Below are 115,343 nucleotides of genomic sequence, written 5' to 3'. Positions count from 1 at the left end.
ACGGAAATATTTGCTGAAGGATTTGGCGACGTAAGGAGCCAGATCATAATCCAGCTTGTTGGCCGACACACCGCCGTACTGTGAATTTTGCTGGGACTGGAAAATAATTGCGACCAGCGCCATCGCCGTCATTATGGAGGTTGGTGGACGAACACTGCCGTTGCCCGTGTTGAAGCCCTCGCGAAGGAGCTTATCAAACGGAATAAAGATACAGTTTGTCGTGCCTATGGCATATTGGTCGAGATCGTGGACATAGACGATATTGTCCTGAATGGCTTGTACCACGCGGCCTGGCATCACAAAATGGTTAGCATACCACTTGGCATATTCACTGCCGAGCTTGCTCATTTTGCCGGAGAAGCTTTCTCCATTCAAATTGGCATTCTCGCGCAGAACCTCCAGGTTCCGGCTTTGAATGATTTCCTCACCTAGTTCAATGACTTCGTCCAGCATGATGTCCTGGCTCGTATAGGTCTGATTCAATAAAGCCATAGCACGCTTCTCCTCCCTGTTAACTGAGTTTTTAGTTCTTGAGATAGCAGAAATTGCTTCGTTCTGGAAAGACGACTCTTTGAACTACCTCTTATGAAAAGGCATCTCAACGGGTTAAGTTGATATGCCTTTGTGTGCTGCGAGAAATATCCATATATGTGCCGTAAGGCTTGTATGTATACTATATTTTGTTGCGATGTTTTTAGAATAGCCCAAGATGTTGTGTTTGTAAACGAGATTTAAGGATGTGAAAATGCACGAAAAAGTCATGAAAATCGCCAATCCCAATACTGATGCGGTCAGTGGGGAGGAGGCGAAAGTTGTGAATTTTCTTTGACCAGGACCTTGGTTCTAAATGTAGGTCTTAAGAATCTGTTGAGTGTGGGATGGGCATAGTAGCAAGGCTGAAGCGCTATCATCATAGAGCCTGGAATTATGGTGGGAGGATTGCTAAAATGGGTATAGTAAAGAAGCCAAAAGGAGAGGGTACGGATGGCGATTGCTGAAGTAACTGTTATTCCCATCGGGACGGGGAGTACGAGTCTTAGTAGTTATGTAGCCGAGTTGCAGCATGTTTTAGAGAAGCAGGCGGGGATTTCGTATACGTTAACCTCAATGAGCACCATTATTGAAGGGCCACTGGATGAGGTGTTCGCCGCCATTCGGGCCATTCATGAAGCACCATTCCATTCCGGGGCAGGCCGGGTATCCACCTCTGTCAAAATTGACGACCGCCGCGACAAGGCAAGCTCATCAGAGCAGAAGCTGCGTTCGGTGCGGGAGAAGCTGTAGCTCTCCTGGGTAAGCCAGACGCTTGTTGCTGTACCAAGCCATACCCATTAAATTAGGCTTGCAATATTCACAAAACGAGTTATAATAATTCCTGTTCGCAAAAATGACTTGCTGGTGTAGCTCAGGGGTAGAGCAACGCACTCGTAATGCGTAGGCCGGGGGTTCAATTCCCTTCACCAGCATCCTTATTAAGTCAAGTGTAGCGCGGCCTCCGGGGTTTCCGGGGGCCGCGTTTGTTTGTATTAGAAGGGCCAATTCTACTAAGGCCTGAAGTTTCATTTTTTTGTTTTCTGTCACTATTCCCAATTGTTCTAGTTATAGTTCCACCAAACGACAGCATTCGACTTTCTGTGTCTATTATACTAGGGCTAAAGTGAGTTCTATTTTAGTTGTTTCTTAATTAGGGAGGGAGTATAAAAAAACTAATAAATTCTGAGGTGAGTGGGCATGATAAAAAAATTTTTTTTATTACTAGGAACATTTTTAATAGCTATTGTTAATTTCTTGGCCTTTGTTGGAGTGTTTGGTTGGAATAGCACAAAAAAGGCTTCAGTGTTCTATTTATTAATCAGTTTGGTTATTTTAATGTTTTATATTATTTTGCTTTTTATATTGAGAAAGAAAATATCTCGTAATTTTTTAGTTGTAAATTTTGTCCTATATATCATTATTTTTGCGAATGGCCCTCAGATTCAAAATTATGGAATTGAAATTACATATTACTTTCAAACTCCTTCAAACCAAGTACAGAAACAATTAATTAAAGAAGTAGCTGATGTAATAGAGAAAACAAATATTCCTTATAAAATCCATACAGAGAAAAGTAAAAATTTGACAAAGGAAAGGAAGGAGATAGTTGTAGCCCTGATTAGAACAACGACAGGGGACTTGCAAAAAGAAGAAATTAATAAAATCATTCTTAAACCATATAGTAGAGACTTGACCTTGTCTTTTTATAATCGTAAAGAGGAGAGAATAGTTAAATTTCAATTCACTAAACTTGGAGAAATTGAATTCTGTTATCCGTTTGATGAATGCGAAAATATTGGTATAAATTACATGAAATAGAGGAGGCAACATGAAGAGAATTGGTGTAAAGAGGATACTAAGTTTGGTGTTCAGTCTAATTTTTTTACAATCAGCCATTTTTACAAATGTCACCTTTGCTGATAATTATAATATTAATAATTCTGAAAATGTAAAATCAGATCAGATAAGTATTCAGAGTACACATGCATATGCTGAAAAAAATGATATCGAATTTGGAAATAACATAATTATCTACTATTATTTTGATGATGGGCCTCATAGTGCTAGTATTGATGTTTATCGGAATGGGAGTTTTTATAAATCATATAGTAGTAGGTATACTCCAAATTCAAGTGACATCTTCGAATTTAAATCAAACCAGTATAGTGAGGATGGAACATATAGGTTTGTGATAACACCAACAGATATTAATAATGGACATTTATATTCGGCTAGTGTTTCAGTTAATGTATACCAACATAGGATAATATTTATTCCTGGAATTATGGGAACTGAGTTATACTCTGGAAACCAAAAAATTTGGACGCCGCCCGAGACTATTCCAGATGCAGCATTAGCTAATCAATATATAAAGAAGCTTGCTATGGATAAAGATGGGGATAGTGTAGAGAATCTGACTTATGGGGAACCAATGCCAGAATACTACAAAAGCTTTGAAACATATTTTAAAGAGAAAAATTTCAAATTTATTAACTATGGATATGATTGGAGATTAGATATTGTAAAGAATACCAAAGGCTTAAAGGATATTATTGATAAGGAAGTAAGAATTAAACATTCCAGTAGTAAAATTTATGTAGTTGCCCATAGTATGGGGGGATTAATTGCTACACAATATTTAAAAGAGGGAAATGGGAAAACCATAGACAAGTTAGTTACAATGGGAACTCCTTACTTAGGAGCTCCGGTTGCGTTATATTTATTCACAACTGGTTATGTAGCTAAAGATCAAAAATTTGGGGTAGTTAAGGCCCCTATAACGAGTGAAGCATTTAAAGATTCTATGAAAAATATATACTCTGCATATCAACTATTACCATCACAAAATTATTTTAATTACAATAATACAACATATGTTAATAGAAAAACTTATACACAGTTTCCAAATGCTTGGTTTGGTAATACGAAAACGGAAGTTTTAAATTATACCGATACAAAAAAAATTCTAAAGAACACTAGCTGGTCAAATGATAATATGATTGATCAATCGGAAAATTTTCATAATAATTTAAATATACTAAATAGTCTTAATTCAGTAGATTCATACTACATAGTCGGAGATGGGATTGATACATTAGGTAAAATAACGCTACATTATAAACTATATACTATTGAAGATTTGTCACATATTAAAGGTGATGGTACAGTCCCTAGAATTAGTGCCACTCTTGGAGGGAAATTAGATTCTAAAAAAACGTATTATGTCAAATCGGAGCACACGGCTTTAGCGAGTAATCGAAGTGTACAAGCTCAAGTATTAAATATTCTTAATGGTTCACCAAACAATCTTGCCAATGGAATTACCAGAAATCCGGTAAAGGTTGCTTCCGTATCTCTTCAAAGTGAGGGTCCAGTTGAGTTACATATAAATGATAGGGGAGGTAACCATACTGGAGTAAGTGAAAACTATATTGAAGAAAAGATTCCTTATAGTAGTTTTTATATGGATGGTGAAAACAACTTTGCTTCATTAGAATCAGATAACTATACAGTAACTTTAAAGGGAACAGATTATGGTTATTTAGTCTATACCTTGACATGGATGAATGAAAATGAGGAAGAAGACAAAACGATCAGATTTGATGCTATTAATGTAACACCTCAAACAATTTTAACTTCGCAAACCATTAGAGATGGACAAATTGTTCTTAATATTGATGATAATGGTGATGGAGTTATAGACCGTAGCTTGTTACCTTCGGTTGAACTAGATAGAAACGACATCCTAGATGAAACAATACCGACTGTGACTTCAAGGATTGACGGAGTAAAGGGTGTAAATGAGTGGTACGGAAAGAATGTGTATTACAATATCTTGGGAGAGGATAATGAGTCTGGAGTATATAAATCCTTTTATAATTTAAATGACTCTGAGTACAAAGAATATACCGACCCTATACCTTTGCCTGATACTGGTATCTATAATTTCGAATCTTTTGTTAGAGATAAAAATCGAAATGACTCTGAGATACTTACAGAAACTGTGAAAGTGGATACGACAGATCCTACCAATCCTACGATGACTATTGTCCCGTTAAAGTGGACAAATCAATTTGTAAGTATTACTTTATCTGATTCAGAGGATGCAGATAGTGGTTTTCAAAAATATCAATATAAAATAGGCCAAGATGGGGAATGGAAGGACTATACCACTCCTATTATCATTGATACCGAGGGCTTGTACAACGTCTATGCAAGGGCAGTAGACAACGTATTTAATTTTAGTGAAGAGGTTGTAGGGGATGCTAAAGTTGACAAAACTAGGCCTTCAACCCCTGATGGTTTTAAAATTCTATCATATAATTATAATCAAATTAAAATATATTGGGAACCTTCTACTGATAATGTAGGAGTCACTAGTTATGATGTTTATCAAGATTCGGTATTTGTTGGCAGCACTACTGATACCAATTTTACATTTAATAATTTGGTTTCGAATAAATCGTATACTTTTACCATAGTGGCGAGAGACGAGGCTACTAACTCGTCACTGGATGGAATCTTTGTTGTTAAGACGCCTGAGAGCATGTTAAGCATTGGAACTGGTCATACGCTACAGGTAAAAGCCGATGGGAAGGTGTTAGCCTGGGGATTAAACGATGGTGGACAGTTGGGGGATGGGACAACAACCTCAAAGACCACAGCAGTAGAAGTTTCTGGGCTGACAGAGGTTCTCTCTGTTGCGACAGGTGTGAAGCATAGTCTGGCGCTGAAGAACGATGGTACGGTGTGGTCATGGGGCTCTAACAGTTTTGGCCAACTGGGCACAGGGGTGAGTGGCACGAATGCCCCGTTGATCTTGGAGCCCGTACAGGTGAGGAATCTGAGCGGGGTCGTCAGGATTGCAGCGAATGGCTTCAGTAGTTATGCGCTGAAGAGCGATGGTACGGTGTGGTCATGGGGCAGTAGCAGTTATGGGCAACTGGGGGACGGTAGTAAGACCACGCGAAGTAGACCGGTGCGTGTTGTTGGAGTGAGTGGGGTTAGTGAGTTGGCTGCCGGTAATCGATATGTCTATGCAATAAGAGCAGATGGTACTGTGTATGGTTGGGGAGAGAGTGGATACTTCCCGGGCTCAGGAACAGAACCTCTAACTCAAGCAAGGCTAATTCCAGGATTAACGGATATCGCAAGTATTGCAGTATCAAACAATTCATACCCTGAGTATGACCTAGGACTGAAGAAGGATGGGAGTGTGGTCTCTTGGAATTCAACTACCATCACTCCTGTTAGTGGCTTAAGTGAGGTCCGAGGCATAGCGGGAGGGAGTAGTTTTTATGCAGTTAAGGAAGATGGGAGTGTATGGAATTTTTGGACGAGAGGGGTACCGGTTGAAGTAGCAGGTCTGAGTGGAATCGGAGGAATTGCGTCTGGTACAGGCCATGTGGTAGCAGGAAAAGCGGATGGAAGTGTGTATGCATGGGGGAGTAAGAACAACTACGGGCAACTGGGGGATGGAACCACGGTAGCTCATGAAACCCCGGAATTGGTACAAATGAACGTGGCCCCCCAAGTCACTTTGACGTATCCCTTGGGAAGTGAGAGCGTACCAGAGGAGAGCAATGTCAGCAATCCATCAATTCGCTGGACACAAGAGGATGCGGCGTTGACGAACTTCTCGGCATTCCAGGTGCAAGTGCTGGATGCGAGCGGAGCGGTCGTGGTGGATTCGGGTGAGGTGAAGCAACCGGTAACTAGTAACGTCAATGCCTGGACCGTTACAGAGCCACTAGCTGCAGGGGAAGCGTTCCAAGTACAAGTTCGGGTGTATGACGAGCATCTATGGTCAGAGTGGTCGAGTGTAGGCTGGATCAAAGTGAAGGGTAGCACAGAAGTAAAACAGCAAACACTATCAACCAGTAGAGAGCATACGCTACAGGTAAAAGCTGATGGGAAGGTGTTAGCTTGGGGATTAAACGATGGTGGACAGTTGGGGGATGGGACAACAACCTCAAAGACCACAGCAGTAGAAGTTTCTGGGCTGACAGAGGTTCTCTCTGTTGCGACAGGTGTGAAGCATAGTCTGGCGCTGAAGAACGATGGTACGGTGTGGTCATGGGGCTCTAACAGTTTTGGCCAACTGGGCACAGGGGTGAGTGGCACGAATGCCCCGTTGATCTTGGAGCCCGTACAGGTGAGGAATCTGAGCGGGGTCGTCAGGATTGCAGCGAATGGCTTCAGTAGTTATGCGCTGAAGAGCGATGGTACGGTGTGGTCATGGGGCAGTAGCAGTTATGGGCAACTGGGGGACGGTAGTAAGACCACGCGAAGTAGACCGGTGCGTGTTGTTGGAGTGAGTGGGGTTAGTGAGTTGGCTGCCGGTAATCGATATGTCTATGCAATAAGAGCAGATGGTACTGTGTATGGTTGGGGAGAGAGTGGATACTTCCCGGGCTCAGGAACAGAACCTCTAACTCAAGCAAGGCTAATTCCAGGATTAACGGATATCGCAAGTATTGCAGTATCAAACAATTCATACCCTGAGTATGACCTAGGACTGAAGAAGGATGGGAGTGTGGTCTCTTGGAATTCAACTACCATCACTCCTGTTAGTGGCTTAAGTGAGGTCCGAGGCATAGCGGGAGGGAGTAGTTTTTATGCAGTTAAGGAAGATGGGAGTGTATGGAATTTTTGGACGAGAGGGGTACCGGTTGAAGTAGCAGGTCTGAGTGGAATCGGAGGAATTGCGTCTGGTACAGGCCATGTGGTAGCAGGAAAAGCGGATGGAAGTGTGTATGCATGGGGGAGTAAGAACAACTACGGGCAACTGGGGGATGGAACCACGGTAGCTCATGAAACCCCGGAATTGGTACAAATGAACGTGGCCCCCCAAGTCACTTTGACGTATCCCTTGGGAAGTGAGAGCGTACCAGAGGAGAGCAATGTCAGCAATCCATCAATTCGCTGGACACAAGAGGATGCGGCGTTGACGAACTTCTCGGCATTCCAGGTGCAAGTGCTGGATGCGAGCGGAGCGGTCGTGGTGGATTCGGGTGAGGTGAAGCAACCGGTAACTAGTAACGTCAATGCCTGGACCGTTACAGAGCCACTAGCTGCAGGGGAAGCGTTCCAAGTACAAGTTCGGGTGTATGACGAGCATCTATGGTCAGAGTGGTCGAGTGTAGGCTGGATCAAAGTGAAGGGTAGCACAGAAGTAAAACAGCAAACACTATCAACCAGTAGAGAGCATACGCTACAGGTAAAAGCTGATGGGAAGGTGTTAGCTTGGGGATTAAACGATGGTGGACAGTTGGGGGATGGGACAACAACCTCAAAGACCACAGCAGTAGAAGTTTCTGGGCTGACAGAGGTTCTCTCTGTTGCGACAGGTGTGAAGCATAGTCTGGCGCTGAAGAACGATGGTACGGTGTGGTCATGGGGCTCTAACAGTTTTGGCCAACTGGGCACAGGGGTGAGTGGCACGAATGCCCCGTTGATCTTGGAGCCCGTACAGGTGAGGAATCTGAGCGGGGTCGTCAGGATTGCAGCGAATGGCTTCAGTAGTTATGCGCTGAAGAGCGATGGTACGGTGTGGTCATGGGGCAGTAGCAGTTATGGGCAACTGGGGGACGGTAGTAAGACCACGCGAAGTAGACCGGTGCGTGTTGTTGGAGTGAGTGGGGTTAGTGAGTTGGCTGCCGGTAATCGATATGTCTATGCAATAAGAGCAGATGGTACTGTGTATGGTTGGGGAGAGAGTGGATACTTCCCGGGCTCAGGAACAGAACCTCTAACTCAAGCAAGGCTAATTCCAGGATTAACGGATATCGCAAGTATTGCAGTATCAAACAATTCATACCCTGAGTATGACCTAGGACTGAAGAAGGATGGGAGTGTGGTCTCTTGGAATTCAACTACCATCACTCCTGTTAGTGGCTTAAGTGAGGTCCGAGGCATAGCGGGAGGGAGTAGTTTTTATGCAGTTAAGGAAGATGGGAGTGTATGGAATTTTTGGACGAGAGGGGTACCGGTTGAAGTAGCAGGTCTGAGTGGAATCGGAGGAATTGCGTCTGGTACAGGCCATGTGGTAGCAGGAAAAGCGGATGGAAGTGTGTATGCATGGGGGAGTAAGAACAACTACGGGCAACTAGGGGATGGAACCACGGTAGCTCATGAAACCCCGGAATTGGTACAAATGAACGTGGCCCCCCAAGTCACTTTGACGTATCCCTTGGGAAGTGAGAGCGTACCAGAGGAGAGCAATGTCGGCAATCCATCAATTCGCTGGACACAAGAGGATGCGGCGTTGACGAACTTCTCGGCATTCCAGGTGCAAGTGCTGGATGCGAGTGGAGCGGTCGTGGTAGATTCGGGTGAGGTGAAGCAACCGGTAACTAGCAACGTCAATGCCTGGACGGTCACAGAGCCACTAGCTGCAGGGGAAGCATTCCAAGTACAAGTTCGGGTGTATGATGAGCACCTGTGGTCGGAGTGGTCGAGTGCAGGCTGGGTAAAATATCCTGAATTATCTTTGAAAAGCATGCCTATCCGAATGAACGCAGAGATAAATAATAAAGTAGTTAGTATTGGTGAAGAGACAACTGTGACCTTAACTGTTTATGGGCCTGATAACTATGTTGACACTCATTTCTCTGGCTTATACAACATTGAGTTATCTGGTTACCAACTCTCACCTGAAGGTAGTTCTGGGAAGATAGAGAGTGTCGACTTTTCCATGACAGGTACTACTCTTGTAGATATCGAGTTCACGAATGGGGTTGCCACTATTCCAATAATACTTTTCTCAAATGGAAATCAAATTCTTGCTTTTCGTTTGAATGAAACTAATCTAATTGGAATAGTGGAAGTTGATATTTACCTTGATCTAAATCAGCCTGCCGAAGATAGCATTTCTGTTTTAGATGAACCACCAATATTAGTTGATGTTCAAGGGGGCAGTTTATTTCAATGATTTAGGTATCACTGGATATGTTACTGAATTGAAATGGAATAAAGCTTAGATAGATAGTAAAACCATTTCAATAATCGAATCAGAGCCAGTTTAAGAAGAACCTTCAGGTGGGGTGCTTGCTTTAAGAAACGTGAATTTTATGAATAAATATTAAAGTTTAAAAAATGCGTAGGCCGGGGGTTCAATTCCCTTCACCAGTATCCTTATTGAGTCAATTGTAGCGCGGCCTCCGGGGTTTCCGGGGGCCGCGCTTGTTTGTACTACAAAGTGTCTTACATGTATTTCGTTATTATGCTATGATAACAATAGAAATGAGGACGGTGGGCAAACCATCCTCTGTACAAACAACTTGAGTGGGATTACTCCTCCAAGAAAGTTTAAAACGTGAAGAAGTGACCCTCACAGGCCCTAACCTTAGAGTGGGTCACTTCTTTTTTCTTTCATACCACGAGTCTGCTAGGGTTGCAGGCTCTTTTGTTTTGCCTGGAATGAGGTGGCGTATATCACCGATATCTATTCCACCTATCAGCAGCTACCGCCAATGCCGGGCAGCGCCTTGATCTGAATACCATGCGGGCGTACACCGACTTTGAGTTTGTATTCGACCTTGTAGCTTGCCATATCAATCACAGCGATTTCATCGGATTCACTCAATGTCACATATACCCTGTTTTCCAGCCGATTGAAAGCCAGATGCTTGGCTCCCGGTAAGTCTTCTATAGTAGCTATCGTTTGTTCTTCCTTCAGATCTATGATGGCTACGGCATTCCCCTCCACACCACTGATGACGGCTACAGCTTCGTCTTCTGTAATGACAACATCAGTCGCTCCTTCCACCGCGGCTATGACCGAGAGCTGTTCTCCTGTAGCCGTATCATAGATTTCCAGATTACCGTCATTCGCGGTCGGAACATAGAGCTTGCTTCCATCGCCAGAGACTTTGACTGCACGCGGCAAGCTTCCGGTTGAAAGAGTTCGCTCCAGGGAATTTGTCGTTGTATCAACGATATAGACCTTGTCATTTTCATGATCGCTCACATAAATCGTTTTGCCGTAAGAGGTAATATAGTTGGTCTTGGCGCCTTCGCCCATGTCGATGGTTTGCGTGACTTCGGCCTTCTGGGTATCGAGAACGTAAAGATATTGATCGGCTATCGTAGCTACATAGAGCGTTTTGTTATCTGCGGATAAGACAAGCCCGTGAGGCATCGGTCCGACTTCTACTTCAGCCGTTTGCTTCAAGCTCATCGTGTCAATAAAAGAGACCGTACTGCTCAGATGGTTCGTCACATAGGCCTGTCGCATGGTGCTGGAGAAGACCGTATTCATCGGCCCTTCGCCAACCTCAATCTCTCCGACGACAGAAGCATCCGCGATATCTACAATAGTAATTTTATTTTCATTCTCCACAGGAACATAGAACTGTACGGATGTCAGCTTTCCTGCCGACCCGGAGTCGTTCAACCTCTTTTCAGCCTCTTCCTTGGTCTCCAATGCGCAAGACGTAAGTAGGGTGGCGAAGAGCCCCCATAAACCCCAATAAATCAACCATCTTCGTCCAGCCTTTGAAGTCTGTCCAGTCTGCATAAATGTACTCTCCTTATGTATAAATCTCATGGTACACAATGAAAAAAACCATTAAAAAATAAACATTGTTATTCAATAGGAATAATGATAGTATATGTTTCAAATCAAGTTAAATCAAGGTCAAAATACAAATTTTCAAGGCATTAAAGCAAAGGGGAGAGAGGGCATATGAACAAAACAAACACGAACCGTCGCTACGCAAGCTTAGCTCTACTTGTATTTTCATTCATTCTGGTATTAACGGCTTGCAACAGCGGTGGGAATTCCACGGCAAGTAACACCAATTCGAACGCCGTGAATGCTTCGCAAACCAATGACAGCCAGGCTGCGGATTACCCGAACGCCCATCTGTTGGCCGAGGTTGCCTGGCTCGCGGAGCATCTGGATGATTCCGACGTGGTGATCATTGATGCCCGGTCTAAAGGCTACGAGGAAGGCCATATCCCGGGAGCTGTGTCGCTGAGCAGCGGCCAATTGAACGACCCTGACAATGAGATTGCCGGCTTTATTTTGCCGGAGGATAAATATACCGAAGTTGTGCAGAACGCTGGAGTCAATCAGGATTCGACGATTGTCGTCTACGATGATGGCAACGCCCTGAGTGCAACTCGCGTCTTCTATACCCTTGAATATTATGGCTTGCAAGACAAGGTTAAGGTGCTGAACGGTGGCTATGCCGCATGGTTGACGGAAGGACAGGATATCGACATCGATCCGGCTACACCAGCGAAGGGTAATTTTGTAGCCAAAGCCAATGAGAAGCTCGTGTCGACAAAAGCGGAGGTAGAGCAGGCGATCGGTACAGGCGATGTAGTCTTTCTCGATACGCGCTCTTCCGAGGAATATGAAGGCACAGATTTGAGAGATAATCAGCGGGGAGGGCATATTCCCGGAGCGGTGCATAAGGAATGGACCACGGCGGTAGCTGAGAATGAAGAAGGCTTAGCAAAATTTTTAACCCATGAGCAATTGAAGCAGCAATTTGAGGCGATTGGTGTCGTTGAAGATAAGACGGTTATTCCCTACTGCCAGACGAATGTGCGGGGTTCCCACTCCTATTTCTCCCTGCGCCTGCTTGGTTATTCGGACATCAGACCCTATGAGGGTTCCTGGGCAGAGTGGGGCAACTCGGCAGATACGGACATTGAAATATAAGAGAGGAGTTGGCAGCAGTAATGCCTGAAACCATTGAGGGAGTCTCCCATGTGAGTGCCACAGAGCTTTCAGAAATATTAAATGATCCTGAGCAGCGCAATATTTATGTCATCGATGTGCGTGAGCCTGAAGAATATCAGGAAGCGCATATTCCGGGTATACCGCTCCTTCCTATGGGGGAAATTCCGGAACTTATTGACCAATTCGACAAACAAGCGGAATATGTCTTGGTTTGCCGCAGTGGAAGAAGGAGCCTTGAGGTCTCTAAATACTTTCAATCGGAAGGTATTCAGAAGGTGCACAACTATGCGGGGGGCATGCTGGCTTGGGAGGCAGACGTTGTTGACGGGCCGGAGCATGTGATCACTACATTTTCTATGAAGAATCTGGAGAGGAAGTTGGTAAAATGAGTTATACCCAAGAAGACTTGAGCAAATTGAAAAAAGATCATGTCATCGACGCGATTGGGGAGGTATGCCCCCATACCCTGGACCTGGCATTGAAGGGATTGAAGAAAGCCGAGTCCGGCGAAATTGTTGTTGAGGTGACTGACCATACGATCGCGACGAAGACGATTCCGGCTGCGGTAAAGATGAACAAGTTAGCCGAATTTCTCGGCATCATAGAAGAGGATGGCAATTATCATATCTATCTGAAGAAGAACTGAGATTCAGTGAGGATAAGCAAATGAAAAGAAACTTAAAAAGCATTGTGGCCGGCTTGGCGCTTGTCATGGTGATTATTTCAGGCTGTTCCGACAGATCCTTGACTCCTGCTGTGGATGTGGTCAAAGAACAGACGGAAACCTTACCAGCCTTTGAATTGGCGGCTATTCGCAGTGATGATGAATTGCTGAACACCTCTGACCTCGATGGCCCTATTCTGTACAGTTTCTGGGCTTCGTGGTGCCAATACTGCCAGAAGGAAATTCCGTATATCGACAGTCTGTATTCGGAATACAGCGATGAAATTGCTTTTATTTCCGTCAATGTCACACCGGATGATTCTGTAGAGGGAGCCAGAAGCTTTGTTGAGGAGCATGATTTGCTGATGCCGACTTACTTTGATCTTGATGGAATGGCCAGCAGTTCATTGGGCGTACTCGCCGTGCCTACGGTCGTTCTGGTGGATCGGGAGGGCCGTATTGTTGAGAAGCTGATCGGACCGAGTGCGATGCAATCCGGAGAGGAGTTCGTCGGTAAGCTGGAGGCATTAATTCAGTTAGGCAAGAACTAAGGAAAGGGGAGAGAGCGAGTGATCGTTCAACTGGCTTTAGCAGGTACCGCCGGGCTACTCTCCTTTTTTTCGCCTTGTATGCTTCCCCTCGTTCCTGTTTATCTCTCCAGAATTACCGGCTTGGAGGTTGGCACGCTTCAGGGGGGACAACACAGTGGCCAGAGAATTAAAGTAGTTGTCCACACTTTGCTGTTTGTATGCGGTATTTCGGTCATTTATCTAGCTCTAGGGTACTCGGCCAGCTTCATAGGACGCCTGTTCATGGAGTACCAGAAGGAACTGCGGATAGGCAGCGGACTACTGATGCTGGTTATGGGACTCATCTTGCTCGGGCTGATTTCTCCCTCGTGGCTTTTGCGTGAGCGCAGACTGAATCTAAGCGGAAGGACCGGAAGCTATGTCGGTTCTTTTATGCTGGGTATTGGCTTTGCTGCAGGCTGGACGCCGTGCATCGGTCCGATGCTGAGCTCTATTGTGGGTCTGTCCGCCTCGGAGCCGGAAAGGGGAATGTTGCTGATGCTGGTGTACATCTCCGGCTTTACAATTCCTTTTCTGGGCTTCGCTTTGTTCTATTCCTTCTTTAAAAAGTGGACAAAATTTACCGGGATATTGTCCAGAGTAGGCGGCGGAATATTTATTGTGTTCGGTGTGTTGCTGCTCTTAGACAAGCTGTCTGTGCTATCCATCTGGCTCAATGAGTGGTTTAACTTTCAGCCTGTAATCTGAACTGAAATTTAGCTTGTCCCGGTAAATCAAACTTCTACACGAAACGGATGATCATAATGACCTTTACCATCGATACGTTTATCATAGCTGGAGTCTTTGGCTTTCTGTATGGCTTTCTGTTGCAAAAGGCTGACTTTTGCTTCACGGCTTCCATTCGCGATTGGATTACGGTACGGGACACCCGGATTTTGCATGGCGTACTCGTGCTGATCGCTGTCTCCCTGGTAGGCTGGGCGATTGTGCTCAGCCTGGGAATTCGCGGAGTCGCCGATATATGGACGGTACCGATTGGGGGAACCAACCTGATTGGCGGACTACTGTTCGGGATTGGCATGACCATGGCCGGGGGATGTGGTTCAGGGACCTTGTACCGCTGTGGAATGGGGTATGTTCAGTTCTGGATTGTACTCCTGTTCGCCATGATCGGCAATTTAATCTTTGCCTTTATCTACGACCCGTGGGCCAGAGACTATTTCATCCAGCCTTTGACAATTTCGGAGTCCGGCTATACCTTCTTCTCTTTGCCGTTTCCACCGGTGGTGATTCCCTTGCTGCTCGTAGGCGGCATGATCCTGATCGCTTTCAGGAAATATGGAGTTAAAGCCTTCTTCCAAGGGTTCAGGGATACCTTCACGGATTGGAAGAAGAATCCGCTAAGACAGTCCCATTGGGATATTCGCCTGGTGGCGGTGCTTATCGGACTCCTAGCAACCATTCAATTCGCCGTATTGTCCAACTTCGGAATTACCGGTCCGCAGACCCGTGTTGCAGCCACGGCATTATCGCTGGTTGCAGGTGAGGATATCGTGCTTAACAACACCTACTTAAACGGTTTGTTTGCCAATTTCCCCAGAATCGGCATCGGGCCGGAGGAGATCCTGATCATATTCCTTGTTGTTGGTGCATTTACAGCCGCGTTGCTTAGCCGCTCTTTCAAATTACGTATACCGAGGCTTTCCCGAATACCACATGCCGTTATTGGCGGCCTGTTAATGGGTGTGGCTTCCCGTATCGCACCGGGGTGCAATATCGCCAACGTGATTACAGGGATTGGCGGCTTATCGGTCAGCAGCCTGCTTGTCATCGTCGGCATGATGCTTGGTATATTCGTTGTGATTGCGTATGTTTACAAGATGCCGATGATGCTGTTTTATCGGGATACAGACCTGGAGGGATGACAGAAGATGGGGAGAAAAGTGGTTGCATCTATTTATGAACTGATAGGGGATACCCCGGCCGTACGGCTGAATCGTCTGGTTGGCGAGCAGGATGCGGAGGTCTATGTCAAGCTGGAATACTTCAATCCTAGCGGGAGCGTCAAGGATCGGGCCGCCTTCAACCTCATTGCGGAAGCCGAACGGCAGGGGAAGCTGAAGCCTGGTTCCGTTATAATTGAACCGACCAGCGGCAATACCGGCATCGGGCTTGCTATGAATGCAGCCGCGAAGGGCTACCCCGCGATTCTGGTCATGCCTGATAATATGACCAAAGAGCGAATCAATTTGTTGAAGGCCTATGGCGCCCAAGTTGTGCTCACTCCGGCCGCCGAGCGTATGCCTGGAGCAATCCGCAAAGCTCTGGAATTGCATGAATCCATTCCAGAGAGCTTCATCCCGCAGCAGTTTGAAAATGAAGCCAATCCGCAAATCCACCGCCTGACCACAGCTCCGGAAATTTTGGAGCAGTTGAACGGGAAACTGGATGCATTCGTGGCTACCGCAGGGACCGGAGGGACGATTACCGGGACGGGAGAGGCTCTGCGCGAGCAGCTTCCTGATATTCGCATTCTGGTAGTGGAGCCGCAGGGCTCCCCGGTGTTGTCCGGGGGCGTGCCGGGTCCTCATAAGCTGGTAGGGACCAGTCCTGGCTTTATTCCTGGCATTTTAAATACGGATATTTATGACGAGATTATTCAGGTCGCTGATGACAACGCGCTACAGACAACCCGAGACTTGGCCCGATATGAGGGCATCCTCGTGGGCCCATCTTCGGGCGCGTCAGTATGGGCGGCGCTCCAGGAAGCAAGGCGGCTTGGCCCCGGCAAGCGGGTGCTGTGCATGGCTCCGGACACCGGCGAACGTTACTTAAGTATGCCAGGATTGTTCGGGGAATAGAGGACATGGATAGAGAATCACCACCACGAGTCTACGATTATAGTAGGCTCTTTTTCTTTTGCCCAAAAGGTTATAAACATCACCTATGAATATATTACCTGTACTGCTATAGTTATAGAAATTGGATTTTTGGGGAAGGAAATCATATGCTTAGGGTATAGGAGTGATAGATCATGAAGAATCATAAAATGCTTTTGGCTTTATGTAGCGTCATCGTGTTACTAGGCTTAATAGCTCCCGTGGTGTCGGCCAATAAGGTTACGGTGAATGTGCAAGTAGATGATAAGAGTCTGAAGTTCCCTGATGCGCAGCCTTACTATGAAAATAACCGAGTATTAGTGCCCATTCGCTTCGTCAGCGAGGCATTGGGGGCCAAAGTGGAGTATAAGAAGGAGTCCGTAGGCAATCAGACAGAGCGAATGGTCTACGTCAAGCTGGATGGAAAGACAGTTCGAATGCCAATTGACTCAGATAACGCATCTGTGGACGGGGCCATCGTGAAATTAGATGTGCCTGCCAGAGATCAGGATTCCCGTGTATTTGTACCGCTGCGCTTTGTCAGTGAAGCACTTGGGGCCGAGGTAGAGTGGAATCAGTCCAAGCTGCTGGTCAGTATTTATACAGAGGCGGAAACGGGAGCGCCCGATCCGATTGCCGGTCATGATAATATGTACAATACCGATTTTAAATGGAAAGATGGACAAAACAATTTGGCTGAGCAGCTCTTCGTCAACAATATGAAAACGGAAAATGGAAAGTTGACCTTCAAAATGCCAAATGGCGCAATGGGATATGCGGGCAATACAGAATTTGTAACAGGTAAAAGCTACTCCTTTGATTTGGGTAAAGGGATGATTACATTTGCCAAAGTTTATCCGGAACAAGGAGAACAAGAGGTGTATACGATATCGTTGGATAGTAGCGCAAACGAAGATCTGAAGGCACTATTTAACGGGGTGAAGGATGCCATTGTCATTGGTGATAAGGGAGCTGCGGCTCCTCTAACAGAGGTGCTCAAGTTGGCACAGCAATTAAAGAAATAAGGTCAGGAAGTGGAGACCACACATGGAGTCAAATTATCATATTAGCATCCCCGTCATTCATGGGGAATTTCAGGTCTATAGAGCCGTGCCGGAAGAGACGAAAGAAGTCATGGCTCTCCTGACGGAAGTGGCCGAATGGCTGCAAAGCCGCGGATCAACACAATGGGAGGGCATACTGGAGGGAGTGGACTCCCACGGTACAGTAGATGCCATACGTCGAGGTGACGTATTTGTATTTAAACATGAAGCTGAAATTGCCGGTATGGTTATGCTTTTCCGTCAGCCAAGCCCATGGGATATGCAATTGTGGGGAGAGAAGGCCTCACCGCAGGATCAGGCTGTTTACTTGCACCGGTTAGCGGTGCGAAGATCGTATGCTGGTCAGGGATTAGGCCAGGGCATCCTGGACTGGTGCAGTACAGGCGTGCAGTTTCCAGGCAAAAGGACGGTGCGTCTGGATTGTGTAGCGAGTGTGGACACGCTGAATTCTTTTTATGCGAACAGTGGGTATACCTGCGTAGGCCATCCAGAGGGCTATACGATATATGAGAAGCCTATAGCTGAATGATATTCTGCTGATCAGAGGAAGAGAAAGGCTTGACCAAGCTGTTTAGCTTTACAGTGCCCGTGAGATGTTTGGATACCCCATCTACGGTATACTTGATTTCAATATAGACGGTATCTTGACTGCCGACTTTGACATCCTCCATCAGATAGCGGGTATCGTAGTGTCTTTTGCCTTCATAAGTATCTGGCAGTGTAAATGGATCGTCGGCTTGATTTACTGACAAAATCATCTGATCTTCAATCGATATGCTGTAGACTATACCTGCGAATTGCCTATCTGCCCCGGTGGCCTCCAGATTATGTCCTGTGAAGTATACGGAATTGGAATTCCGATTAACGACAAATACAAGGCCTTGCAGGCGAAAATCGTCAGTTTCTACAGTGAAGTTATACACCTGCGGAGCTTGCCGAAGTTGAAATTGCTGAACAGATAACACAATGACTACTACAAATAAGATAAGGCTGATCGTGGCTAAAGCGTAACGTTTTACCAACATAATCCCTCTCTTTGATTTGTTATGAGTTTGTACTATAGCATACAATCCCTTTTGTTACTGTAATGAAATTCTCAATCTGTAGGTACCAAAGAAACACAATTATTCAAGGAGGTCCGTTTCAGCTATGGAGTTCTGTCCTTCCGGTCGCATCAAGATACCTCCCGGGTTTTGGGCCGGGTTAGAATTGTTGGGAATAACGGCTTCTGATGTAGCCCGTAGCGCGGGTCTGCCTGTTAGCCTTACTAATGCTTCTGAAGTTACGACCGCTGAATACTTTGCGATTTGGCAAGCCTATGCTGAACTTGCCGGGGATACGGCTGCGGGGATCATCAAGCTGGCTACGGTATTTGAGACGGCAAAGTATCCACCTACCGTGCTGGCTACCTATCATGCCCGAACTTATCGTGATGCACTGAATCGCATGGTTCGATACAAGCGACTCTGTCCGCCTGAAAGCTTGCGTATATCGGAGGAGGGCGATCAATGCCAAATGGAGTTGGAGTGGTTGAATACTGAGTCGCCCGGTCCACCCCTGCTGATTGGCATTACACTTGCGATTCTCCTGGAGCTTGGGCGCAGAGGGACAGGTCAGCCCTTGCAGGCGCGTTATGTTGAATTTCAATCCCCTATGGGCGAGGTACAGGAATTGGAAGCTTATTTTGACTGCCCGGTCCGTATTGGAACGGAATTCAACCGCTTGACGCTGCATCGATCAGATTTGGATCGCCCGTTTAGTTCATATAATGAAGAATTGCTGGAGATTCTAACCCCTGCACTGGAAGAAACGCTGGAGGAAGAGGGCCGTAGCCATTCGATGAGGGAGAGGGTCAAGTGGATGATCAAGCGGAATCTCTCCGCAGGACGCCCAGAGATTGGCCTCGTCTCCAGGGAGCTGGGCTTAAGTAATCGGACCTTGCAGCGTCGGCTCACCGAGGAAGATACGAGCTTCCAGCGTCTGTTGACGCAAGCCAGACAAGAGCAGGCCCGCGAGTATTTGACCGACCCTTCCCTGGATATGAAAGAGGTGGCTTTCCTGATTGGCTATGAAGATCAGAATTCATTCTATCGTGCTTTCCGGCTGTGGGAGGGGGATACGCCGTCTCATTGGCGTGCCAAGCAAATTGGGACCCAGGCATAATCCGGAAGGGAATAGGCCTCTTGCATTTTAATTTTTTGGCACCTTCCGCAAGTTATTTGGCGTCAGAGACTAGTTACGCTTGGCCCTGGATTGAGTAATATAAATCCTATCCGAAAGCTACAGTGCTTTTGAAATTGATGGATAGGGGAGACATGCATCGTGGATATGGGTTTAAAACATACAACGGCTTTAGTCACGGGATCAACGAAAGGCATTGGCAGGGCTATTGCCATGGAGTTGGCTAGCGAAGGGGTGAACGTTCTTGTCAATGGGAGGAGCGCCGAGGAGGTAGCGCGGACGGTTCAAGAAATTCAGGCCGAATATCCGGAGACCAGTCCTCAAGGGGCTACGGCGGATCTGGTGGATCACCAGCAGAGAGAGGCCTTGTATCAGAAATATCCCAACATTGATATTCTGATCAATAACATGGGTATATATGAAATGATGCAATATGAGGATACCGATGATGAAGTGTGGGAGAGTTATTTCCGCACCAATGTTCTGGCGGCCAACGGATTAACTCGATTTTATCTGCCCCGAATGCTGGATAATAAGACGGGACGTATTATTTTCATAGCTAGTGAAGAGGCAGTGATGCCATCGGGGAAAATGCCCCAATATGCGGTCACCAAATCCGCGTTGTTGTCCTTAGCCAAGAGCTTGTCCAAATTAACAGCGGGGACCGATGTAACGGTGAATACGATTATGCCGGGACCCACGTTATCGGAAAATGTGCAGCACATTATTGAAGGTATTTACGGCGATGAGGCTATTAGCTTCGAGGAGAAAGAACAGCGGTTTATGGCGGCCCATCTCCCTCAGTCTGAGCTGCAACGGTTCATACGTCCTTTTGAAATTGGCAGGTTAGCTGCTTTTCTGTGCAGTCCACATGCTTCTGCATTCCGGGGGGCCCCGATACGCATGGACGGAGGTATGGTGCCGACAATTTATTAAACATGCATATATAATGGTGGAGATGAATGTACAAAGGAGGATGCTCTCATCTTGATTACTGATATCGACATCAAGCACTTGAGGCGGTGTGTGGAGCTTGCACGTATGGCTCTTGAAGTCGGAGACGAGCCCTTTGGCTCTGTGTTGGTTTCAAAGCGTGGAGAGGTTCTGTTCGAGGACCATAATCATGTATCCGGCGGGGATCATACTCAGCACCCTGAATTTGCTATCGCCCGCTGGGCAGCGAATCATATGTCGCCAGAGGAACGGGCTCAGGCCATCGTGTACACCTCCGGGGAACACTGTCCAATGTGTGCTGCAGCCCATGGCTGGGTGGGGTTGGGGCGGATCGTGTATGCCAGTTCCTCGGCTCAATTGGTACAGTGGTTGCAGGAACTGAACGTCACGCCATCCCGCGTGCGTCCCTTGGCTATTTCGGAGGTCATCCGCGATATTGTAGTTGAAGGGCCTGTTCCTGAATTGGCCGAGCAGGTTCGTGAGCTTCACCGCCAATTGCATGGAGCATAAAGCTTCAATTAATGAAGGAAATATAAAGGAGCAGCCCCATTGGCTGCTCCTTTATATTGATTAATCAATTAATTTGAGGCCGATAACCGAGGCAAGTATGAGTGCAATAAAGAACAAACGCAGCAGGTTTTTGGATTCTCCATAAAGAATCATCCCGAGCAAGGCACCGCCCACCGTTCCAATACCGGTCCATATGGCGTAAGCCGTTCCCATAGAGATGTCTTTCATTGCGAAGGCCAGAAGCACAAAGCTCAATGCAAATCCACCGGCCAAGGTCAGAAAAGAGCGCACCGACGGCTTGCGATTGACCAGTGTAATACCCATCACCCCAACAACCTCAAAACATCCGGCAAATATCAAAGCCACCCAGCTCATGATACTTCACCCCGCTTCTGTTCCGGTTCCCCTTCCGTCGTTACCAGCTTGAGCCCGATAATGCCTACGAGTAACGAGACAATCAGCCAGACCTTGCCCCAGCTAAACGGTACATCGAACAAGACCATCTCTGTGATGACGGTTCCTGCTGTACCTAACCCGACGAAGATGGCGTATACGGTGCTGGTAGGCAACTTTTTCCCTGCATAAAGCAGTCCGGCGAAGCTGATGATGATGGCTACTGCCGTAAGCGCCCACTCCAGTCCATTATCCGCGTGCTTTAAACCTGCGACCCACATGACTTCAAAGGTGGCGGCAATAATGACCAGTAACCAATGCTTGTTCACGCGTCTATCACTCCTTTGCTCATGCAGTATTCCCCAGGAGACACACAAGTAAAGCCCGGAAAGAACACCTGAATAACAGATGCTCCTCCCGGGCTTTTATCCCTCCGTGTACACGGCTATGCGTGCGTTTTCTCTCGGACCTGACCGATGACGCATCATCGCGGAACCCTAGAAAACCTGTGGTATGAAATTGTACTGCATTTTGATTTCAGTAAAGTATACAACAGATGAGCCGGATAGGGAACCCCTATCTTAAATTATGCAAGAACAGGGAGGCATTCAGGAACCGCTTGGCCAAAGTTTGAAAATAAGTCGTCTGCACGGACAACATAGCGATAACGAGAGTATTGCTAACTGCCTCTTGCTGCTCCGAATTTAATCCGGGCAGACTGGATGCAAACTCATCTGCCTTTTTCTTGATCATGGTTTCCATGAGGTGGTCCTGCTTCTTGTCCTTGCTCAAATGACTGGACTGCAGGTCGAGCACCTGGTCATTATTCTGATCGAGCTCTTCGAAGATACGGGAGTAGCCGGCATATAGATCAATAGGACTAATCAGATCCTTGGCTTGATCGTTAAAGTCATGGAAGATCAAAAGCAGCAGCTTCCGAATGGATTCCAGGTCTAGGGCAGCCCGTAAATCTTCAATAATAAACAGAATGGCAGCTTGTTCAATGGAGTATTTCTTGCCTAGCTTCGGTGCACCGATAATTTCCTTCAAGTCACGCTTCACCCAATTTTGCACCGCCGTTAAGGCAAAATGATTGTATTCAATCTGAGATCCCAAGGAAACAATATCATTAAGCGATAACCCGAGATCAGAAGGATTCATATTCATGAGCTTCTCAAAGATCGGAGGCAGGGCGGTGGAGATAAAGGCTCCTAAGGATTGGCCGCCTTCAATAAGTTCCCTGTGGGACTTGGCCCAGGCTTCCTGCAGGATGTTTTTGGGAGCTTTTTCACTCTGCCCGTTCAAACTTAGCAGGAGTTGCGACATTTCCCAGCGAGTAAGATGGAATGTTTCCATATTTAGATTCCTCCAAATAAGTTCTTATGAACCTATCCTACGACGGTGAAGAAAAAAAGTCAAAGAAGAAGCTAAATTAGGGTGAACGGGGAAAAATACCGTCAAGAAGTTCATTTTTGGTGTAATTTGCCCGAAATCAGAACATAAAGGGGATTGATAAGGTCATTTAAACTCTGTTATTATAAGTTCATAAGAACTTATACATATTGGGTTCTAGAGAATTTAAATTATAAACCTATTGAGGAGTGTTGGCATGTACGCTTTAAATTTGTTTCTTGTGGCCTTGTTAATTGTGGCTACCGCCTTTTTCGTAGCTGCTGAATTCGCTATTGTCAGGCTAAGGTCCAGCCGTGTTGATCAGATGGTGATGGAAGGTAAGAAGAATGCCTTAGCGGTACAACGGGTTACAAGCAATCTGGATGGGTACTTGTCTGCGTGCCAATTGGGTATCACCATTACCGCACTTGGTCTTGGTTGGTTAGGTGAACCTACGGTAGAGAAAATTTTGCACCCTGTATTTGATCGTTATGGATTGCCAGCAGAGGTTAGCAGCATCCTATCGTTCGGTATTGCCTTTGCCTCGATCACGTTCCTACATGTGGTCCTAGGTGAATTGGCACCAAAAACGGTAGCCATTCAAAAAGCAGAAATGGTCTCGATGATTACCGCTAAACCACTCATTTTCTTCTATAAAGTTATGTATCCATTCATCTGGGTACTCAATGGTTCTGCGAACCGCCTCGTACGGATTTTCGGAATTAGGCCCGCGAAAGAGCATGAAGAAGCCCACTCTGAGGAAGAGCTGCGCATTATCCTGACGGAGAGCTATCAGAGCGGAATGATCAATCAAGCTGAATACGGATATGTAAGCAAGATCTTTGCTTTTGATGAGTTGTTGGCTCGCGAGATTATGGTTCCCCGCACGGATATGATGTGCCTTGATGTGGATATGGATCAGAAGACAGCGCTCCAGATCATGAGAACAGAGCAGTATACCCGCTTCCCTGTGATGAAAGGGAATAAGGATCATGTCATCGGCTTTATTAATACCAAGCAATTGTTCATGCAATTAAGTGAAAATCCGGATTTAGAGATTCACAAGCTGGTTCAGCCGATTCTTTCGGTCTCTGAGGTTATGCCGGTCAAGAATTTGCTGTTACGCATGCAGCAGGAATCTGTTCACATGGCAGTTCTGGTTGATGAATACGGCGGAACCTCCGGGTTGATTACCATTGAGGATATTCTGGAGGAAATCGTGGGTGAGATTCGCGATGAGTTCGATACGGAAGAGAAAGCCGACGTGGAGCAATTAGGAGAACAGCATTATCTGGTAGATGGCAAGGTATCGTTGGAATCGGTGTGTACGCTCATGAATATTGAATTGCTAGATGCAGACCTGGACACGATTGGAGGCTGGGTGTATACACAAAACCCGACTTTGAGAAAAGGTAGCGAGTGGGTTTATGGCGATCTCAAGTTTATCATTCGTGAGAAAGACCGCCATCGGATTCGGAAGCTGGAGATCATGAAGCTGGATATGGGGGAGCAAAGGGGGCTGGAGGATGCGGAAGGAGTCTGAACGTTTGATTCGACGTTTGAAGACCAATGACATTCGCGCTTTTAGAACACTAATCGATATGTATTATGGCCGAGTTTTTGACCTTTGTCTGAGGATTTGCCTGAATACCAATCATGTTCAAGACATGGTGGTGCATACCTTTGTCACGGCCAAGCAGCAGATTCATGAATATGACTTTGCCGTTCCCTTTGATGTGTGGCTATACTCGATTGCAGTATCCAATTCTCTGCAGGTCAGGCATGATGAGGAGCGGGCCAACATTGAAGTGGCAGACGAAGTGGAGCAGTGGCTTCAGCAAATTCCGCTGTATCCCAAGCTCACCTTGGTTCTCAAATCGGTCCATCATTTAACGTTGGAAGAGATGGCCTATGTCTTGAACTGTAAAGTTGAAGCAATAAAAGCTTATTTACGGCAAGGCCGGGAACTGTTGCAGGTACAACATTCAAAGCAGATAAAAGCCGAAATGCTGGTTGGCAGTTAACACAAATTCGCCCTTATCTCCAAATGGAGAGAAGGGCGAATTCACTGTTATTCCATGACTCTTATGGCGTGATAGGCTTCATGAACAGCGTCGATAATTTTACGAGAAGCGACGGCATCACCAACGGTGGTCAGCGACTTCACCTGATCTTCAAGCTGCGCTTCGAGCGAATTTTCGGCCTTGTAGCCTGCGGCAATAATAACTGTATCGCAAGGCAGTTCCTTAATCTGTCCGTCCTGCTCATAAATAACGCGATCTGGCAGAATCTGTGTCACCTTGGCCTGAGCAACGATGCCAACCTGGCGATCGCGCAGCATGTCTCGTAGCGACAGGTCATTGTTCTTGCTGTGGGCGACCGTCTTCAGGATATCATCCAACATCTCGATGATGGTCACCTCGGAGGCGGTCTCCTTCATGAAGGCAGCCGTCTCGCAGCCGACAAGCCCGCCGCCGATAACGACAACCCGGTCGCCGCAGGTGCGTTCCCCAGTGAGATAGTCATTGGACGGATGAGCAAATTCTACGCCTGGAATTGGTGGAATGACACTGGTCGATCCTGTAGCCAGCACAACCTTATCATAGTTGCCACGAATAATTTCCTCGGCGGTAGCTTCTTTACCCAGTAGAACCTTAATGCCCAGCGTGTTGACTTGATGCTCCATGTATTCAATCAACTTTAGCACATCATGCTTAAAGGTAGGGTTACCCGCAGCATGTAGCGTGCCTCCAAGCCTTGCGTTCTTCTCCCATAATTCGACGGTAAACCCACGCTTGGCGGCGGTGATTGCCGCTTCCATACCACCGGGGCCACCGCCAACGACGAGTACGGAACGTGCTTCCGTTGCCGGGGTAAGCTGATAATCGCGTTCAGCGTAGCAAAGCGGATTGACGGCACAATAATAATGCTTACCGCTAAAGCCCCCGAACAGACACTCATTGCAACCGATACAAGGGACGATTTCTTTGTAATCTCCGGCTTTGACCTTGTTGGCCCAATGAGGATCGGCTAGCATCTGGTGCCCCAAGGCGACGAAATCCGTTTTCTCTTCCTGCAGCACCTGCTCTGCAAGATCAGGGTCTTGCAGCTTCCCTTGGCTGATGACGGGAATGCTGACGTTCTGCTTGATGATAGCGGCCACATCAACCTGATGAGCTTCTGGCTCATATACGGTAGAGATTGCCTTGTACCATACCTCGTAACAGCCGACGTCTACATGAAGGGCATTAACGTTTGCCTGTTCGAAGATTTTTGCCATTTCGATCCCTTCGGCAATTTCCCGGCCACCTTCGATTCCATGATAGGCTGTGTATTTCATAATGACGGGGAAGTCCTCGCCGCAATATTTGCGGATAGATTCAATGGACTCCAGGGAGAAACGAAGACGGTTCTCCAGACTACCGCCATACTCATCGGTTCGCTGATTCCAAAGTGACGAGTGGAACTGGTCCATCAGGTAGCCGCCATAGCCGTGCAACTCCACGGCATCTGCACCTGCGGCCTTGGCCAGACTGGCCGAATAACCGATGCGGTCCACCAAGTAGTGAATGTCTTCTTTGCTAAGCGCCTTGCATTTCAGCTTCGGGAACCAGAAGGAATAAGCGTGATCGCTGGCTGAATAAGGAGCATTGTAGGGATCGGTATACACCATTCTTCCGAGTCCCGGCGTAATTTGTACGCATACCTTGGCCCCATGATGATGACATCGTTCAATCATCACCGCCAGCTTTTCGACATGGTGAAAGTTGGATAACTCATTTTCAGGACGTTCTTCAAATTGAGTGGTTGCGATATTGGCTCCGGTAATGATCAGGCCGACGCCGCCCTTCGCCCGTTCTTCAAAATAGTGGATGGCATTGTAGCTGTAGCTACCATCCGGTTCAGGTTTGGTGCCCATGGGAGCCATGACAATACGATTTTTCAGTTTCATACGGCCGATGTTCATCTTTGAGAAAATTTTCACAAATAACTCCTCCTTAAACCTTAGTAATTAAAAATATTACCGAGGTAAAGATAACATGAGCTTCCGAGGATGACAGTGACATATGTGACAGTTGACTTTGGTACCTACTATATTTATTGATATAATCAATTCCAGTGTTCAAGTGTTGCGGAAGTCAAGTGAAACCGTGTGAGAAGAGGGATGGAAGATGAACAAAATGCTTGCCAGAGAGCGGATCTTAGAGACGGCCTACCGTCTTTTTCAGGAAAAAGGGTATGACCATGTCACCATCAATGAAATTTGCGAGCATTGCCAGTTAACCAAGACGGCCTTTTATTATCATTTCGACTCCAAGGAAAGTCTGCTGATGCATTATTATGATGATGTCACCGAGAAGATCAACCAGAAGAGTCTGGCCTTTGTGCTAGCTGATAATTATTGGGAGCAGTTGTTGGTGATTTTCGAGGAAATCCTGGATTCCAGCGATAAGCTGGGCTTGGATATACATAGCCAGCTTTTTATTATGAATTTGAAGGAGGATCGGGGGACTTTCAATTTCAATCGGACCTTGATTGATATCTGTGTAGCGGTGATCGGTAAAGCCCAGAAGGCCGGGCAAATTCGTAATCATGCGGCGGCCCCTGAACTGTTCCAAACGGCGGGTTTTCTATTTACTGGCTATGAAGTGATGTGGTGCATCAAGAAGGGCGGCTTCGATCGCAAGCAATGGGTGCGACAGTCTCTGGAGGTATTGTTTGATGTGGCGCCAGAGCTAGCATCTGCTGAAAGACTGGACGCGGGGCAGATCTTTCGTATCTGATACAAGAGACAACCCGAATTTTTATTAAGTGGTCATGCGTTTCGCTCTCAGACGTTTTAGAACAACGTACAACCCAAAGCCTGCAATAAACAGGATGGCTGCCGGAACGATGTAAGGCTTGATGATTTCGTCCACATGCTCCCACTGCGAGCCCAATTTAAACCCGAGATAAACGTATAAGGAAGTGATGGGAAACATAGCCAAAAAGGTATAAATGCTGAATTTATATACATTCATCTTCGCCATACCGCAAGGGATGGAGATCAGCGTTCTGATGCCGGGGATGAAGCGTCCATAGAATGCTACTCCATTACCGTACTTCTCAAAGAAACGATCCGAAGCCTCCAGGTGCCGGGTGCGAATAAACAGATATTTGCCGTATTTTTCAATCATGGGTCTGCCACCATAGCGTCCAAGAGCGTATAACGTCAATGGTCCAAACGTACCTCCAACCGTTCCGGCGAGAATGGCAAGCCAAAGCTTCATGTCCCCAAGATATACCCAGTACCCCGCAAGCGGCAATACGAGTTCAGCGGGCACAAATTCAAATGATAAGGCAATGACCAAGCCCCCGTACGATAAATCCTTAAAAAATAGTATGAATTCCGTAATCCACTCCGTCATGTTATTCCTCCACGAGTTTATCTCTTCTATTTTAAAATAATATCTGTACAAAACAAAGATTAACAATAGCAGCTAGGGCTTGTCAAAAAAATGTTGCTAAAGCATTAGCTTAGATGAATTTGACGGACCCGTGAATTTCTAAAGTGGGTATTATTTACTAATTAACATAGTGAACCCTTTATTCCCAAACCATACTTCCGATATATATATAAGGCATAAGATTCAGGAATTAGGATCTATGTTTTATGAGGATGGGAGGTATTTGGGAGGATGAACAAGCAAATAGAGAGAACAAAAATCCAAGGCTGGAGAATGGCTGTGCTGCTATGTGGGGCCATTAGTCTCAGTCTGGCAGCAGGAAGTCTGGGAGGTCCTGCGGTAATCTCGGTGCATGCAGCAGAGGATCATGGGACAGCAGCCGCTAATGCGATAAGCCGCTCGAATTCCAGTGTCTTCGTAGGGACAATCGTTTGGCTGAATACGAGCGGGGATGGAGAGCAGCAAATTTATGCGAAAGACGAGTCTTCAGGCACGATTAAGGTGCTTACGAGTCGGAGTTCCGCCAAGGACGTGCCTTCAATCTATGGAACGACGGTGGTTTGGGCAGATAAAGGGAATCAACCCCCAGCTTCCGCCAACTGGGATATTTATAGTTATGACCTGGCCACTGGTGTAGAACGCAAACTCAACAGGAAGGCTGGAGAATACGGTAATCCATCCGTGGATGGAAACGGAGTGGTCTGGGCCGATAACCAGAAATATGGCCGGATGATTTACTACGATGCTGCGACTGGAGCGGAAACCTCGCTCGGTGAGGGACGTTATCCGGTGCTGAATAACGGGCGGGTCGTATACCGCAATGCCCGAGATGGCGGGCTGAGTCTGCTGGAAATAGGTAGTGGTGTGCATCGTCCCTTAGTTACTTTGGGCGGAAGCCACTATGTCGATTGGTTTGTAACGAATGGTGAATATGTGCTGTTCAAACAGAAGAATGGAAGTCTGGAAAGCAAATATGGCCTGATCTCTCTTCAGGCTCCGTTGGCGACTCCACAAGATTTGACGCCTATGCGTGCCAAGAGCGAGGAATATGCATTTATGTCCATGGGCGAATCACAGGCGGTATTTCTAGTGAATGAAGGTGGACAGCCTGTATTGCAGGGAGTCAATTTGGCCACGGCCAAGGTATATGCTGTGGGGCAGTCCGGGGCTGGCAAGCAATACATAGGATTTAACGGTGACCGTCTCCTGTATGCTGGGGCCGACGGCTCGCTGGGTTCGGTGAATTTGGGTGAAGGCTCTACAGGCCCGATCACGGAACCCGGAACAGGTGGAGGTACGACTCCGTCGCCCGGCTCGAGTAGCGGGAATTCAACGGGAAATTACCCTAATGATCATCAAACGACCCTGACGGAGAACAAGTTCTTGGTAGGGCCGGAAGGTGGGAAGATTAGCATCCAGGATGGTCGGCTCCATCTGGACGTGCTCCCGGGGACATTTGACAAGGAAATGGAGATTCGTGTGTCTGAAATGGAGCATGCCGGATATCCGCTGGTTGATGAGTTGGGCCGCAGGCTGGAGGCGGCGGGAGCCATCTGGGAGATTCAGACTGAGGCTACCTGGAATAGAGAAGCCATGCTGTCCTTAGCTACTGACGATGGCGATTGGGCTGAACTGCGAGAAAAGCTCGGCGTGTATCAGTACCAGGCAGAGCTTGGCTACTGGACTTATATAGGTGGAATTACGGGTGGATTGGCGGATTCTCATGTACAGGCACAGGCACGTATCGATGCACCGGGAACTTATGCCGTATTGCTGCGGCAGGTGAGCTTTGAAGATGTGCCTGCGAGCCACTGGGCTGCGAAGCAAGTAGAGGTACTGGCTGCCCGCGGTATCGTGAACGGGAGGGAGAAGGAGCGCTTTGCTCCTAAGGCTACATTAACGCGTGCGGAGTTTAGCAAAATGCTGGCGGGAGCGTTAGGCATTGCACCTGTTACACCAGAGCAGCCAACCTTCCGGGATGTGGATTCTACCAAATGGAGCTATGGCTGGGTGGAAGCTGCGGCGGCGGCAGGGATTGTGGAAGGCAGCGGAGGTTTGTTTGCGCCGGAAGCTGCGCTCACGCGTGAGCAGATGATGGCGATGCTGGTTCGAGCCGCTCAGGAGAAGCTTGGGGAAGAACAAGCCCGGGATGACGTAGTGGACCGATTTGCAGATCGCGATGCCATTAGTGGCTGGGCTTTGCCATTGACCCGGCAGGCGGTGGCCTGGCAACTCGTAGAGGGCAGCGGCGATCTGATTCAGCCACGGGCAACAACGACCAGGGCGGAAGCGGCGGTTGTGATCTATCGCTTGCTGGAACGTATCGGAGAATTGTAATAGAGGTAGTTCGAACACGCACTAATAATAGAAACAGAACGGAGAGGTTTAGGGCCATGAATTCCACAAAGAACTTATTCCATCTATGGCGCTCCATTCGGACGAGGCCACTACTTATCAGCCTATTGGTTGCTATCTTACTGGCGACATCTATTCCCTGGGTTCCGGGGATGGATGTGCCTACGGCGAGTGCTTCGACCAATATGCGCATTTCGCCAAGCGAGATTAATACCGATTTGGGAGAAAAGACTGTGATCAGCTTTAGCTTCAGTGCTGCGGATGATGGACAAGCAGAGCATGAGGTGAACATTCATCTGGTTACGCCGGGCAAAAACGGAGGATCGCCACAACTGGGTCAACTAATTGCCAGCGGCAAGTACCGGACGAAAAATGCTCAAGGGGAATACATCGTACACGAGGTAGAGTGGGATGGCACCATTGGTGGTGTGGCTTTGCCAGAGGGCAAGTACCACATCGCTGTGTCGCCTGGCGATTACAACGGAAGTGGTGTTTATTACGGCCAAATTGGCAGCTTTGAAATTGTGAACAGCACGCAGCCTAAAGCGCCGGCTTCTATTGCGATTGAAGCAGGAGCCTCGGGAAGCGCGGTGGTCAAAGGAACCGCAGAAATCGGTTCGACGGTAACCCTGGAGGTACGGGATGCCGAAGGTAAGCTGGTCGATAGCCGTAGTGGGCTTACGGTTAATGCCCAAGGCCAGTGGAGCGACTTGCTTAACCTGGCTGCAGGTCAGAGGTTCCAGCTTGCTGCTCGCAGTCAGCGGGATGGCAAAACTTCCAGCTATTCCGAGATCAAGGGAGTGCTTCGCTACGTTGTACCAACCTATCCTGTTACGTGGCGTGCCTTGGCTGGTTACTACTACAAAGCTGATTCGACGGCTTCTGTCCATGCCAGAGCACAGGAAATCGCTGCCTGGAACGGTCTGGGCAACGTCAATGCCTCCGATACCGTAACGGGTACTTCAGTTTTGCTGATTAATCCACAGGCTGAAGGTGCGCTTGCGGAAGGGGATTTGGAACAATTTACAGCCGAAGCAGTGAAGAAGCGGCTGCGTATCGTCAATCCTTCCTGGAGTGATATAGTGGAGCCTGCACGGGGGGATTTTGCCTATTCAACCGATACGCTCGCCTTGCCTGCGCTTATGCCGCTCAGCTTCGGTGTGGCTTATCTCAGTCGTGATCCTTATATCGGAGGAAGCGGGCTGGGCTGGCATCATTCCTATGAATGGCGCCTTACTCCGGTAGATGGCAAGCAGGAGCTTATGCAACCGGACGGGGCGCGGTTTGAGTTTGTTCCTCTGGCGGGAGGAAGCTATCTGACTCCGGCAGGGACGGATTGGAGCCTGCGCCAAAGCGGAAATGGTCATGAGCTACAGACTCCCCAGGGGATGACGTATCTTTTTGACACAGACGGGCTATTGACTTCGATTCGTGATTTGAATGGCAATGAGATTACGCTAACCTACCAAGGCGAGCACTTGCAGCAAGTCACGACAGATGGAGCTTCGCTTACGCTGACTTATAACGGCAGCGGGCAACTCGCTGCGGTGAGTGATCATACGGGACGGAAGCTGGAATACGGCTATGACGGAGCCGGAGATATGGTTTCTTTTACCGATGTGGATGGAGCAGTGACGAAGTTTGGTTATGATGGCGCGCATCATGTTATCTCGGTGACGGCTCCGGGGCAGACCGCGGAGATGCGGGTCACTTATGACGAGGAGCAGCGAGTCACGAGCCTGACGGATTTTTATGGGTCTACGGAGAAGGCTGATTACAGCGGTAAAGTAGCTCCGGTTGTGCGTGAGGAAGAGGATGAAGCGGTAGCCATTGACCCGAATCATAGGCGGGACATTGCAGAATCGGACGTGGTCCTTCTGTCGGGAACGATGCATAATTTACGCAACGCTCCGCCGCATCAGATTGTTCCGGGGCTTAAGCCGGTTATCAGCAAATATCTGGATAGTTTGACCGAAGGCATTCGCAAGCAAGCGGATAGTTTTGAAGCTTCTGCTTCCTCCGGGGTGGCAGGAGATATGGAGTCTGTACAGAAGCTAGTGTCAGCTAGTGGTGGCAGTGGTCCTGTAATCGTGCGAGCAGGTCAATTAAATGTGGAAGAGGGGGTTACTTTAGGTAGCCCCAGTAAGCCGGTCATTTTGATTGCCGATGGGATGAACACCAATCAAGAGATGACGATCTCCATTTATGGGACGCTGATCTTGAAGCAGGGCATGAACGCCAACACCAAGCTGAATTTAAATGCTTATCAGGTGGGCGGGAAATACGGGAATATTTGGAGCAACGGAACAATTCACCTGAACAATGATTCCACAGTTCAAGTGGACGATACGCTATATGCAGGCGTTCTAACCTATAATAGCGGACAATTGACGGTGGATGCGCAGTCCGTCATCGTGCGTGGCGATTTGTCAATCAATACCAAGGTCACGATGAACCTGGCCAAAGAGATGGTGCTGGGAGGAATCGTTTCTAACAACCTGATTGCGGATTTGAACATGACTCAGGGGGATTTGTTCGTCCGGGATAACGTTCATGTCAACAACCAGATGTCGGTGAAGGCTGGAGGCGTGTTCGCCATTGGCGGGGATATGGTTCCCAACCAGACTCCAGTTGTTCGTGCTGGCGTGGGGAATGGCAAGACCAGTCTGACTTATCCCGAAACGCAAAGATTAACGGGCCAGGAGCCGAACTATTCCGAACTGGCGGAAGAGGCCAGAGGGAAAATCGTAATGCCTGCCACGATCTCGGCCACATTGCTGTCGGTCAGCGAGACCAAGCGGACGGATGCGCGGGGATATGCCACGGCGTATACGTGGGGCGACCGCTTCCTGTTATCGGAGCTTCGGCTGCCGGACGGCTCGAACTGGCAATACGACTATGATGCCGCGCATCGCTTGGCTGCCGTTACGGATGGAAATGGCTATCGAACGACGGCAAGCTATGATGCGAGAGGTAATAAAATCATGGTGGCGGATGGCAATCGGCAGTCTACCGTTATGCGGTACAATACCCGCAATCTTCCGTTGGAAATCATCAATGCAGTAGGGCAGTCGACGGCGTATAGCTATGATGCGGCAGGCAATCTCATTACCGAAGAGGACGCCCTTAGTCATCGGGTGAGCATTGCCAGAGACAGCCGCGGAGTACCTACCGAGGTGATTGATCCCCGCGGAGGTAAGACGCAATATACGCTGGATGCGGCGGGGTTTGTTAGCTCCATCAAGGACCCGTCCGGATATCGGATAGACCTTGGCCGTGATGAGCTTCATCGCGTGGTCTCCACCCGGGATAACCAAGGGAGCCTGGAAGAAGTAACGTATGATGCCAAGGGAAGAATTACGACTAGTCGGGATGCGTTGCAGCAACTGGAGGAATGGCAGTACGACGGCAGCGGTAACCTGAAGGTGATCAAAGACCCGAGCGGTGCTGAGGTTTCCTTCGGCTATGACGTTTATCGTATGGCTTCGGTGAAGGACCCGCTGGGACATCTTAGCGAAAGCAAGTATGACGTGGCAGGTAATCTCGTTGAAGAACAAGACGGCAATGGTGGGGTGAGTAAGTACAGCTACGACAGCATGGGCCGTATCGCCGAAATTACAGATGCCGACGGTACCAGCACCAGCTATGCCTATGATAACAACGGCCAAATGTCTGCGATGACGGACGGCAACGGTCATACGACACAATACACTTATAATCATGCAGGGCAAGTGCTGACGGTGAAGGACGAGCTTGGCATGGTGGCGCAGTACAAGTATGATGCGGCTGGCCAATTAGTCAAGGAAACCGACGCCTTGGGCAATAGCACATGGTACAAATATGATGATGCCGGCAGATTGATTGAACAGACGGACGCACTTGGTTATGTCACAACCTATGCTTACGATGCTGCAGGCAATCAGATAGAGACTACTCTGCCGGATGGTAGTGTATGGTCGACAACGTATGATGAACGTGGACTTTCCAAGAGTATGATAGATCCATTGTCCCGCGAGACAACCTTGAATCGTGATGCCCGTGGGCAAGTCATCTCTTATACCGATGCGGAAGGACAGGCCACGGAATATCAATATGATGCACTCGGTCGAACCACGCTGATTCGCAATGCCTTGGGCTTTGAGACCAAGTATACCTATAATGCGCTCGGTCAAGTGGCAGAAATGGCCGATGCCAAGGGGCAGCTTACGAGATTCAACTATGATGTGGCCGGTCAATTGACCGGAGTGGTGGATGCAGCAGGCCAAACCTCATCTTACACTTACGATGCCTTGGGCAATGTCCTAACCAAAATGAATCCGTTAGGGGCTGTAACCAGCTATAGCTATAATGGACGCGGGTTGGTAGAGCGGACGACAAATCCATTGCAAGAGATTACGTCCATCTCCTATGACGGCAACGGTAATGTGAAGTCGATGATCGCTCCGGATAACACAACAACCCAATATGGCTATGATCCGCGGAACCGACTTGCCACGATTCAATATGGAGACGGCCAGCAGGTGAAGTACGGATACGATCTGGCGGATCGCCGCCTTACGATGGACGACGCTACGGGACAAACACGTTATAACTATGACGCATTAGGCCGTTTAACGGAAATGATTGATCCACGCGGGCAAAATGTCCGTTATGAGTGGACGCCAACGGGCCAGCGTAGCCGAATGATTTACCCGGATAACAGCTCCGTTGTTTATGAGTATGATTTGGCGGGGCAAATCAGCAATGTCAAGGATGGTCAGCAGCAGACAACTCGTTATACGTACAACGGGAATGGACAAGTTGTTAGCCGGAATTTACCGGGTGGAGAAATGAGCAGCTATGAATACGACCGCCTTGGTCAACTCACTGGAATTACACATCGGAATGCAGGAGGAAGTCTGCTCGAACAGCTAAGTTATGTGTACGACCCGGTGGGCAATGTGATTCACAAGGAACGACAGGAGCAAGGCAAGGATGAGGATCGACCTCAAGACACGCCGAAGTTGGCTGATGTTGAGGATTACACTTATGATGCTCTGAATCGTTTGGTTGAGGTGCAACACCTGAACGGTTCCTCCAGGGTGTCTTATGCCTACGATGCCGCAGGCAACCGTTTGGAGAAGAGTGAGACGCGTCAAGGGATTACCGAAATAGAGCAATATACGTATGATCTCGCGAACAAGCTGGCCCATTGGGAAAAAGGTGCGGACTATAAGAATTACACTTATGATTTGCGTGGTAATTTGCTACAAGTGGATGGCGTCGATAGTGCTGCGGCACGGATGCGTATGGCTTGGAGTGTGCCACAAGATGTATATGGCGTACCGCAGGACGTGTATGGCAGTACAAATAATCATGAAACTATGAATGGCAGTGGCCTACTGCCAAATTTAGGTGGAGCACCGGATGTATTGGGCGAAGTTAACCCACTTGCCGATGTGCTGTCCGATCCGAACCAGCTTGGCGTGCCTGCTCAAGTGTACGGCCCGGGGGGCTGGAATGATTTTGATCCGCTTGACTCACTCGTTGATCCACTTATGGCTGCAGCACTCGCTGGACCTGGAGTCCTCGAAAGCTATGAATGGGATGCGGCTGATCGCTTGGTTCATCATACGAACCCGGCGGGCGATCAAACTGAATATTGGTATGATGGGGATAACAACCGGATTTATGTGGGTAACACGGTAGGTACAGGTAGTGTGCAGGCTCTTTATCCAACCGGACATCCTGCTGGAGGGGTTACGGGTTGGGAAGCTCAGTACAAGAAGCAAAGTAGTGAAATCTACTTCACCTACGATATTACGAGTGCTTTGCCAGAACCTTTGTATGCTACGGACGATAGCGGTACGAAATGGAAGCAGAGCTACGTCTACGGGGCAGCCGGAGAGCGACTGAGCATGAGTTACCTACCGAGTGTGGATGCAAATTACGACTGGGAACCTGCTCCGGGAGCCAGTGGAGCCGCACCCAATACCAAGCCGGAAACGTTATTTTACTTAAGTGATATGCTGGGCAGTCCATTGGCCTTGTTAAATGAGGACAGTGAGGTCGCACTCCGCTATCATTACGATGAATTCGGCAACCCGGAACAACCAGAGAAGTTCGATCTGAATTATCCTGGACCTGACAACCTGTTCGGCTATACAGGGTTGGGCTACGATGCCGCCAGCGGCCTATCCTATGCCCGCGCCAGATACTTCGACTCCGGCATCGGCCGATTCGTCAGCCAGGACACCTACCCAGGGGAACTGACCAATCCGCAGAGCTTGAATTTGTATGGGTATGTGGAGAATAATCCGTTGGTTTATACAGATCCAAGTGGACATTATAGTTTCAATGCACATTGGAATGTCTCATTAGGACTTAAAGACTTCTTTATAGAGAGTCGCATTGATACAGCAACCTATTTATTTAAGTCCGATACTTATAAAGATGCCTATGCTCTTGCAGAAGGTTTATTGACGGGTGCTATAACAGTACAAGAGATAGTCAAGGCTGTGGGGAAAGAGTATATTGCCCCCTTTGAATATGTGTATAAGCATGGCGACCATGTCATTAATGGTAAACCTACTAAGGACGAAGCGTACTCCTTCGGTTATAAATTGGGCGAGGCCATCGATACTATTGGAACCAGTGTAGCCGGAATGAAGCTTCTCAAAAAGAAGGGAATTGGCAAATGTAATTGTTTCACCGCTGGAACTGAGGTACTCACAGATGAGGGTGAAAAGCCGATTGAGGAGATTGAGGTCGGTGATAGGGTTCTTGCAAAGTCTGACGAAACAGGGGAAGTGACGTATAAAGAGGTACTGGGTCTGTTCCAAAAGCAAGCTGATGAGATTTACTATGTCCACATCGGAGACGAAATTATAGAGGTTACAGGTGAGCATCCGTTCTGGTTGAAAGACAAAGGATGGACGTTTGTTAAAAACTTAAAAGTTAACGATTTGCTTGTTTCAAGTGATGGTTCTACAATGGCAATAGATAAGATTGAGAAAGAGTCGCTAGAAGCAAAAGTATATAATTTTGAGGTAGCGGATTTCAATTCTTATTTTGTATCGAACCTTGGGATTTGGGTGCATAATTGTGCTGTTAAGAAAAATCCTTTTGATTTAACAAATGCCAATGTATCTAAATGGAATAAGGGGAGTTTTGATTCTTCAGGGGACTCTGCAATATCCCATTACAAGAAGCATGGTACTGAAGTGGGCGCAGAGGATGTAGCTCAGTACATCAGGAAAGCTGAGGGTTTTTCTCAGAACTTGCGTGGTGCTACTAAAAGTTATGTAGACGGAGCAGTTGAGGGAGCAATTAGGTATAAGAAGAATGGGAAATATATTGATATAGCTCCTGACGGTACAATTATCTCCTTTGGAAAATCATAATACGGTGGTGATTTTTTGGAACAGTGGAAATCTGTAATCATACAGGGAATTGCGAGGATTGAGAAATGCGTTGCAGAATTTCAAGTATGGGAGCTGAATAAAACTCCTTTTGGAAAATTCAAGGTTAAAATTTACGAAAGGCCTGATGGTACATTTGCAGGCTATACTAATATTCAACTTAAAAGTCTTGAGGATAATTCGGCAGAATGTGGCGTTGGGTATGGGAGTACGATAACAGAAGCATTGGAAGATACAGTAAAATATTTCTTGGATTTGCTTAAGGCTAGAGAAACTCTAGATGAAGGTGATTTTGATTGGGCACATCCTGATGATTTTTAATTAACTGACCTCATGAGGGAAATCTTTCCTTCATGAGGTTTCTTTTTACCTCTGTCCAGTGCGCAAAGGTCTTAAGGGAAAAGATATTGGTTCTATCCCGGACATAACAACCACAACACTGGGTGAATTTAGAAAGCAAAATCCTAATTTTAAATTCGTAGATTATGAAGAGATGTTCTACGAGGCGCAACAATATTACTCACTATGGTACAGTGGCTCTAAAGCTTTTCAGCGGTTGGATCCAGCCTCATTAAGCCATAGTTCTTACGTCGTATTTGAACTTTACTCGCTGCGTAAGGAAGGTAAAGATTTGTCTAAACTTACAATAGGTGAGTTAGATGAAATGAGTTTTAAGATGTCTAGTACCTGGTTTAAGATAGACTCAGCGGCTTTGCTTGTGTATGGCGGAGCAACTATATATAAGGCGACGAATAAATTCAAAGAGGTTGAAGTTGTTGGTCCAAACAATAGGTTGACAGAATTGGACGAAATTGATATTAATAGCAAAACTATTTTTGAAGATAAGAGTGCTTCGGGTTTATACATGTCGAATCCGACTGTACCACAAACCGAACTACAGTGGGCAAAAAAACAAATTTATAACAAAACGGTTAACAGAATTGATACCATTCAAAATGCATCCGCAACAAGACCTACAACAAATGGAAGCCAAAATGTTCCGTCAGTCAGCGATATTCAGAGCATTAATAACTATGTATTTAGAGTAAACGCTGACACTCCTGCTTTAAGAACAGCGGTTCAGAGTCAGATCAACCAACTTAAAATTAAATACCCGAGCTATAACTTTTCAGCTCAGTTTGGAGGCTCATAATGTCAGTCAGTGTATTTAGAATGAATCAAGAAGATGATTCATTTGAACTAGGTTTTGAAATACCAATTTCACGCGAAGAATTCTTTGTGAAGTTTTGGCAAACTGCTATAAATGAGTTGGGGATTATCGGTATTCAGAATGGGATAGAGTTAAGAAAAGAGCAGTTGGAATCTACACTTTTGGAGTTAGAGCAGTTAAGAAAATGGGCACAATCTAACTTACAGCATAATGATTTAAAATACATGGTTTCCAGGGTGGATTTGCTCATAAAAGAGTTGCCATTAGCATTTAAAACGGACGACACCGTTTTATGGATTGGTTAACTTTGTGTTAAAGAATAACCTTGAGGGCTTCTTGCTCTTCAAGGTTATTTCTTTGGTGGAGCTACCCAGATGCCCCAATAACATTCGACCTATAACACAACTTGCAAGAGTACAATATTCATCAGCAGAACAATAGTTTCGCTTACACCTTACAAGGAAAACTAGATTTTGATGAAGGGACTTTAGAAATAGGTAGTATAACTTTTAAAATTGATAGTAAGTTCCTGATGGATTATGGTTATCTGCATGAACAATATGTACAAATAGGGGTAGACCGATTAACCGTTGATTTTTTGAATAACTAAATGTATGAACCTTGATTGGCTTAATGCCTTTCATGGTTTCTTTTCTATGAAAGGATATTAAATCCGCAGCTCCGCCCGGTGTAAAAAGAGATGTTCTATGAGGCGTAACAATATTACTCACTATGGTACAATGGCTCCAAAGCTTTTCAGCAGTTTGATTAAGCTTCATTAAGCCATAGCTCTTAAATGAGTTTTAAGATATCTAGTAAAGGATCTAAGATAGACTATGCGGCTTTGCTTATGTATGGCGGAGCAACTATGAAGGGGATGGGTAATGGTGGCACCTCAATAGAGATATTTACAAGCTGATACAAGAAAAGCGGCACAAAGTCTGCTTCAAAATGGAGAGATTAGCTTATCCAATTTAAAGTCGATAATTCCATCGAAAGTCCCAAACACCTTTGTTAAAACAAGTTCCATTACAGATGGAGCAAAGTATGAGTTTTTACTTGCTGATGGTTAAAAGGTAATTATTTGATGGAACATGGACAAAAAATCAGTCTTTAAATGAAGCTCACATTCCTATAAAGGGGAAATGAAAATGAACCTTAAAGAAATTGAGAAATTACCGGATATAATGCCAACAGAGGCGTTAGCATTAATGTTTCATAATTTATTAGTTGAGCGTGCACTAGGGAATATTGATAAACAAGAGTTCTTAAGAATATAAAGTTTATAATTAAACGGTATGTGTAACAATGGCTGTGGAGGCGACAATCCTCGAAGTTATCTTTGCATTCCCCACCCACACCCGTTATAATTAAACCAAACGGTCGGTTTATTCGATTTATTTGGAGGGGATGCCATGAGCACGCCTAAAGGTTCGGAGAAGCGAAGCATGATTCTAGACCAGGCGTTGGAGCTTTTTGTGCAGAAGGGATATGCGGCTACGTCGATGGAGGATATTGTTAAGCACACGGGGGTTAGCAAGGGCAGCATTTATTACCACTTTGCCAGCAAAGATGATTTGTTTGTGAGCATGGTTGAGAAGATCAACCGGGAATGGGTGGATGAGTGGGTTGAGATTCGCGGCCAACTCCCTGATGTCGAGAGCAGATTGCTGGGCGCAAGCTTACACTTTGTGAACAGCTTCCAGAGCCCCCTGACGAAGGTGGCTGAAGAGTTCTCAATGAATGCGCAAGAGGGCTATCAGGGAGTGTATGATCGGTTGATTGAGATATCTATGGTGCAGATTGAGGTATTTACCGAGATCCTCCGGGAAGGCATGGAGCAGCAGTTGTTTGCTGAGGGCCATCCGGAGCGATTGGCGGTGTTGTTCACCAGTATGTTGAGCGGCTTGTCCATTTATCCTCAGGTGTTCCCGGAAAAAGAGATAGAGCGGCACACGAAAGAAGCGGTGGATGTGTTATTGAGTGGAATTAAGCGGCGTTAAATGAAGCGGAGTCTGTTCGCGTTCGTCAACTACATGTCGGGCAGACCCGCTCATATTTTGGATATATTTAAACCGAACGGTCGGTTTTATGAGGAGAGGGAGGCAGTAAAATGAAAGAATTGTTGCGAAATCGGGTGTTTCTACTAGTTATGGCTTCGGATGTATTGCAGCAGGTGGGGATTTGGGTGCGTAATATGGCTTTGCTGTATTATGTGGTGCAGCAGACCCAAGGTGACCCGGTGGCGGTATCTTTGCTTACTGTAGTGGAATACACGCCGATATTTTTATTTTCCATAGTGGGCGGTGTATTAGCCGATCGTTGGCGGCCCAAACGTACCATGCTTTGGGGCGATATATTAAGCTTTCTCTCCATTGTGCCCATTCTATTTGTGGTGGCATGGGGTTACTGGCAAGCTGTGTTCGTTGTGACGATGATTTCCGCTATTGTGTCTCAATTTTCCCAACCTTCCTCAGCCAAGTTGTTTAAAACCCATGTTCCAGAAAAGTCGTTGACGTCGGCAATGGCAATGACTCAAATGGTTAGCTCGTTGTTTATCATATTAGGGCCTATCCTTGGTACCTTTGTTTACTATACTTTCGGAGTTATGGTCTCCTTGGGCAGCCTGCTGGTGATCTTTGCGCTGTCTGCTTGCTGTTTGTTCTTCATGCCGGATTCGCCTCGCTCGATGGAGAGGTTGTCCTGGCAAACCGTGATTAAGGATTTTCGTGGGGGAATAAGCTACATGCGCGAACATGCCAATTTGAAAGTGTTGCTGGCGATGTTTGGTATTCTGGCTTTGGGAGCCGGGTTGACTGCTCCGCTGGACATTTTTCTCGTTACGGAAAGGTTGGGTCTAGCAGAAGCGGACTTGCAGTGGTTTACGGCATTGTCCGGTGTGGGCCTCTTGATTGGAGCAATCATTGCCGCCGGCCTATCCGGTCGTCTGAAGGGCAAGGGAGTGGTGTTTGCCGGACTAATTTTGTTGGGGGTAGGCACGATGGTTGAGGTGTGGTCCGTCTGGCCTGTGCTGACAGGCGGGATGCGACTGATTACTGGACTGTTTCTGGCTTTGACTCAGACCGTGATTGGTACGTATATGCTAACTTTGGTGCAAGCTGAATACATCGGACGGGTTAACGGCCTAATCACTCCTGTATTCACGGGTTGCACGCTGATTGGAACCGGGTTCTCCGGGATGCTGGTCGCCCAAAGCTCGCTTATTTTTGTCTACATGCTTGCGGGTGTAATTCTGATACTATCGGCTTTGGTTGCGTTACGGCTACGCTTCAACTAAGGGAGTATACCAGCGGAGGAGTCAGTCATGATCGCAATTAATATCAAAGCAGAACCGCCTGACTATGTTAATCTATTCATCGAAAGGAGCCTGTGACATGATGCAATTTGAACTTGAAAAGGCGATTCGGTACGTTGAAGCCAATTTGGAGAATGATCTCTCTTTGAATGAGGTAGCTCAGCACTGTAACTACTCACCCTACCACTTCTCCGTATTGTTCCATCAATATTTCGGTGAAACCCTGAAAAGCTATATCAAAAAACGCCGTCTTACCCGTGCAGCAGAGCATCTTAAACATACGGAGATCAGTATTCTCCATATTGCCATAAAATACGGTTATTCATCGCAGGAGGCCTTTTCTCGTGCTTTTACGGATCTGTTTGGGATCACGCCCCACAAATATAGACAGACACAAGTTCCCATTCAAGAAACGAATCAAAAAACCAATTCACCATTTTATGAGAAGGGGAGCGAGACGATGAATGCTACAATTAAAAAGTTGCAAGAGAAAATTGAAGCCAAGGCCGAATATCCCGTAAACATTCTCCATATCCTCAATGGCTCCCAGATGCTTAATAAATTCAAGACCAATAAGCTGATGAATAGTAAAGCAACCTATGTGTCATTTAATGAGGCGATGTGCTGGGGTGAAGCGGACACAGAAATATTCTCGCAATCTTTTATAGATAAGCGGGTTAAATCATTACGAACGACAGAGGAAGGGTACCGAGGAATTGTAATTGAGGCGCTAAAGCCTTTGTTTGAGGAGAAGTTTGACATTATTGTCTTGTGGTTTGGCGATGATATGTTCTGCCAGATGAACTTAATAACGATCGTTGCGTATCTGGAGCAAATGGGGTATAGCGGCGATGTGCTGTTTTGTATGGCCCTGGAAAGAACCGATGAAATGCTGGATGAAGCCTATGAGCTGGATATCAACGGTTACCTGGAGGTTTATAAGGCAGCTATAGTTAACCACCAAAAACCAGCTTCCCAGACGATGCCCGTCACTTATCAAGCCATTAACATGTATTTGACTTATAGAGAAGAGCAAGGCCCGATCGTAAAGTACATCAGGAGCCATACAGGTGATGAAAACCTCATCAACAGCTTGTTGAACCGATTTCCCGAATACGGGCTCGGCGATTTGCAGTACCACTGGCTGATTGAGGAGTATCAACCCTCGTAAATATCAACCACTTTGAAATTTTGACATACCAACAACATATCCGGGGAAAAGGAGAGGCCGTAGAGTCCCAGTTCCCAGGTGAAGAATTTTTCATGTTCTGCATACCAATAGGAATAGCTTAAGTCGCCTTCTCCTTCGGACTTGGCAAACTCTTCGGTCACTTTGTTCATCGGGATAATCTCTATGTTGGTATACTGAATAATAGCTAGCGGACGATTTTGCCCATCCAAGACAATATCATATTGTCCAATTTCGGGGTAACTTTCATTTTCCAATTCATAGACTTGTAGAGATGCGCAGGTCCCTGTCTTGATGCCTTGTACTACCAAGTCGCCTAATTCATTGCCCATTTGCGCTGTCCCATCCCCAAACATCCAGGAATCGGGCGTGTTCGACACTAGTTGATTTTGCTGTACGAATCGTCTCCAATATTGCTCTACTTCACTCATAATGACACCTTCCTTAACCAGGATATGCCGCTTTTGCTCCAAGCCGGAGTCAGGCACAGCATTTTATATAGTTTACCTTCAATCATGGAGTATTAGCTATATCCGATTATAGCCGCTTGTTGTAGACAATTTTAGATATTATACTTATAAAATATTTAAATTGGACGCAATTGGTGGAGGAAGAGAGAAATGGAACTGGGAATAAGCAGCTTTGTAGAAACAACTCCGGATGTGGAGACGGGGGTAACGCTAAGTCATGCCGAGCGAATACGTGAGGTGGTTGAGGAAATGGTGCTAGCCGATGAGGTGGGCCTGGATGTGTATGGGGTAGGGGAGCATCATCGTCCTGATTTTGCCGCTTCCTCGCCTGCGGTAATTATGGCGGCAGCGGCAGCGCGGACACGGACCATTCGCCTGACGAGTGCGGTGACGATTTTGTCCTCCTGTGATCCGGTCAGAGTATTTCAGGATTTTGCCACTTTGGATGGCCTGTCGGATGGGCGGGCTGAAATTATGGTAGGGCGGGGCTCCTTCCTGGAGTCGTTCCCGCTCTTTGGATGCAATCTGGAGGACTATACGGAATTGTTCGAGGAGAAGCTGGAGCTGCTGCTCCAGATACAAGAATCCGAATTTGTAACCTGGTCAGGCAAGCACCGCCCGGCGATTAGCCAGCGGGGAATTTATCCTCGGCCGGTGCAGCAGCCGTTGCCTATCTGGATCGGGAGCGCCGGAAGTCTGGAATCTGCGGCCAAGGCAGGTGAAATGGGGCTACCCTTCGCTCTGGCCATTATTGGCAATGTGAAGCCAGATGATTACAAAGAGCATGTAGCCTTGTATAAAGCAGCAGCCAAACGGGCCGGGCATGATATCGCCAAGCTGCCGGTAGCCTCCCATTCCCACGGGTTTGTGGCGGAGACGACGGAGAAGGCCTTGGCGCAATTTTATCCATCTACCTTTGCCAGAACGAACTTTAGAGCCAAGGAAAAGGGGACGCCGCCTTATCATGAGTCCGATTATGAAGCAGCTTGCCGCTTTGAGGGGGCGCTTTATGTGGGCGATCCGCAAACGGTTGCAGATAAAATTATTTACCTGCATCAGGAGATTGGGATCGATCGGTTCCTGCTCCATGTCCCTCACGGTTCGATGCCCCATCCGGAAGTGATGGAGGCCATTCGTTTATTTGGTACTGAAGTAGCTCCCCGTGTTCGGCAGCAAACGCAGGCTCGTTAGAAGGGATAATTGCCAATGAACAAGAGACATGAAGTTTTGTTTGAACAGCTTCGTACCTATCGAAATGAGCTTTTAAGTATAGTAGAAGGACTCTCAGATGCGGAGGTAGACAAAGTTCCCGAAGGGTTTAACAACAATATTCGTTGGAATTTGGGACATGTACTTCTGGATCAATATTTATGGATTTGGGTGCTGACGAAGGAAGATATGCTTATTCCTCCAGGCTTCAATGAATGGTTTGGGTTCGGAACAGGACCTTCTCATTTTACGGATGCAACGCCTAAGCTATCTGCACTTGTCAAATTATTGAAGGAACAGCCGCACCTGATTCAAGAACGTTACCAGGGCAGGATGGAAGAGGAGTTTGCTCCAACAGAGATGGGAATGAGCACCATTGAGCAAGTGCTGATCCGAACGATCTTTCATGAAGGCCTGCATATAGGGGCTATCCAGGCACTAAAGCGCAAATTATAGACAGCATCGGGCGATCACTAACGTCAGCGAAGTATTCGCTACATTACGACCGCCCTGCTGTAGAACTCGCGTTATTGTTTGATCAGCCACACCTGCAAATAGCCGTTGAAGGGTTGCAGAGACTGGATGCTGAAGCCTGCGGCTTCGGCCAGAGCGTAGATTTCGTCAATGCTGTATAGCTTGATGGAGACGGATTCTTGTGACGATGGAGAGAGAGGTGTGGCATTGGCGGTAGTCTGGCTGTTATAGTCAGGCAAATCGGTAAAATCCTTGGCAGGAGACAGCGGATCGACTTGACGCTTCCATGGTGTCGTCAGGAGCAAGCTCCCTTGTGCTGCCAGCCGGCCATGAATATTACGAAGCACGGGCAGCGGATTGAAGCGCAGATGCTCCAGCACAGAGGTCAGCAGCACAATATCATAGGTGGCTGAACCGGGAATCCCGGCTGCTTCAATATCACGCTGAATCCATTGCAGTCCGTACTCAGTGGCTAACGCCTCTGACCAATATTGCGTTGTGTTGTCCAGGGCGTAGCACTCTGCACCCGAGAGGGCACTGAACAGCAGCAGTGTACCGTACGCGGGTCCAATATCCAGTACACGGGCTTGGCTTTGGCGGCCGTCTACTGCTCGTTCGCTAAGCAGCCGATTAAGGATGGAGACGAGCGGTAGCCAGGTGGAAGCCTCCGCCTGCTGGAAGTACGTCAGTTCATCCGATGAAGTACCTTCAGGAGTAGCATGGTGCTCCCGAATGATCTGTTGGGCTTGCACAATACGGGTCATGGCCTGCTTCAAGCTAACGGGAATCCCCGTGGCATGCTCTTGCCCGCTTGAGGGTACCGGCTCTTCCGGTTGAGTAGGAGCGGTTCGACCGACTGAACATAACAGGTATCCAGGAAGTTCCTGTTGCTCTGCCTCACCAAGCGTGAGATACCACTGGCGGGCAAATTGCTTGAGCGGGCCTGTGCCAGCAATAAAATCCAGAAAAGCCAAGCTATCAAGGAACCCGATGCGAGATTCGTTCTGGAGGGTCAGGCCTGCATCGCGGAATACCTGCTCCATGGTGGAGACGGGAGTCTCTTGGCCGTACATCCACTTTCCGGATTGTTCTGCTGCAAATTTGCCCAGGCGGTAGGGAAGGGAGGCGGCAGAAGGAGTGAGGATGACTAGTAACCCCCCAGGCTTGGTAATCCGTATCATTTCCTGCACGATGCGTACCTGTTCCTCATGAGAAAAATGCTCCAGCACACCGGCATTCCAGGTCAGATCCACGCTGTGGTCGGGCAACGGAATCTCCCTGATATCGGCAAGCAGGTAATCGGCAGACAAGCCTTCCCGTTGGAAGGCTGCCTTGCTGTTAACGAGGGCTTGTTGACTGTAATCAATAAGAGTCACTTGCGCTCCCTCGCGTGCGAGCCGGAGCGATATTTTCCCTGTGCCTGAGCCAGCCTCCGCAATATGCAATCCGTTCAGCCCTCCGCTCAAGGCAGTAAGCTGCTGATATACGGTTTCGCTTACGCTGTCCCACTCGTAGGACACAGGCTGCGACCATAGTCGTTCCCACACATGCTGCTGTAATTCCTCCTGACGAGATGTCATTATATCCAATCACTCCTTTGGCTGATTTAGATAATGATCTAACATTTCTTGGAAGTCCGGGTTGTCATGCAGAAGGGCAAGCTGCTCCAGTCCGTAGCCCCCGTATTGTCGCAGTAACGCCTTGCGGTTCAGATCGAAATCAACCCACTTATCTGGCAGACTCATACGCTGCGCCATGGTCGCATGGTATACCCAGCTTGCGAGCAGGCATTTGGGCCGCCAGCCTGTCCGGGTTCCCATGTAATTGGCGTATCCAATTAACAGACTATCATCCTCGTAGCCTTGCTTTCCTGTAAAATAACGCAAATCATATCCACCGATCGAACGGAGCGCCTCTTTACGATGAATGACAGGATGAACGAAGCCTGAGCGTACACCGTTTTGCCGAAGGCTTGCAAGCAAGGCTAGCAGGTCTTGTTCATTCTCGGGCAGAGTCACCTGTTGCTCCAGGGGAAGCAATTTGCCAGAAGCCGTCAGTATGCCCGGACAGATCATAGGCTCGTCGTGCTCATCAAGGTAACGAATTAGTGGAATATACCAGTTCTCGGGGAAGAGCATATCGACGTGAATTTCGGAAATATAAGGAGTGTCTGAATAATGGGCATAAATATGCTCGAAGCAAGCCTGACGGGCCCGGGCAATTCCGACGTTATGTCCATCGCCAAGCACATCGGCTGTAACTCCGCTGCGGAACAACAGATGCTCCAACTCGCTGCGTTCCAGTTCCCCCTGGTGATAGACAATGACATGATGCTCCGAGGAACGGCTTAAGCTCCGCAGACATTCCAGCGTCATGGACAGATCCTTCTCTCGGGTATGTGGACGAATCAGCAAGGGGAGGGTGTGGATGATAGATTTACCAGTTACAGACTTGGGCTGGGCCCCGGGGAAGGTGATAGAACGACTGTCCTCGCTTACTATATTCTCCTCCTTATCTGTGGCTGAAGGTAATATCGGTGTACCCGGGCTCATGGTAACGCTATTGTCTCCTGTAGCAGCCGTATCCTTAAGAAATTGTTCGCCACTCGGCAAGTCGCTGTCGCGGTAGATGTGGTAGGCCGGATAATGGGTGTCTACATAAAGGGGAAGACCCAGCGCAGCCGCACGGATACAGAAATGTCGGTCCTCTCCCCAGAAAGATAAATTATAGATGGGTTCAAAGCTAACCCCGCGAAGCAGTGCTTCCTTTCTGATTAGGGTACAGGCTCCCAATCCCCCGACTGGATATAAGCCTGGAATGTTAAGCTTTGCTATAAAACGTTCAGACCTCTCCTGTATTTCCTCCTTCTTCAGCTTCTCCCCTGGGGCCTGCTCCCATTGCATGTATTCATCCATCAACCACACTTGGGGGCGGGGGTAAGCATCAGGCTGCCATCGGGTCCAAAATATCTCCGATACGATCGGCTTCCTGCAACGGTACAATTGCTCCAAGGTCTGTGGATGTAGGAGAATATCGGAGTCAATGAGCAGCAATGCGTCCATGTTTTGCTGTATCGCGTAGGCAATCATTTCATTTTTGTAGGTGGCGACCTTCCAGATCAGTTCATGGTTCCAATAATGGGTAGTTTCATTACGGAGATAGGAAGATGGAGCTTTCTTGGTAATCAGGAGCGTGTCTGGATGTCGTGTTGCAAATGCGCGCAGTAATTCCGAGGCATCCGGATCATCATTCTCATCAATGAAATAGTAGCTGATCTTCATAGCGGACGTGATCAGCCGCTCCAGGGATGGTAAGAACGATTTCAAAATGGCAGGCGACTGGCGAATCGGGCTGGCGATGATAATGTGTGGGTTCTCCTTCAATGGAAGCAGCTCCCCCTGTTGGCCTGCATTAGTCATGTGCCACCTCGCCCGGCAACCCATGATCAGAGCCCGGTTGCTGATTAGACGTCGGTTTGGTGGAAATGACTGCATTCAAGGTTTGATCCAGGCGACCCGCGAAGTAACGGCGGTTGGCGAGCATGACCTCGTCCTCCGGTCGATAGGAGAGGGCGAGTTCGTTGTGCTGGCAGGCCAGTTCATATTTGCCCAGCTTGTCATAGCAGACACTTAGCTGTAAATGGGGGAGCCAGGTGGAGCAAGTCGGGTTGTTGAAGCCCAGAAAGTGTTCGGGCAGTGGAATCTTTAGCGCCAGTTGGTACCAGACGACCGCAGCCTCATAATTCCCTTCGTGCAAAAAATGATAACCGATTCGGCAGCAAGTATCCGGGCGAGGAGCATCATATTGCAGGGCCCGCAATGTCGACTCCACCGCTGCCTGCTTATTTTGAAGCTCATGGTAGCAGTCGGCTAGCCTCCCGCAGGCTGCAATGCGGTCTTCGACCCAACCATTGCCATCCTCAAGAAAGGCTTGATAGTAGTGAATGGCCTTATCCAGCTTACCGTGATCCTTTAACTCGTTGGCATAATAGTAAAGGTCTCGCGGGGATAATGTTCTTCCAAGCTCCAGTTGCTTCTCATAGATTCGGAGATTGCGAGTGGCATCCCGTTCAGAGGCCTTACCCATATGCTGAACGGAAATATCGCTGTTGATAAGCTTGCCGCCAACTTGCAAATACTCATGCACCGCACCAAACCAGCGAAATCCAGCTTCTCTCCGGATGAGCCGATTACGTCTCAAGCTAAAGGTGCTGTTGCCATATTTATCACGGGATAATTGGTAGAGCATGGTTACGGAATCTACAGTGGGATCTAGCTGCTCCTTGAGAGCTTTTAGCTTGATACGGTCTTCTTCAAGCAGAAGGTCATCCGCATCAAGCCACATGATATAGTCTCCTGTTGCCTGCTCGAAGGCATAGTTGCGTGCAGCGGCAAAGTCGTCAATCCAGGAGAAGAAGAAGACTCGGGCCTGGAAGCGTTCGGCAATCTCCACAGTACGGTCTGTGGAGCCGGTATCTACGATGATAAGCTCCTCTACCAAATCGGCTAAGGATGTGAGGCAACGCTCCAATGATTGTTCTTCATTCTTGACGATCATGCACAAACTGACGGTGACCAAGGCAAGCCCTCCTCAAATACATAGGTTATTGTTATTCATATTGGGTTATGGGGCCTCATATTCTTGGAGGGAGAAATGTTGCTGTTGATGAAATTTAATCGAGTTAATGAAAGGCAGGATGCTAACATCCATAAGGCATGGCTTGAATTAGTTAAACCAGCAGCCTGAATTTATGAATGTGATCTTCCTGTATCCTTGGACCGTGCTCCTGTCAAGGCTATGGCTAACGAGGAGAGGGCCAAGAAGATAACGGAGCCTATAAGCGAGCATCGTCAATACTGTGAACAACGGGTAATTCATCATGAATTTCCGATCAGGACGATTATAGACGAGGGGAAATTAGAGGCGGGACCCTATAACTATTTCACGGAGAAGAATCCATTGGATTAGTTGCTGCAGGTGTCTGTGAGGTAAGTGTCAACATTCAAATATCCAGTTGCCGCACTACAGCAACTGGATATTTTGATCTGGTCAAATTCTGTAGCAAGGACGATTACAATATCTCATGTTCCTGCTCCAATAGCGGCAGACGCAGGGTGACTTTCGTACCAATCCCCACCTTACTTTCCAGAGTGAGCCCGTACGGTGGTCCAAATCGGAGTCTCAGGCGGCTATCGATATTTTTCATGCCGTACCCTCCGTTGCTTCGATTCAGGGAACCATCCATAATCCGTTGACGGGTGTCTTCCTCTATGCCAACCCCGTCATCCTCGACAGTAAGCCAAATTCCCTGAGCATCTTGGCCACCAGACAGCCGAATACAGCCTGTCTGATTCTCCTTCTCTATGATTCCGTGAAGAATCGCGTTCTCTACCAAGGGTTGCAGAATCAGCTTTGGAGTTACGTAATTCAGAATATCCGGAGCAACATTGAGCTCCATACGAATCAGGTTGCGAAATCGCATGTTCTGAATAGTTACGTAAGCCCTAACGTGGTCAATTTCGGATTTAATAGGAATTATGTCCTTCCCGTTGCTCAGGCTAATCTTGTAGAAGTCGGACAAGGAAGTGATCAAGGTGCTAATATCGTCGGCATTGTATTTCATAGAAAGCCAGTTGGCCATATCCAGCGTATTGTATAAGAAATGGGGGTTTATTTGTGCCTGTAATGCTCGCAGCTCCATATTTTTTACTTCTATGCCAAGCTGATACTTATCATTGGCCAGACTCTCAATACGTGAAAGCATCTGGTTAAAGGTCTTGGTAAGCTCCCCAATTTCATCATCATTTTTCGGATCAAGCACAATCCTTAATTCGTCCACCCCCACTTTACGCATCATCTTGCTCAGCCTGCGTATGCGTAGCGTACCGGATGAAGAAACATAATACGCCATAGGCAGGGTGAGCAGGGCAACCATGAGGAACGTCAGCAACAGCTGATTTCTGGCCTTTTTAGAGATCGCAGCTATATCCTTATGGGGGACAACCAGTACGAACCTCCAGTCGGTATTATCCACGGAGATGGAAGCTAGCAGCGTCTTCTCACCGTTAAGCATAACGGTTTCCATCTGTCTAGAGGCCTCATCATTCAATCGGGTCTTGAGTGCAGTGAAAATATCAACTGGCGAATGAACCTGATTCCTGCCCGAGCCGGCAATAAATTCCTGATGGCTGTTAAATAAAAGGGCCGAGCTTGTCGGGGTGAATAAGGACTGGTCCAGAATGCGCTCCAGCACAGATACGGGCATTTCTGCCTGCAGCAGACCCGAATAGCTACGTGTCTCCAAAGGATTATTGATTTTACGAATGGCCACCACGGTGTCTTCTTGTTCTGGACCCAGAGTAGCGGGTGGCAGCCAAATAAAGGGCGTATCCATTTCATCAATTCGTCTCAGCCAGGGCTGAGTCTTGGCCGATTCCAGCAGCCTGAACTGTTCGGTGGTCTGAATGGCCGCCATGCCGTCCGGCATATAAAGGCTGATGTTCTGGATATCCGGATTGGTCTGAACATTGAAAATCAGTTGGTTGAAGAAGTATTCATCCAGCAGCCAGTTTCCGATATTTTGCTGATATTCAGTGACCGGCTTGTTCACCAGGGTTTGAATGGTATCGTGCAGAACGATCACATCAATGACCTTACGAACGGAATTGGTTTTGTAGTTCAGGAACGAACTGGATTGCTGCAGCATCGCCTCCAGGGACTCCCTGGCTTGCTTCTCTGTATCCTGTGAGGTAATAAAATAACTCACGGAAATGAATAAGGACGAGGAGACGATCAGCAGCAGAAAATAAGAGAAGAACAGCTTCTTCCGGATGCTGTAATTAGCAAAACGTTGTCTCCATACCTTCATACCGTCACATTCTCTCGCGATATTGGGAGGGGGTTAGCCCGGTTGATTTTTTAAAAAGCGATGAGAAGTAGTTTGAATCCGTAATGCCGATAGCCAAGGCAATCTCATAGAGCTTGGAGTGCTTGTTCTGCAGCAGTTCCTTCGCCTTCTCTATTCGCAGTTCGGTGACATATTCATTTATAGTCTTCCCGGTTTCCTTCTTGAATAGGGCACATAAATAGGTCTGGGTCAGGTAGGTGCTGTCGGCAATTTGTCTAATTGTCAAGCCTTTATCAGTATAGTGACCGTGAATATACTCAAGAATGACCGACACCCTTAGCCCTACATCGGATTCCTTCAGTTGGGAGAATACCGCCTCGATATTGCCGATGACATAATCATGTAAGGCATCCAGTGTAGGGAGCGTGCCAATTTCCTGCCATAAGAAGCGCTCCTCCTGCGAGACATCTGTCACGGATAATGCCTTTTCCCTGGCAAATCCATGTAGGTTAATCAGCAGGTGAAAATATAAATTAATGACTCGCTTTGTATCCTCCTCCATGAACTGACGTAGCTCCCCGGTAATACCTGAAAGCACACCTAGCACCTTATCCTTTTGCTCAGTGCGCAGAGCTGCTTGAAATTGACGAATCAGGACTTCTTCGTGAGCTTGTAACAGTCGATCTGACTCCATCTCCTGCGGTTCTATAAATATTTGGCCACAACCCTTGTAAAATTGCTGTCTGGATAGCCTGATCGCTTGGAGACAAGCCGCCCCTATTCCTGCGCCATCGCTGGCGAGAGGCCCGAGACCGAGAGCAAACTCAAAGTCTGCTCCAAAGGCTTCATATAACAGGTCCAGCAGAAGCTGGGCCTGTTGCAGCCGGACTTCAGCTCTCCACTCGGAGGCAGGCAGCAGGGCGAGCAAGGTATAGGCCTCGCCGTACCCTATAACAGATTGCGGTCCATAGCGTTCGCATAACCATTGTACGACCCTATTGGTAGACTCCACTGGGCCTGTCTCCATACCGGTTGTCCTAACCGTAAGCCGAATGGCAAGCGGCAGCGCTTGCCCGGTCAGGAATTGCAATCGGGGTTGGACCCCTTCCTCGACCTGCAGCTCATGATAGGTTTTGTTTTCTTTAATCAAGCGAACCAGCCATTTCTGATCAATGTGGGATCGGGAAAGATTACGCATAGCCTGCTCTTCGTGATATTGAACTATGCTCTCTTCAATAGCTTCCGTCAGTTCGTTCAGCTTGACCGGCTTCTCTACATAGCGTACCGCTTTTAAATGAATGGCGGATTTCAGATACTCGGTATCGGAGTATCCGCTCAAAAATATAAACTTGATGTCCGGGTTGCTTTCACGGACCTTCTGGGCCATTTCAATGCCGTTCATTTTGGGCATTCTCACGTCGCTGATAATGATTTGCGGCTTAAAGGAACGTGAAACAGAAAGCCCTTCCACACCATTGCAAGCGGTTTCTATTTTATCGATGCCAAGCTGTTCCCACTTGACATACTTTTGAAGGCTTTCAATGGTGAGTGGTTCGTCATCGACAAGCATTAACCGCATGGCGTCATCCTCCTTTATTCCTCTCTTTCAATATAAAAGCAATTTAAAGCTTAGTGCAACCCATATCTTTACGAAGATATGAAGAGACCATAATCCTGTCGAGAAAATCGTAATCCTGTGTGATGTCTCCGGTTCCAAGGCTCAATTATAATGGATTTAGCGGGTGGTAAGCGCATTCATAGATAAACAGGAGATGATGGGAAGTATGGAGACAGAAGTCAAGGCTGGTATCGAGGCTGGGCCAAAGACCAAGCCGGTGTCCAAGCTCAGTTCTTTTTTTAAAGAGCTGGCGAGAAATAAAGTTCTATATTTGATGTTTCTGCCAATTGCACTCTATTTTATTATCTTCAACTATATACCGATGGCCGGTATTGTAGTTGCCTTTAAAAGTTTCAACTATCAGCAGGGGATGTTCGGAAGCCCCTGGTCAGGCTTCGCCAATTTTGAATACTTCTTCACCTCAGGCAAGGCCTGGCTGGTGACCAAGAACACCTTCATGTACAACTCGGTATTTCTCATATTGTATTTATTGTTTTCGCTTATTGTTGCCGTACTGGTTGCCGAACTGTCCGGGAAAATCTTCAAGAAGGTATCGCAAACCCTGCTGTTCTTGCCATATTTTCTTTCCTGGGTTGCGGTAGCTGCCATTGTTTACAACCTGTTCAATTACGAGTATGGACTTCTTAATACGATGTTAAAGGGACTGGGACTTGACCCGGTCGATATTTATTCCTCGGTCACACATTGGTATTTTATTCTTCCGTTCTTCTATGTCTGGAAATGGGTAGGCTTTGGCAGTGTATTGTATCTGTCGGCCATTATGGGCTTCGATACATCAGCTTATGAGGCTGCCAAAATAGATGGAGCTAATGTGTTTCAGCGTATTCGCTATTTGACGATGCCATTGCTCAAGCCCACAACGATTGTCTTGTTCCTGCTGGGGGTAGGCCGTATCATGCGGGGCGAATTCGATATGTTCTACCAACTGATCGGCAACAATGGCATCCTGATGGATGCGACCGATATCATTGATACCCTGGTGTTCCGTTCACTCATTGTTAGTCAGGACTTTGGAATGGCCTCTGCCGGTGGCTTGTATCAATCTGTTCTGTGCTTTGTCATTATTATGATTGCTAATGGCCTGGTGAAGCGTCATGACCGGGACCAGGCGTTGTTCTAAGAAGGGGTGACTTGAAAAATGACAACAACCAAACGTACGCCTGATGAAAAAGTCCTGAGTGTGATCTCTTATATCCTTGTAGGCCTGTTTGCTCTAATCGCGGTGGTGCCTTTCCTGATCGTACTGATTAACTCCTTTGCTTCCGAGCATTCCATCATATACAATGGCTACTCTTTTTGGCCAAGCGAATTTTCCCTGGAGGCCTACCAGATGGTGTTTCAAAATCCGGGAAAGATGTTCCGGGCTTATGGGGTCACAATGTTTGTGACCGGAGTCGGGACGGCTCTTTCATTATTCTTATCCATGATGGCTGCTTATGTCATGTATCGGAAGGATGTTCGTTATCGTAATTCCATGTCCTTTTTCCTCTTCTTTACGACCTTGTTTAATGGGGGACTGGTTCCTTCTTACCTGCTGATCGTTCAAGGCCTTCATTTGAAGAATACGATTTGGGTTCTATTGCTAGTCGGTCTATTTAATGTCTTTAACATCTTGATTCTTCGTAACTTTCTGAACGGTTCGTTGCCTGATGCCTTGATCGAATCCGCTAAAATAGACGGTGCCGGAGACTTCCGGATTTTCCTGAAGATTGTGCTCCCGCTCTCCAAAGCGGCTATGGCTTCCATCGGCATGTTTACAGCTCTGAATTACTGGAATGACTGGTGGACACCGATGATGTACATCGAAAGAGAAAATCTCTACCCACTGCAATATACGCTGTATCAAATTTTATCAAGCGCCAACTTCTCCAGTCAGATGGTGAACAGTGTTCCGCGACTTGATATGCCTAAAGAGTCATTGAAGCTGGCACTTACCATTGTAGCGACTGGACCTATTGTCATGCTGTATCCATTCGTACAGAAGTACTTTGTTCAAGGTATCACGATTGGTGCAGTGAAGGGATGAATAGCCAGCTGCGAATAAAGGAGGTGGTGTTCAGTTCTTTAGCAATAGCAGTTATTCGGGGGCTTGAGAGAACAATTAAAGGGAGGATTTTCATGCGAGTGAAGAAATCTTTAATGACCTTAATAGCAATGATGCTGATTATCGGAATGGTAGTGGCCGGATGTGGTGGCGGCAACAATACAGCTGGAACAAATGAGCCAGGAAGCAACAATTCATCTTCCAACGCAGGGCAGGGAAGTGGAGGACCAACCGATACATCCAAGCCTGTCAAACTTGTCGGGTATTTGCTGGGAACTGCGCCAGCGGGAATGAATGATGTTGTTAAAGAGCTGAACAACAAATTAAAGGCAGATATTAATGCTGAAATTGAATTCCGCTACATCGGCTGGGGGGATCTTGCCTCCAAGTATCCGTTAGTGATGGCGGCTGGGGAGGATGTGGACTTTATCTTCTCGGCGAACTGGGCGTATTACAGTCAGGAGGCCGGGAAGGGAGCCTTCCGCGAGATTACATTGGATGAGATCGAGACCTACATGTCCAAGCACTTTGCCGCAACCAGTGAGGTAGCCTGGAAGGAAGCCCAGATTGGCGGCAAGATTTATATGATTCCTACCTCATCGCCTGATGAGAAGGTTCCTGTAACGCTGATCCGTGATGATCTGCGCAAAAAATACGGATTACCAGAGATTAAGAAGTTCCAGGATATTGAGCCTTATCTTGAGGCTGTCAAGCAAAATGAAAAAGGTATGATCCCTATTAACGCAGATAGCCAATTCGATTTTGGTAAATATTTCTTTAACCTGCAATGGGAGCTGGGAGCAGCTACGGTAGACAGCGTATTGATCACCAATGGCTGGTCCGGAACCCATACAGACTGGGATGATCCGGAAGGCACGGTGTATTCCCAATTTGATCCGTATATTTTGGAGCCACAAAAGAAAGCTGCAGAAATTGTAAAATCATGGAACGACAAGGGCTATATTAATAAAAATGCAATTTCAAATAAGGTACGGAGCAAGGATGCTTTTGAGCAAGGAAAATCAGCGGTAGCCTTTGGCAACACCACCGATATCCAGACCACCTTGGCCAAGGCAGCTGAGGTAGGCTGGGAGGTCGCTATTATCCCAAGTCTTTCTGCCAAGGGGACGTATCTGCAGGACCCTTATATCAATAACGGGGTGTCACTAGCTGCAGGCACCAAAAATCCCGAGCGGGCCATGATGGCGCTGGACCTGATTATGGAGGACCCTAGCTACAATAAGCTGGTGTACTTCGGAATTGAAGGCGTGAATTATATTGAGAAGGATGGCAAGATTGATCTGCCTGAAGGAGTAACTGTAGAGTCTAACACTTATCCGCCAGATGCAGCCGGCTTCTGGTTCACGAACAAGAGCCAGTTCCCGCCTATGGCAAACTGGACAGAGCAATATATTGAGCATAAGGAGTCTTTAAAGGATATTCTAGTGCCATATGTGTATAACTCACTGGCGATGGATACCTCCAATATCAAAACAGAGCTGGCCAACATGAACACGGTAAAAACCCAATATGCCCTGCCTATTCAAGGCGGGATTATGGATGATCTTGATAAGGCCTTTGCAGAGCTGGAGAAGAGAGCTAAAAATGCTGGCTCGGATAAAATCCTTGAGGAAGCAAAAAAGCAGGCAGCGGAGTTTCTTGCCAATCAGGAATAAGCTTTAGAGATAACCATGGAGTCGAGTCGATAACCCGACTCCTTCTCTATCTCCACTAGTATAAAAAAGGAGTTGCTCCTTATCGCATGGAATTTTTAAATAGAGCGATAAAGGGGGCAGGAGAATGAGACACAGAGGATGGAGAGGGCTTTGTTTTTCCCTGATGATTTGTGTGTTTGTAGTGAGTGGCTGCAGAGAGCCGGCAAGCTTGGACAAAGATCAGGCTGCAGAGCCAACGACATTGACCGGTTATTTGATTGGAAGTCCGCCCTCTGGATTACATGATGTGCTTGAGCAACTGAATAATAGGCTGATCCGGGATTTGAATTGCCAGCTTGAGCTTCATTATATTGATTGGGGAGAACTGGCTTCCAGATATCCTCTCATATTAGCTTCGGATGAGAGCGTGGACTTCATCTTTGCCAGCAATTGGACATATTATTCTCAGGTTGTTGCCCAAGGCAGTTTTCGGGAGATCACGTCCGAGATGATGCGGTCCTATATGCCTCTCCATGATAAGTCGCTACCACCTGAAGCCTGGGAGCAGGCTAAAATTGACGGGCAAGTCTTTATGATTCCTTCTGCTTCCCCGGACTTAAAGGTGCCGGTTACCTTAATACGGGGGGATCTTCGCAAGAAGTATGGGGTACCGGCCATGAATCGTTTCTCTGATTTGCAGCCTTATCTGGCAGCCATAAAGGCGTATGAGCCGAATATGGTGCCGATCCGTGTAGATAAGCAATATGATTTGTCCAAGGCCCACTCCAACCTGCAGTGGGAAATGGGGCCGGCTGTAGTCGATTTGGTAACTACAACGAACAGCTTCTCCGGTGTCTTTGCCAGTTGGGATGACCCCTCGGGCGAGCTGTTGACTTTGTTTGACGAGCCGCTGCGCAGCAGCTATCTTCAGGCGGCTCTGGTCATAAAGGAATGGTATGATCTGGGCTACATCAATCAGGATGCCATTGCTAACAAGGTGAGGAGCAAGGAGTCCTTCGAACAGGGTTTGTCCGCGGTAGCCTTTGGCAATTCCAATGATATTCAGTCTACCTTAATGACCGCCGAGCAGAAGGGCTGGGAGGTTGAAATTATCCCTTCCTTGTCAGATCAGGGAACATATATAGCCGATCCATTTGTGAACAATGGAGTAGCCTTGCCCACGAACTCCAGGCATCCCGAGCTGACGATGAGGGTACTTGATTTGATTATGGAGGATCCCGCATATAGCCGACTGGTCTACTTTGGCATTGAAGGCAAGAATTACACCTTGATTGACGGTGAGATTGCCCCTCCGGAGGGGCTTCCTGTTGAATTTAATGATTATCCGCCAGATGCGGCTGGCTTCTGGTTCACGAATAAGAGCAAATACCCGCCATTTGCTTCATGGAGCCGTACTTATCGGCAGCATCTCGAGCAAATTAATGAAGTGCGAGTTCCTTATCGTTATGCCGCGTTTAATTTTAATCCCGAGCCGGTTAAGGTCGAACTGGAGCAAGTGAATCAGGTAGCTATTCAGTACCTGACCCCCATGCAGGGAGGGATGGTCGATGACGTCATGGCAACCTACAATCAGATGAAGGCAGCTGTTACTGAAGCGGGTTTTCCCAAGGTTATGGATGAGGCACGGCGGCAAGCGCAGGAATTTCGGCAGCAGACCCCGGCCGTACAGGCTACAAACACCCATAAATGAGGAGGTATGAAGATGTATCATCGTGAGGGGCCAGCCCGTAGGGCTGGCTGGATGGTAATGGTATCCTGCATGTTGCTAATTGGCATGGTGTGGCCGCCCGCCCAGTCGATGGCGGAGGAAGGGGATCCATCTTTTACTAAACCGAAAAATGTAAGCGCTATAATTGTTAATCCCAGCTTTGAGGACGCGGCTCCATCCCAAGATGTAAATGGCTGGAGAACAGAAGGAGATGCTGCCTCTGCCTTCAGCGATGTAGAGGGATATCATGGGGAATTCAGTCTGTATCATAAAGGGAACAGACCCTACGAGGTGACAACGCTGCAGGCCTTGTCCAGTCTGGACAATGGCTATTACACGCTGACTGGCTGGACTCGAAGCAGCGGCGGGCAGAAGGCCAGCTATCTGTTCGCCAGAGATCATGGAACCTCGGAATACAGAACCGCTCTGCCAGCGGGTAGTGATTGGACTAAGGTCACTATCCGGGGTATTCCTGTGACTACAGGGCAGTTGACCATTGGCTTGTATTCAGATTCAGGGACTGAGGGATGGGCACAACTGGATCAGGTTGAACTGGTCAAGGATAATCAACCTTATCGCCTGCTTAAAGGTGGCGATACCTCAGAGCTGAGTTACGTAGAATCCAGAGGAGGGAAATTCTACGATCGGAACGGGGTTGAGAAGGATTTGTTCCAGCTTCTCAAGGAGAATGGCCAGGATATCGTTCGGCTTCGGTTGTACAACGATCCCGGCAAGGGCCGAGGCGATGGCACGTATTATGTGCCGGAGGGCTTTATGGACAAAGCCGATACCCTGAAGCTGGCCAGAAGAGCGAAGGCTGCCGGGCTGCAAATCCAATTAAGCTTTCATTACAGCGATTATTGGACGAATGGATCGATCCAGAACATTCCTCATGCCTGGCAGGAGCAAATCAGCGAATTGACCGAGGAAGAAGCGAAGATCAGCAAGCTGGAGGAATTGCTAACCGAATATACCCGCGATATGATGCTGGCCATGAAGGAGCAGGGGACTCTACCGGAGTATGTATCGCTTGGCAACGAGATGCAGTCGGGGATTTTGTATCCCTTTGGCCGAGCAGGCGGCTCAACCTGGGATAATCTGGGGCGTTTTCTGACGGCCGGGTCACAGACGGTCCAGGCCATTTCTCCGGCAACGAAGATTATTCTGCATCTGGATGATGCAGGAAATTATGATAAATATGAAACCTTCTTCAATAAGATGGAGGAAATGAAGGTACCTTACGATATTATTGGCCCTTCCTATTATCCATTCTGGACGAATAAGAGAATCGAAGAGATCGTGGAATTCTGCAATGCGATGAGCGCAAAGTACGATAAGGATATCATGATTATGGAGACCGGCTACAACTGGCATCCTACGATACCCGATGGTTCTCCCGGGCAACTGACGCATAATGGCCCTTATCCCATGGAGACCAGCACGCCCGAAGGGCAGAAGAATTTTATGAACGAGCTATTTAATGCATTGAAGAGTGCAGAGCATGGCAGAATCATTGGGGATATATACTGGGATCCCATTATGATTGAAGTTCCCGGTGTGGGTTGGGCTTACAAAGAGGCTGATGATGAAGTGGATATCAACGCGGTCTCCAACACTACCTTGTTTGATTTCAAGGGCAGGGCGTTGCCGGTGCATGATGCCTATCTGCATCATGCCGACGGCAGTCCCTTTGGCATGATTAGCGGTGTAGTTCGCGGTGGAGGCGGGAACCGGATTGGCGGCGCTAAGGTTCAGCTGGACTTGAACGGAACGCAACTTACGACCTATGCGGATGCCAACGGTAACTACCTGTTCCCTGACGTGACTCCGGGAGCCAATTACAAGGTATCCGTCGCAAAAACAGGGTATCAGGGTAGCAAGTCCACCGTATCTAAAGTGGTCTATGGTGAAATTGCAACTGCAGATGTTCAGCTAACCGGAACCTCGCTCTCAGGCGTGATCCGGGATGCTCAGGGACGTCCCGTTCCTGACGTGGAGATTGCAGTGGACGGGGGAGAAGTAGCTCATTCGACTACAAGCAATCCTCAGGGAGAGTATACCTTCGCTGATCTGCCCGCGGGTCAGGCGCTAACTATTATGGCTCGCAAGCCGGGTCATGCCTCAGACCTAAAGTCCGGGATTGAGCTGCTGCCAGGCCAGCCCAAGACGGGTCTTGATTTTACCGTGGTGCTTAATTCCGGCACAATTCGGGGTATGGTGAGCAATCGGACGGGAGCTCCTGTTGAAGGGGCCGAAGTATACGTTGTGGTCGCAGGAGAGCGTCTGGTGGCCCAGACCGATCAGACCGGCTCTTACAGCATTGCGCACGTACCGGCGGGAGAGAATTACACGGTATATGCTGCCAAGGCCAACTTTCTGACTGCAGAATACAAGAATACCAAAGTAGCTATAGGCAAATATACCGAGCGAATTAACTTCGTGCTGGATGCCAATACAGGCCGAATTTCCGGGCGAGTTACCGACATCTCGGGTGCTCCGGTCTCCGGTGTCGAGATTGTCGCCATCTCGGGAGATCAAGAGTACCGCGCCTTAACCGATACGAAGGGCACTTACATCCTGTCTGATGTACTTGCGGGTAGAGTCTATCAGCTGACGGCGATCAAAGCCGGCTACATGGTCGGTATGCTGGAGGACGTCAAGGTAGTTGCTCTGTCAGAGACGAACCACGCTAATTTACGCCTGGGTACAGAAGTTGAGATTGTAAATGGCGGGTTCGAGAAGCAAGGCGCTTCGCAATATGATATTCCCGGATGGGAGCTGGAAGGAACGGAGCAGTCTACCTATGCTCAGCAGCATAGTGCTGTCAAGCAAGGCCAGTATGTGTTGTCCAACTGGATGGAAGATGACTATACCTCCCAAGCTACACAGACAGTGACGGAGCTTAAGGATGGAGATTACGTTCTGTCTGCATGGTTCTATAATGGTGGTGGGCAGAGAGAGTATTATATGTTCGCTCAACCAGGTGACGCAAAGATGAAACGGCTGGACATTCCTACGACGGGAACGATGACGAAGCTGAACCTGAAGGTAACGGTGACTGGCGGCAAGCTGACCTTTGGGTTTGCAGCGGATGCCAGAGGGGGGAACTGGGCGCTGGTGGATGATGTAAGGCTGGGTTATCTGGGAGCCACAGAGAGTGGGAGCGGACAGCCGGGTGGATCTGGAGCCTCCAACGGGACCACGCCGGGAGCCACTACCCCTTCCCCTGTCTCTCCGGGGAATTCAGGTCAAGCGGGGCAAACTGAGCTATCCTTTACACCAACAACGGGCCCCGACGGCATCGCGAAGGTGACGATCCATGCCAGCGATCTGGAGAAAGGCATTCAGTCGGCAGATTCCGGGAAATTGACCATCACGGTGATACCGGACACGGCGGCTACTTCTGTTCAGGTACATTGGCCTGTAGCGCCGCTGATCCGTGAGAGCGGGATATCAAGGGTCACTATCGATACGAGGCTGGCAGCCATCGCGTTCCAGCCATCCTTGCTGCAAGGGGCGGATATTAGCGCCACAGGTACAGCAAGCTTAACTATAGCCCATGCTGACCAGGATCGTCTGAACCGATCGGCACAACAGCGGATGGATGGAGCAGGGGGGCTAGCCATTACGCTGCACGTGGATGGCAAGCCCGTCGACATTGCAGATAAGAGGGTACAGCTGGCGTTGCCTTATTCGCTTCAGGCAGGACAGAAGCCACACCAGGTAGTTGCCTTCTACCTTGATGAGAACGAAGCTATGAAGCTCGACAAGCGTAGTTGGTATGATACCGGCTTGGAAGCGGTCATCTTGCACCTCCGCCAGTGGGGGAGTTATTACGTTGCTTATGCGGATACCTCTTTCTCAGACCTTGACCCTGTAGCCTGGGCCAAGGCCAGCATTGAGGCGCTTGCAGCCAGAGATATTGTCAAGGGAACTTCGGCAGGGATGTTTTCCCCGGCACGTGAGGTGACACGCGCAGAATTTACCAGTATGTTGCTGACTGCCTTTGATCTAAAGGCAACGGGTACACCCTCTGGTCATGGCTTCCTTGATGTAGCGGAAAATGTCTGGTATGGGGACGCAGTCGCGGAAGCCAGACAGTTGGGCATCGTTCAAGGAAGAGGGGATGGCAGCTTTGCTCCTGAAGAGCCGATTACTCGTCAGGATATGGCCGTTATGATATTTAAGGCAGTACAGGTGGCACAGTCTGGGCTCGCTGCGAATGACGCAGCTCCGGTGGTACAGGTGGAGACGAGCGGAGTCAGTAATTATGCACTGGAAGCGGTAGAGCAGCTTGTGGCTGCAGGGATCATCCAGGGGCTGGACCACGGGCAATTCGCCCCGCAGCAACCTACAACTCGCGCCCAGGCAGCTGTAATGATTGATAGACTGCTGCAAATTTAAATAACCAAGTATAAGGACAGTCTTCTCCGTTTAGGTAGAGGGCTGTACCTTTTTGTAGGCAGCTCTCCTTCCCTTAGTCGGATACGACAAAGCGCCTTGCAAAGTATTTCGTCCAAGCTGAATACCCCCTCGGCGTCTGCATAGTCTGGTGCAGGCTCCGAGAGGGTAGCGGAATTCAGAGAGGTCCTTTAGTTCTTGCGAAGGGATAGTGCTGTACGGTATTGGGCGATGGCCTCAATCCGGTGGAAGACAGCAATTTCTACGCCTTCAAACACTTCAATTTGGGCCTGGTTAATGTACGTATGGACGGTCCCCTTACGCAGTGGAGTGATGGATAAATACAGCTTTTCCTTCTCCAACTGATTATAGGAGGACTTGAGTCCAATACGCCAGGTCTGGCCGAAATGAATGTTATCCGTTAGCAAGGTGCTGCCGAGGAAGGCTTCGGCTACATCGCCGTCATAATCGATCTCCAGCCATACATCATCAACATGGGCAGGCCAGGCATCCGAGACCTCCAGAATTGCCGTTTTGTCAGCCGGCTTGGTTATATTTATTTCCGGTGTGTAGGCCGGCAGCTGCAGCGAATAGGTCGTAAATATCCCCTCCGGTGTATCTGAGCTCAATGCGCCGTAAGAGGCATCTGGTGATGTGGCCGGAGCAGGAAATACGGAAAGCTGGAAGGAATGAACTCCCGTCGAGGTGCATACCAGCTGATCATTGTGAACTACTAGTGAACTGTCGCTGATCACTACTCGTTGCTGACCCCACAGGTCGAAGCGGTAGGACTGCAATGCCTCCTGGCGAGTCAAGGTGACAAAGCGTACGGACTCGCCTGTGCTGGTCTTAAAGAGCACACTATGGTTCTTGCCTGCTGTTGGATGAATCAGGTAGAACGAGCCCTTGTCCTCGACTTCTCCATCCATCACTTGAATAGAATCAATGGAGGATTTCAGCACAACGTATTCCGGAGTGAGTCCTTGATGGGCATAGAAGAATAGCACGTGCTCGTCCTCTGCTGTCACCTCGGTGAGCAACTGGGCGGTGGAGCTGACGAGCGACACGTCATGCAGTTCCAAATTGAAGGGGAGCACGGCTCCTGTGCTACTAGCTAGCAGGGCTTCGCCCTCATAAGGAAAGGCAACCTTCCCCCGGGGGGTGTCCAGTTCAATGCGAAAATGACGGTCTGGCATATCCACGGTATCCTGAAAATTATTCAGGAAAACAAAGCCGCTGCCCCCTTGCTGTCTTACACACCAACGCAGTGTTTCCGTATCCAGCACCTCGAGCTCCGCTTGCCCTTCGGGGAGCACGGTAGGCATGGGAGCAAGCAGGTCTCCGAACGCTTCCATGAACATGGACAGCGAGCGAATGCGGTCATAGGATTCACCGATGCGGCCAAATTCGCCAAGAGGGGCCTGATAATCATAAGTGATCTTGGGCAGGAACTGCTCATTCATATAGGTTTTCTTGCCGATCGGGTTCGATCCGCCATGATACATGTAATAGCCCAGCATATTGCTGCCGCTGGCCAGCTTGATCAGCGTCATAGCCTCAACGCTTTCGGCAGGTACAAACGGACGTGCCTTGTAGCTGACCTGCATGCCGCCGGCCATCTCACAATAGGCTACCGGATATTGACGCGTGTCGAAGTCAACAGGCTCCATGGGGACCGCGTGCAAATCGCGATATAAGAACTCGCGGCTGGCCGGCTGGTCAGGAAGCCAGGAGGTATAGGCATAGCCTGCCAGCATCGGCAGGAAGTCCTCGGTTGGAATCGCTGCCCCGCCCCAGGCAGTAACTGTAAAGAAGAGGGGATGAATCCCGGATTCTTCTGCAAGCCGGCGCAGTTCAGCCAAATGAGCGGTTCCTTCTGTGCCTGAACTCATGAATTTACCATGGGTGTAGCCCCATGCATCGTTAGGAGCGCTGCAGTGCATATATTCGTTCTCCAACTGGACGGCGATAACCGGACCACCCTCTTGGTACATAGTTCCTTTAATCTGCTTGGCAATTTCCCGATACAGCTTTCTTGAAAGCTCTAAGTAAGCCGGGTCATTCGAGCGGATTTCGAGGGGCTTGGAGAACACCCAGTCCGGGATACCGCCGTTTCTTACCTCTCCGTGACAGAAGGGACCGATTCGCAAAATAAGCGGGTAATCCAGCTTGGCGCAGAGGTCCACGAAGTGGCGCAAATTGCGGCTGCCGCTCCAGTCGAACACCCCCTCCTCCTCTTCATGATAGTTCCAGAATACATAGGTGGCTACAATATGAACACCACCAGCTTTCATCTTGAGCAGCTCTTCTTCCCATTGCAGGTGATGGAAACGGGAGAAATGAAATTCTCCTACAACCGGAATAAAGGGTTTTCCATTACGAGTCATATAAAAGTTAGTAAATCCAAAGCGTTCCCCCTTTGGATTAGCACCACCATTGGCGCCTAGCTTTCCCGCTTTAATTTCAAATTCAGGCGTATCCTTCAGATTAAGCTTGGTTACAGATGTCATAATAAGAGGTCCTCCTCAATAAATGGGTAAAATCTGATCTATCTTGTATTTTAGTATGTTCGTTATAAGGCAGCTAGAGAGAATTCGGCTAAAAAACTGATGGATTATGCTATTAATTCTTTCGTTCAACTTGACCGGGCCCAGCTCAATGCAGCGCCCTCAGGCTAGCCTGACCAAAACGCTCCTTAAGGGCATCAGTTGTAATAATATCATCCAGAGAGCAGACTAGTTTCAGCAATTGTTACTGCGCTTGCAAAGATGCCGGGGATGACGAGTTGGTCAGCGGGGGCTTGCCTAATGTAGCCGTGCAGCTTAGGAAATTACAGAGAAAATCATCTGTACCGGAGCTGAATGCCGCCTTTCTCCAGGACTTCCTTGGGATAAAATAGCTCCACCTCATTAAATCGTTCTGGTGGTACAATAAATAATACCTTCTTACTCATGATTAGTCCTCCTTCATTTAAATGGGGGTAAAAATAATAAGCTTTATTATGATAGTATTCTAATTGATGCTGCAGAAGAGAGGGAGATAGAATATGGCTGAAAATACGATGGATTATGCTATTCATGGTGAACGCTCCTACGGTATTCTGATAGCGGGGCATTTCAGTGTGCAGGCAGATTACGCTATTCATCGAGCATCAGGCAGTAGAGACTGGCTGCTGATATATACGATTTCAGGAGAAGGACAAATTCAGCTTGGGCAGGAGCATGTCTCCTGCAGCGCGGGGGATATGGCGCTGCTGCTGCCCGGAATGCCGCATCACTACAGTACACGCGGAGAAGGCTGGGAGATGATATGGGCGCACTTTATTCCTGATCCACAATGGAGCACATGGCTGCGTCTGACTGAACCGGATGAACGGTTTCTCTTCCATATGATATCTTCCCTGGAGACGCGGCATTCTGTAGAGGAGGCCCTGATGCGAATGGTAGCTCATGAGCTTCCAGGGGTCACATCGCAGCTTCATCGCAGATTATCCGAGCTTGCTCTGGAGGAAGCGCTCGTCCATGTCCAATTGGATCGACTGCCGGAGGTGGAGATTACGATGGATCCGCGCATCTCGGAGATTCTGCGAAATTTGCAATTGAATCCTGCGCAGAGGATCAGTTTGCCGGAGCTGGCGCGACAAAGCTGCTTGTCAGTATCACGGTTATCTCATCTCTTCAAGGAGCAGGTGGGTGACACCATTCTGAATACGCTGACCAAGTTCAGACTGGAGAGGGCCGCACAGCTTCTGGCGGGAACTCAGCGGCAGGTGGCGGAAATTGCGTCCGATGTTGGCTTTGACTGTGCGGTGCATTTTGCTCGCAAGTTTCGGGACACGTTTGGTGAAACGCCTTCGAGTTATCGGAAACGCAAGCGAGAAGAATTAAAAAAATTGCAGTAGACAAGAGGATAGTCCATGAATTTAAGAGAATAGTCAATTGGATTCTGAATCCGCTTGCATTATATTTTGATTACCTTCAAGGAAGAACGACATTTGAGTCTGTAAAGGAGTGTTTCATAATGGTGCAAGCGGGGAAATGGACGGGAAAATTGCTGGAGCATTGGGGATTTCAAATAGATTCTGAGGGTTCGGGGCAGCAAATGGGCTGGTTCGAGCAAGGGCTACCTACTCCGAAATCCGTGAGGGTGCCGCATACCTGGAACGTCTGTCCTGACACAGAAAATTATCGTGGAACCGCCTGGTATGAGACCCGGTTCAGTACGGCAGGGCTCCCGCAGGGAAAGCGAGTCTGGCTTGAATTTAAGGCTATTTATAGAGATGCCGTGATCTGGGTTAACGGCGAGCTGGCGGGAAGTCATCTTGATTCCGGCTATACTCCATTTCGAATCGAAATTAGCCGTTTTTTGCGGGAGGGCAGTGATAACCTTCTGATGGTCTCGGTGAATAATGAGAACAGTGAAACGGCGCTGCCTAAAGACAATAGCTTTGACTGGGCAGATGATGGTGGAATCATTCGGCAGGTCCACCTCAAATATACGGGGGAGGCTGCCATAGATTCCGTTCGTCTCGAGGCAGTTCCGTTATTGGACGAAGTTAAGGGCTCCAGCGTGAAAGGGAAAATCGCCGGGAAGGTAATGCTGCATGCAGCAACGGACTTACAGAAGCGTGACCTCAAGGTGGAATGGGAGCTCTGCCATTCAGGTCAACAGGTCTGCGCTGGCAATTGGAGTGTACCGTATCCTTGTACAAGCGTTGTAATTCCAGATATTGAGGTGGAACATGTAGAGCTTTGGCATTTTGACCATCCTCATTTATATGAGTTTAATCTCTCAATTATGGCAGGGGATGAGCTTCAGGATCAGGTGCGCAAAACGTTGGGCTTCCGGGAGCTCAAGGCCGATGGCGGTCGTCTGCTATTCAATGGCGAACCCGTAAGATTAACAGGCGTGGAATGGATGCCGGGCTCACATCCGGATACTGGCATGGCCGAATCCCTTGCGGATATGGAGCGAGTACTGGGCCAATTGAAGCATGTGAACTGTGTGCTAACCAGGTTCCATTGGCAGCAAAGCGAATTGCTTCTGGATTGGTGCGATCGTCACGGCTTGCTGGTGCAGGAGGAGGTTCCGCTGTGGCAGCAGCCGTCAGAGCCTGGCGAGTCCACCATTACAACAGTACGCCAGCAGCTTGACGACATGATCTCCAGCCACCAGCATCATCCCAGTATTATTGCGTGGGGCGTGGGGAATGAACTGGACGGTCAATCCGCACGAACAACACGGTACGTACACGACATCAGAGCTTATGTTCGAACCCTCGATGCGACTCGTCTTGTGAACTATGTGAGCAATACGGTGCATTTCGATCCGGCGCAGGATGCGACGGGGGAAGGGGATGTCATCATGTGGAATGACTATATCGGAACCTGGCATGGCGAGCATGACATGGATACGACCATTCAAAGCATCCTGAAGGCTTACCCGGATAAGCCAGTCGTAGTCTCGGAATTTGGCTTGTGTGAGCCGGTATACCCTGGGGGAGATGCGTTCCGGCAAAAGCAAATTGCAGACAAGATGAGCTTCTATGAGAAATATGAGCAAATCGCCGGGGTAATTTACTTTAATCTCAACGATTATCGCACCCAGATGGGTGAAGAGGGCGACGGGCGTCTACGGCAGAGAGTTCATGGTGTTACCGATCTTTGCGGAATGCCGAAGGATTCGTACGCTGTACTTCGCCAGGCGTTGTCTCCTTTAACGCTGGAGGTAACCCGTAGTTCTGCTAACGAGCTCGATTGCCTGATTACTAACCGCAACCAGTTGCCAAGCTATAGCCTGTCCGGGTACATCCTCCAACTGATCGACGAGCAGGGGGCAGAGCGTAGCTACGATATTCCAGCTATGCTTCCAGGTGAGCAGGTAAAGGTAGCTGTATCTATTATCGACCTTAGCGGGGAGTTAAAGGTCACTATATTGCGGTCAACGGGCTTTGAAGTATTGGAGGAGTGGATCAGGCTTTAAAGGTAGGTGGCCTTTTAAAACAGTATAAAATGTAGAGCAAATCTTGAACATAGCGACGCAGGGAGAAACTCCTTGCGTCGCTTTTACTTTCAGGCTAGCCGTCTAGCCCTTCAGCTTGTTCCGGTAGGCCGTCGGAGAAAGACCGATGATTTTCCGGAATAGTCGGGAGAAGTAGTAGGGGTCCTTGAAGCCAAGCAGATGACAAATTTCCTTAACCGTCAGAGGGGTTAAGTCCAGCAATTGGCTGGCTCGGCGCATCTTCAGACGAAGATAGTAGTCGATAGGCGCGAAGCCTACCGAGGACTTGAACAGATGATTCAAATGCTGCTTCGACACCTGCGTATATTCAGCCAATTCGTCCAGAGTCAAGCTTTCCTCCAGCCTCATGGTCATCAGATGAATGGCGGTTTCAATATATTGCTTGCTGCTTTCCTTCTCTTCATGCTCTGGAATCAGGGCGAGGGAGCTTAAGGCGTAACTTGCTGTTTGCATGGCTAGAATCTGGCGCGTGCTTGAATGGGGCGCCGTAGAGAGCAAATCATAGCAATCATGGAAAAGAGTGATGAACTTCTCCGAATCCTGGGCGGTCAAGGTGAGTGGGCCTTCTCCGCCTCTCAGGAGACTGCAGTAGCTCTCAGCCTGCTCACCCTTGAAGTGAAACCAATATATAGTCCATGGGAATGAGGCTTCTGTCCAGTAGGCGTGTGGGACATTGGCTGGAATCAGGATAAGCTGTCGTTCCTGGATAGGATAATCTATTCCGTTAACCATGACGGTTCCTTTTCCCTCAGCACAATAAATCAAAATGTAAGTATCTACTCCGGATGGCCGCTCTCTAAAGTGGTAAAGCGCTTTCGGAAATAAACCGATATCCGTAATATATAGCATGCGATTTAAAGGATGAGCTACAATCTGATCCAGCTGGTAGCCAGGAAGCACCAGAAGCTTCTCGGATTCAAAGCCTTCTTTCTTTTTTTGCACCCCTCACGCCTCCATTTTCTTATTCAGGCATATTATAGATAATAATCAGAATATTGTCCATCTTATTCAGAATTTCATGAATTGTAGGCCGGACAGTGTTCTTGTATTGTTGAGCTAGAAAGTTAATTATGAGCACAGGGGTGATTATGTTGACAGTGGAAGTTTCCAAAACAAAGATTTGGGAAGAAACCGTTTATATTCCGACATACCATGTTGGGGAGCCCAACAAAAATCCGATGTTCCTTGAGAAGAGAGTCTATCAAGGCAGTTCAGGACGAGTGTATCCTCATCCGGTGATTGAGAAGATTGAGGATGAGAAGAAGCCGGCTCCTTATAAAGTCGTTATCCTTGAGAATGAGTACCTGCATATCGAAATTATGCCTGAGCTGGGTGGTCGCATATCCCGAGCGATTGACCGTACGAACAATTATGACTTTGTATACTATAACCAGGTCATTAAGCCCGCGCTTGTAGGTCTGGCGGGACCGTGGATTTCCGGCGGGATCGAGTTCAACTGGCCGCAGCACCATCGTCCCAACACTTACGGACCGGTTGAATATCGGCTGGAAGAGAACGAAGATGGCAGTGCAACCGTCTGGGTGAGTGAAATTGACCGGATGTATGGCACCAAAGTGACAGCCGGCTTTACCTTGTATCCGGAGAAGGCTTATCTGGAAATTTCGGCACAGATGTTCAACCGGACCTCTCAGCCGCAAACGTTCCTGTGGTGGGCAAATCCTGCGGTGGCTGTAAATGATCATACCCAGTCGGTTTTCCCGCCGGATGTAACCGCTGTCTTCGATCACGGCAAACGAGATGTATCGCGTTTTCCAATTGCTACAGGCACGTACTACAAGATGGATTATTCTTCGGGTGTAGATATATCGCGCTATAAGAATATCCCTGTACCCACCTCATATATGGCCTACAAATCGGACTACAATTTTGTAGGGGGCTACGACCATTCGGTCAAGGCAGGTCTCTTGCATGTCGCTAATCATCATATTTCACCGGGCAAAAAACAGTGGACCTGGGGGAACGGGGAGTTTGGCCAGGCCTGGGATCGCAATCTTACCGACGAGGATGGTCCTTATATTGAACTGATGACAGGGGTCTTTACCGATAATCAGCCTGACTTCACCTGGCTGCAGCCTTATGAGGAGAAGAGCTTTAAGCAATACTTCATGCCCTACAAGGAGGTTGGCGTCGTCAAGAATGCTTCGATTGAAGCGGCGGTGAACCTGGAAGTAGATGAAATGAAGGGAACGGCTGTCATTTATGCTTACACTACGGCCCGTTATGAGAATGCGCTTGTAGAATTGTCTGGACCTAAGGGGACGCTGCTGTCCAAGCAGATTACGCTGAGTCCCGCAGACACTTATTCCGCCGAGGTCAAGCTGGAAGCCGGTGTTCAGGAGCATGAGCTTACCTTGACGATCAAGGATGCTGCAGGTCGCGTACTGGTGTCCTATACTCCAAAGCCAAAGGACATCGAGCAGGTACCGGATGCTGCCAAGCCGCTTCCCGAGCCGCAGGAGCTGGCTACGAATGAAGAGCTGTATCTGGCCGGATTACATCTGGAGCAGTACCGCCATGCTACCTTTGAGCCTGAGGCTTATTATCTGGAGGGGCTCAAGCGGGATGAGGACGACAGCCGTATTAATGTAGCCTATGGCACGTTGCTGCTGCGTAGAGGCCTGTTCGCAGAAAGCGAGCAGCACTTCCGCAGAGCGGTCAAGAGAATGACTTGGCGTAATCCCAATCCTTACGATGGGGAAGCGTACTACCAGTTGGGGTTGAGCCTGAAGCTTCAGGGCCGTATGGAAGAAGCCTTCACCGCCTTCTACAAGGCTGTCTGGAATGCACAATGGCAGGATAGCGGGTATCTCTCCCTGGCCCAAATTGCCGCCGGGCAAGGAAGTTATGTGGAGGCGCTGGAGCTTGCCGATCGTTCCCTGATCCGTAACACGCGGAATTACAAGACCCGCAATCTGCGCACGGCTATGCTGCGGAAGCTGGGAAGACTGGGAGAGTCCAAGGCTTTTGCCGATGAGACCCTGAAGCTCGACGTAGCTGATTTTGCCGCCCATTATGAACGGTTCCTGATTCAGGAAGCCCAGGGTAGTGGCAGCGAGGCGCAAGCAGCGCTCCACGAATTTCGGGTATTGCTGCGGGATGAGCCACGCAACTATCTGGAGCTGGCCTCCGACTATGCGAGTGCCGGGTTATATGAAGAGGCTGCCTCGGTACTGCAGCAGCTGACGGACTCGCAGTATCCGCTAGTACACTATGCACTGGGTTATCTGTATGGCAAGCTGGGACAGGAGAAGCTGGCACAGCAGTCATTAATTGCTGGAGGAAAGGCCAGTCCTGATTATTGCTTCCCAAATACCTTGTTTGATCTGCAAATTCTGGAGTATGCGATTTCGTGCAATGAGAAGGATGCCAAGGCCTGCTACTATTTGGGCAATTTGCTTTACGATAAGAAGCGTCATCAGGAGGCTACCCGCCTCTGGGAGCAATCACGCGCGCTGGATGATAGCTATTCCGTTGTACATCGCAATCTGGCTTTGGCTTATTATAACAAGCAGAATGATCCGGAAGTGGCCAGGGCTTCACTGGAGAAGGCGCATCAATGTGATCCTCAGGACGCTCGGGTGTTGTTTGAACTGGACCAGTTGTATAAGAAAATCGGACTACCGGCAGCAGAGCGTCTGGAGTTCCTGAAGAACCGGATAGGGCTGGTCCACGCTCGCGATGATTTGTATCTCGAATATGTGACGCTGTACAATCTTCTTGGGCAGCACGGAGAGGCTATCTCGTTGCTCACTTCCCGTCATTTCCACCCATGGGAGGGTGGAGAAGGCAAGACGACAGGACAGTATGCACTTGCTCATGTCGAGCTGGCGAAGCAAAGCCTGAGTGAACGTGATTTTACGAAGGCCATTGAATTACTCAAGTCTGCTCTGGTATACCCGCAAAACCTCGGAGAAGGCAAGCTGGCCGGAGCGCAGGAGAACAATATCTATTACTATATGGGCTGCGCCTACGAGGGTCTTGGACAACAGGAAGAGGCGAAGGCGGCGTTCCAGTCGGCCTCGCATGGCCTGGAGGAGCCAAGCAGCGCGATGTACTATAATGATCAACCGCCAGAAATGATTTTCTATCAAGGGTTGGCCTGGCTGAAGCTGAATAACGAGCATGAAGCCAAGCGAAGATTCAATAAATTGATAGATTATGCTGAAAAACACCTGTTTGATGAGGTGAAGATTGATTACTTTGCCGTGTCGCTTCCGGACTTCCTTGTCTTTGAAGAGGATTTGAACAGGAAGAATGTGATTCATTGCCGGTTTATGAGAGGATTAGGCCTCCTCGGTCTTGGCCAAAAAGACGCTGCAACAGCCGAATTTGAAGAGGCACTTCGCTTGGACTGCAACCATATAGGCGCACAGCTCCATCTTCAATTGGCAAAATAACATCAAGGAAGAAGTCCGGGACACGCTGTCCCGGACTTCTTCCTTCAGATAGGAGGATCAGGCATGAGTGACACAAGCTGGAGCGAATATCTGCACCAGGGGTACACCTGCATCAAAGCCGAGAATGAATGCTTGTCGGTGATTGTTGTTCCCCAGAGAGGAAGCAAAATCATTTCTCTATACGACAAGGCGCAGGCAAGGGAGTGGATTTACCAAACGAATCGCCCATGGGAGCCGCTGGAGCATTGTACAGACTGGAGAGAGGGGGACCAGGGAGGCTGGGATGAGATGTTCCCTACCATCACGCCTTGTGCTTGTCCGGACGAGGGCTGGCAGCATGTCCGCTTTCCTGATCATGGCGAGGTGTGGAATCGCGCGTGGCGCTGGTCCTTGCAGCAAGGGAAGCTCTGTATGGAGATTGATGGCTTGAACATTGACTATACGCTACGCAAAACCTTGTCCCTATCAGGAGCAAGTCTCGTTCTCGATTATGTCCTGGAGAACCGGACAGCGACTACCTTCTCATATCTGTGGGCGGCTCATCCCCTGCTGCGCATTCGTTCAGGAATGAGGCTGCTTACGTCTCCGTCAGAAGGAACGATCCAGCTCACCTACTCCCATAATGGTCGTCTTGGCCAGCTTTACCACAAGCTGCCTTATCCAATAGCCCCTACACAGGGGGGAGAGATGACAGACCTGTCCGTACTTGAGGAGGAGGCCTCTCAGCATGCCGAGAAGTATTATTTTGCCGAACCGCTTCAGGAAGGTTATGCAGGTTTGGTGGATCCGTTGAAAGGAGCAGGGCTCCACTTTCGCTTCGCTCCCCAGGAGGTTCCCTATCTGGCCGTCTGGGCGCAATATGGTGCTTTAGGGGCTTATACCCTGGCCATTGAACCGGCTACTGGCTACCTGGATAGTGTGTATGAGGCACACCGCAGGGGCCAGGTAAAGCAGGTATCTGGCGGCTCAACTGCCAGCTGGAGGCTGGAGGTTGGCCTTGAAACATCCAATCCATGGATGGGGAAAGGATGAAGACGCCTGTCCGGTTTGGCCTAATTGGTTTGGGCTGGCGTGGAGAAAACTATTTGCGGGTGGCTCGCCTTCTCCCGGAATACTTCTATCCCGTGGGTATTATTGTGCGTAATCAGAACAAATATGCTGGAGTTGCTGTGAAGTGGGGGGTGCCCTTATACAGCACGCTGGAGGAACTGGCATCAAAGTGTGACTTCCTGGTGTTGGCTGTATCCAAACGAGAGGCAACGTCTATGCTGCTGAAGTTGTCTGCTCTGGGCATTCCCGTGCTTGCTGAAACACCGCCAGCTTGCGATGAGACGGGATGTGCGCAGCTCGCTCAAATGGCTTCCCACCCTCACCGCTCGCTTATTCAGGTAGCCGAGCAATATCCATGGCAGCCTCATCATATGGCGCGAATTCAGCTAATTGAACTCGGCGTGATGGGGGAGGTGAGGCATGTCCAAATGTCCGTGGCCCATGGTTATCATGGTATGGCACTAATCCGGCGATATTTGGGCATTGCTAATGAGCGCTGTGAAATAGTGGCCAGACGCTTCGAGCAACAGGTCCTGAAGAGCCCGTATCGTGGACAGGCAGCGAGGGAAGGGATGGAGACGGAATATCAGGATATTGCATTACTATCCTTTGAAAGTGAAAAGAGCGCTGTACTTGATTTTGCCCGTTCACAGTACTTCTCTCCCCTACGTAGTCACCGTCTACTTATACGCGGCTCACAAGGGGAAATCAGAGATAACGAGATTACAGCCAGTCCGGATGGGAAGACCTATACGAATTATGCTATTCAACGAATCCAGGATGGAATGGAAGGAAGCCTGGAACCAAGCTCGCTACGAGAGCTTAGGGCAGGTTCAAGCATACTTTACCGTAATCCCTTCTATCCCGTATCCTTATCTGATGAGGAGTTGGGCATGGCCGAATGCTTGTTGCGTATGAGCAACTACGTGAGAGGTGGCCAAGAGTTTTATTCCTTGATGGAGGCATTGATTGATGTGAGGCTATCGTTAGCTGTGGAGAAATCGATATCTATGAGAACAGTCGTTACAGTATCATAGCTTTCAGTTCCTGGAAGGAATAGTGCTCGCAAATTCATATAAAGGTATGTGTACAATCATAAACAGAGAATGCTGCAATCACTACCTGTGGTTGCAGCATTTTAATTAATTTAGAAGTCAAAAATTCGTGAGTAAATCTCCTATTCCTTTGATTAATATGATTATTGTTGGTGATGACTATTAACTGGCTCCTCTACCAAATCGGCTATGGATGTGAGGCAACGCTCCAATGACTGTTCTTCATTCTTGACGATCATGCACAAACTGACGGTGACCAAGGCAAGCCCTCCTCAAATACATAGGTTATTGTTATTCATATTGGGTTATGGGGCCTCATATTCTTAGAGTATGTGTGTCTACACCGACTTTTTACGTTCCCTTGGGAGGTCTTGTCAATGAGTATGCCAACAATACCGGAGGAGCCGCATCGGCCGAACCGTGAGCAGGTCGTGAATGATCTCCTCAAGTCAGTGGCCATGGAGGAGAACGCTCTTGCCCACCTGATGAATACTGAGGCTGAAAAGCTTCGTAGCTTGATGGGGGCATCGGCCACGTTGCCAGTCGTGGAGCGTAGCACCCTGTTATGCAAGCATGCCAATCAAACTATACAACTTATGGATATGATCATCATGAAAGAATGGCTGTTATTGCGGAAGATCGACCATACACTGGAGTACAGTTGTGCTACGGACCCGAGCAGCACCGATCCGCAAGCAAGGGTGGCCAGCTCGGTCTTAGCTGCTCCGGCCCAAGTTACAGCATTGGCCAATCCAGCAGAACCTGTATTACCGATAAGCCAAGTGCTTCCGGTAGATCCGGCTACGTTAGCCGCTCCTCGTTCTGATCCAAGCGACTGGAGCAATCCTGCCAATCCAGCAGCCCCTGAGGACTGGGGAGAGGATTGGGGGGAAGACTGGGGAGAGCGAACGGATTGGGGAAGAGATGGAGAAGATTGGGGCAGACCCGGGGCTGGACCTATTATCGGCTTCGGACCTCATATTGGCGGCGAGCATTACTATGATCATGATGAGATTGAGGCAGAAGATGAAGAGGAATGAGGCTGGTCCTGCATTTACCCATTCGCTCCAGAATTACCAAGGTGCGGTGAAGCAACTATTGGGGCAAATTGAAGAATATGGCCAGAGTATGCCCGGGAACACAGTTGAAGAAAGCTTTGAACAGCTGCTGCGCTTGAACAACCGCATTGCAGGGGCATTCTTGCGCGCTCAGAAGTCGGGAGAATCCACCTCCAGGAAGCAAGCCTTGTCGCCTGCTTCCTCTGTCAGCCTTCCAACCGTACATTCCAGCAGTATTCAATTGAACCAAGCCACCTCTCCTCTCACCCAACAAAGGCATTCACCACCACGTTTGCCTAAGACTCCACAAAAAATCAAGAAAGCAAAAACTGCATCACCCAAAGCGACAGTTCGAGGAGCCCGGCCGTTGATTAATACCCGGTTGGGCGTCAAGAAATGATTCTCTTATAGTGCGTGTTCAAAAAGTCGAATTTTCAGGGCCGAGAAGGTTGGATGAAGCCAGGGACTGAGTAGCGGAGCGTACGTAGTGGGTACGTGAGCAACGGAAGGCCCGGGTGAATTCAAGATTCGATGTCGAATCCGCTCCTTGAATAACTTCGTCATGGGAAGACGAATTTTTGAACATTCTCTTACAGAAGGGAGAGATGATGACGTGTTACTGTCACTATGCATGATCGTCAAAGACGAGGCCGAGAACCTCGGACGCTGTCTTGACAGTGTCCGGCAAGAAGTAGATGAGATCGTCGTAGTGGATACCGGATCAACCGATGGCACCATAGATATTGCCAAGGCTTACGGAGCAGAAGTATTCAGTTACCCCTGGGATGGAAGCTTTGCCAATGCGCGCAATTTTAGCTTGGAGAAGGCTCAGGGAGAATGGATTCTGTGGATGGATGCCGATGAAGAAATGGAGCCAGGGGATGCAAATGTCCTGAGACTGGAACTCCATTCCAGAAATGAGAATATACTGTTGTTACAACTCAGAAATTATTACGGAGATGGTGAGCCTGACCCTTATCAAATGTACACCTTAGCCCACCATCGGGTATTCCGTAATCATCTGGGATTTCATTTTACTAATTCCATACATGAACAATTGTATCTGCCAGAGGAGGAAAGGAGAGTGATTGCTTCCGGGGCGGGGTTGACGGTGCTGCCGGTTCGTATCCATCATTACGGATATATGAATCAAGCCGTCCGCGGAAAACAAAAGCACGAGCGCAATTTGAGCATGCTGCTTGAAGAGAAAGCCAGGGACAACAGCAGCTTATGGGTGGATTACCATATTGGCAGTGAATATTACCGTATTGGTGAGTATGAGCAGGCCTTTGATTATGTGAATCAAGCCATTGCTCAATTTCTCCATGCCCGGCAATTACCGCCTTCCATCATTTATGCCCTGAAGTATGCCATTCTGGTTGAAACGAACAGCATCGCCAATGCTTTAGAGGGCATTCGCCTGGCCATTTCAATGTATCCGGATTATGTAGATTTAAAGTTTTACGAGGGAGTCATTTTGTATGGGCAGCGAAGGTATGCCGAAGCTATTGAGGTTTTTACAAAATGTCTTGAAATGGGTGAACGTTGCAGCATCCATTTGAGTAAAGCTGGTGTGGGCAGTTACTATTCCGAGTATTTTAAAGGGATATGCTATGAGGCGCTTGGATCTGAATCCTTGGCTGAAGCGGCCTTTTTGCGGTCGCTTAAGGTGTACCCCGAATTCTTGGATGCGAGATTGAAGCTAGAAAAAAGCGGATATGCAGGAAGAGGTGAACGGTCATGAGTCAACCGGGAATGCCGAATATTACGCCTGTCATATCCGTTGATATGGATCAAACTATCGTGATGCTTCTGTCCTCCATTGCCATGGAGGAGATGGCATTAGCCCATATGGTGAATGCGGGAGCGGAGCAGGTGCAGTATGTATTGGGGACTTTGGAGAATGGATCAGATGTACCTTCTGCACCTACGATGGAACAATTGATGCTAATGCAGCGCTCCATGAGTGCCACGATGCAAGGAGTTATTTTGAAGGAAATGATGTTACTGATGAAGATGGGGCAGGTTGTTGAAATGGATCGCGAGCGGCAAGAACGTCAGAAAGAAGATTAAATGCAAGAGCAGGTTTGGAAAAAAGCCAACTGGGATGTAGGCCGTACAGGATGACGTAATTGCTTGCTCTATTGTCTAAGCGCCTTTTCTGAAGATGTACGGTATGTGTTCAGAGACAATTAAGGAGGAAAATGTATGTCGCAAGCTAATTTTCCCAATATTACTCCGTCCGTTACATTATCACGAGAAGATGCTATTAATTTGCTGTTATCATCCATCGCCATGGAGGAATTGGGATTAAGTCATATCATTAATGCAGAGGGCGAGAAGCTGCAATATGTGTTGGGGACGTTACCTGGTCTATCAGGTCCTGCACCCACAATTAGTGATTTGCTCACCATTAATGAAAGTGTCAGAAACACTTTGCAGGAAACCACGAAAAAGGAGTGGCTGTTGCAAAGCAAACTGGGTAATATTATGTCTCTGCCTATCTCGGTAGGGCCGACTGGGCCAGTAGGCCCAACGGGTCCAACCGGTCCATTAACTCCTGGGGAGTTTCTGTTTAATGTATTTGGTACCACAGGCTCTGCTACAGTAGGGGCTGGGGAGAACCTCAATTTCTTGTCCAATACACTTGATATTATAGTAACCGAGGGTTCTGCTAACGTACAGATTGAAAATACGATGTCTGCCACCGGCCCGACAGGTGCTACAGGCCCGGCAGGACCGACGGGAGCGAACGGAGTTACAGGTGCGACAGGCCCAACGGGAGCGACTGGTCCAGCAGGCCCAGCGGGAGCGGACGGAGCAACAGGCCCAGCCGGCCCAGCAGGGGCAGACGGAGCGACAGGCCCAGCCGGCCCAGCGGGGGCAGACGGAGCGACAGGCCCTGCAGGCCCAGCGGGGGCGGACGGAGCAACAGGCCCTGCAGGCCCAGCGGGGGCGGACGGAGCGACAGGCCCTGCAGGCCCAGCGGGAGCGGACGGAGCAACAGGTCCTGCAGGCCCAGCGGGAGCGGACGGAGCAACAGGCCCGGCAGGCCCAGCGGGAGCGGACGGAGCAACAGGTCCTGCAGGCCCAGCGGGAGCGGACGGAGCGACAGGTCCAGCCGGCCCAGCAGGGGCAGACGGAGCGACAGGCCCAGCCGGCCCAGCGGGGGCAGACGGAGCGACAGGTCCAGCCGGCCCAGCGGGGGCAGACGGAGCGACAGGCCCAGCCGGCCCAGCGGGGGCAGACGGAGCGACAGGCCCTGCAGGCCCAGCGGGGGCAGACGGAGCGACAGGCCCAGCCGGCCCAGCCGGAGCGGACGGAGCAACAGGTCCTGCAGGCCCAGCGGGAGCGGACGGAGCGACAGGTCCAGCCGGCCCAGCAGGGGCAGACGGAGCAACAGGTCCAGTAGGCCCAACGGGGGCAGACGGAGCGACAGGCCCAGTAGGTCCAACTGGCCCAACTGGCGAAGGAGCAATCATTCCGTTTGCATCAGGTACACCTGTAGCACCAACAACCCTGCTAGGCGGTTTGGCTGGACTTCCCGCTGTTGTGGGCTTTGGTAACTCAGGAACATTACCGAACGTTCTTGGAGCAACGATTGATCTTACAGGTGCGGCTGGATTACTCACTAACTTCTCCTGGTCAATGCCTCGTGATGGTACAATCACTTCAATCTCGGCATATTTCAGTGTTACAGCCGGATTAAGCTTAGGTATTGGAACAATACCAATTACAGTACAGCTTTATCAATCAACTGTGCCTAACAATATTTTCTCACCGATAGCAGGGGCTTTAGTAACACTTCCTCCTCTTACGGGATTAATTACATTAGGTACTGTTGTTTCAGGAAACAGCGGGCCTATAAATATACCTGTCACAGAAGACACCCGTTTGTTATTGGTAGTTTCGGCTACCTCAACAGGTTTGGCAATTGCTTCTACCATAGCAGGGTATGTGAGTGCAGGTGTAAATATCGTCTAATTAATACAGCAACTTATCTATACAATAACCACCGGCTTTTCTGCCGGTGGTTATTTGCCGTCTTTTTTGCCAAACGACTTACTATGAGGTTTCAAAGACTTGAGATATGCAAGTTAAGGGAAGGGTCATCCCGCAGGACAACCCTTGTCTTCCAAAGCAAAGCTTAGCGGTGCTCGATCAGATCTATGGCGCCGAGCACGATATGGGCCAAGCCAAATCCAAGCACACCAGTAGCGGCAAGCTTATACTTGCTTCCGAGCATTGATGCGGCAGAAGCTGACACTACGGCTCCAAGAACGGTGGGAATTAATCCTTCACGCATGCTTAACACCCCTTTACATTCGTTTGGAAAGACAAGCTTATTCTAAGCCAAACAGGCCTTGGCTATTCACACCAAGGCCTGCTTTGTATTGTTACGTAGGTCTTCTTGTACACGTAGAAGACACCCCGGTGTTCCTGCTTTGACTACAACTAACGAATAGCGTATTTCTAAAACAACAAAAGCCCTACCTCTCATTTGTCCTTGCGGCTCCGATGACCGCGCCAGTTTGAATCAGAAAAACCATAAAATTCTTACTTTTATTGGGTCATTCAAATAGGAATTTTCATACCGAAACGGTATAAGGAGAGTTATAATCTTTTGAGGAACGATCAAGCGGGTTTTTAACAATTCAATATATAGTATACTTCATTGTGGAGAAAATGCAACCATGCTTGCTTGCACTTCCTGCTAACAAGCGCTAAAATAGCCAGATATCGTACCATAATATACCTCCTTAGGTGATGATTTTGTGAAAAGCAAAGAAAGCATAATACAAAGAGACATAAATCACACTTAAGTACATGAAAGACCATGTATAATAGGTTAATCTAAGATTTACATATTTAAAAAATAAGGGAGTTTGCCATGAAACGCGGAGATATCCTGTTAATCGGATTAATTGTGGCGGTCGCCTTGGTTTTTTTGGTGCCAAGATGGCTCGGCAACAACACAAGTGAAAACAATCACAACAATGAAGAACGAGTGGCCAGAATCACGGTTGACGGGAAGCTGTTCAAGACGGTGGCTTTAACCGGGGAAGAACAGACGATTGATATTAACACGGAATTTGGCTACAACCAGCTCAAGGTACACAGCTATGGTATTGAAATGATTGATGCCGATTGCCCGGATAAGGTGTGTTTAACCTTTGGATTTATCGACCGGAACGGGGGAACGATCGTATGCCTTCCTCATAAATTAATGGTTGAAGTCGTGGCTACCGGGGGAGGAGACGATGTAGATGCGATCGTTAAATGAACAGTCTAACTTGATGTTGAAGAGAACGGTTATTATCGCGATATTCGCGGCCGTTTCTGTGGTATTAAGCCTGATTGAAGCGTCGATTCCTATTAATATGGGTGTACCCGGGGCCAAGCTTGGCTTGGCTAATATTATGGTCTTGACCTGCCTGTATTTCTTGCGAGCGAGAGATTCGCTGATGATGGTGTTGTTAAAAACCTTGTTAACGGCGTTTATATTTGGAACTTTTTCCAGTTTCTTATTTAGTATTATGGGTGCGCTATTCAGCTTTGCGGCCATGTGGTTCCTGCTTGCGGTGGGCCGGAAAAAGTTGAGCGTCATCGGAATCAGCATCGTCGGCGGTATTGCGCATAATGTGGGTCAGCTCACCGCTGCGGCTTTTTATTTCCGTACCTCCAATATCTTTTATTATCTGCCGATGCTCCTCATTATGGGTGTATTGACAGGTATCGCTGTCGGGATTGCCGTCAGATACTTAATTCCGGCTTTATCCAAGCTGGAGTTATTTGAGGGCTTTCTTGCCGAAAAAGACTGAGCAAGTTCACTAGCGTGGGCTTTAGCATACTTGAGGGGAGAGAGAACCATGAGTGAGAATGGACTGGCGTACGAATTGCACCGAGTGTCTTTTGCTTATCATCCGGACCATCCTGTACTTCACGAAATCACACTCGATATCCCTTCGGGAAGCTGGGTGTCACTAGTGGGGCCTAACGGCTGCGGCAAATCGACCCTGGCCAAGTTGCTTGGCGGCTTGCTCGCTGTCAATGCTGGAGAGATTCAAGTGGAGGGCACCAGGCTGGATCGGGATACGGTTGCAAGGTTGCGTCCACGTATTGGAATGGTCTTTCAAAATCCAGACAATCAATTTATCGGAGCCACGGTGGAAGAGGATATTGCCTTTGGCCTGGAAGGCCGCTGCTTGCCGCGAGAGCAGATGGTGGAACGTGTAAAGGAATATGCGGAAAAAATGCAAATCGGCCATCTGTTGTCCAAACATCCTGCGGATCTTTCCGGCGGACAAAAACAGCGGGTGGCCGTCGCTTCGATTTTGGCAATGGAGCCAGGCATCATTATTTTTGATGAGGCCTCTTCCATGCTGGACGAAAAGGCTCGCGGGGAACTGCTGGCTATTCTGCAAGAGATGCAGAATAGCGGACACTATACCATGGTCTCCATCACCCATGATGCCGATGAGATTCTTGCATCGGACCGGGCCATCGTGCTTGGGGGAGGCAGCGTGGTTGCCGACTTGTCCCCCGCGGAGTTGTTCGAGAATGGGGCTTTGCTTGATTCCTGTCGGCTGATTGCCCCCTATCGTATTCGATTACAGCATGCTATAAGAACACGTGGACTGGAGCTCCCGGAAGAGCTTAAGTTAGAGCGGCGATAAGGGGGGACTCGGGAATGTCCATTGATTTTGAACAGGTGAGCTTTGCTTATGATGCGAACAGCCTATGGCGGAATAGTGCGCTTGAACAAATTAGCTTGCATCTGGAGACCGGGGTGTTCGCCGGGATTGCCGGGGCGTCCGGATCGGGCAAGTCGACGCTAATGCAGCATTTTAACGGGATACTAAAGCCAACAGAGGGTAAGCTGCGTGTACTTGATGTTACGATGCAGGCAGGAGATAAAGCCCCTCCACTGCGAGAGCTGCGACGCCGGGTGGGGCTGGTATTTCAGTTCCCTGAACAGCAGTTGTTCGAAGATACGGTGGAGAAGGATATTTGCTTTGGGCCGCTGAATTTTGGCTGTTCCTTGGAGGAAGCCAAGCAGCGTGCTCATAGAGCGTTGTTGCTGGTTGGTCTTGATGATTCATTTCTCCCGCGGAATCCATTTCATTTAAGTGGCGGACAGATGCGTAAGGTAGCGATCGCTTCGGTGCTGGCGATGGAGCCGGATATTATCGCACTGGATGAACCGGCAGCGACACTGGACCCGCAGAGCCGGGCAGAGCTTGCCGGCATGCTGTCGCGATTGCATCGCGAAGAGGGGAAGACGGTGCTGGTCGTTACGCACCGGATGGAAGAAATCTTGCCCTTTGCCGATCAATGGATTGTGATGGAGGATGGGCATAAATCGTTTCAGGGAAGTGTTAAGGAGCTCGTGCAGGAAGCAGGACGATTGGAAGCATCCGGACTGGCCGTTCCTGATTGTATTCGCTATTGGAATGAAGTAGCGGCCCATTACGGGCTGGAAGAGGAAGAACCCTGCTTGACGGCAGAGTCACTGGCCGACCGTCTGGCTGCCTTGTCTGCCCAAGTGGGGAGTGCTGTTACACCGTTACCTAGGGAAGTAGCCACGCTGGGCCTTGAACCTTCCGGAGAGGGGGACGGCTAATATGCGCAACAAGCTGTTGTTTGGACGCAGCATTGATACGGGCTCTTGGGTCCACGGTGTTGATCCGCGGGCCAAGCTGACCGGCATGGTCCTTTATCTTGTGGCCATTGTAGCTGTTCAATCGTGGATTGCGCTAGCGGGGGTTATGGTATTTTCGCTAGCCTATATGTTATCTACACGTATTCCGCTCAAATATTATTTGAAGGCGGCAAAGCCATTATGGACCTTGATGGTGTTCATATTTATCGTGCAATGTCTGGCGGTAAAGGAAGGTCCTCCACTTTGGCAGATTGGCTCATGGACACTTTATCAGGCTGGCCTGAGTAGCGGAGGAATCGCTGCCTTGCGGATGGGCATGCTGGTGTCATTCACCGCAATTCTAACGTTCACCACCACGCCTGGGCTGTTGAATCAGGGGATGAACGGCGTACTTAAGCCGCTGCGCCTTATTGGTATTTCCTCGGACCGTCTTACGCTAATGATGAGCATCGCTTTGCGCTTCATTCCGACCATTCTCGATGAGACGCAGAAGATTGTGAAGGCTCAGGCCGCCCGGGGTGCCGATTTGAAGGAACTTCCCTGGAAGGAGAAGGGGCGAATGCTGGTATCACTGCTGGTACCGGTCACGGTCAGTGCATTCCGCCGTGCGGAGGAATTGGTGCTGTCGATGGAATCGCGCGGCTACATCATTGGTGCGGCGCGTTCAGAGTATCATTATCTGGCATGGAGGCAACGGGATACGTGGTTCGTGGTCTCCTATATTTTATTGGCCGTAGCGAGTTTGGCATATCATTGGTCTTAGAAAGAAGTAGACAGAGAATTTTGGTAAGGAGGAGACAACTGTGGCACGTTATTTTAACGGAAAAGAAGTAGAGCTACTGGCACCTGTGGGGACGTTTGAAATTTTCAAAAAAGTAATTGAAGCGAATTGCGACGCCGTCTATCTGGGTGGCCCCAGCTTGAATATGCGTTTGATGCGCAAAGGCTATAATTTTACGCTGGAGGAAATTACGGAAGCGGTCCGGATCGCTCATGGTTTGGGGAAAAAGGTATACGTCACCGTCAACAACCTGCTTAATGAAGGTGAGCTTGAAGAGGCGCGGACATACTTGCAGTTTCTGGATTCGGCTGGCCCGGATGCCATTATCGTGCAGGATTTCGCCGTCTTGTCCTTGATTCGGGAAATGGGACTTGGGATTAAGGTGCATTCCTCGGTCATGATGAACGTGCATAATGTAGAAATGGTTCGTGCGCTGCAAGAACTGGGCGTTACGCGGGTGGTTACTTCGCGGGAAATGGATCTGATGACTACCCGGCATCTTAGGGAAGCAACCGGTATGGAGCTTGAATATTTCATTCATGGTGATATGTGCTCGGTACATGGGGCTAACTGTTATTTCAGTTCCATGGTATTTGGCATGAGCAGCAACCGGGGGAAATGTCTCAAGCCATGTCGCTGGGATTACCGGGTCAAGAAGGATGGCAACGTGTATCCTGCGGAATATCCACTGGCTGTCAAAGACATGTTTATGTATGAACATATTCCTGAATTGATTCATGGAGGGATCACATCCTTCAAGATCGAAGGGCGGATGCGTGACGTAGATTTTGTACTGATGCTTGTTCAGGCTTATGGTGATGCGATTGATCGTTATATTGATGATCCTGTTGGGTTTGAACGTAGTCAGGATACCAAGTTATTGTATGAGAACCGCAAGCGTGATTTCTCTACCGGCTACGCCTTCGGACGCCCGGGATTATCTAATATTAACCGTCGGTATGAGGGAACCGGCAAATTTTACAGCACCGGCAAGGTATTCAGTACGCCAACCGCAGAGCGCGAACTTGGCGAGAAGCGGGTTGGCGCAATTCGTGAGGCATTGGCATCTGTGGGCAGTGAGAAGAAGCTAGGCGGCTCTAATAGGAGCAATGTAGAACCAGGTGTGTCTGTGCATGTGAATAATTTCTCGCAGGCTCAGGCGGCGCTGGAGGCGGGCGCAGACTATATCTATCTCTCCGGCGATGTGTATGAACCGGACCGCCCGTTTACCAAAGAGGACATCAAGGCTCTGGCTTCTATGAAGGGTGATGCCAAGCTGGTTCTATGTCTCCCGCGTATGATGACTGAGCTGCATTTTGAAATCTATGATGGTCTATTGTCCGGGGAACGATTACCCCTTGATGGCTTGATGGTCACTAACCTGGGGGCCATTCACAAATTTGCGAACAAAGGATACCCGCTGATTGGGGACTATAACCTCAACGTATACAACCAGCTCTCTGCGGGATTCTACCGTGAACTGGGCGTTACCCGCTTAACTGCATCGATGGAATTGCCGCTGAAGGACCTGACGGGCTTGTTAGCCCATACGCCGGGACCTTTGGAAGTCATCGTTCACGGTTCACCAGCTCTGATGTATATGGAGCATGATTTATATGAAAATGCGGACACCTTCCAGTCTATTGGGGAAGAAGATAATCATTATGTAGATAATAGCGTTCTGGTGCTCATGACTGATAAAGGCGAGAATCCGGTGTATCGGGACGTTCACGGCCGGAATCATCTGATGATGGCCAAGGAGCTTTGCCTGATGCCAGCCGTTAAGGAGCTGGTGGACGCCGGCTTGTCCGTCTTCCGTATCGAAGGAGCTACCTATCGTCCAGAGCAGCTTGGCACCATCGTTCGTGCCTACAAAGCGGCATTGGCTGATCCTGCGGCGGCCTCCAAACAATTCGCGGAGCTTGTACCCGTTTATGCAGGCTATACGCTGGGTGCCTTGCAATTTGATGGGGGTAGCGCCAGCGGTATGGCCGGGGCAGGGGCAGAGAGCGCGACGGACGAAGCCGAGAGTGCTCCCGCGCTTCACTAAGAAGCTCAAAGAGCGGTGGATGGCAAGTAAACGAAAAGGGAAGGAAGCGGAGAACATGCAGAGTTATATCGGGCCGGACGGCATTTTGGAGAAACGTCAACAATACTTTTATCCTTGCACCAGTCATTTTTACCGCAATCCGCCGCAACTGGTGATGGGGGCCATGCAATATCTGTATGGTCACGATGGCACGCGGTACACCGATTTCTTTGCCGGTGTGTCTGTGGTTGCCAGCGGTCATTGTAACCCCGAGATTGCGGAACGTACGGCAGAGCAGCTACGAACCTTGCAGCATACGTGTACGATTTATTTGACGCAGCCTAACGTGGATTTGGCTGAGCGGCTGGCTAATGTGCTGCCAGGCGCCCTGAGACGCACGTTCTTCGTCAACAGCGGCTCAGAAGCGAATGAGGGGGCTTTGCTGCTCGCGCGCCTTCATACGGGCCGTAGAGGCTTTCTGGCGCTGGAACAAGGGCTGCATGGCCGGACGTACCTGACGATGAGCGTAACCGGTCTGAAGATGTGGCGTACAGACCCCGAGCTTGCGCAGGACAAGGATGTCACCTTCATCCCGCGTCCCTTTGAGCCAGGGATGAGCGCCGATGAAGCAGGCCGTCGCTCCATCGAGGCGCTGAAGAGCGTTCTGGCGGAGAAGGGCGACACCGTCGCTGCGATGATTGTTGAACCGATTCAGGGCAATGCCGGGATTGTGACACCGCCGGATTGGTATTTCGCTGAAGTGAAGCGGCTGCTAGAGCAGTACGGAGTATTGCTGATTGCCGACGAGATACAGACCGGCTTCGGCCGGACGGGGCGGATGTTCGCCATGGACCGTTATGAGGTAACGCCCGATATCCTGACTATGGCGAAGGCGCTTGGCAGCGGTATTCCGATCGCGGGCTTTGCCACGACCGATGAGATTGCCGCCAGCTTCAACCGTCCATCGGCTTCCACGTTTGGAGGGAATCCCGTATCCTCCATGACTGCGCTAGCGGTGCTGGATTACATTGAGGCGCATCAGTTGCCAGAACGTGCTGAGGAACTGGGCACGCTGCTGCGTGCGGGTCTGGAACGGCTTGCCGTCCGTTTCCCGGCATCTGTATCCGAGGTACGGGGAGAAGGCCTGATGCTGGGAGCAGAGCTGCGGGCTGATGATCCTGATGCCGCGGCAAGGCTTACGGATGATGTGCTTGAAGGGATGCTGGAACGTGGGTTTATCATCGGCAAGAATGGGGTAGATCGCAATGTGCTTGCCTTCCAGCCGCCGCTGGTCATTACGGAAGAGGATGTACGCGGGATGCTGGAGGCGTTGCAAGCCGTGCTGGAAGAATTGGCCTGATCTACGGCCTAAGCAATGAAGGAGTGTGTACTTAATCATGGAAGTTGCCAGAAAAATCGGTAGTAAAATAAGGCTGTACAGCGAACTGGTCATGTTTTCCCATACGTTGTTTTCCTTGCCCTTTGCCATCATTTCGATGGTGTGGGCCGCCGAGGGCATGCCCTCCTGGAGAATTATGTTCTGGGGACTGATCGCCCTGATCGGTGCAAGGAACGGAGCTAACGCGTTCAATCGCGTGGTCGATCGTGTCTTTGATGAGCAGAATCCGCGGACAGCGCACCGCCATTTGCCGCTAAAGCTGTTGGAATCCCGTGAGGTCCTTGCTTTCGTTGTGATCAATTATGCTATCTTTATAGTTGCTGCGGGCATGCTCAATCCGCTCTGCCTGATTTTGTCGCCGGTGGCGATCTTCCTGATCTCCTCCTACTCATACACCAAGCGGTTTACGTATTTGAGCCATCTGTACTTAGGTTTTACAATCGCTTCGGCTCCCATCGGGGCATGGTTCGCGGTGACGGGGCAATTTGCCTTCACACCGTTTATCCTGGGTACGATCGTCATGCTCTGGATTGCTGGCTTCGATATTATTTACGGATCTCAGGATATCGACTTTGACCGCAGTCACGGCCTTTGGTCGATTCCCAGCGCCTTTGGACTTAAGAATGGCTTGCGTATCGCGGCCGGGCTGCACTTGATTATGGTGCTGCTCCTGATCGCTCTGATCCCGATTCGCCAGCTTGGCTGGATGTACATGGTGGGAATCGCTCTTTCCATCATACTCCTGTTAACCGAGCACAAGATCATTAAGCCCTCGAACCGCAAACGGATGAACGTGGCCTCATACAATTTAAATCAGGTGATCAGTATGGTGATTCTGCTGTTTACGCTCGGAGACTTTATTTTAGGCTGAATATTATATCCAAATATGAAAAGGCGATGCCAAGGGAGTTATATCCCGGCATCGCCTTTATTTGTAGCTTATTTCTCGCGTCCACCCAAGTAATCCAGCAGAGCTTGCAAGTCCGCATGTGAAGGATAATCAATTAGCTGATGAATAATCTCCTGGGCCTCGTTCAAATATTGCCGACTTAGCTCTTCGGTGTGCTGGAGCGCGTCGCTAGCCTGGATGGCTGCCACGACTTCATTGACTTGAGTGGCTGGACTGTCCGCTGAGATAGCTCTGATCTGCCCAGCAAGGCTTTCGTTACGCAAGGCGAACAGGACGGGAAGAGTGACTTGGCCACTGCGTAAATCGCCTCCAGCAGGCTTACCCAGCTTCTCCGAGGATTGCGTGAAATCCAGTAGGTCGTCCCGAATTTGAAAGGCAATGCCGAGCTTCTCTCCAAAGGAATATAAGAGATCGGAGGTGGCCGTATCGGTTCCGGTAGCCTGAGCCCCGATTTGCAGGCAGGTGGCCATAAGCTGTGCTGTTTTGTTCTTCGACTTCTCCAAATATTGTTCTATGGTCACATCATAGTCGTATAGGAGGGATAATTGCTGATATTCGCCCAAGCAGAGTCTGGTGGTCGCAAGAGAAGAGAGATGATAGGCAAATCGCTCTCGCTCGGCGGAATAGACGGAGATCAGCTCGATTACCCTTGCCGACATATAGTTGCCGATATGCAAGGCTCCGCTAACGCCAAGCTTGGTATGCATCGCCTTCTGACCACGCCGTAGCGGCGAGTCATCAATGATATCGTCGTGAATCAACGAAGCAGCATGAATGAATTCAGCAGCCGCGGCCAGTCGCCATACCTTTTGCGGATCGGAGACAGGCCCAAAGCGGCTGCCCACGATAACCATCAAAGGGCGAACCCGCTTGCCACCAGATCGAATCAATTCCATGATGCTCTTGGCAAGCTGAGAGGAGCGGGGCACATCCCGGTCAAATTTAACCATATTCTCAATCTCTCGGTCTACGGTCTTCAATGGGATATTTAGCGTTTCCTCAAGTCTCCTCATGGCGTCTCCTCCTTGGAAAATAAAACGGCTCTTACACAACAAAAACGAGCCAAGCTGCGAATGCCTGGCTCGCTTCACAGGCAAGACATTGGCTAAATGGCCTGACTGGCGGTACTGCGGTTATGCTCAAGCCGGAGGAATAACTCCCAGCCCTTAAGCAGCCGCTCGTCCTCGGGGCGGCCTTCCGCCCGTTTGATTTGAATTTGCTTGATGATCGGAGCCAGATGAGAGAGTAAATCGTATTCCTCCCATTTTAGGCAAAGTTCCACGTAAAAGCTGTATAGGTAGTCGCCGTCCAGCACCCTGCGGGTAAGCTCCTCGCCAGAGGCGAGATGCTCACAATCCATGTGGCGCTGCAAAGCGAGCTTGATTGCAATGTAAATGGTAAGCAGGCGGCATTGTCGTACCGCAGTCATATCGTATTGCTCCAGAAGCATTGCCAGCGGTGCCGCTTCCAGGGTAGGTAAATCTACAATAATGCCGGCCTCGGGCGAACATTCGCCCTGCAATAAGCGATAAGCATCTTGGATGAGGTGATGATTCATAAGGACACACTCCTTAAAAAGCAGGTAGGCTTGCAGGGTATCTAACACCGATTTCGGCAGGAATAGAAAAAGGAGAGTAATGTGCGCTATATGCGCACATTACTCCGGGTTTCAAGCTCTCAACAGAAAAAGGTAACTGTCTACTCGGTATATAAGTACCATCTTCGTACAAGTGGGATTCGTTTCCATTGTTTCTTGAGCCAAGGAAGAACGTAGTAGTCCAGGCCGAACATGCTACCGGAACCGCCGATCAAGGCAACACCTGCAGTCATGTACCACAGCATTTCAGAGGAAGCCATGCTGGAAGACCAGATCATAACGCCCAGTGCTACAGTAGCTGCGGAAGCTACGGCAGTGAACAGACCTACGATCAGCATAATGCCAATCGCGATTTCCGCGAATACCATGAAGAATTGGAACACAGTAGCCAAAGCGGTGTAACCGCCGTCTGGCGTGTAGAAGAAAATATCCATAACACCATTAACCATCGATTTGATGAATCCAGGTACTGGTAATGCGGTTACTGCTGTCGATGCACTTTCAACTGCCGAAGCAGCAGCTTGAGCATCAACGGTCTCAGTTACGGCACCAGCAGCTTCACTGGCAGCAGAGACTGCATCTGTATGAGGAGCAGCAGGAATCAAGAAGATGTTCGAAGGGTCCTTAAGGATCTTCGGCAATTTGTCGATACCTTCCTCAAGCCATTTGTAACCTACGAAAACACGAAGCGGCAACAGCCAGAAATTCGGCGAACGCTTGGAGAAATGACCCCCAAGGAAGCTTCTGCGGTTGTTCACATGGAAGAACTCGTGCATCATGTAAGTCCAGACTTTAGCGAAGCCAGCTACGGTGAAGAGATAGTACATGTTGATCATATGCTTGCTGAGCATGGCCATGAAGCCGGTCAGCATGAACATCTTGTTCGGTAAGCCAACATTGGCTACGCCGTAACGGCTACCGATACATACCATTGTGCCATGGAATCCAGGCTTGTATGATTTCTTCGGCTTGCCGTGGATATCGGCATGAATATTATGTGCGATAAGCGGTCCGGCTTGCTCGGCATTTTCCACCATTTGCGGCACGGGACGCGTTTCGCCTTCAGGAATGAAGAAGATGTTGTCGCCAACGATATATACGTCTTCATGATCAACGCTTTGCAGCTTGTCGTTAGTGACGATCCGTTTACGACCTTCTTGCTTGACATCAAGTTTGCCAACCAGTTCAGAGCCTTCAACACCGGCTGTCCAAACGATGGTATCAGCTTCAAGCTCCTGACCTTCGCCCAATTGTACGCTGGATGGAGTAACGCCAGTGATTTTCGCACTTGTTACAATTTCTACATTCATCTTGCGCAGGCGTTTCGCTGCTTTCTCGATCAATTTGTCAGGCAGGATCGGCAGGATTTTCGGAGCCATATCGGCAACGACCAGACGAACCTCACTTTGATCAATGAAGAACTCTTTACACAGCTCGTCCCGGAATTCAGCCAGTTCCCCGACCAGTTCCACACCAGTAAACCCGGCGCCGACCACAACAAAGGAGAGCATTTTGCGGCGTTTGGCAGGATTTTTAACTTTGGCAGCTTCGCTGAACATGCGGCGAACTTGCTCTTTCAAGCGAACAGCGTCTTCATAAGACCACAGGGTCAACGCATGCTCTTCTGCACCTGGAATACCAAAGAAGGTTGGCTTACAGCCAGAACCAATAACCAGGTAGTCATATTTGTAAGTATTTTGCTCGGAACGAAGTTCCTTGGCATTAAAGTCGATATTGTCGATGGAGTCCAGAACAACGTCAACTTTTTGACCAGCAAAAATTTTCTTGAGCTCGATTTTAACTGAATCTTCAGGAGCCCGGTTAGCTGCGACTTCATGCAACTCGGTCAGCAGCGTGTGATACGGGTTGCGGTCGATCAACTGGATCTCCACATCTTTATCTTTTTTCAACAGTTTGGCCAGATGCTTGGAAGTGACGACACCGCCATAACCACCGCCCAAAACTACGATCTTCTTCAAGAGATTCACCTCTTCTTAATTTAGGTTCATTGATGACTAATATTATTTAGCTTGTTCAAGTGCTTTGCTGACAAGCTCGAAATAGGATTGCAGGCTGATGGTTGCTCCAGCGATAGCATCTGTTTTACCTTCTTCATTGAAAGTTACAGCCGTTGGATCTTGACTTTCCACCAGGAAAGCTTCAGCAGTGGCTGCTTCTTCATGCCATTCGGCCAGGGAACCGGCTGCTTTCATGCCGTAGTTGCCATCGATCGAGGTTTGCTTCTTGTCTTCACCTTTTTCATTCACACCACTGAAGTTAACTCTGACGATTTTACCAGCAGCTACGACAACATCCACGGTTTCTTTCCAACCGGAATGAGGATCGAATTCAGCGCCTTCTTCATGATAAGTACCATCTTTGTACGTTACTGAATCAACAGGACCGGCAGCCAAAGCTTGGTCAGCTAATGTGAAGAATTCATTCACATGAACAGATACGCCAGCGATAGCATCTGTTTTACCTTCTTCATTTAGGGTAATATCTTTTGGGTCTTGTTTTTCAATTAAATATTGTTCCGCTTTTTCGGCTTGTTCATGCCATTCGGAAGCAGCGCCGCCATCTTTCATGCCATACTTGCCCTCTTTGGAGTAGGTTACTTTATCAACAGGAACTGTTGCATTAATAGCATTCCAATTTGCTTCTGTAATCTTTCCTCCAGAAACTGTGAGAGTAACGTAATATTGCCAACCTGTTTTTGCATCAGCTTCGCCTTGGGCATAGTAAACGCCGTCTTCATAGCTGCCTGCTTCAGCACTGTTCGTGCTATTGCTTGCATTGGTTTCAGTAGCAGCAGGTGTATTGTTCGCCGGTTCTGCTGTATTTGCACCATTGTTCGAACCACAACCTGCCAACAAACCGAGCAGCAGAGCGCTGCTAAGAATGATTGAAGCTTTTTTCATGATAGAGACCTCCAGTGAATGAATTATATATATTAAAATGTGAAGACATTTTAATAACTTCCTTATTTAACTACATAAACTCAAAACGGGCAAGGGCTAAAAAGTGGCGTGTTACAAAGGGATTGAGCAGTCTGAAAAACCTTTGTCGAGGGAATTTTAGCATATAAAAATATGTGATAATGTGAAATGAATCACATTAATTGTGACATAGCTCAACGTCTTGATTTGAACAAAGCTATACCCCGCAAGGGATATAGCATATGTAAACGGTTGCTTAATATTTAAATTATTTATTTTTTAGAAAGCTTGGATATGTCATACTGGAATCATTGTTGTTAAGAAGCGGGGAATGAGGAACTTGAGATAGGCGGCAGGGTTATGGCAACCCGGTCACAAAATAAAATTTTTGGAGGTGACTTGATGGGACTTGGAAATACATTTTTACTAAATTTGGGCATGCTGGTTACTGTCACTTATCTGGCTAATATCCTATATAAATATGGGCTTCGGAGAACGTCGCCGCGTATGATTTATGTACTGTCCGTGCTGCTGATGATTGTATCGGGCTGGATTTGCATGAAGTTTGGCTTTCGCCTGAAGGATGATGTGATATTTGATTTGCGCTACGTACCGTTGATTATTGCGGCTTTCGTTTATGCGCAACCGGCGACGGTCATTTTGATTGGCGTTGGGATTGGTATGGCCCGTTTGAGCTTTGGCGTGAGTGAGGCGGCGATTGTCGGTTTGGTTAACCTGACGATCCTTGGTTTCGTTGGGGCAGGGTTGAGTATCTGGATGAAGCGAACCAATTACCGATTTTTCATCAAGGGTTTGGTTACAATTCTGGTCATCAATCTGGTTCATCACGTGAACATTGCCTTGTTCGGTGTGGTTCCCTTCAGTAAATACATGCTGGAGATTATGCCGGTAACTTTGCCGCTGGGCAGCTTTCTTAGCATATTGTTTGCTCTGATTTTGCGTGATTTTCAGTTAGGGCATCGACAGAATCTGGAGCTTAAATATGCCAATGAGTTGCTTCGCAAGCAAACAGACGAGCTACACAAGGCCAAGATTGGTCTGGAAGACCGGGCTAAACAATTGGCTCAGGCCTCCAGATACAAATCTGAATTTTTGGCCAATATGTCGCATGAGCTGAGAACACCACTGAACAGCATTATTAACCTGGCGGAAATTATCTCGGAGAGCGACGAAGCGGGGGAGGATATCCCGGAATACGGACGCATCATTCATAAGTCCGGCCATGACTTGCTGCAAATAGTAAATGATGTACTTGATTTATCCAAGGTAGAGGCGGGTCGATTGGAAATTGTCGAAGAGGAAGTCGTACTTGCTGAATTGCCGGACTGGATGCAAATGCATTTTGAACATATTGCCCAGCAGAAGGATATCCAGTTTGTGATTAATCTGGAGCAAGGGTTGCCTAATACGGTTATAAGTGATGCACAACGAATTAATCAAATCTTGCGTAATTTACTGTCTAATGCGTTCAAATTTACCCAGGAGGGCCAAGTGCAACTGGATATCCGTCGGGCTGGGAGCGAGGAGATTCCCCATCCCGGAGAATGGCTTGCATTTGTTGTGACCGATACTGGAATCGGCGTGCCAAAGGAAATGCATGATGCGGTATTCGAGGCGTTCCAGCAGGCGGACGGCTCAATCAGTCGCAAATTCGGTGGAACAGGACTGGGATTGTCCATCAGTAGTAATTTGGCCAGGCTGCTGGGTGGCTTCATTGATATGGACAGCACAGAGGGACAAGGGAGTACGTTCTCCTTCTACCTGCCGTTGAAGCCTGGGAAGATATGTCCTGATCGGGTGGATTAAGTTGCTCTTACCGGGTAATTATCGCTACAATGTAGAAACAAATAATAGAAGGGATGAGGAAAATGGAGAAACAAGTGATATCCACGACAGCAGCACCGGGGGCAATTGGACCTTATTCGCAAGGTATCGGATTTGGTGATTTAGTCTTTACTTCTGGACAGCTTGGTCTGGTGCCGGAGACGGGAGAACTGGCAGAAGGTGTAGAGGCCCAAGCCGCTCAATCGCTACGTAATGTGGCTGCTGTTTTGGCAGCGGCTGGCAGCGGACTGGACAAGGTCATTAAAACGACAGTGTTTCTGAAAGACATGAACGACTTCGCGAAAGTAAATGAGGTGTACGGTACGTTCTTCACAGCTCCTTATCCCGCACGCAGCGCGGTTGAAGTGGCTCGCCTGCCTAAGGACGGGCTGGTGGAGATTGAAGTTATTGCTTCGAAAGCCTAACAAAAGCTGGCGAGAAGGAAAACCTTGCCTGGTGGAGAGCCTCATTTGCTCACCGTGCTCCTAAACAAAATGATTATTGCATAGTATGGAGGGGGTCGGCGTGTATGCGTCCGGAACCCTCTTCTCTTTTCGGTTTTATATGGTTCGCTTTTCGTATAAGATATTAGTAATGAATTAGGATATCGACGGGAGATCATCATGAATCAACGCCTGTATGGAATTTGGCTCGGGGAGGTGCTATTCTGCTTCTCCGGGGAATTATCGGAATCCAAAGTAGACGCCTGGACAGCAGTGCTAAGGCGTGTGGAACTTGAATCTGGGGATCGTCCGTTTCAGCATGCCTTATTGCGGCTGGCTGAAATTCGCTTCCCGTACGCTACGCTGCGGAAATCTTCCAAGACGGGAGAACGCCGCAGTTTAGTTGGCCGTACGCTGGAGGGCTTGACGTTGCCGGTGGAGAAGACCTGGCAGTTGCTGCTCGGCTGGGATGAATCGGCCTGGGAGCAGCGTGGATTCAAGCCTGGAGCGGAGATGGGCTACTGGAGCAATGCGGCGCGGTTCGTGCTTGAACTGTTAATACGAGGACGCATTGCCCCTTCAGTACGTCCGTCACCTGTCTCGGGTACGCGGCGCCGGGGAGCCCAAGGACAGGTGCAAGCGGTCTGGGGACCGTTGCTAACGGAGCCGAAGGATGAAGAACGGTTCCGGCTTCTCGCTGGCTCGATGCCACCCATCTGCCTTGCAGCAGTGCAAAGCCTGCCCTCAGAGGAAGGAAGCACGCTAGAGGAGCGCCAAATGGCAATTCTGCATAATTTCATGACAGCGATGATCGATTATGAAACACGGGGAGCGGTACGGGACTTAGGAAGGAAGCTTAATCCTGCCCGCGCCGATTATCGCCGGGGATCTTCGCCGCTACCCGAATTGTGGTGGAACAGCTTGTTAACGGGAGGGCAACCGCCAGATATTCAAGCAGTTACGGCTGAGCTAGCCAGTCTGACCCAAGCGGTAGATGAGGCTGGAGGGACGCGGCCCAAGGCTGAAGATGCGGAAGCCGAAGATGAGCGTACAGATAGTCTTCGGCTGTGCCTTCGACTGGAGCCGATGCTTGAAGAAAAGGACAGTGGAGATCAGAGAGATGACGGGGAGCAGGAACCGCGACTGTCACGGATGGCAGCTTGGAAATTGAGCATTTGGGGTGAAGGGGTAGAAGAGAGCTCTGTGCTGCTACCCGCGGGATTGATTTGGAGTTACCCAAGCTCGGATATGTATATTCAGGGTGTGTTGTACCGAAATGTTCAGGAGACGTTGTTGCTTCGGCTGAGCAAGGCTGCCAGCCTCTCTGGTGAATTGGCAGATGCCATGAAGCTGTGGCGACCGGAGGAATTAATCCTCGGGCCGGAGGTCATATACCATTTCTTAAGCAAATCCGTACCTATGCTACGTAAGCATGGGGTTACTATACAAATGCCCTCAAAGTGGACGCGAGAGGGAAGGCGATCCGTTGGTATTCGTATCAAAGCCGAAGGTTGGGCAGGTTCCGATGGGACTGCGACCGGAGGAACTCCCAAGCTTGGAATCGAGCAACTTGTCACCTTTGAGGCCGAAGCCATGCTCGGGGGCCAAAGCGTAAGCCGTGAGGAACTGGCAGAGCTTGCGGCGGCGAAGCACCCGCTTGTTTTTTTTCGCGGGGAATGGATTGAAGTAGACGTCAAGGAGATTCGTCAGGTATTAAAGTTTATGAAGCGCCGTGAGGAAGGTACGCTCTTGTTCCGCGATCTCATGCATCTGTCTGCCGGGGAAGAAAGCGTGCAATTTGAAGGTGTAGATATCGAAGGTGTGGAGACCTCAGGCATGCTATCCGCATTTGTCTCCGGCTCAGTCGTGCGTCATCCGGACCCAAGGCCTGTGCCACAAGGGTTGAAGGGGACATTACGTCCATATCAGGAGCGTGGATACCAATGGCTCTCGGCTATGCGAGATTTAGGGTTCGGTGCGTTGCTGGCTGATGACATGGGCCTTGGCAAGACTATTCAGGTTATTACGGTGTTGCTGGACCGTGTTAATAGCTCTCCAGGCAAAAGTCTGATCATCTGTCCGACTTCGCTACTTGGCAACTGGCAGCGGGAGATTGTGCGATTTGCGCCAGAGCTGCGCTTGTATGTACACCATGGGAGCAGTCGTCACCGGGGGGAACGTTTCGTACAAGAGTATGCTGATGGCGATGTTTTGCTTACGACCTATCAACTGGCTGGTCGGGATGCGAAGGAATTGCGTTCGGTTGAGTGGAGCACGGTCGTACTGGACGAGGCGCAATATATTAAAAACTACGGTACGAAGCAGGCGCAAAGTGTCATGAAGCTTAATGCACCCCACCGCATCGCGATGACAGGAACTCCGGTGGAGAACCGTTTGGGTGAATTGTGGTCTATCTTTCAATTTCTAAATCCGGGCTATTTGGGGACACAGGCCTCCTTCCGTTCCCGATTCGCCTCAGGCGTTGAGCAACCCAATGATGAGTTGCAGAAGCTGCGTCGGCTAGTAGCGCCCTTTCTGCTGCGTCGTCTGAAGAGCGATCCGGATATTCGCAAGGATTTACCGGAGAAGATCGAATTAAAGTCCTATTGCACGTTGACGACGGAGCAGGTTCGCCTTTATCGCTCGGTGACGGATGAACTCATGGGTCGAATTGGCGAGCATGAGGGCATGGCCCGCAAAGGCCTGGTGCTGTCATCGCTTACCCGCTTGAAGCAAATCTGTAACCATCCTGTGTTGGCCAGGGGCCCATTGCGCCCGTCAGAATCGGCTGCATCGGTACGTTCTGGCAAGATGGAGCGCTTGGAGGAGTTACTGGACCTGATTATGGACAGTAGGGAAGCGGTGCTGATATTCACACAATATGTGCGAATGGGCGAGTTGCTGCAAGAGCGTTTGACAGAGCAATATGGAGTGCGGCCGTTTTTTCTACATGGTGCTGTACCTAAGGGAGAGCGGGATGAGATGGTCCGGGCTTTTCAGGACGGTGAGGGATCACCGATCTTTGTATTGTCCTTGAAGGCGGGCGGGGTGGGTCTTAACCTGACTCGTGCCAATCATGTTGTCCATTATGATCGATGGTGGAATCCCGCGGTAGAGAATCAGGCGACAGACCGGGTATTCCGTATCGGTCAGCGCAAGAACGTAGAGGTCCATAAGCTGATCTGTCAGGGAACATTGGAAGAGCGGATTGACGAACTGATTGAACGTAAAAAATCGCTATCAGAGCAAGTGGTTGGCTCAGGTGAGCAATGGCTGACTGAAATGAACGATGAAGAATTGCAAAGCTTGATTATGCTTCAACAGGGAGGCTTTGGCGAGCCGGGAGGAGGTTACCGATGAGCACGGGTGATGCAGATAAGTCTGGAAATGGACAGAAAGCTAAGAAAATAGAATCCGGGCAGCAGTTAAAGGAATTACAAAGCGCTATTCATCTGGACACAGATGGGTTAAAGGTAGCCGCAGCGGTGGGACATACGGTGCTGATTCCGGTCAGCCCATCGGTAGAACAGGCACGCCAAGCCGTCGTGGAGCGACTTCAGCATGAACCTGACCGGATTGCGGCTTTGCTCGAGCAAGGCACGGCAGCGCTGCTACCTCTGTTGCCAGAGCAGGTGCCTTGGCTGGTGGCACAAGAGGATGCCAGCCAAGGTGCGAGCTATCTTACTGGCGAGGAGGTCCAGGGAGATGACGCGATCAAACGAGCCAAGGCCCTTGGTGGGGAGGCGGCGGGAGATGATGTTCGCGCTATGACCAAGCGCGAGCACGAGCACGAGAGCATTCCCGCGGCGCAGCAACCCGGCTCGCGGGAAGCTACGCGCTGCGCTTGCAGCGACCCGGCCTGCGCCTGGGTCGCTGCGGCCCAAGCGGCCGTAGCCGCCGCTTGGGCAAGCGGTGCTGCCGAGCGCCTGCGGCTGCTCGGCTGGACGCGCGAGGCGCTGCTCGCCGCCGTCTGGGCGGCGTGGGCCGCGGCTGCGCCGCTGGCGGACGCCGATGCGGCGCTGCGCCGGGCTGCGGGCCCGCGCGAGCGCGAGCGGCGCCCCGCAGCAGGGCCGCTCGGCCAAGTACTGGCCGAGCGCCTGGCCGAAGCAGCCGAGCAAGGCCGGCTGCACGAGCCCGCGCCGGAGTTCCACGACGTGGACGTGGAACTCGGCCCTGTGGGCCCTGCGGCTGCGGGCGTGCCGCAGGGCCCGGACCCGGCGCCGTGGGCGGCTATGCTGCCCGGCGTGCGGGGCGCGGCGACCGGCCTGACGCTGGTCGTCAGCCAGGTCATGCAGCGGGCGGAGGAACTCGCCGCCACGCTGCGCACCAAGCCGCAGTGACGCGCGGCTTTGGCCTTGGCTGGGCCCTCCCGTTAACACATTAACGGGAAATTCTCCCGCTAATTTCGGTTTATAGCATACAATTCGCGATTTAGATGGAAAAGCTCCAGCTAATTCAGCCGATAAACCCAAAAACTCAATTATTGTTCAAATTAACTGGAGTATTTCCCGCTAATTCTCTATTCCACTTGAAAAGTGGAAAATTAGATGGAGCTTTTCCAGTTAATTTGGTTTTTATTTTGGCTTTAAGTGTTAACCCATACGTTCTACCTCGACAGTTATCCGAACAGCAGCTACTTTGTTCCCTCCGCAAACCTTGCTATTACGCACTTCTTCGACACTTTCCCTAAAATTGTGACTTAATTCCAGATTCATTTACTGTATAAACCTTCCAATAGAGAATTATTTATGGTAAAAGTATTATGAAGGACAATTTAGAGGTGATTAAGCACAATGCAGGCCATAGAAACAGAGCCGCATCATCTTCAACAAGTCATTACAAGAGAAATGGTAAAGCAAGGCTATACCATAACGAGCCTATCAAGAGAGATGGCTGTCAACCGAGGACTGCTAAGCAGCAGCTTGAATCGTTTGACGAAGCTTATTCCTGTTCCTCTGTTGGACGAGTTGGCTAAAGCTCTGGGCCACCCGGAAGGATGGTTGTACGCGGAGTACGTTGAAGAGTGTTTCAGAGAGAAGCCTCATTGGCGGCGGGTAAAAGTTTTACTAATGCGTTGTCTTGACCTGCAAAGGTGGGACTTGGTTGATGATGTATTAGATCGGCTTATGGAAGAGCCACAATATGTAGCGGCTGTGTTCGAAATGGCGGAGGAGCTGTATAAGGCTGGACGTAAAGTTGACGCTATTCCTTTGTATCGGTGTGTGGTGCAAAATGAAATAAAACAACACTCCGAGCGTTTTGCCATTAGCCACTATAAATGGTTTCGCGCTGAGATTAGTCAGCCACTGGATATTGATAGATATTACCGGGCTGCCATCAGGTTCTCGCCTTATCTCAAACGCCTGTCCATTCACCATCAGCTTGATGCCTTGTTGCAACTGGCAAATGTACATTTCATCCTCAAGAAGTGGGATGATGTTGAGAAGTGTTGCCTAGACATGCTGGATTGTGCCCAAATTTGTCTTCGACAGGAAGAAAAAGCACCGAGGAACTCCCTGGCCAGAGAAGCAGCAGAGAGACCATTGGTGGTCTACTATGGACAAAGTTTTTTACTCAGGGGTAATGCTCTGGAGAAACAAGGAAGGTATGGGGAAGCCTTTCAGTATATAAAGTCTTACGAGGATTTAAGTTGGTTTAGTAGCCTGGATGAAAGAGGCCTGAAGGAAGTAGAACGACTTTCTGTTTTCGCCCAAGGCAATCGTCTGAACTTATATATTTTGTTAGGTGAGTTCAAATATTTAACGGACTATGTGGACTTTCTTGATTGTCATAAGGCTGAGCGTTTGCCAGGGCTAATCACTATTATTGAGGCCGCACTGCGTCATAAGCATGATGTTAATTCAGTTCTTCCACGGTTTGAACAAGAGATACAGGAACTAACTACAAATATTTCGACCGATGGAATTACATATTACGATCCAGCATTTAGTGCAACACGTAGAATGCAGCTTTTTTATGGACTGGCACTCTACAATTTTAACCAAGGATTGATTTCTCTCGGGCTTGACTATCTGCTGCTGTCATTGCAGTGGATGATGTTATCAAATAATAAGCTTTCAATCACTTGTGTAGCTTGGTTTGAGAAATATCGTAATCAAGCCAATCCGGCTCAGACGAGTCGGTATCTAGAAATTATGAAAGGTGTGATCGGGAATGAAGAAGTGGATGGCTACCCTGTTGATTTTGTTGAACATTGCCGTATTGTATAAGGGAGACTTCATAGAAGTCGAAGGTAATGGTAATAGCCTTGTACCACCAATCGTTGTTCAAACCATGTCTCATGGTGAAGGCGGTTAACTCACGATACAACGACAAAGAAACGAATCTCAATCATGAGATCGTTTCTTTTTTAATTTATTTTTTTCTTGTTTTTAGTAACCTATACTAATATAAGGAGGGAGAAAGAGAGGAGAAAGACACAGCATGAAGAAATCGCCCATTGAGAAGAAGCGTCTGGAGATGCATAAACTGGCTCAAAAGTACGGGATTTCCGCTTCTCAGGTACTAAAAAAATCTAAAGAGCTGGACCAATTGCTCAATACTTATTATTCAGAGCAGTCAAAGGAAGGTAAGGATTCGAAGAAAAATTAAAATTTGAAGGAGTCGACTCTGGGAAAAAGCCCCTTATTCAACTACCTATTCATGCCATAAATCATTTATGGAATTGAATACCATTTTCTTTCCAAAGCGTGGAAGCCGCGTCCTGAGTCGGAAGTCGGTTTTCATAGCGGCGTGAAATCTGGTATGATAATGAATATTTCGCGGGGAGGAGTCATCTCATGAATATTTTACAACGACTGAAAGATGGAGCGGGAAAGGTGACCGATCGTGCGCAAAATGTCGTGGAGATCGGAAAGCTAAATACGCAAATTTCAAATATCGAACGAGAGCTTGGGTTATATTTTCAAAAAATGGGTGAGGTCTTTTACGATGCTTACCGACAAAAGGACATGTCCGAAGCGGATAAGGAAATGCTGGACTTGGCCAAGACCTGCGATTTGCTCACTGAGGAGCGAGATGAGATTCGCTTGAAGGTGGCTGAATTGAAGAATGAACGCCTATGCGGTGCTTGCGGACGGAGTGTCGCGGAGGAGGCCATGTTCTGTCAGTATTGTGGGCATAAGCTGTTAAAGGTTAAGCCGGCAGCAGCCAAGGAGGAATACACGGAGGCGAGCGTCAAGGACACATCAATCGATGCAATAGCCGCTCCGGGGGTAAATGCGCTGCTAGAAGAGGACGCTTTTGCCTCCAGCGAATCTCACACAAGCGAGCCCAAGGTGGATGGCAAGCTGGAGAAGCTGCTGGCAGCTACCTTGCAGGAGGATCAGATCGAATATCGTACACCACAGCGGGAGCTTGAACCGGCACAGGCTGAATTCGATCCCGAAGAGGAAGAGCGTTTGCAGCGTGACCTGGAGCGGGAGCGCAAACGTCAGGATGATCTGGATCTTCGCATCCGCAAATGGACGGAAACGGCGGAAGCCGCGGCACAGACGGAGGAAACTGTCCAGGAGCCGCCACAGACTCGGGTCGCTACGGTCAAATGTCAAATTTGCGGTTCAATTCTGGTCAAGGGAACCAAATGGTGTCCGCATTGCGGCTCGGAGCAAATTTAGCCCAATACGGGGCGATTCCAACTCATGAAGTACTTAGCTGGCTTGATCGTAAATGCAAAAGTTCACGTTGTTGTAATAAAATGAACCGCCCAAGCGGCGGGGATGTCCGTAATATATAGTAAGTACGCAGCCGCCGGGGTTCTGCTCCGGCGGCTGTATGCTTATGAAGTCGGCAGGGGAAGCTAAATGCCGCAACTATCATTTCGGGAGCGTGAGGCATATGGAATGCATCGTACACTTCGATGTTGTACATAAAGATGGCACGAAGGAGCTGAGGGGATTAATCTTCATTGACCCAGGGAAGCTACCGGACGAAAGCGATCTTCTGCAAATGTTTGAAGACATGGGCTACCATCTACGGTTAGAAGACCGGGAGAACCTCATCTTCAAGCCGACGCAGGCCAGCGCAGACTATGAAGAAATTCGTGTGCGCCACCTGGATACGGGCGAGACCACTTACAAAGAGGATGGGGAGCTGAAGTCCCTCCTTAACCATTTGCTACCGCGGAATTCCAGACCTTTATAGATGTCGCGTTGGGGCGGACACAAAAACGAAAAACTTTTTAACAACTTTTCCCGGACCCACCAAATCCCTCTTCCATTCCCGCGTACATTTGCGTTATACTTCTAACATTGTGTACCAAGTGAAAATTATTTTCTCGTATAAGTGCAAGAATGGGCTTGCATGTCTCTACCTGATCACCGGAATGATCGGACTACGGGGAACGCTATGAATTTGGCTCGGGGCCGGTGGGCGTGGGTAACGTCTGTTTTTTTCGGTTGTCTCAAGCGACGAATAGGGTTTCTGTCTGCACGTCCATTTCCGATTAGGGAATGGGCTTTTTTGCGTTTTGACGTGGACTGCAACTGCATATGTCTTGAATTATGTTAAAGAAGACCAAGGGGGAAGCTGTAATGAAGCTGCTACAAGACAAAGTCATCAAGGAAGGCATCGTATTGGGGAATCAAGTGTTGAAGGTGGACTCCTTCCTGAATCATCAAATGGACCCGGTGCTGATGAAGGAAGTGGGGGCGGAGTTTGCCCGGCGCTTTGCGGATGCGGGGGTTACGAAGGTGTTGACGATCGAGTCTTCGGGAATTGCCCCGGCGATCATGACAGCGTTGGAACTGAATGTGCCGATGATCTTTGCCCGCAAGCATAAATCATTGACGCTTAAGGACGATATTTTTGTGGAAAAGGTGTACTCGTTCACGAAGCAAGAAACGAACGAGATTACGGTGTCGAAGAAATTCCTGTCGGCGGCGGATCGGGTGTTGATCGTGGATGATTTTCTAGCGAATGGCGAGGCCGCCTTCGGTCTGGCCCGCGTAGCCGAGAAGGCCGGAGCCAGTGTGGCCGGCATCGGCATTGTCATTGAGAAGTCATTCCAGCCGGGAGCACGTCTGCTCGCGGAAGCGGGCTACCGCGTGGATTCGCTGGTGCGTATCGCTTCGCTGGATGAGGGCAAGGTGACCTTTGTAGAGCAAGCGTAACACCATAAGAGGTAGTTCAAAAAGACATCTTCCCAGGACGAAGTTGTTCAAGGAGTAGACTCGGCGTCGAATCTTGAATTCACCCGGGCCTTCCGTTGCTCACGTACCCACTACGTACGCTCCGCTACTCAGTCCCTGGCTTCATCCAACCTTCTTGGTCCTGAGAACCTAACTTTTTGAACAATCATTTAAGAGGTAGTTCAAAAAGTCATCTTCCCAGGACGAGGTTGTTCTTCGATCCTGAAAACCTGACTTTTTGAACACACACTATAAATATAAATTACGGGTACACTGGGGAGGAACTGGATTTACATGGAACAAGAGAGAGTATTTCAAAGACACCGTCATCCGATCAAGACGTTGTCGCTAGGTTTGCAGCATGTTCTGGCTATGTATGCCGGCGCTGTGATCGTGCCGCTGATTGTGGGGGGCGCGCTGGACTTTACGCATCAGCAAATGACGTATCTGATTGCCATTGACTTGCTGGCTTGTGGTGTTGCTACCTTGCTGCAGGTTTGGGGCAACCGCTTCTTCGGCATCGGCCTTCCGGTCATGCTTGGCTGTGCGTTCCAGGCAGTATCGCCAATGATTGCTATCGGATTAGAGGATGGGGCAGGGGTGTCCGCTATCTATGGGGCGATCATTGCTTCGGGTCTGTTTGTGCTTTTATTTGCTAATTTGTTCGGCAAACTAATTGCCTTATTTCCACCGGTCGTTACCGGATCGGTCGTGACAATTATTGGCGTCACGTTAATTCCGGTAGCCATTTCTGATTTGGGCGGAGGCAATCCAGGGGTGAATCCTGAGTTCGGTAGCCCGTTTAACCTGGCATTAGGCTTTGGTGTGCTGCTGTTTATCATACTCATGAACCGCTTTGCCACGGGGTTCCTGCGTTCTATCTCTGTACTGCTCGGATTGCTTGCAGGTACGCTTGTCGCTGCTTTTGCCGGACAAGTAGACCTGACACCGCTGAAGGAAGCAAGCTGGTTCCATACGGTACAGCCGTTCTACTTCGGCAAGCCAACGTTCCATGCTTCCGCAATTCTGACGATGATTCTTGTGGCGATCGTCAGCGTGGCGGAATCCACAGGCGTATTTATGGCACTGGGCAAGATCGTGGGTAAGGACATTACCTCCAAGGACTTGACACGCGGTTATCGTGCGGAAGGCTTGGCTATTATTCTGGGCGGGATTTTCAATTCCTTCCCGTATACGACTTATTCCCAGAACGTGGGTCTGGTGCAGATGAGCCGGGTCAAAACCCGCGACGTTATCTTTGTTGCCGGAGGACTTCTGGTGCTGATCGGCTTTGTGCCGAAGATTGCCGCATTGACGCAGCTCGTACCGACATCCGTGCTGGGGGGAGCCATGATCGCTTTGTTCGGGCTTGTCTTGTCCTCGGGTATTCGGATGCTGGGCGATCAAGTGGATTTGAATCGGCATGAAAACCTGCTGATTATCGCTTGCTCCGTAGGGATGGGGCTGGGCGTCACCGTCTTGCCGGAAATCTTCGACCGTCTGCCGGCGGGGCTGCGCATTCTGGTCGATAACGGCATTGTGGCGGGTAGCTTTACCGCCATTGTCATGAATTTGCTGTTTAACGGGTTGAAGGGCCACAAATCGATAAAGGCGGAACCGGAACAAGCCGGCAATTAGGCTAGAAGCCCCGCACATCTTAGGTTCATTCGCCGGCTCCGGCTACATCCGGTGAAGCTGCTTCTCGGCTAGTTCGCCAATCCAAGGCAGCTTTAGCCACTTGCCTTGCAGGGTTGCCAGCATGAGCACAACCCAGAGGGTGACACCCAGCAGCGAGAGCAGCATGCTGACAGCCACGCCAATCACGGGCAAGAAGCCGGACAGGGCATGGGCCAACATCAGTCCGCCGAACAGCATGACCGATTGCAGAGCATGGAACAGGACGAACCGGCTGCGCTTCTCGAGCACGAGAAAGACGACGCCACCAACAAAGGCGAACAGGTAGCATAAGAAACCTGCGACGTTCTCGTATAGACCAGTAGATGATTTGAATGGGGACATGGGCCAACCTTCTTTCTGAGAAAAGGATGTCTTCATCACCCACTATATGACGAGCCTTCACCTGAAAGAACCGCTTGGCCGTGATCGGCAGCTAGCAGGCATTAATCAGGGTTTGGCATGAACTCCGTAAGCATTGCGCTTACGGAGTTTCTGCATTTTCTGGGAAGAAATAGCGTACAATGAAAAAAACGCTTGCAAAAATGTATGTTTGGAAGAAAGCTGAAACCTGTTTCTGAATATGATACAATAGACAGTAGGAGGTTTTTCCACAACTGAATAGCCGGCACGACTTCAAGAATTTCACCAAACACTTTTCGGCGTCACGAAATCGGAGCATTTACCTTAAACGTTCTGGGAGGGAAAGAGTTATGGCAACGAAAGGTCATGATGAAGTTAAAGAAAGTTTACGGGAAATGACCCGAATCTTTAAACCTAAAGATCCGAAGAAGTTCGTGAAAGAATATGTTCGTAAATATCGTATTATGGGCGGCTATGAGGAGGAATTGACTAACCTAGTAGAGCATGAGATGGGAAAGATGAATTCTTCCGTTTCTTGATGGATTTAAAGGCAAGTATATGATCGTTCCGGCGCGTAAGTGATGCGTCCGGGACGTTTTTTTGTCTAAGCCAAGCTGTCTTGATGAGCTGGAGGCGGAAGTGGAGTATGGAAGGGAGACAATGGAACGTGAAGGTTCGTTTAAAAACAAAAGATGAGATTGCCCGAATTCGCGAGGCGGGTATCATCCTTGCGGAATGCCATCAAGGCATTGCAAATCTGATTGGACCGGGAATAACAACGATGGAGATTGATGCCTTTGTGGAATCATTCCTGGCTAAACGTGGGGCGATTCCAGAGCAGAAGGGGTATCACGGCTTCCCCTACGCGACCTGTGCTTCCGTCAACGATGTGGTGTGCCATGGGTTTCCCGGGACGCGAAAGCTGGAGGCGGGAGATATCGTAACGATTGATATCGTGGTAAACAGGAAGGGCTGGTTGGCGGATTCGGGTTGGTCGTATCGGATCGGTGAGGTTAGCGAGGAGGCTGAGAACTTGCTGACGGTAACAGAGCAAGCCCTGCTGGCAGGCATTGCTCAGGCTGTGCCAGGACATAAGATCGGTGATATCGGTTATGCGGTACAGCGAGTAGCCAAGGCATCCAAGATCGGCATTGTCAAGTCCCTGATTGGGCATGGCATTGGCCGAGTCATGCATGAAGCGCCTGATGTGCCGAATTTTGGCCGTCCGCATACAGGGGTTACCTTGCAGCCAGGTATGGTAATCACCATTGAACCCATATTTACCGGCGGTGAGACCGGGGCTGTCCTATGGGAAAATGATGGCTGGACCATTCGGACGGCCGATGGAAGTCTGGGTGCACATTATGAGCACACACTGGCTATCACGGAGGATGGACCGGTGGTGCTGTCTGGCGGAGAGTAGAGAGGGGGCAACCCCTCTTTTTTTGCGCCTTAATGTCGAAAAGTTTAGAAATATGTCAAAAAATCACGTAATGTGCAACCTGAAAAAATACTCTTTTTCGGTCCATTTGTGAGAGCCCTTTCAAGAGTGCGGTAAAAAATAGAAACCGTTAATAAATCCTTGTGTGGCACAGGTTTTCTTGGTTTCCAATAGACTGGAAACCGATGTTGAATCATTGACAAAAAAGGGGTTCAATCATATATTTAATAGGTGATCATTATAATTGACATAAACATGCTTTTCATGGTATTAATCGCAATTTTTTAAGGGTATGTGCAGAAATGATGAAATGAAACGGAAGAAAACGTAAGAAGTGGGGTAGATCAATGATGAAATCGTGGAAGGCTGTAAGGCGGCTATTGCCTTTGTTTGCCATGCTGTCGCTCATCCTGTCCGCATGTGGCCGTGAAGACCTGTCTGTGCTGAGGCCGCAAGGGCCTGTGGCGCAAGGCCAACTTGGGCTGATTACGTTGTCGATTACCATCATGGTAGCCGTAATGCTCGTGGTGTTCGGCATCGCTGCCTATGTATGGATCAAATTCCGCCGCAAGCCCGGGGAGACGGAAATTCCTAAGCAGGTCGAAGGCAGCCATAAGCTGGAGATCCTCTGGACGGCGATTCCGCTGGTACTGGTTCTGATTTTGGCGGTAGCCACGGTACAGAAGGTATTTGCTTTTGGAGAGGATTATTCCAAGGATGCCAATGCGGTCAAGGTGAAAGTAACCTCGCATTTGTATTGGTGGGAATTTACTTACCCGGAATACGGGATAACAACGGCTCAGGATTTGATTATTCCAACAGGGAAAAAGATTGCCCTTGAACTGAAGACGGCCGATGTCTTGCACTCGTTCTGGGTACCTTCGCTGGGAGGCAAGACGGATACCAACACGGACGGAACGATCAATAAGGCTTGGCTGGAAGCGGATAATGAAGGGGTATTCCTGGGCAAATGCGCCGAATTGTGCGGAACCTCCCATGCCTTCATGGAGTTCAAGGTCAAGGCCGTAAGCCAGGAATCGTTCGACCGTTGGATTGAGTCGATGAAAGCTCCGGTACAGACGATTGAAGACCCGGCGCTGGCCGAAGTGTTCAAGGCGCAATGCTTGAGCTGCCACGCAGTAGGCGATCAGGGAGGCCCGCTTGGACCTAACCTGACGGGTATCGGCAATCGGGAGACGGTGGCGAGTATTTTACATAACGCCGAGGCTTCTGGCAATCCAATCAATGGAAAGCCGGTCAAGGACAACTTAGTCGAGTGGCTGACTGACCCGCAGAAGGTGAAACCGGGCAACAAGATGCCGAGTCCGAAGGAGGACCTGGGGCTGACTGATGCCGAGATTGAGGCTATCGCCGAGTATCTGGCGAACAGCACCTTATCCTACTAGAGGTTGTTCAAAAAATCGTCTTTCCAGAACGAAGCTGTTCGAGAAGTGTGTTCGACATCGAATCTTGAATTCAGCCGGGCCTTCCGTTGCTCACGTAGATCTGTCTACGCTCCGCTACTCAGTCCCTGGCTTCATCCAACCTTCTCGGTCCTGTAAACCCGACTTTTTGAACTTGTACTCTACTAGAGGTTGTTGAAAAAATCGTCTTCCCAGGATGAACCGGATGGATAGGAATTTAAAGGAGGTACAAACCTTGGCTCATGCTCACACTGTCAAGCGGCACAAGGGGTTGATGGATTGGTTGACGACAGTCGACCATAAAAAAATCGCCGTTTTGTATTTGCTGGCTGGCGGCTTCTTCTTTGGCATCGGCGGGATTGAGGCTTTATTAATCCGCATTCAGCTTGCCAAGCCAATGAATGATTTTGTAACCGCGCAGCAATTTAACGAACTGATTACGATGCACGGAACTACAATGATTTTTCTGGGTGTCATGCCCATTATTTTTGCACTGATGAATGCTGTTATTCCGCTCCAAATCGGGGCGCGTGATGTGGCGTTTCCTTTCCTGAATTCCCTGGGATTCTGGACATTTCTGTTCGGCGGGTTGCTGCTGAACCTGAGCTGGATTATGGGCGGAGCGCCGGATGCAGGCTGGACCGCCTATACTCCGCTATCAACCACAGAGTACAGTACGACGCATGGGGTTGATTTCTACACTATTGGTCTGCAAATTGCGGGCTTGGGTACGTTGATTGGCGGAATCAACTTCCTGGCGACGATTATTACGATGCGGGCTCCCGGTATGTCGTTCATGAGAATGCCGATGTTCACCTGGACCACCTTCGTCACGTCTGCCATGATCTTGTTCGCCTTCCCGGCGATTACCGTGGGCTTGGTACTGTTGACTTTTGACCGGATTCTGGACGCCAATTTCTTTAATGTAGCGAATGGCGGGAACCCGGTGCTGTGGCAGCATATCTTCTGGATATTCGGGCACCCCGAGGTTTATATCCTGATCTTGCCGGCCTTTGGTATGATTTCCGAGGTGGTTAGCACCTTCTCCCGTAAGCGGTTGTTCGGGTATAGCTCGATGGTGTTTGCTACGATTCTGATTGCTTTTCTTGGCTTCATGGTCTGGGCGCATCATATGTTCACTACGGGTATGGGACCGGTTGCGAACGCCTTGTTCTCCATTGCTACGATGCTGATTGCTGTACCAACAGGGATCAAAATTTTTAACTGGCTTTTTACAATGTGGGGTGGCCAGATTCGTTTTACCACAGCTAACTTGTTCGCTTCCGGGTTTATTCCGACCTTCGTTATGGGCGGGGTAACGGGGGTAATGCTGGCTTCGGCGCCTGCCGATTATCAATACCATGATACTTATTTTGTAGTGGCGCACTTTCACTACGTAATTGTCGGGGGCTTGGTGCTGGGCTTGTTTGCTGGTCTGCATTACTGGTGGCCGAAAATGTTTGGCCGTGTCCTGGACGAGAGGCTGGGGAAGTGGGAATTCTGGACCTTCATTATCGGGTTCCATATGACGTTCTTCATTCAGCATTTCCTGGGTCTGATCGGGATGCAACGCCGCGTATTTACGTATTTGCCGAATCAGGGGTTTGACCTGATGAACCTGGTCAGTACCATTGGTGCATTCCTGATGGGCGTCGGTGTGATTATATTCCTGGTCAATGTGGCTATCACGGCCAAGCGGCCGCAGGATGCTGCTGCGGATGCCTGGGAAGATGGCCGTACACTGGAATGGGCCATTCCATCTCCGCCGGAAGAATATAACTTCAAGCAGATTCCGCTGGTGCGTGGTATCGATGCTTTCTGGAAAGAGAAGGTGGCCGGTAACCGCGAGATGACACCTGCGGAACCGGTAGGACCGATTCATATGCCTTCACCAACTATTTTACCGTTCATGATGTCCGTAGGGTTATTCATAGCGGGGTTGGGTTTTATGTTTACGAATGATGATTTTGGGAACGGCCTGATTAATTTCCTCTTCAACAAATACATTATTGTTGGCATCGGTCTCGGGATTACGTTCATCTCGATGTTGCTTCGTTCCTTGAACGATGATCCGGGCTGGCATATTGAGCCGGAGGAACTGAACGGGAAGGAGGTCAAAGCATGACGACGCCACATACGCTGAACACAGCGGAGACTCTTCCGCCCGAGCCGGAGAAGGCGACGCTGGAAGGACGCAATAAAATATTGGCCTTCTGGTTGTTCCTCGGCGGTGAGGCCGTACTGTTCGGCACCTTGTTCGCGACCTTCCTGACCCTGCGGAATCAAGTCGCAGATGGTCCGTCCGCCAAGGAACTGTTCCATCTGCCGCTAACAGCGGCCATGACGGTTATTCTCCTGGTTAGCAGCTTGATGAGCGTATTTGCGATTCAGGCCATGCATCGGGGAGACAAGAAGAAGCTGGCTGTTTGGCTGGGAGCAACGGTTGTGCTGGGCTTAAGCTTCCTGGGAATGGAAATTTATGAGTTTGCTGAATATGTAATACACAAGGGATATGGCATGACGACCAGCGCTTTCAGTTCAGCCTTCTATACGCTGGTTGGATTTCACGGAGCGCACGTACTGTTCGGAATCGTCTGGATTGCACTGCTGATTGGACAACTGATGAAGAAGGGACTCACCGTGGTTACCGCGCCAAAGATTTATGTGGCCGCGATGTACTGGCACTTTATCGACGTGGTGTGGGTGTTCATCTTTACGGTCGTTTATCTGCTCGGAAGGGTGGTTTAGCATATGGTCAATCAGGAATCGGAAGGCCGGGCTCCGGTTGTGAAGCGGCGTCAGCGACATGAAGGGCCGGAGAAGCATGTCATCGCCTTTATATTCTCCATCGTCCTGACGCTGATTGCATTTGCGGCGGTGGCCGCCGGAGAGGTGAATGTGGCCTTTACCGTGATTTTGCTGCTGGTGATGGCTGTATTGCAAGTGTTGGTCCAACTTGGTTACTGGATGCACATGAAGGATAAAGGGCATATGATCCCGATTATCTTTATGGCCGGCGGCTTCTTCGTAGCCTTCTTGGCCATAATTGCCGCATTGTATTGGATGTGGTGGTAGATGTGGTAATATAATTTCAGGCGGAAATTCTTTTTGCAGAAACGGTACCATTCCTTATAGGTGGGTTCTTGTTGAACCCTTTTCTTGAGGGATGCTGTCACCGTTTTTGTCTGTTATTAGGGGCTTGTTCACAATTTGGACAGAACTCACATCGGCAGGAAGGGAGGGATTGACGTGCTGGGGTTGGAATATTTTAATTTTGCCGATGTATGGAGTCCGGTATTTCTGGCTGTCATTCTGCTAATGCTCGGAGGGTACATTGTACTGATTGGTCCGGGAGCAGAAAGATGGGGTTCGGGCGAGCCGACACCGGCCTTTCGGAAAGCTTTATTTATTCTTGGCCTGTTTTTGCTCTACCTGGCTCAAGGGGGTCCTATAGAGCTACTAGGGCATATCATGTTCAGCTTTCACATGATTAGTATGGCTTTGTCTTATCTGGTCGCTCCTCCGCTGCTTATGTTCGGGCTTCCGCCCTGGATATGGAGACGGGTTGTGGACCAGTTAAGTGCGACTCCACTAAGAAAGTTACGGTTCATGGTTCATCCGGTAGTTGCTGCGGTGGTGTTCAATGGACTGTTCTCCTTCTATCACCTCCCCGTCGTGCATGACTATGTCATGCTCCATTTTGGGATACATCGTCTGTATTATATTGTCTTGTTTGTGGCGGCGGTGCTGATGTGGTGGACGCTGGCGTCTCCGTTGCCGGAGAAGGCAGGAGTGCAGGGATTGAAGAAGCTGGGATTTATTTTTCTTAATATGGTCCTCTTGACGCCGGCCTGTGGTTTGATTATCTTTGCTAAGGAGCCTTTATACGCTACTTACAGCGATCCTGCCATATGGTCACAAGCGATGGGGTATTGTGTGTCC

General features: G+C 49.0%; 92 protein-coding genes, 1 tRNA gene and 2 riboswitches (2 of these 95 cut by a window edge). Of the genes, 70 read left to right on the top strand and 23 right to left on the bottom strand.

The annotated features are described in order from the left end of the window. Positions 1 to 492 carry the 5' portion of an anaerobic ribonucleoside triphosphate reductase gene (locus AC1VOR_RS13635; RefSeq protein WP_482618504.1) on the bottom strand. 1,485 nt of this gene lie to the left of the window's left edge, so the window shows 492 of its 1,977 coding nt (coding positions 1-492); its start codon is at positions 490 to 492; its stop codon lies beyond the left edge, outside the window. 492 nt (positions 493 to 984) lie between these two features. On the opposite strand from AC1VOR_RS13635, the gene AC1VOR_RS13630 reads away from it, so the two are divergent. From AC1VOR_RS13630 to AC1VOR_RS13615, 4 genes are all read left to right on the top strand, one after another. Further along, a complete protein-coding gene (locus AC1VOR_RS13630; RefSeq protein ID WP_482618503.1) occupies positions 985 to 1,284 on the top strand; it encodes an MTH1187 family thiamine-binding protein in 300 nt (99 codons plus the stop codon). Positions 1,285 to 1,394: 110 nt separating this feature from the next. After that, a tRNA-Thr gene (locus AC1VOR_RS13625) sits at positions 1,395 to 1,466 on the top strand. A 265-nt stretch (positions 1,467 to 1,731) separates the two neighbouring features. Then, complete coding sequence (locus AC1VOR_RS13620; RefSeq protein WP_482618502.1) at positions 1,732 to 2,352, top strand: hypothetical protein; 621 nt, start codon at positions 1,732 to 1,734, stop codon at positions 2,350 to 2,352. 10 nt (positions 2,353 to 2,362) lie between these two features. Continuing rightward, complete coding sequence (locus tag AC1VOR_RS13615; protein WP_482618501.1) at positions 2,363 to 9,466, top strand: RCC1 domain-containing protein; 7,104 nt, start codon at positions 2,363 to 2,365, stop codon at positions 9,464 to 9,466. A 525-nt stretch (positions 9,467 to 9,991) separates the two neighbouring features. Here AC1VOR_RS13615 and AC1VOR_RS13610 read toward each other — a convergent pair. Further along, a complete protein-coding gene (locus AC1VOR_RS13610; protein WP_482618500.1) occupies positions 9,992 to 11,053 on the bottom strand; it encodes a YVTN family beta-propeller repeat protein in 1,062 nt (353 codons plus the stop codon). 168 nt (positions 11,054 to 11,221) lie between these two features. On the opposite strand from AC1VOR_RS13610, the gene AC1VOR_RS13605 reads away from it, so the two are divergent. From AC1VOR_RS13605 to AC1VOR_RS13565, 9 genes are all read left to right on the top strand, one after another. Continuing rightward, complete coding sequence (locus AC1VOR_RS13605; protein ID WP_482618499.1) at positions 11,222 to 12,208, top strand: sulfurtransferase; 987 nt, start codon at positions 11,222 to 11,224, stop codon at positions 12,206 to 12,208. A 20-nt stretch (positions 12,209 to 12,228) separates the two neighbouring features. Beyond that, on the top strand, positions 12,229 to 12,618 hold the full coding sequence (locus AC1VOR_RS13600; protein WP_482618498.1) for a rhodanese-like domain-containing protein: 390 nt from the start codon (positions 12,229 to 12,231) through the stop codon (positions 12,616 to 12,618). Continuing rightward, on the top strand, positions 12,615 to 12,875 hold the full coding sequence (locus AC1VOR_RS13595) for a sulfurtransferase TusA family protein (RefSeq protein WP_059049871.1): 261 nt from the start codon (positions 12,615 to 12,617) through the stop codon (positions 12,873 to 12,875). The genes AC1VOR_RS13600 and AC1VOR_RS13595 overlap by 4 nt, the downstream gene beginning before the upstream one ends. A gap of 20 nt (positions 12,876 to 12,895) precedes the next feature. Next, entirely contained in the window at positions 12,896 to 13,444 is a 549-nt protein-coding gene (locus tag AC1VOR_RS13590) for a TlpA family protein disulfide reductase (protein WP_482618497.1), read from the top strand. Positions 13,445 to 13,462: 18 nt separating this feature from the next. Then, the gene (locus AC1VOR_RS13585; protein ID WP_482618496.1) at positions 13,463 to 14,170 is read left to right on the top strand and encodes a cytochrome c biogenesis CcdA family protein; all 708 of its coding nucleotides are present in this window, start codon (positions 13,463 to 13,465) and stop codon (positions 14,168 to 14,170) included. Positions 14,171 to 14,226: 56 nt separating this feature from the next. After that, positions 14,227 to 15,348, top strand: a complete 1,122-nt coding sequence (locus tag AC1VOR_RS13580; RefSeq protein ID WP_482618495.1) for a YeeE/YedE family protein — start codon at positions 14,227 to 14,229, stop codon at positions 15,346 to 15,348. Positions 15,349 to 15,354: 6 nt separating this feature from the next. After that, complete coding sequence (cysK, locus tag AC1VOR_RS13575; protein WP_482618494.1) at positions 15,355 to 16,284, top strand: cysteine synthase A; 930 nt, start codon at positions 15,355 to 15,357, stop codon at positions 16,282 to 16,284. A gap of 173 nt (positions 16,285 to 16,457) precedes the next feature. Next, positions 16,458 to 17,327, top strand: a complete 870-nt coding sequence (locus AC1VOR_RS13570) for a copper amine oxidase N-terminal domain-containing protein (protein WP_482618493.1) — start codon at positions 16,458 to 16,460, stop codon at positions 17,325 to 17,327. A gap of 22 nt (positions 17,328 to 17,349) precedes the next feature. Beyond that, positions 17,350 to 17,895 (top strand): GNAT family N-acetyltransferase, encoded by a 546-nt coding sequence (locus AC1VOR_RS13565; RefSeq protein ID WP_482618492.1) that lies wholly within the window; start codon positions 17,350 to 17,352, stop codon positions 17,893 to 17,895. Here the strand turns inward: AC1VOR_RS13565 and AC1VOR_RS13560 are convergent. Continuing rightward, complete coding sequence (locus tag AC1VOR_RS13560) at positions 17,882 to 18,391, bottom strand: hypothetical protein (RefSeq protein WP_482618491.1); 510 nt, start codon at positions 18,389 to 18,391, stop codon at positions 17,882 to 17,884. The two genes, AC1VOR_RS13565 and AC1VOR_RS13560, sit on opposite strands and share 14 nt — an antisense overlap. A 124-nt stretch (positions 18,392 to 18,515) precedes the next feature. Between AC1VOR_RS13560 and AC1VOR_RS13555 the strand changes: the two genes are divergently transcribed. The 3 genes from AC1VOR_RS13555 (at position 18,516) to AC1VOR_RS13545 (ending at position 21,011) form a co-directional block, all read left to right on the top strand. Beyond that, the gene (locus AC1VOR_RS13555) at positions 18,516 to 19,529 is read left to right on the top strand and encodes an AraC family transcriptional regulator (protein ID WP_482618490.1); all 1,014 of its coding nucleotides are present in this window, start codon (positions 18,516 to 18,518) and stop codon (positions 19,527 to 19,529) included. A gap of 159 nt (positions 19,530 to 19,688) precedes the next feature. After that, positions 19,689 to 20,483, top strand: coding sequence for an SDR family NAD(P)-dependent oxidoreductase (locus AC1VOR_RS13550; RefSeq protein ID WP_482618489.1), 795 nt, complete (start codon positions 19,689 to 19,691; stop codon positions 20,481 to 20,483). A 51-nt stretch (positions 20,484 to 20,534) separates the two neighbouring features. Then, positions 20,535 to 21,011 (top strand): nucleoside deaminase, encoded by a 477-nt coding sequence (locus AC1VOR_RS13545; RefSeq protein ID WP_482618488.1) that lies wholly within the window; start codon positions 20,535 to 20,537, stop codon positions 21,009 to 21,011. Between the two features lie 60 nt (positions 21,012 to 21,071). On the opposite strand, the gene AC1VOR_RS13540 is transcribed toward AC1VOR_RS13545, so the two are convergent. The 3 genes from AC1VOR_RS13540 to AC1VOR_RS13530 all read right to left on the bottom strand — a co-directional run bounded on the left by AC1VOR_RS13540 (position 21,072) and on the right by AC1VOR_RS13530 (position 22,760). Further along, a complete protein-coding gene (locus tag AC1VOR_RS13540; protein WP_482618487.1) occupies positions 21,072 to 21,386 on the bottom strand; it encodes a DMT family transporter in 315 nt (104 codons plus the stop codon). Then, positions 21,383 to 21,733, bottom strand: a complete 351-nt coding sequence (locus AC1VOR_RS13535) for a DMT family transporter (RefSeq protein WP_482618486.1) — start codon at positions 21,731 to 21,733, stop codon at positions 21,383 to 21,385. Before AC1VOR_RS13535 ends, AC1VOR_RS13540 begins: the two co-directional genes overlap by 4 nt. A gap of 83 nt (positions 21,734 to 21,816) precedes the next feature. After that, positions 21,817 to 21,916: riboswitch (guanidine-I (ykkC/yxkD leader) on the bottom strand. 64 nt (positions 21,917 to 21,980) lie between these two features. Then, positions 21,981 to 22,760 carry a DUF1836 domain-containing protein gene (locus tag AC1VOR_RS13530; RefSeq protein ID WP_482618485.1) on the bottom strand — a complete coding sequence of 260 codons (780 nt, stop codon included), beginning with the start codon at positions 22,758 to 22,760 and terminating at the stop codon, positions 21,981 to 21,983. Positions 22,761 to 23,013: 253 nt separating this feature from the next. On the opposite strand from AC1VOR_RS13530, the gene AC1VOR_RS13525 reads away from it, so the two are divergent. Both AC1VOR_RS13525 and AC1VOR_RS13520 read left to right on the top strand, forming a co-directional pair. Continuing rightward, entirely contained in the window at positions 23,014 to 24,339 is a 1,326-nt protein-coding gene (locus AC1VOR_RS13525) for a hemolysin family protein (RefSeq protein ID WP_482618484.1), read from the top strand. Continuing rightward, a complete protein-coding gene (locus AC1VOR_RS13520) occupies positions 24,323 to 24,820 on the top strand; it encodes an RNA polymerase sigma factor (protein ID WP_482618483.1) in 498 nt (165 codons plus the stop codon). Before AC1VOR_RS13525 ends, AC1VOR_RS13520 begins: the two co-directional genes overlap by 17 nt. A gap of 47 nt (positions 24,821 to 24,867) precedes the next feature. On the opposite strand, the gene AC1VOR_RS13515 is transcribed toward AC1VOR_RS13520, so the two are convergent. Next, a complete protein-coding gene (locus AC1VOR_RS13515) occupies positions 24,868 to 26,781 on the bottom strand; it encodes an oxidoreductase (RefSeq protein WP_482618482.1) in 1,914 nt (637 codons plus the stop codon). A gap of 187 nt (positions 26,782 to 26,968) precedes the next feature. Here AC1VOR_RS13515 and AC1VOR_RS13510 point away from each other — a divergent pair, with 187 nt between their 5' ends. Continuing rightward, entirely contained in the window at positions 26,969 to 27,580 is a 612-nt protein-coding gene (locus AC1VOR_RS13510) for a TetR family transcriptional regulator (RefSeq protein WP_482618481.1), read from the top strand. 24 nt (positions 27,581 to 27,604) lie between these two features. Here AC1VOR_RS13510 and AC1VOR_RS13505 read toward each other — a convergent pair whose 3' ends face one another. Then, positions 27,605 to 28,204 carry a DedA family protein gene (locus AC1VOR_RS13505; protein ID WP_482618480.1) on the bottom strand — a complete coding sequence of 200 codons (600 nt, stop codon included), beginning with the start codon at positions 28,202 to 28,204 and terminating at the stop codon, positions 27,605 to 27,607. Between the two features lie 270 nt (positions 28,205 to 28,474). Here AC1VOR_RS13505 and AC1VOR_RS13500 point away from each other — a divergent pair, with 270 nt between their 5' ends. The 5 genes from AC1VOR_RS13500 to AC1VOR_RS13480 all read left to right on the top strand — a co-directional run bounded on the left by AC1VOR_RS13500 (position 28,475) and on the right by AC1VOR_RS13480 (position 39,474). Further along, positions 28,475 to 30,580: an S-layer homology domain-containing protein gene (locus tag AC1VOR_RS13500; RefSeq protein WP_482618479.1), complete on the top strand. Its 2,106-nt coding sequence runs from the start codon at positions 28,475 to 28,477 to the stop codon at positions 30,578 to 30,580. Between the two features lie 56 nt (positions 30,581 to 30,636). Continuing rightward, positions 30,637 to 37,980 carry a polymorphic toxin-type HINT domain-containing protein gene (locus AC1VOR_RS13495; protein WP_482618478.1) on the top strand — a complete coding sequence of 2,448 codons (7,344 nt, stop codon included), beginning with the start codon at positions 30,637 to 30,639 and terminating at the stop codon, positions 37,978 to 37,980. Positions 37,981 to 37,995: 15 nt separating this feature from the next. Continuing rightward, positions 37,996 to 38,319, top strand: a complete 324-nt coding sequence (locus AC1VOR_RS13490) for a hypothetical protein (protein WP_482618477.1) — start codon at positions 37,996 to 37,998, stop codon at positions 38,317 to 38,319. Between the two features lie 310 nt (positions 38,320 to 38,629). Further along, the gene (locus tag AC1VOR_RS13485) at positions 38,630 to 39,151 is read left to right on the top strand and encodes a hypothetical protein (protein ID WP_482618476.1); all 522 of its coding nucleotides are present in this window, start codon (positions 38,630 to 38,632) and stop codon (positions 39,149 to 39,151) included. Further along, the gene (locus AC1VOR_RS13480; protein WP_482618475.1) at positions 39,151 to 39,474 is read left to right on the top strand and encodes a hypothetical protein; all 324 of its coding nucleotides are present in this window, start codon (positions 39,151 to 39,153) and stop codon (positions 39,472 to 39,474) included. Before AC1VOR_RS13485 ends, AC1VOR_RS13480 begins: the two co-directional genes overlap by 1 nt. 204 nt (positions 39,475 to 39,678) lie before the next feature. Here AC1VOR_RS13480 and AC1VOR_RS13475 read toward each other — a convergent pair whose 3' ends face one another. Then, the gene (locus tag AC1VOR_RS13475) at positions 39,679 to 39,948 is read right to left on the bottom strand and encodes a hypothetical protein (protein ID WP_482618474.1); all 270 of its coding nucleotides are present in this window, start codon (positions 39,946 to 39,948) and stop codon (positions 39,679 to 39,681) included. Between the two features lie 372 nt (positions 39,949 to 40,320). Here AC1VOR_RS13475 and AC1VOR_RS13470 point away from each other — a divergent pair, with 372 nt between their 5' ends. The 4 genes from AC1VOR_RS13470 to AC1VOR_RS13455 all read left to right on the top strand — a co-directional run bounded on the left by AC1VOR_RS13470 (position 40,321) and on the right by AC1VOR_RS13455 (position 43,656). After that, positions 40,321 to 40,449: a hypothetical protein gene (locus AC1VOR_RS13470; protein WP_482618473.1), complete on the top strand. Its 129-nt coding sequence runs from the start codon at positions 40,321 to 40,323 to the stop codon at positions 40,447 to 40,449. A 135-nt stretch (positions 40,450 to 40,584) separates the two neighbouring features. Next, positions 40,585 to 41,172: a TetR/AcrR family transcriptional regulator gene (locus AC1VOR_RS13465; protein WP_482618472.1), complete on the top strand. Its 588-nt coding sequence runs from the start codon at positions 40,585 to 40,587 to the stop codon at positions 41,170 to 41,172. A gap of 110 nt (positions 41,173 to 41,282) precedes the next feature. After that, a complete protein-coding gene (locus tag AC1VOR_RS13460) occupies positions 41,283 to 42,467 on the top strand; it encodes an MFS transporter (protein WP_482618471.1) in 1,185 nt (394 codons plus the stop codon). Between the two features lie 97 nt (positions 42,468 to 42,564). Then, a complete protein-coding gene (locus AC1VOR_RS13455; protein WP_482618470.1) occupies positions 42,565 to 43,656 on the top strand; it encodes a helix-turn-helix transcriptional regulator in 1,092 nt (363 codons plus the stop codon). On the opposite strand, the gene AC1VOR_RS13450 is transcribed toward AC1VOR_RS13455, so the two are convergent. Continuing rightward, positions 43,644 to 44,105, bottom strand: coding sequence for an ASCH domain-containing protein (locus tag AC1VOR_RS13450; RefSeq protein ID WP_482618469.1), 462 nt, complete (start codon positions 44,103 to 44,105; stop codon positions 43,644 to 43,646). The two genes, AC1VOR_RS13455 and AC1VOR_RS13450, sit on opposite strands and share 13 nt — an antisense overlap. A gap of 189 nt (positions 44,106 to 44,294) precedes the next feature. Here AC1VOR_RS13450 and AC1VOR_RS13445 point away from each other — a divergent pair, with 189 nt between their 5' ends. Next, complete coding sequence (locus AC1VOR_RS13445) at positions 44,295 to 45,335, top strand: Atu2307/SP_0267 family LLM class monooxygenase (RefSeq protein WP_482618468.1); 1,041 nt, start codon at positions 44,295 to 44,297, stop codon at positions 45,333 to 45,335. A 15-nt stretch (positions 45,336 to 45,350) separates the two neighbouring features. Further along, a complete protein-coding gene (locus tag AC1VOR_RS13440) occupies positions 45,351 to 45,809 on the top strand; it encodes a DinB family protein (protein ID WP_482618467.1) in 459 nt (152 codons plus the stop codon). Between the two features lie 71 nt (positions 45,810 to 45,880). On the opposite strand, the gene AC1VOR_RS13435 is transcribed toward AC1VOR_RS13440, so the two are convergent. From AC1VOR_RS13435 to AC1VOR_RS13415, 5 genes are all read right to left on the bottom strand, one after another. Continuing rightward, complete coding sequence (locus AC1VOR_RS13435; protein WP_482618466.1) at positions 45,881 to 47,407, bottom strand: methyltransferase domain-containing protein; 1,527 nt, start codon at positions 47,405 to 47,407, stop codon at positions 45,881 to 45,883. A 9-nt stretch (positions 47,408 to 47,416) separates the two neighbouring features. Beyond that, complete coding sequence (locus AC1VOR_RS13430) at positions 47,417 to 49,246, bottom strand: glycosyltransferase family 2 protein (RefSeq protein WP_482618465.1); 1,830 nt, start codon at positions 49,244 to 49,246, stop codon at positions 47,417 to 47,419. After that, positions 49,239 to 50,405: a tetratricopeptide repeat-containing glycosyltransferase family 2 protein gene (locus tag AC1VOR_RS13425; RefSeq protein WP_482618464.1), complete on the bottom strand. Its 1,167-nt coding sequence runs from the start codon at positions 50,403 to 50,405 to the stop codon at positions 49,239 to 49,241. The genes AC1VOR_RS13430 and AC1VOR_RS13425 overlap by 8 nt, the downstream gene beginning before the upstream one ends. Positions 50,406 to 50,898: 493 nt before the next feature. Then, positions 50,899 to 52,695 carry a cache domain-containing sensor histidine kinase gene (locus tag AC1VOR_RS13420; RefSeq protein WP_482618463.1) on the bottom strand — a complete coding sequence of 599 codons (1,797 nt, stop codon included), beginning with the start codon at positions 52,693 to 52,695 and terminating at the stop codon, positions 50,899 to 50,901. A 4-nt stretch (positions 52,696 to 52,699) separates the two neighbouring features. Beyond that, on the bottom strand, positions 52,700 to 54,253 hold the full coding sequence (locus AC1VOR_RS13415; protein ID WP_482618462.1) for a response regulator transcription factor: 1,554 nt from the start codon (positions 54,251 to 54,253) through the stop codon (positions 52,700 to 52,702). A gap of 205 nt (positions 54,254 to 54,458) precedes the next feature. On the opposite strand from AC1VOR_RS13415, the gene AC1VOR_RS13410 reads away from it, so the two are divergent. The 5 genes from AC1VOR_RS13410 (at position 54,459) to AC1VOR_RS13390 (ending at position 64,145) form a co-directional block, all read left to right on the top strand. After that, complete coding sequence (locus tag AC1VOR_RS13410) at positions 54,459 to 55,433, top strand: ABC transporter permease (protein ID WP_482618461.1); 975 nt, start codon at positions 54,459 to 54,461, stop codon at positions 55,431 to 55,433. A gap of 18 nt (positions 55,434 to 55,451) precedes the next feature. Beyond that, complete coding sequence (locus AC1VOR_RS13405) at positions 55,452 to 56,339, top strand: carbohydrate ABC transporter permease (RefSeq protein WP_482618460.1); 888 nt, start codon at positions 55,452 to 55,454, stop codon at positions 56,337 to 56,339. Between the two features lie 98 nt (positions 56,340 to 56,437). Continuing rightward, positions 56,438 to 58,033, top strand: a complete 1,596-nt coding sequence (locus tag AC1VOR_RS13400; RefSeq protein WP_482618459.1) for a DUF3502 domain-containing protein — start codon at positions 56,438 to 56,440, stop codon at positions 58,031 to 58,033. 124 nt (positions 58,034 to 58,157) lie between these two features. Then, positions 58,158 to 59,723: a DUF3502 domain-containing protein gene (locus AC1VOR_RS13395; protein ID WP_482618458.1), complete on the top strand. Its 1,566-nt coding sequence runs from the start codon at positions 58,158 to 58,160 to the stop codon at positions 59,721 to 59,723. A 12-nt stretch (positions 59,724 to 59,735) separates the two neighbouring features. Continuing rightward, a complete protein-coding gene (locus tag AC1VOR_RS13390) occupies positions 59,736 to 64,145 on the top strand; it encodes a glycosyl hydrolase 53 family protein (protein ID WP_482618457.1) in 4,410 nt (1,469 codons plus the stop codon). 188 nt (positions 64,146 to 64,333) lie between these two features. On the opposite strand, the gene AC1VOR_RS13385 is transcribed toward AC1VOR_RS13390, so the two are convergent. Then, complete coding sequence (locus AC1VOR_RS13385) at positions 64,334 to 66,652, bottom strand: beta-galactosidase (protein ID WP_482618456.1); 2,319 nt, start codon at positions 66,650 to 66,652, stop codon at positions 64,334 to 64,336. A 536-nt stretch (positions 66,653 to 67,188) separates the two neighbouring features. On the opposite strand from AC1VOR_RS13385, the gene AC1VOR_RS13380 reads away from it, so the two are divergent. After that, positions 67,189 to 68,043 (top strand): helix-turn-helix domain-containing protein, encoded by an 855-nt coding sequence (locus AC1VOR_RS13380; RefSeq protein WP_482618455.1) that lies wholly within the window; start codon positions 67,189 to 67,191, stop codon positions 68,041 to 68,043. A gap of 119 nt (positions 68,044 to 68,162) precedes the next feature. Continuing rightward, complete coding sequence (locus AC1VOR_RS13375) at positions 68,163 to 70,124, top strand: glycoside hydrolase family 2 protein (protein WP_482618454.1); 1,962 nt, start codon at positions 68,163 to 68,165, stop codon at positions 70,122 to 70,124. 102 nt (positions 70,125 to 70,226) lie between these two features. On the opposite strand, the gene AC1VOR_RS13370 is transcribed toward AC1VOR_RS13375, so the two are convergent. Further along, positions 70,227 to 71,105: a helix-turn-helix domain-containing protein gene (locus AC1VOR_RS13370; protein WP_482618453.1), complete on the bottom strand. Its 879-nt coding sequence runs from the start codon at positions 71,103 to 71,105 to the stop codon at positions 70,227 to 70,229. A 146-nt stretch (positions 71,106 to 71,251) separates the two neighbouring features. Here AC1VOR_RS13370 and AC1VOR_RS13365 point away from each other — a divergent pair, with 146 nt between their 5' ends. The 8 genes from AC1VOR_RS13365 (at position 71,252) to AC1VOR_RS13330 (ending at position 81,728) form a co-directional block, all read left to right on the top strand. Then, on the top strand, positions 71,252 to 74,581 hold the full coding sequence (locus AC1VOR_RS13365; RefSeq protein WP_482618452.1) for a DUF5107 domain-containing protein: 3,330 nt from the start codon (positions 71,252 to 71,254) through the stop codon (positions 74,579 to 74,581). Between the two features lie 63 nt (positions 74,582 to 74,644). Further along, positions 74,645 to 75,613 (top strand): DUF4432 family protein, encoded by a 969-nt coding sequence (locus AC1VOR_RS13360; RefSeq protein ID WP_482618451.1) that lies wholly within the window; start codon positions 74,645 to 74,647, stop codon positions 75,611 to 75,613. Continuing rightward, a complete protein-coding gene (locus AC1VOR_RS13355; RefSeq protein WP_482618450.1) occupies positions 75,610 to 76,668 on the top strand; it encodes a Gfo/Idh/MocA family protein in 1,059 nt (352 codons plus the stop codon). Before AC1VOR_RS13360 ends, AC1VOR_RS13355 begins: the two co-directional genes overlap by 4 nt. 395 nt (positions 76,669 to 77,063) lie before the next feature. Continuing rightward, on the top strand, positions 77,064 to 77,726 hold the full coding sequence (locus AC1VOR_RS13350; RefSeq protein ID WP_482618449.1) for an alpha-helical endospore appendage domain-containing protein: 663 nt from the start codon (positions 77,064 to 77,066) through the stop codon (positions 77,724 to 77,726). After that, a complete protein-coding gene (locus AC1VOR_RS13345) occupies positions 77,713 to 78,144 on the top strand; it encodes a hypothetical protein (RefSeq protein ID WP_482618448.1) in 432 nt (143 codons plus the stop codon). Before AC1VOR_RS13350 ends, AC1VOR_RS13345 begins: the two co-directional genes overlap by 14 nt. A 213-nt stretch (positions 78,145 to 78,357) precedes the next feature. Further along, positions 78,358 to 79,488 carry a glycosyltransferase family 2 protein gene (locus AC1VOR_RS13340; protein WP_482618447.1) on the top strand — a complete coding sequence of 377 codons (1,131 nt, stop codon included), beginning with the start codon at positions 78,358 to 78,360 and terminating at the stop codon, positions 79,486 to 79,488. Next, positions 79,485 to 79,817, top strand: a complete 333-nt coding sequence (locus AC1VOR_RS13335) for an alpha-helical endospore appendage domain-containing protein (RefSeq protein WP_482618446.1) — start codon at positions 79,485 to 79,487, stop codon at positions 79,815 to 79,817. Before AC1VOR_RS13340 ends, AC1VOR_RS13335 begins: the two co-directional genes overlap by 4 nt. A gap of 135 nt (positions 79,818 to 79,952) precedes the next feature. Then, positions 79,953 to 81,728, top strand: coding sequence for an exosporium glycoprotein BclB-related protein (locus AC1VOR_RS13330; protein ID WP_482618445.1), 1,776 nt, complete (start codon positions 79,953 to 79,955; stop codon positions 81,726 to 81,728). Positions 81,729 to 81,891: 163 nt separating this feature from the next. On the opposite strand, the gene AC1VOR_RS13325 is transcribed toward AC1VOR_RS13330, so the two are convergent. Further along, complete coding sequence (locus AC1VOR_RS13325; protein WP_482618444.1) at positions 81,892 to 82,050, bottom strand: asparagine synthase; 159 nt, start codon at positions 82,048 to 82,050, stop codon at positions 81,892 to 81,894. A gap of 585 nt (positions 82,051 to 82,635) precedes the next feature. Between AC1VOR_RS13325 and AC1VOR_RS13320 the strand changes: the two genes are divergently transcribed. Genes AC1VOR_RS13320 through AC1VOR_RS13285 form a run of 8 tightly spaced genes read left to right on the top strand, consistent with a single transcriptional unit; the run spans position 82,636 to position 90,487 of the window. Then, positions 82,636 to 83,028, top strand: a complete 393-nt coding sequence (locus AC1VOR_RS13320) for a NusG domain II-containing protein (RefSeq protein WP_482618443.1) — start codon at positions 82,636 to 82,638, stop codon at positions 83,026 to 83,028. Continuing rightward, complete coding sequence (locus AC1VOR_RS13315) at positions 83,012 to 83,566, top strand: Gx transporter family protein (RefSeq protein WP_482618442.1); 555 nt, start codon at positions 83,012 to 83,014, stop codon at positions 83,564 to 83,566. Before AC1VOR_RS13320 ends, AC1VOR_RS13315 begins: the two co-directional genes overlap by 17 nt. Before the next feature lie 48 nt (positions 83,567 to 83,614). Beyond that, complete coding sequence (locus AC1VOR_RS13310; protein WP_482618441.1) at positions 83,615 to 84,421, top strand: ATP-binding cassette domain-containing protein; 807 nt, start codon at positions 83,615 to 83,617, stop codon at positions 84,419 to 84,421. A 14-nt stretch (positions 84,422 to 84,435) separates the two neighbouring features. Continuing rightward, positions 84,436 to 85,368 carry an energy-coupling factor transporter ATPase gene (locus tag AC1VOR_RS13305; RefSeq protein ID WP_482618440.1) on the top strand — a complete coding sequence of 311 codons (933 nt, stop codon included), beginning with the start codon at positions 84,436 to 84,438 and terminating at the stop codon, positions 85,366 to 85,368. A 1-nt stretch (position 85,369) separates the two neighbouring features. Then, positions 85,370 to 86,170 (top strand): energy-coupling factor transporter transmembrane component T family protein, encoded by an 801-nt coding sequence (locus tag AC1VOR_RS13300; RefSeq protein ID WP_482618439.1) that lies wholly within the window; start codon positions 85,370 to 85,372, stop codon positions 86,168 to 86,170. Positions 86,171 to 86,210: 40 nt separating this feature from the next. Further along, complete coding sequence (locus tag AC1VOR_RS13295) at positions 86,211 to 88,238, top strand: peptidase U32 family protein (RefSeq protein ID WP_482618438.1); 2,028 nt, start codon at positions 86,211 to 86,213, stop codon at positions 88,236 to 88,238. A gap of 55 nt (positions 88,239 to 88,293) precedes the next feature. Then, complete coding sequence (locus tag AC1VOR_RS13290; RefSeq protein ID WP_482618437.1) at positions 88,294 to 89,577, top strand: aspartate aminotransferase family protein; 1,284 nt, start codon at positions 88,294 to 88,296, stop codon at positions 89,575 to 89,577. A gap of 37 nt (positions 89,578 to 89,614) precedes the next feature. After that, the gene (locus tag AC1VOR_RS13285; protein ID WP_482618436.1) at positions 89,615 to 90,487 is read left to right on the top strand and encodes a UbiA-like polyprenyltransferase; all 873 of its coding nucleotides are present in this window, start codon (positions 89,615 to 89,617) and stop codon (positions 90,485 to 90,487) included. A gap of 68 nt (positions 90,488 to 90,555) precedes the next feature. On the opposite strand, the gene AC1VOR_RS13280 is transcribed toward AC1VOR_RS13285, so the two are convergent. From AC1VOR_RS13280 to AC1VOR_RS13265, 4 genes are all read right to left on the bottom strand, one after another. Next, positions 90,556 to 91,539 carry a polyprenyl synthetase family protein gene (locus AC1VOR_RS13280; RefSeq protein WP_482618435.1) on the bottom strand — a complete coding sequence of 328 codons (984 nt, stop codon included), beginning with the start codon at positions 91,537 to 91,539 and terminating at the stop codon, positions 90,556 to 90,558. 92 nt (positions 91,540 to 91,631) lie between these two features. Next, positions 91,632 to 92,084 (bottom strand): hypothetical protein, encoded by a 453-nt coding sequence (locus AC1VOR_RS13275; RefSeq protein WP_482618434.1) that lies wholly within the window; start codon positions 92,082 to 92,084, stop codon positions 91,632 to 91,634. A gap of 140 nt (positions 92,085 to 92,224) precedes the next feature. Next, positions 92,225 to 94,102, bottom strand: coding sequence for an NAD(P)/FAD-dependent oxidoreductase (locus AC1VOR_RS13270; RefSeq protein WP_482618433.1), 1,878 nt, complete (start codon positions 94,100 to 94,102; stop codon positions 92,225 to 92,227). 42 nt (positions 94,103 to 94,144) lie between these two features. Next, a complete protein-coding gene (locus AC1VOR_RS13265; protein WP_482618432.1) occupies positions 94,145 to 95,044 on the bottom strand; it encodes an FMN-binding protein in 900 nt (299 codons plus the stop codon). Between the two features lie 420 nt (positions 95,045 to 95,464). Here AC1VOR_RS13265 and AC1VOR_RS13260 point away from each other — a divergent pair, with 420 nt between their 5' ends. The 10 genes from AC1VOR_RS13260 (at position 95,465) to AC1VOR_RS13215 (ending at position 108,137) form a co-directional block, all read left to right on the top strand. Further along, the gene (locus AC1VOR_RS13260) at positions 95,465 to 96,889 is read left to right on the top strand and encodes a sensor histidine kinase (RefSeq protein ID WP_482618568.1); all 1,425 of its coding nucleotides are present in this window, start codon (positions 95,465 to 95,467) and stop codon (positions 96,887 to 96,889) included. Positions 96,890 to 96,951: 62 nt separating this feature from the next. Then, positions 96,952 to 97,332 carry a RidA family protein gene (locus AC1VOR_RS13255; RefSeq protein ID WP_482618431.1) on the top strand — a complete coding sequence of 127 codons (381 nt, stop codon included), beginning with the start codon at positions 96,952 to 96,954 and terminating at the stop codon, positions 97,330 to 97,332. Between the two features lie 198 nt (positions 97,333 to 97,530). Further along, positions 97,531 to 100,710: a DEAD/DEAH box helicase gene (locus AC1VOR_RS13250; RefSeq protein WP_482618430.1), complete on the top strand. Its 3,180-nt coding sequence runs from the start codon at positions 97,531 to 97,533 to the stop codon at positions 100,708 to 100,710. Beyond that, on the top strand, positions 100,707 to 101,690 hold the full coding sequence (locus tag AC1VOR_RS13245) for a hypothetical protein (protein WP_482618429.1): 984 nt from the start codon (positions 100,707 to 100,709) through the stop codon (positions 101,688 to 101,690). Before AC1VOR_RS13250 ends, AC1VOR_RS13245 begins: the two co-directional genes overlap by 4 nt. Before the next feature lie 453 nt (positions 101,691 to 102,143). Then, the gene (locus tag AC1VOR_RS13240) at positions 102,144 to 103,580 is read left to right on the top strand and encodes a DNA-binding protein (RefSeq protein WP_482618428.1); all 1,437 of its coding nucleotides are present in this window, start codon (positions 102,144 to 102,146) and stop codon (positions 103,578 to 103,580) included. Between the two features lie 214 nt (positions 103,581 to 103,794). Further along, positions 103,795 to 103,962, top strand: coding sequence for an aspartyl-phosphate phosphatase Spo0E family protein (locus tag AC1VOR_RS13235; RefSeq protein WP_482618427.1), 168 nt, complete (start codon positions 103,795 to 103,797; stop codon positions 103,960 to 103,962). 188 nt (positions 103,963 to 104,150) lie between these two features. Further along, positions 104,151 to 104,987: a zinc ribbon domain-containing protein gene (locus AC1VOR_RS13230; protein ID WP_482618426.1), complete on the top strand. Its 837-nt coding sequence runs from the start codon at positions 104,151 to 104,153 to the stop codon at positions 104,985 to 104,987. A 220-nt stretch (positions 104,988 to 105,207) separates the two neighbouring features. Next, on the top strand, positions 105,208 to 105,513 hold the full coding sequence (locus AC1VOR_RS13225) for a hypothetical protein (RefSeq protein WP_059049810.1): 306 nt from the start codon (positions 105,208 to 105,210) through the stop codon (positions 105,511 to 105,513). A gap of 113 nt (positions 105,514 to 105,626) precedes the next feature. Next, positions 105,627 to 105,726: riboswitch (purine riboswitch) on the top strand. 176 nt (positions 105,727 to 105,902) lie between these two features. Further along, positions 105,903 to 106,481 (top strand): xanthine phosphoribosyltransferase, encoded by a 579-nt coding sequence (locus AC1VOR_RS13220; RefSeq protein WP_482618425.1) that lies wholly within the window; start codon positions 105,903 to 105,905, stop codon positions 106,479 to 106,481. A gap of 312 nt (positions 106,482 to 106,793) precedes the next feature. Beyond that, the gene (locus AC1VOR_RS13215; RefSeq protein WP_482618424.1) at positions 106,794 to 108,137 is read left to right on the top strand and encodes a nucleobase:cation symporter-2 family protein; all 1,344 of its coding nucleotides are present in this window, start codon (positions 106,794 to 106,796) and stop codon (positions 108,135 to 108,137) included. 42 nt (positions 108,138 to 108,179) lie between these two features. Here AC1VOR_RS13215 and AC1VOR_RS13210 read toward each other — a convergent pair whose 3' ends face one another. Beyond that, positions 108,180 to 108,518 carry a DUF4870 domain-containing protein gene (locus AC1VOR_RS13210; RefSeq protein WP_059049807.1) on the bottom strand — a complete coding sequence of 113 codons (339 nt, stop codon included), beginning with the start codon at positions 108,516 to 108,518 and terminating at the stop codon, positions 108,180 to 108,182. Positions 108,519 to 108,886: 368 nt separating this feature from the next. On the opposite strand from AC1VOR_RS13210, the gene AC1VOR_RS13205 reads away from it, so the two are divergent. The 7 genes from AC1VOR_RS13205 to ctaG all read left to right on the top strand — a co-directional run. Beyond that, positions 108,887 to 109,075, top strand: a complete 189-nt coding sequence (locus AC1VOR_RS13205) for a hypothetical protein (RefSeq protein WP_059049806.1) — start codon at positions 108,887 to 108,889, stop codon at positions 109,073 to 109,075. 128 nt (positions 109,076 to 109,203) lie between these two features. Next, positions 109,204 to 109,959 carry a type I methionyl aminopeptidase gene (gene map / locus AC1VOR_RS13200; protein ID WP_482618423.1) on the top strand — a complete coding sequence of 252 codons (756 nt, stop codon included), beginning with the start codon at positions 109,204 to 109,206 and terminating at the stop codon, positions 109,957 to 109,959. A gap of 365 nt (positions 109,960 to 110,324) precedes the next feature. Continuing rightward, the gene (gene coxB, locus AC1VOR_RS13195; RefSeq protein WP_482618422.1) at positions 110,325 to 111,383 is read left to right on the top strand and encodes a cytochrome c oxidase subunit II; all 1,059 of its coding nucleotides are present in this window, start codon (positions 110,325 to 110,327) and stop codon (positions 111,381 to 111,383) included. Positions 111,384 to 111,675: 292 nt separating this feature from the next. After that, entirely contained in the window at positions 111,676 to 113,526 is a 1,851-nt protein-coding gene (gene ctaD / locus AC1VOR_RS13190) for a cytochrome c oxidase subunit I (RefSeq protein WP_482618567.1), read from the top strand. Continuing rightward, a complete protein-coding gene (locus AC1VOR_RS13185; protein ID WP_482618421.1) occupies positions 113,523 to 114,149 on the top strand; it encodes a cytochrome (ubi)quinol oxidase subunit III in 627 nt (208 codons plus the stop codon). The genes ctaD and AC1VOR_RS13185 overlap by 4 nt, the downstream gene beginning before the upstream one ends. Before the next feature lie 3 nt (positions 114,150 to 114,152). Next, entirely contained in the window at positions 114,153 to 114,476 is a 324-nt protein-coding gene (locus AC1VOR_RS13180) for a cytochrome C oxidase subunit IV family protein (protein ID WP_059049802.1), read from the top strand. A gap of 174 nt (positions 114,477 to 114,650) precedes the next feature. Beyond that, on the top strand, positions 114,651 to 115,343 hold the 5' portion of the coding sequence (ctaG, locus tag AC1VOR_RS13175; RefSeq protein WP_482618420.1) for a cytochrome c oxidase assembly factor CtaG. 213 nt of this gene lie beyond the right edge of the window; the window shows 693 of its 906 coding nt (coding positions 1-693); the start codon lies at positions 114,651 to 114,653; its stop codon lies beyond the right edge, outside the window.

The sequence above is a fragment of the Paenibacillus sp. 1SOY10 genome (genome assembly GCF_056836745.1).
Note: the sequence above shows the minus strand (reverse complement) of the source record. Positions and strands in the feature narration are given on the sequence as shown.

Excerpts from the sequence above, each read along its gene's own strand:
- AC1VOR_RS13630 (WP_482618503.1), top strand. The coding sequence starts at position 985 with ATGGCGATTGCTGAAGTAACTGTTATTCCCATCGGGACGGGGAGTACG.
- AC1VOR_RS13620 (WP_482618502.1), top strand. The coding sequence starts at position 1,732 with ATGATAAAAAAATTTTTTTTATTACTAGGAACATTTTTAATAGCTATT.
- AC1VOR_RS13615 (WP_482618501.1), top strand. The coding sequence starts at position 2,363 with ATGAAGAGAATTGGTGTAAAGAGGATACTAAGTTTGGTGTTCAGTCTA.
- AC1VOR_RS13610 (WP_482618500.1), bottom strand. The coding sequence starts at position 11,053 with ATGCAGACTGGACAGACTTCAAAGGCTGGACGAAGATGGTTGATTTAT.
- AC1VOR_RS13605 (WP_482618499.1), top strand. The coding sequence starts at position 11,222 with ATGAACAAAACAAACACGAACCGTCGCTACGCAAGCTTAGCTCTACTT.
- AC1VOR_RS13600 (WP_482618498.1), top strand. The coding sequence starts at position 12,229 with ATGCCTGAAACCATTGAGGGAGTCTCCCATGTGAGTGCCACAGAGCTT.
- AC1VOR_RS13595 (WP_059049871.1), top strand. The coding sequence starts at position 12,615 with ATGAGTTATACCCAAGAAGACTTGAGCAAATTGAAAAAAGATCATGTC.
- AC1VOR_RS13590 (WP_482618497.1), top strand. The coding sequence starts at position 12,896 with ATGAAAAGAAACTTAAAAAGCATTGTGGCCGGCTTGGCGCTTGTCATG.
- AC1VOR_RS13580 (WP_482618495.1), top strand. The coding sequence starts at position 14,227 with ATGACCTTTACCATCGATACGTTTATCATAGCTGGAGTCTTTGGCTTT.
- cysK (WP_482618494.1), top strand. The coding sequence starts at position 15,355 with ATGGGGAGAAAAGTGGTTGCATCTATTTATGAACTGATAGGGGATACC.
- AC1VOR_RS13570 (WP_482618493.1), top strand. The coding sequence starts at position 16,458 with ATGAAGAATCATAAAATGCTTTTGGCTTTATGTAGCGTCATCGTGTTA.
- AC1VOR_RS13565 (WP_482618492.1), top strand. The coding sequence starts at position 17,350 with ATGGAGTCAAATTATCATATTAGCATCCCCGTCATTCATGGGGAATTT.
- AC1VOR_RS13560 (WP_482618491.1), bottom strand. The coding sequence starts at position 18,391 with ATGTTGGTAAAACGTTACGCTTTAGCCACGATCAGCCTTATCTTATTT.
- AC1VOR_RS13555 (WP_482618490.1), top strand. The coding sequence starts at position 18,516 with ATGGAGTTCTGTCCTTCCGGTCGCATCAAGATACCTCCCGGGTTTTGG.
- AC1VOR_RS13540 (WP_482618487.1), bottom strand. The coding sequence starts at position 21,386 with ATGAGCTGGGTGGCTTTGATATTTGCCGGATGTTTTGAGGTTGTTGGG.
- AC1VOR_RS13530 (WP_482618485.1), bottom strand. The coding sequence starts at position 22,760 with ATGGAAACATTCCATCTTACTCGCTGGGAAATGTCGCAACTCCTGCTA.
- AC1VOR_RS13525 (WP_482618484.1), top strand. The coding sequence starts at position 23,014 with ATGTACGCTTTAAATTTGTTTCTTGTGGCCTTGTTAATTGTGGCTACC.
- AC1VOR_RS13520 (WP_482618483.1), top strand. The coding sequence starts at position 24,323 with ATGCGGAAGGAGTCTGAACGTTTGATTCGACGTTTGAAGACCAATGAC.
- AC1VOR_RS13510 (WP_482618481.1), top strand. The coding sequence starts at position 26,969 with ATGAACAAAATGCTTGCCAGAGAGCGGATCTTAGAGACGGCCTACCGT.
- AC1VOR_RS13505 (WP_482618480.1), bottom strand. The coding sequence starts at position 28,204 with ATGACGGAGTGGATTACGGAATTCATACTATTTTTTAAGGATTTATCG.
- AC1VOR_RS13500 (WP_482618479.1), top strand. The coding sequence starts at position 28,475 with ATGAACAAGCAAATAGAGAGAACAAAAATCCAAGGCTGGAGAATGGCT.
- AC1VOR_RS13495 (WP_482618478.1), top strand. The coding sequence starts at position 30,637 with ATGAATTCCACAAAGAACTTATTCCATCTATGGCGCTCCATTCGGACG.
- AC1VOR_RS13480 (WP_482618475.1), top strand. The coding sequence starts at position 39,151 with ATGTCAGTCAGTGTATTTAGAATGAATCAAGAAGATGATTCATTTGAA.
- AC1VOR_RS13475 (WP_482618474.1), bottom strand. The coding sequence starts at position 39,948 with ATGAAGCTTAATCAAACTGCTGAAAAGCTTTGGAGCCATTGTACCATA.
- AC1VOR_RS13470 (WP_482618473.1), top strand. The coding sequence starts at position 40,321 with ATGAACCTTAAAGAAATTGAGAAATTACCGGATATAATGCCAACAGAG.
- AC1VOR_RS13465 (WP_482618472.1), top strand. The coding sequence starts at position 40,585 with ATGAGCACGCCTAAAGGTTCGGAGAAGCGAAGCATGATTCTAGACCAG.
- AC1VOR_RS13460 (WP_482618471.1), top strand. The coding sequence starts at position 41,283 with ATGAAAGAATTGTTGCGAAATCGGGTGTTTCTACTAGTTATGGCTTCG.
- AC1VOR_RS13455 (WP_482618470.1), top strand. The coding sequence starts at position 42,565 with ATGATGCAATTTGAACTTGAAAAGGCGATTCGGTACGTTGAAGCCAAT.
- AC1VOR_RS13450 (WP_482618469.1), bottom strand. The coding sequence starts at position 44,105 with ATGAGTGAAGTAGAGCAATATTGGAGACGATTCGTACAGCAAAATCAA.
- AC1VOR_RS13445 (WP_482618468.1), top strand. The coding sequence starts at position 44,295 with ATGGAACTGGGAATAAGCAGCTTTGTAGAAACAACTCCGGATGTGGAG.
- AC1VOR_RS13440 (WP_482618467.1), top strand. The coding sequence starts at position 45,351 with ATGAACAAGAGACATGAAGTTTTGTTTGAACAGCTTCGTACCTATCGA.
- AC1VOR_RS13435 (WP_482618466.1), bottom strand. The coding sequence starts at position 47,407 with ATGACATCTCGTCAGGAGGAATTACAGCAGCATGTGTGGGAACGACTA.
- AC1VOR_RS13430 (WP_482618465.1), bottom strand. The coding sequence starts at position 49,246 with ATGACTAATGCAGGCCAACAGGGGGAGCTGCTTCCATTGAAGGAGAAC.
- AC1VOR_RS13420 (WP_482618463.1), bottom strand. The coding sequence starts at position 52,695 with ATGAAGGTATGGAGACAACGTTTTGCTAATTACAGCATCCGGAAGAAG.
- AC1VOR_RS13415 (WP_482618462.1), bottom strand. The coding sequence starts at position 54,253 with ATGCGGTTAATGCTTGTCGATGACGAACCACTCACCATTGAAAGCCTT.
- AC1VOR_RS13410 (WP_482618461.1), top strand. The coding sequence starts at position 54,459 with ATGGAGACAGAAGTCAAGGCTGGTATCGAGGCTGGGCCAAAGACCAAG.
- AC1VOR_RS13405 (WP_482618460.1), top strand. The coding sequence starts at position 55,452 with ATGACAACAACCAAACGTACGCCTGATGAAAAAGTCCTGAGTGTGATC.
- AC1VOR_RS13395 (WP_482618458.1), top strand. The coding sequence starts at position 58,158 with ATGAGACACAGAGGATGGAGAGGGCTTTGTTTTTCCCTGATGATTTGT.
- AC1VOR_RS13390 (WP_482618457.1), top strand. The coding sequence starts at position 59,736 with ATGTATCATCGTGAGGGGCCAGCCCGTAGGGCTGGCTGGATGGTAATG.
- AC1VOR_RS13385 (WP_482618456.1), bottom strand. The coding sequence starts at position 66,652 with ATGACATCTGTAACCAAGCTTAATCTGAAGGATACGCCTGAATTTGAA.
- AC1VOR_RS13380 (WP_482618455.1), top strand. The coding sequence starts at position 67,189 with ATGGCTGAAAATACGATGGATTATGCTATTCATGGTGAACGCTCCTAC.
- AC1VOR_RS13375 (WP_482618454.1), top strand. The coding sequence starts at position 68,163 with ATGGTGCAAGCGGGGAAATGGACGGGAAAATTGCTGGAGCATTGGGGA.
- AC1VOR_RS13365 (WP_482618452.1), top strand. The coding sequence starts at position 71,252 with ATGTTGACAGTGGAAGTTTCCAAAACAAAGATTTGGGAAGAAACCGTT.
- AC1VOR_RS13360 (WP_482618451.1), top strand. The coding sequence starts at position 74,645 with ATGAGTGACACAAGCTGGAGCGAATATCTGCACCAGGGGTACACCTGC.
- AC1VOR_RS13355 (WP_482618450.1), top strand. The coding sequence starts at position 75,610 with ATGAAGACGCCTGTCCGGTTTGGCCTAATTGGTTTGGGCTGGCGTGGA.
- AC1VOR_RS13350 (WP_482618449.1), top strand. The coding sequence starts at position 77,064 with ATGAGTATGCCAACAATACCGGAGGAGCCGCATCGGCCGAACCGTGAG.
- AC1VOR_RS13345 (WP_482618448.1), top strand. The coding sequence starts at position 77,713 with ATGAAGAGGAATGAGGCTGGTCCTGCATTTACCCATTCGCTCCAGAAT.
- AC1VOR_RS13335 (WP_482618446.1), top strand. The coding sequence starts at position 79,485 with ATGAGTCAACCGGGAATGCCGAATATTACGCCTGTCATATCCGTTGAT.
- AC1VOR_RS13330 (WP_482618445.1), top strand. The coding sequence starts at position 79,953 with ATGTCGCAAGCTAATTTTCCCAATATTACTCCGTCCGTTACATTATCA.
- AC1VOR_RS13325 (WP_482618444.1), bottom strand. The coding sequence starts at position 82,050 with ATGCGTGAAGGATTAATTCCCACCGTTCTTGGAGCCGTAGTGTCAGCT.
- AC1VOR_RS13320 (WP_482618443.1), top strand. The coding sequence starts at position 82,636 with ATGAAACGCGGAGATATCCTGTTAATCGGATTAATTGTGGCGGTCGCC.
- AC1VOR_RS13315 (WP_482618442.1), top strand. The coding sequence starts at position 83,012 with ATGCGATCGTTAAATGAACAGTCTAACTTGATGTTGAAGAGAACGGTT.
- AC1VOR_RS13310 (WP_482618441.1), top strand. The coding sequence starts at position 83,615 with ATGAGTGAGAATGGACTGGCGTACGAATTGCACCGAGTGTCTTTTGCT.
- AC1VOR_RS13305 (WP_482618440.1), top strand. The coding sequence starts at position 84,436 with ATGTCCATTGATTTTGAACAGGTGAGCTTTGCTTATGATGCGAACAGC.
- AC1VOR_RS13300 (WP_482618439.1), top strand. The coding sequence starts at position 85,370 with ATGCGCAACAAGCTGTTGTTTGGACGCAGCATTGATACGGGCTCTTGG.
- AC1VOR_RS13290 (WP_482618437.1), top strand. The coding sequence starts at position 88,294 with ATGCAGAGTTATATCGGGCCGGACGGCATTTTGGAGAAACGTCAACAA.
- AC1VOR_RS13285 (WP_482618436.1), top strand. The coding sequence starts at position 89,615 with ATGGAAGTTGCCAGAAAAATCGGTAGTAAAATAAGGCTGTACAGCGAA.
- AC1VOR_RS13280 (WP_482618435.1), bottom strand. The coding sequence starts at position 91,539 with ATGAGGAGACTTGAGGAAACGCTAAATATCCCATTGAAGACCGTAGAC.
- AC1VOR_RS13275 (WP_482618434.1), bottom strand. The coding sequence starts at position 92,084 with ATGAATCATCACCTCATCCAAGATGCTTATCGCTTATTGCAGGGCGAA.
- AC1VOR_RS13265 (WP_482618432.1), bottom strand. The coding sequence starts at position 95,044 with ATGAAAAAAGCTTCAATCATTCTTAGCAGCGCTCTGCTGCTCGGTTTG.
- AC1VOR_RS13260 (WP_482618568.1), top strand. The coding sequence starts at position 95,465 with ATGGGACTTGGAAATACATTTTTACTAAATTTGGGCATGCTGGTTACT.
- AC1VOR_RS13255 (WP_482618431.1), top strand. The coding sequence starts at position 96,952 with ATGGAGAAACAAGTGATATCCACGACAGCAGCACCGGGGGCAATTGGA.
- AC1VOR_RS13250 (WP_482618430.1), top strand. The coding sequence starts at position 97,531 with ATGAATCAACGCCTGTATGGAATTTGGCTCGGGGAGGTGCTATTCTGC.
- AC1VOR_RS13245 (WP_482618429.1), top strand. The coding sequence starts at position 100,707 with ATGAGCACGGGTGATGCAGATAAGTCTGGAAATGGACAGAAAGCTAAG.
- AC1VOR_RS13240 (WP_482618428.1), top strand. The coding sequence starts at position 102,144 with ATGCAGGCCATAGAAACAGAGCCGCATCATCTTCAACAAGTCATTACA.
- AC1VOR_RS13235 (WP_482618427.1), top strand. The coding sequence starts at position 103,795 with ATGAAGAAATCGCCCATTGAGAAGAAGCGTCTGGAGATGCATAAACTG.
- AC1VOR_RS13230 (WP_482618426.1), top strand. The coding sequence starts at position 104,151 with ATGAATATTTTACAACGACTGAAAGATGGAGCGGGAAAGGTGACCGAT.
- AC1VOR_RS13225 (WP_059049810.1), top strand. The coding sequence starts at position 105,208 with ATGGAATGCATCGTACACTTCGATGTTGTACATAAAGATGGCACGAAG.
- AC1VOR_RS13220 (WP_482618425.1), top strand. The coding sequence starts at position 105,903 with ATGAAGCTGCTACAAGACAAAGTCATCAAGGAAGGCATCGTATTGGGG.
- AC1VOR_RS13215 (WP_482618424.1), top strand. The coding sequence starts at position 106,794 with ATGGAACAAGAGAGAGTATTTCAAAGACACCGTCATCCGATCAAGACG.
- AC1VOR_RS13210 (WP_059049807.1), bottom strand. The coding sequence starts at position 108,518 with ATGTCCCCATTCAAATCATCTACTGGTCTATACGAGAACGTCGCAGGT.
- AC1VOR_RS13205 (WP_059049806.1), top strand. The coding sequence starts at position 108,887 with ATGGCAACGAAAGGTCATGATGAAGTTAAAGAAAGTTTACGGGAAATG.
- coxB (WP_482618422.1), top strand. The coding sequence starts at position 110,325 with ATGATGAAATCGTGGAAGGCTGTAAGGCGGCTATTGCCTTTGTTTGCC.
- ctaD (WP_482618567.1), top strand. The coding sequence starts at position 111,676 with ATGGATTGGTTGACGACAGTCGACCATAAAAAAATCGCCGTTTTGTAT.
- AC1VOR_RS13185 (WP_482618421.1), top strand. The coding sequence starts at position 113,523 with ATGACGACGCCACATACGCTGAACACAGCGGAGACTCTTCCGCCCGAG.
- AC1VOR_RS13180 (WP_059049802.1), top strand. The coding sequence starts at position 114,153 with ATGGTCAATCAGGAATCGGAAGGCCGGGCTCCGGTTGTGAAGCGGCGT.